Source organism: Amycolatopsis mediterranei, from assembly GCF_026017845.1.
Taxonomy (GTDB): Bacteria; Actinomycetota; Actinomycetes; order Mycobacteriales; family Pseudonocardiaceae; genus Amycolatopsis; species Amycolatopsis mediterranei.
In genome coordinates this window covers 2,207,343-2,320,083 of sequence record NZ_CP100416.1, presented here as the reverse complement: position 1 = coordinate 2,320,083, position 112,741 = coordinate 2,207,343, and the positions used below count along the sequence as shown (strand labels likewise).

Genomic DNA, 112,741 nt, shown 5'->3' with positions numbered 1-112,741 from the left:
CGGTATGCACGCCACGTTGACCAAGCTGCCGGACGGCAAGTACGCGCTCTCGCAGGACAGCTCGGGCGAAACGAAGCTGTTCACCGGTGACGGGCGGTTGTTCTCGCAGGCCGACCGCAACGGGCACACGATCACCTACCGCTACAACGCTTCCGACGGCACCCTCGCCTCGATCACCGACACTCAGGGCCGGGTCACGACCACCACGTACGGCAACAGCCGCATCACCGCGGTGACCGATCCGGCGGGGGTGACGGCCGGCGCCTACGGCTACGACGGCAACGGGCACCTCACGAAGATCACCAACCGCAACGGCGACAGCATGAACTTCGGGCTGGACGCCAACGGCCGGATCACGACGCTGACCACCACGCTGGGGCGGTCCTACACGCTGTCCTACGACGCCGGTGGCCGCGTGACCCAGGTGACCGAGCCGAATTACGGCGGCGTCGCCAGTGTCACCGGGTACGCCTACGGCTCCGGCACGACGACGGTCACCGACCCCAACGGGCACAAGAGCACCTACACCTTCGACGACGGCGGGCGGCAGACCAAGGCCACCGACGCGCTCGGGCACTCCCGGAACCAGGGCTGGTCGGCGCACGGTGACGTGAACTCGCTGACGGATGCGACCGGCAACTCGGTCACCTACGACTACGACCCGCTCAATAACCTCAAGGGCGGCAAGCTCCCCACCGGCGCGACGATGAGCGCCGGCTACACCGACACCGCCCACCCGCACCTGCCCACGCAGGTCGCGGACTTCTCCGGCAACAAGGTGAACAGCACCTACGACAAGGCCGGCAACGTCACCAAGGTGCATTCCGACGCGCTCAACGCCGACGTCGCGAGCTACGAGTACAGCACCGGCCTGGTGACGAAATCGACCGACGGCAACGGGCACGCCACCACCTACGGCTACGACACCGCCGGGAACCTCACCACGGTGACCCCGCCGCTGCCGCTCAAGCCCACCACCTACACCTACGACTCGCTCTCCCGCGTCACCAGCGTGACCGACGGCAACGGCGTCAAGCTGGTCTACGGCTACGACAAGCTCGACCACGTCGTCTCCGTCGCCAAAGCCGACGGCACCGGGCTGGCCGCCTACACCTACGACCAGACCGGAAACCGCACCGTCGCCACCACCGCCGGGGCCACGCTCACCAACAGCTACGAACGACGCCTGCTCACCCGGGTCGTGCGCACCGCCGGCACCGGCTCGCAGACGGCGACCTACCACTACGACCAGGCCGGGAACGTCACCGCGGTCGACGACCCGACCGGCTGGATCTACTACGGCTACGACGCCGCCGACCGGCTGACCTCGGTCAAGGACCAGGCGAACACGACCACCACCTACGGCTACGACAACTCCGACCACCGCACCTCGGCCACCCTGCCCGGTGGCAGCACCGAAACGATCGGGGTCGACAAGTCCGGCCGGCAGACCGGGATCACGGTCAAGAACTCCGCGGGCTCGACGCTGCTGTCGACCAGCTACCGCTACACCAAGCCCGACGGCACCGACACCGGCCAGGTGCAGTCCCGCACCGACTCCACCGGCACCGCCGACAACACCTACGACGGCTTCGGCCGCCTCACCAAGGCCGGCGGCCGCACCTACGCCTACGACAACGCCGGCAACATCACCGCAGGCGACGGCCGGACCTACACCGTCAACGACGCCGACCAGATGACCAAGATCGACACCATCACGGCCGGCTACGACGGCGCCGGCAACCTCACCACCACCAACCCCGGCGGCGACGCGCACTACAGCGACACCAACCAGCTGACCTCGGTCACGTCCAGCTCGGGCACGCTGTTCAGCGGGTCTTACGACACCCTCGACCAGACGCAGGCCGCTTCGATCACCGAGCGGGTCGGGTCGGGCGACGTCACGCACGTTTTCACCCGCACCGCACTGGGTATTTCGCGGACCGTGGACAACGGCGCCGCGACCACCTACGCCCACGACGTCGACGGCAACCTGACCGGGTTGGTCGACGCGGCGGGCAAGCACCACAACGCCATCACCGACTACCAGGGCAGCGTCCTCGCCCTGGTTGACGACACCGGCGTGGTGACCGCCACCTACACCTACACGCCGTATGGGTTCAACACCGGCATCACCGGCCCGGCGGGCTCGGCCAACCGGCTGCGGTGGCTGGGCAGCTACCAGCTCGCCAGCAGCGAATACTTGACCGGTTACCGCCACTACAACCCCGCTTACGCCCGCTTCACCCAGCCCGACCCCACCGGCCAGGAAAACAACGCCTACGCCTACGGCAAGGGCGACCCGATCAACCACAGTGACCCCAACGGCGACTACGGCTTCGCCGACCTCGGCCAGGACATCGGCAGCTACGCCGGAGGAGCTATGGGAGTCGCGCTCGGGGCTGCGATCTGCGCCGGCACCGCGGGAGCCGGTTGCCTGATCGGCGCCGTCAGTGCCGGTGTGATCTTCGGGGGCGTCGGCGGCGGTGCCGGCGCTTTGATCGGAGGAGGCGACTCGGGCAAGGTTCGTGACGGTTTCATCAGTGGCGCAATCGGCGGCGGCTTGGGTGCCCTTGGCGGCGGGGGGTGGAAGCTCCTGAAGAGGTTCATCAGTCGCTGATGAAGTGGAGCCTGCTGGCCCGCCTACCTGCGGGCCAGCAGGTGGTTGTATTAAGGAGCGTTGTGGCAAAAAGTCCCGAAATTACCGCCAAGCAGAAACGTGTCTTGTGGCACTCTCTCCTGGTCTTCGCAATTGCGGTCGCCATGATGTTCTTTGTCATCAGAACACCAACGAACTGGATTGCGGTCGTCATTCTGGCGGCGCTCGGGTTCGTCGCGACCGGCCTGCTGCTTCGTGTTGCACTACGCCCGCCGTACAACTGACAACAGGAAGTAGGCAGGCAGGAACCGCATCGATGGAAGGCACCGTGAGCAAGAACAAGAAGAACTGGATGATCGCCGTCCTCTTGATCCTGGTGGCGGCAGTCGGCTTCTCCTACACCCTCTCGGATCCTCCGATGTGGTGGGTCGGCATCCTGGCCGCGGTGATCGGGCTTGCCCTCATGGTGCTGATGGGATGGATAGCCGTCCGCCCCGGGAAATAGCCTGAGGCCGGCCGAGGTGGGTGGAGCTCGGGTCCGAGTCCCACCCACCTCGGCCACGGTCAGGACCAACCGGCCGGTGACCAGGCACATCCTCCTCGAGAGGGGGACATCCCTCAGCCGAAAGGACGACACCCCTAGGGGAAATCTCGTCCCCCTGCCCGATGTCCGCGGCGACGGGGACTCGACAGACTCTTCCCCATGACTGACGCAGGGGCGGCGCTGCCCGCCGAAGGGGGTCGCATCCGGAGCACGGTTGCGGTGCTGAGACAGCGGCTGCCGTTCACCAGCAATGTCACGCTCGCGATGCTGGTGCTGGCCGTCGCGACCGGGGCACTGTGGAACGCCGCCGAAGACCGTGCGGCCTACCCGTTCGTCGCCTACGGGCTGCCGTCGCTGGAGGCGGGCCGGTGGTGGACGATGCTCACCGGGCCGTTCTTCGCCGTCATCCCGTGGTACTACCTTCCGATGGTCGGCAGCTTCGCGCTCTTCGCCGGCTTCGCCGAGTGGAAGCTGGGGACGCGGCGCACGATGGCCGTGACCATCGGCGGCCAGCTGGTCTCGGTGCTCGTCGCGACCCAGTTCCTCGCGCTGTCCCGCAACTCCGGCTGGCTGTGGGCCGAGCGGGTCGCGGGCAGCCTCGACGTCGGGTTCTCCGGCGGCGCACTCGCCGCGGTGGCGATCGCCAGCGCGACGCTGCGGCCGCCGTGGGCCCTGCGGCTGCGGGCCGGCCTGTGCGTGTACGCCGGGGTCGCGATCGTCTACGTCGGCACGCTGGCCGACCTCGTGCACTTCTTCGCGCTGCTGCTGGCGCTCCCGCTCGGCAAGCGCCTGGTGGGCTCGCGGCAGGCGGGCGAGGTGGCGACGCCGAACCTGCGGGAGTGGCGGGTGCTGGCCGTGGCCGGCCTGCTGCTGCTCACCATCGCCGAGATCGTCATGTTCCTGGTGCCCGGCGACGGCCCGTTCGGCTCGGACGACGGCGTTTCGCTGTCGGCACCGGAGCTCGGCGTGCTGGTCCTGCTGGTGGTGCCGATGCTCAACGGGCTGCGCAAGGGCAGCCGCGTCGCGTGGCGCTGGGCCGTCGCGCTCTCGGCGTTCGTGACGCTGCAAGGGCTCGCCGTCGCGACGCTCCTCGGGGTGGCCGACATCTTCGGCGGCGACTACGACACCGCGGGCCTGCCGCTGTTCTTCGTGGACAATCTCTTGTGGACGGTCGAGCTGGGCGTCCTGATCGCCGCGCGGCACGCCTTCCGGGTGCCTTCGCGACGCCGGCTGCGGCGCCACGCGCAGGGCCCGGGACCGGCGCTGGCCCGCACCCTGCTGGGGCACCACGGCGGCAGCACGCTGTCGTGGATGACGACGTGGCCGCGCAACACCTACTTCGTCCGCGCGGACGGCCGCTCGTACCTCGCCTACCGCCGTCACGCGGGGGTCGCGGTCGCGCTCGGCGACCCGATCGCGCCGGACGGCACGGCGGCCGCCACGGTCACCGAGTTCGCCGCGATGTGCGAGAACTCCGGGCTGGTGCCGTGCGTGTTCTCGGCGACGGAAGCCACCGTCGCGGCGACGCGCGAGCTGGGCTGGCAGCACGTCCAGGTGGCCGAGGACAACGTGCTCGACCTCGACGGCCTCGAGTTCCGCGGCAAGGCCTGGCAAGACGTCCGCTCGGCGCTGAACAAGGCGGCCAAGCAGGAGATCGAGTTCCGGCTGGTCCGCCTGGCCGATCAGCCCGAGCCGATCCTGGCCCAGGTCCGGGCGCTGTCGGAGGAGTGGATGTCCGGCAAGGCCATGCCGGAGATGGGCTTCACCCTCGGCGGCCTCGACGAGGCGATGGACCCGGCCACCCGGGTCGGGCTGGCGGTCGACGCGGAGGGCACGGTCCACGGCGTCACGTCGTGGCTGCCGGTCCACACGGGCGCCGGCAAGATCGGCGGCTGGACGCTGGACGTCATGCGCCGCAGCGCCCACGGCTTCCGCCCGGTGATGGAGTTCCTCATCGCCTCGGCCTGTCTGGCCTTCCGCGACGAAGGCGCGCGGTTCGTCTCGCTCTCGGGGGCGCCGCTGGCCCGCAGCAGCTCCGGGCCGGCGCGTCCGGTGGACCGGGCGCTGGAGTCGCTGGGCCGGGTGATGGAGCCGTACTACGGATTCCGTTCCCTGCACGCGTTCAAGGCGAAGTTCCAGCCGCGGCACGTCCCGCTGTACCTGGCGTTCCGCGACGAAGCCGATCTGCCGCGCGTCGGGCTGGCGCTGAGCCGGGCCTACCTGCCGGACGTCCGCCTGCGGCAGCTGGCGAAGCTGGTCAGTAGCTCTCGGGCACGCTGATCCGCTGCGGGAACCGGATCTTCCGCCTGGTCACGACGTTCTGGTCCTTCGGGATCAGCCGTCCGTCGGTCAGGCGGAGCCAGTGGCCGTTGCGCGAGTCGGTGAAGGCGAGCATCACTCCCGGGGTCAGGTTCGGGCGCTGCCATTCCTCGCGGATCGGCATCCGCCACTTCCCGGGCGGCAGGATGGCGTAGAGGTACTCGTCGTCCTCGATGTCCGGCCCGCGGTGCAGCGTGGAGCCGGTCATCGGCAGGTGGTGCACGAGGTCGAACGAGACCACGACGTGGTTGACCGCTTCGGCGTTCGCGTTGGAGACGACCATGTAGCCGTGGACGCCGGTGTACTCGATCCACGCGGTCACCTTCGCGGCCTGCTCCTGCCGCTCGCGCAGGTCGCGTTCCCGCCGGTCAGCCTGCGCGAGCCGGCCGTCGCGGATGGCGATCCACAACGCCACCACGACGGCGCCGATCGTGCCGATGCCCCCGACCCACTGCCCGGAGGCACCCCACCAGTTCGGATCGCGCGGCTTGACGAGCCAGATCCAGGCCTTGGCCAGCAACGGCCCGAACAGCAGCAGCACCCCGGAAACGGCCAGCACCCCGAACGCGACGGCCCGGACGCGGCCGAGCCGTCTCGCCTCATCCCCGCTCATGCCCCGCAGCCTGCCGAATCCCGGCGCTCGGCGGAAGGCGTCCTGGCTAGCGGTACGTGGTCGGCGGCGGCGTTGTCGTCCTGCGGTCGGCTGCCGGGACGAACCGGTAACTCCGCACGATCCGTTCCAGGTCCTGCCGCGAGGAAGGCCCCGACCGGTCGCTGTCCGCGTACGCCACCACCACGCCGGACGTCCCCGAATCCCCGCCGAACGCCAGCGCCGCCACCAGCGCGTGCCGGGTCGCGCACTCCCCCGTCTGCGCCGGGGTCACCGAAGCGACCACGACCCGGGCGGGGACCGCCGTGCCGTCGGCTCGGGAAACCTGCGCGTCCGCCCCCGGGTCCACTTGGGGCGCCGCGCCGTACGCGGCCGTCGCGAGGTCCGTGGCGGCCTTGCGCGCCGCCGCGTCGACGTCGGCCAGGGGTTCCGTGGTGACGCCCGCGCCACCCAGCGTCGCCTGGCCGCATTTGCCCAGGAACGCGCTCGTGATGAGCCTGACCCCGGCCCAGCCGTGCTGGGTACCGGGTGCCGGCTGCCAGTCCGGTGGGACGTCGTAGGCGTACGAGCCGTCACGACCCGCCACGGACTGCCAGCCCGCGACCACGGCCGGGACCGCAGCGCGCGGCGAAGGCGTCGCTACCAGCGGCGCAGGCGGCGGCGAGGACGACGCCGGGTGCTGCTTGCCGACGCCCAGCGCGTTCAGCACGCCGGCCACCAGGGCGATGAACGCCAGCCCGAACCACGGCGCCCGCCGCCACTTCAGCGGCTTCGGCCGCGGGCGGATCCGCTTCGGCTGCGCGCGCGGCGCGTCCGCGGGTTCGTAACCGCCGAACCCGCGAAGCGCCGCGTTGTCCTCGTAGCCCGGCCCGTCTTCGGGCCGCCGCGAGAACCGCCCCATCAGGAACGGACGAGCTTGACCAAGTGCTCGACGACGGCCTCGACCGCGATCTCCTCGCGTTCGCCCGAACGCCGGTCCTTGACCTCGACGACGCCGTTGGCCAGCCCGCGCCCGACGACCAGGATGGTCGGCACGCCGACCAGCTCGGCGTCCGCGAACTTGACACCGGGAGTCGCCTTGCGGTCGTCGAGGATGACCTCGACCCCGGCCGCGTCCAGCTCGGCGGCGATCTTCTCGGCGCCGGCCGCGATCGTCTCGTCCTTGCCCGCGATGACGATGTGCACGTCGAACGGCGAGGCCACCCGCGGCCAGATCAGGCCGAGGTCGTCGTGGTTCTGCTCGGCGAGCACGCCGACCAGCCGCGAGACGCCGACGCCGTAGGAACCCATGGTGATCCGGATCGGCTTCGAGTCGGGGCCGAGCGCGTCGACCTCGAAGGCGTCGGTGTACTTGCGGCCGAGCTGGAAGATGTGCCCGATCTCGATGCCGCGCGCGGCGACCAGGGTGCCGTGGCCGTCCGGCGACGCGTCGCCCTCGCGGACCTCGGCGGCCTCGATCGTGCCGTCCGGGGTGAAGTCGCGCCCGGCCAGCAGGTCGACGACGTGGTGGTCGACCTTGTCGGCCCCGGTGACCCAGGCGGTGCCGGGGACGATCCGCGGGTCGGCGAGGTAGCGCACGCCGTTGTCCTGCAGCGCCTTCGGGCCGATGTAGCCCTTGACGAGGAACGGGTTCTTCGCGAAGTCGGCCTCGTCGAGCAGCGCGACCTCGGCCGGCTCCAGCGACGCTTCGAGGCGCTTCATGTCCACTTCGCGGTCGCCCGGGACGGCGACGCAGACGAGCTCCCACTCGGCCGAGCCCGGCTGACGCGTCTTGAGCATGACGTTCTTCAGCGTGTCCGCGGCGGTGAAGGTGCGGCCCAGGCCGGCGTCGTTGAGGAAGTTGACCAGCGACTCGATGGTCGGCGTGTTCGGCGTGTGGTGCACCTGCGCCTCGGGGCGGCCCTCGATGGGCTGCGCGGCGGGCGCAGGCGTGACGACGGCTTCGACGTTCGCCGCATAACCGGACTCGGTGCTGCGGACGTAGGTGTCCTCACCCGTCTCGGCGACGGCGAGGAACTCCTCGGACGCCGAGCCGCCCATGGCGCCCGACGTCGCCTTCACGACGACGTACTCGAGGCCGAGCCGGTCGAACAGCTTCACGTAGGCGTCGCGGTGGGCCTGGTAGGAGCGCGCGAGACCCTCGTCGTCGAGGTCGAAGGAGTAGGAGTCCTTCATGACGAACTCGCGGCCGCGCAGGATGCCGGCCCGGGGGCGGGCTTCGTCGCGGTACTTCGTCTGGATCTGGTAGAGCGTGACGGGGTAGTCGCGGTACGAGCTGTACTCGCCCTTGACGGTGAGGGCGAAGAGCTCCTCGTGCGTCGGGCCGAGGAGGTAGTCGGCGCCCTTGCGGTCCTTGAGGCGGAAGAGGCCGTCGCCGTACTCGGTCCAGCGGCCGGTGGTCTCGTAGGGCTCCCTCGGCAGCAGCGCGGGGAACTGGATCTCCTGCGCGCCCATGGCGTTCATTTCCTCGCGCACGACGGCCTCGATGCGGCGCAGCACGCGCAGGCCGAGGGGCAGCCAGGAGTACCCGCCCGGGGCGACCCGGCGGACGTAGCCGGCGCGTACCAGGAGCCGGTGGCTCGGTACCTCGGCGTCCGCCGGATCCTCGCGCAACGTGCGAAGGAACAACGACGAAGTCCTGGTGATCACTGGGGGGCTCCCTGCTCCGGGCGGGTGTGAAAGTCCCGCTCAGGGTAGTCAACCACCCGGCCGTGACTCCAACGGGTTATTCGGCGGCCCGTTTTTGTCGGTGGTGGCCGCTAGCTTCGAGGGCATGGCGATCCACATGGGCATGATCACGATCGACTGCGCGGAGCCCCGGCGGCTGGCGGAGTTCTGGACGGCGGCGCTGGGCACGCAGGTGGCGCAGGACTACGGCGAATTCGTGGTGCTGGCCCCACCGCCGGGAGGCGGGCTGGCGGTGGGGCTGCAGCGGGTGCCGGAGGCCCGGGCGGGCAAGAACCGGGTGCACGTGGATTTCGGAGGTGACGACCGTGCGGCCGAGGTGGAGCGGCTGGTCGGGCTGGGCGCGAAGGAGGTGGCGGAGCACGAGGTCCCGGGACTGGCGTGGACGGTGCTGGTCGATCCGGAGGGCAACGAGTTCTGCGTGTCGGAGAGGGTGAGCTGACCGGGGTGCACTGAGAGGAGCTACGCCGGGGACGGGCCGGTCCCCAAGCCGGGCGAGGGCGCCCGGGGCAGGCGAGCTGCCCAGCCGAGCGTGGTCGGTCGGGTCACACGGGCCGTCGGCGCAGGTAGGTCGCCCGGGCTCGAACGGGCCATCCAGCCCGAATCGGGCGCCCAGCCAAGCAGGCCACCCAGCCCCGGCGGCGGGAAGGGCACCACGCCCGGGCCCTCCTGCGCCGGCCGGAGCGGTCAGGTTCCGTCGCGCCCGGCCGGGACCGGCTCGGCGCGCGTCCGGTCGCCGGGGTCCGTCCACCACTCCGGGGTGTCCGGCACCCGCTGCCCGGACGGCAGCAGCCTGCGCGGCAGCACCGCCAACCCCACGAGCATCAGGAACCCGGCGACCACGTAGCTCTCCCCGAGCAGGTGCGTCCACCACGGCGCGCCCGGGCTTGCCGGGAACAGCTCGGCCGGGGCGAACACGGCCACCGCGCCGACGACGACCAGCGCCGGCACCGCCAGGCGCGGTGCCCGGCCCGCCCACACCGCCGTGACCAGGAGCAGCGGGGCGAACCACACCCAGTGGTGCGTCCACGACACCGGCGAAACGAGCGTGCCGAGCGCGGCCGTCGCCAGCCAGGCCGGCACGTCGCCGCCGTCGCGGCGGAAGCGGACGATGACCACCGCGGCGAGGGCGGCCGCCGTCGCCGCCAGTGCCGCCCAGAGCAGCATCGCGTCCGGCGGCGGGACCAGCCGGGCGGCGAAACCGCGCAACGACTGGTTCCCGGGCAGGGCCACGTTGCCGATCCGGGCCGGGTCCCACACCGCCCGCGTCCAGTAGAACGTCGATTCGTGCGGCGCGATCGCCCAGGCCAAGCCGGTGCAGGCGGCGAAGCCGGCGACGGCGACCAGCGCGGGGCGGACCTGCCTGCCGAGCAGGAAGAACAGCACGAACACCAGCGGCGTCAGCTTGATCGCGGCCGCGACGCCGACGAGCACGCCACGCGGCCAGCGGGGATTGCGGTGCAGGCAGTCGAGCGCGACCAGCCACAGCAGGAAGACGTTGACCTGGCCCCAGTAGAACGTGTGGATCAGCGGCTCGAGCTGCACCGCGCAGACGGTGCCGGCGGCGGCGATCAGGGGCCGGTGCGGCAACACCGGCCACGCCCGGGCCAGGACGAGCACGAGGATGTGGAACAGCGCCGCGACGCTGCCCGCGGTGAACACGAACGCGCCGAGCTGGTACCAGCCCAGCACCAGCCCGAACGGCAGCAGGGAAAACGGCGGATACGTGTAGGTCCCCGGGTGCGCCTCGCTCGAAAGCACGATGTTGTAGAAGTCTTTTCCGTCCAGCCACGCGAGCACGCCGGCGTGGTAGATCCGGGTGTCGGAAAGGGCGGCGAGCCCTTGGTCGACCGACAGCCCGATCCGGACCGCCGTCCCGGCGGCCAGTGCCACCAGCAGCCACGGAGCCACCCTGGCGAACAAGCGAAACTGAGAAACGGTCACAGGCCCTCCCGACCAACCGCCGACAACGCTGCGTGCGTGTCCGCGGACTCGCACGCACCCGATATCGTTCCGCGCCCCCGTCGCGTATCACCTTTTTCCGTTTCCGGCGGATACTCTGAAATCACCGGCGGTACGCCTCGAATTCATGCCGAATAAGGAAAGAATTGCACGGATTCGTCATCCACCGGCGCCAGGGTGAGGACCGCCTCCCCACGGGGCCGCGGCACCCGGGAGCGGGTAGAAAGGCGGCATGAGCGCTCGCGTACTGCTGCCGTGGACCGACATCGACGTGCCGGAAGGGCTCGGCGCCGCCTATTACGACGGCGGCGTCCCTCCGGCCGATCTCGGCGACGTCGAGTTCTACGTCCTGCCCTACGACCGCGGGCCGGAGCCGCCGAAGCTGATCAAGGAGCTGCCGTCGCTGCGGGTGGTGCAGTCGCTGTCGGCCGGGGTCGAGACGCTCGTGCCGCTGCTGCCCGAGGGCGTGCGCCTCGCGAACGGGCGTGGGCTGCACGACCTGAGCGTCGCCGAGCACGCCCTCGCGCTCATCCACGCGGCGCAGCGGGACCTGCCGCGCTGGTTCGCGCAGCAGACGCGCGGCGAGTGGAGCCGCGAACACACACGGTCACTGGCCGACAGCCGGGTGCTCCTCGTCGGGTACGGCTCGATCGGGCAGGCCGTCGAACGCCAGCTCGTCGCCGCCGAGGCCGTGGTGACGCGGGTGGCGAGCCGCCCCCGTCCCGACGAGGGTGTGCACGGCGTCGCCGAACTGCCCGCGCTGCTACCCGAGGCCGACATCGTCGTGCTGGTCCTGCCGGACACCCCCGCGACGCGCGGCCTCATCGGCCCCGCCGAGCTCGCCGCCCTCCCCGACGACGCCCTGGTGATCAACGTCGGCCGCGGCACGGCGATCGACACCGACGCACTCCTCGCCGAGACCCGCACCGGACGCCTCCGCGCCGGTCTCGACGTCGTCGACCCGGAACCGCTGCCCGCGGACCATCCACTGTGGACGGTGCCGGGGGTGGTCATCACGCCGCACATCGCGGGCGGGTCGGCGTCGTTCTACCCGCGCGCGAAGAAGCTCGCGGGCGAGCAGCTGCGGAGGTACGCGCAGGGTGAGGAGCTGCTCAACCTCGTAGTGCAGTGACGGCGGCGGCCCACGCGGCGCGCGAGACGGTCAGCTCGCCGTGCTCCCGGGCCTTCGTGTCCCGGATGCCGACCGAGCGGTCGAGCTTCACCTCGACGCAGTTGGACTGACCACCGCTGTAACTCGACTTGTGCCAGACCATGTTCTCCACGCCGAGGCCTCCCGGGCTATCGCGCGACCTCCCGAAGCATGGCTCGGGTGTCGTCTTCACTCAGTGCCTTGCCAGCCAGGATCTTAGCCTGTTTCCGGTAGCTGCCGACTACCTGATCTTCGTGCAGGAACGCGGTGGCATGCGAGTTCTCCAAGTGCACGATCGGCGACAAGCCAGCGAACTCGTACAGGATGAACGAGCCATTCATCCCTGGGTGATAGCCGATGTTCGCGGGCACGATCCGCAGCGAGATGTTCGGCCGCCCAGTCATCTTCAGCAGATGATCCATCTGGTCCGACATCACGTCGGCACTGCCGATTTCTTCGCGGATCGCGATTTCGCCCACCAAAGCGGTGAGCCGGACGGGATCCGGCCTCGTGAGAATCCCTTGCCGGTTCAACCGCGCGACCAGTCTGGTGTCGGCTTGCGGCAGCTCGATCTCCGAATTGGTCAGGATCGCCCGCGCGTAGTCCGGGGTCTGCAGGAGGCCCGGCACGATGGCGAGCTCCCAGTTCGTGATGCGGGTGGCGGTGCGCTCGTACTCCACGATCCCGCTCAGCGCGGGCGGCAGATCGGACGGGTTCGAGTCCAGCCAGTTGTCGTCGCGGGCGTGCCTGGCCAGGCGCATCATGCGGTCGTAGGTCACGTCGTCGACCCGCAGCGCGCCCAGCAACCGCGCCACGTCCTCCGGCTGCGGCACCCGCTGTCCCTTTTCCCACGCCGACAGCAACTGCGGCAGAATCCGGACCATCCGGGCGAGTTCGCGCAGTCCCTTTCCCCGCGCTACCCGCACTTCGCGCAGCGAAGCGGCCAATGCCCTCGAACCGGGCGAGGTGGAAGTCGGCTTCATGTCGTGATGGTACGAATGCCGTCCATTCCCCGATCGGCGGTGGGGCGTCCCGATTTCAGGACAGCACGTACACGTGCCATTCGTCGTCGACGCGATATCCGCACCGTTCGTAAACGCCCAGCGCGCGGTGCGCATTGTCGACGTCGACGTTGAGGGCGGACCGGTCGAATCCGGCGTCCTTCGCCGCCCGGAGCGTGTGGCCCAGCAACCCGGACGCGACGCCGCGGCCGCGCAGCGCCGCCCGGGTTCCCACCCAGGTGGCGTAGTGCTCGCGGATGCCCGTCGCCGCGGTTTCGGACGCGTAGTGGTGGCTCAGCACGAAGGCCAGCACCTTGTCGCCGTCGTCGCCGTCCAGGACGAGGAACGACAGGTCCGGGCGGAAGTCCTTCGAGCCGGTGACCAGGTGGCGCCAGGCGTCCGGCTCGTAGGCCGTGCTGCCCCAGTGGCCGGCAAAGGTGTCGTTGCGGGCGTCGAGCGCGGCGAGGTCGTGCTCGAAGGCGAACGGCACCGCCTCGAAACCGTCCGGCAGCGGCGGCTGCGGCGGCAGGTCGGCGAGGCCGACGCGCATGTTGACCATCGTCCGGCCGTGCGTGTAGCCCGCGCGGGTGAGGACCCCGGCGATCCAGCGCTCGTTCTGGTGACTGCCGTGGTGCAGTTCGAGGGGCGCGCCCGGGAAGGCGCGCTCGTGGACCTCGCGGCTCGTGCGCGCGAACCACTCGACCAGGTGAGTGCCGACGGCGTCGGTGCGGTGCTGCGGGTGCACGACCGACTGGAGCCGGATCATGTGCACGGGATCGGCGGCGTCACGGCGGCGGACCAGGCCGTAGCCCACGAGCCGGTCGCCCGCCCAGGCGCCGACGGTGGCGCGGAGCAGGTCGACGTTGGGCGCGTCCAGCTCGTCGCGGAGGTCGTCCGCGCTGAAGTGGTCACCCGTCCGGTCGATTTCCTCGGCCGCCGCGTACAGCCGGGCGAGGGCGGGAGCGTCGTCGAGGGTCAACGGGCGCCGGCTCAGGTCCATGCCGGGAGGCTAGGCCGGGCGGCGGCGTCCGTGCACCCCGATTACCGCACCCGGCCGGAAGCAGCCGGGCCGGGCCGCTCACCCGGCACCCGGGTCCGCCGTGGCGGCCGGCCGGGCCGGCGCGATCGGCAAAGTACGCTCGGGGCGTGCTGGTGCTCCTCCCCCCTTCCGAGACCAAGGCCGACGGCGGCCGCGGCGGCCCGCTCGACCTCGGCGCGCTGTCGTTCCCCGAGCTGAACCCGACGCGCGCGAAGCTCGCCGACGCGCTGGCCGAGCTGGCCGCCGACGTCCCGGCCAGCATCGCGGCCCTGGGCCTCACCGAGCGGCAGGCGGGCGAGGTGGCGCGCAACGCGCAGCTGTGGACGTCCCCGACGATGCCGGCGCTGCGCCGCTACACCGGCGTGCTGTACGACGCACTGGACGTGAAGAGCTTCACGAAGGCGGGGCTGGAGAAGGCGCACCGGCGGCTGGCGGTGACGTCGTCGCTGTTCGGCGTGGTGTCGGCCACCGACCCGATCCCGGCGTACCGCCTCTCGGGCGGCAACTCGCTGCCGGCGCTGGGCACCGTCCGGGGCCTGTGGAAGCCGGTCCTCGAGCCGGTGCTGCGCGAGGTCGAGGGCCTGGTGGTGGACCTGCGCTCGGGGACGTACTCGGCGTTCGCGAAGCTGCGTCCGGACGCGGTCACGGTCCGCGTGGTGACGGAGAACGCCCGCGGCGAGCGCGTGACGGTGAGCCACTTCAACAAGGCGTACAAGGGCCGCCTGGCCCACGTGCTGGCGGCCACCCGCGCCGATCCGTCCACTGTGGACCAGCTGGTGAAGGTGATCGCCAAGGCCGGGCTGGTGGTCGAGCGCACCGGCGAGCACGCGCTGGAGCTGGTCACCGAGGGCTGACGGCCGCTTCGGGCGACGGCCCTCGAAACCGCTCGGGGGCGAACGGGCTCAAGTCGAAGCCGGGGTCCTCGCCCACCGCCACCGCCGCCACCAGCTTTCCCGCGAACGGTGCGTTCGTCAGCCCGCCCGCACCGAAGCCCGTCGACACCACCAGGCCCGGGCGGAGCAGGCCCAGCACCGGGAGCCCGTCCGGCGTGCCCGGGCGGAAGCCGACCCGGGTCTCCGCGAGGGTCGCGTCCGCGAGCCCCGGCGCCACGGCCAGCGCGTTCTCCAGCACCTCGTGCTGCCCGGCCGCCGTGACGCGGTAGTCGAAGCCCGCCTCCGCCTCGCGCGTCGCGCCCGCCACCACCCGGCCGCCGCCGAACGCCAGCAGGTAGTGGCTGCTGCCGGGCAGGACCACCGGCCACGCGGCGGTGTCCGTGCCCGGCAGGTCGAAGTGGCTGATCTGGCCGCGGTGCGGCGTCACCGGCAGGTCGATCCCCAGCGGCGCCAGTAGTTCCCGGCTCCACGCACCGGCCGCCACCACGACGCTGTCCGCCTCGATCGGGCCCTCCGGGCTCGCCACCGTGCCGTCGCCACGGAAGGCGACCTCGCCTTCGACGAACTTCGCGCCCCGGCGCTCGACGGCCGCCAGCAGGGCGCGGCGCAGCTGATGCCCGTCGACGCGGCCGGCGCCCGCCAGGTGCACGGCGGCCAGCCCGGGCGCCAGCGCCGGGAACAGCTCGCGCGCCTGCGCCGGGTCGAGGCGCCGGACCTCGCCGATCTCGGGGGCGTCCGCCGCCCGCGACGTCAGGCGCTCGTGCGCTTGCGCCAGCTCCGCGTCGTCGGCCGACACCACCATGCCGCCGACCACCTCGAACGACGAACCTTCGAGCTCCGCGGTGAACTCCCGGTAGTACCGGCCGGCGGCCGCCGCGAGCGGGTACAGCGCGTCGTTCCAGCGCGACGTCCAGGGACTGACGATGCCGGCGCCGGCTTCGGTCGCCGTCCCCGGGCGCGCCGCGTCCGCCAAGATCACTTCCGCGCCGAGGCGGCCGAGGTGCCAGGCCGTCGCCGCGCCGCCGATTCCGCTGCCGATCACGAGCACTCGCATGGTCCCCACCCTGCCCGATTTTGCCGCGCCCGGGCCAACGGGATAACCCACGGCGATGCCCGGCCGGTCGTATGCTGCGCGCCATGCCGAGCCGTGCCGAGCGGTATTTCGCCCATCTCGACACCCTGACGGGGTCCGCCGCGCCCCGGCTGCAGCCCATCCCCTCGACGCAGCCCGGGCTCGACGACGTCATCGCGTTCGTCTACGCCGACGAGCCCGAACCGCGCTACCTGACCGGCGCGACCTACGGCCTTTCCCTGGCCGACCACCCCGACTGGCACGGCGTGCGGCCGGAGCTGTGGATCAGCGTCCGGTCCGACGACCCGACCTGGGCGCTGGCCATCGGCTACCTGGCCGAGCAGCTGCGCGGCCGGTGCCCGTTCGTCTACGGCGACACCATCGACTTCGGCCAGCCGATCGCCCCCGAGTCCTCGATGACGGCGTTCGCCATTTCGGCGCCGGCGGGCCTCGACGCGCACCAGTACACGCTGATCGACATCGGCGGCCCGCCGATCAGCATCGCGGGCTGCTACCCCGTGCACGACACCGAGCGCAAGTACATCCGCGAGCACGGCATCGACGCGTTCTGGCAGCTGGACTGGGACCTCTACGACGTCCGCCGCCCCCCGGTGGTCTGAACCTCACCGGTAGGCGGCCGCCGCGATCCGGGCGAACGAGCGGATCAGCGGGTTCGCGTCGCCGTCCTGCCACGCGACCACCACCGGGTTCGGGGCCAGGCCGGTCAGCGGCACCACGACCAGCTCCCCCGGCGGCCGGTGCCCGAGCGGCATCAGCCCGACGGTTCCGTTCCAGAGCACGGCCTGGAGGCACTCCTGGACGGCCCGCACCACCGGCCCTTCGCGGGGTTCGCCGCCGTGCCAGTAGGCCTGCCAGACCGGGTCCGTGCCGTCGGGGAACCGGAACCAGCGCCGTCCGGCCAGGTCGGCGAGCGTGACGCGGGCACGTCCGGCCAGCGGGTCGTCGGCGCGCAGCACCGCACCCACCGGGTCGGCGCGCAGCACGTGCACCGCCAGGCCGGTCTCGTCGAAGGGCCCGCGGGTCAGCGCGACGTCGACCAGTCCGGCACGCAGCCCGCACGTCGGATCGGTGAGGTCGGCGTCGCGGACGCGGACCTCGACGTCCGGGTGCTGCCGCCGGTACGCGTCGGCGAGCCGGTTCGCGGCCGGGTCGGCGCCGTCGCCGAGGATGCCGACGGTGAGGGTCGGCGCGCCCGCCGCCGAGGCGACGCGCACGCGGGCCTGATCGGCCTGGTCGAGCAGCGCCCGCGCCTCGGCCAGGAGCGCCGTCCCGGCCGGGGTGAGCGTGACGCCCGCGGCGGACCGCAGCAGCAGGACGGCCCCGACGTCGGTCTCCAGCTGCTTGATCGCCCGGCTCAGCGGCGGCTGGCTCATGTGCAGCCGCGCCGCGGCCCGGCCGAAGTGGAGTTCCTCGGCGACCGCGACGAAGTACCGCAGCGTGCGCAGCTCCATGACCGGCGACGATATTCGCCCGGTATCGGCACCACCGAACCGGTCTTGGACGCCGGTGCCCGGGCGGCGGTGGAATCGGGGCATGACCGAACTGACCGATCCCGCCGTGCGCGTCTCCGGCGCCCGGGAGATCGCCCCCGACCTGCTGGTGATCCCGAACGACCACGTCGACCTGGTGCCCAACATCGGCGTCGTCGGCGGCACCGAGGCCGTCCTGGTCGTCGACACGGGCATCGGCACCGCCAACGCGGCGCAGGTGCTCGCCTTCGCCCGCGAAGTGGCGAAGGGCCGGCGCCTGTACCTGACCACGACGCACTTCCACCCCGAGCACGCGTTCGGCGCGCAGGTCTTCGCCGGCGAGGCCACGTACCTGGTCAACCGCGGCCAGGCCGAGGACCTCGCCACCCGGGGCCCCGGCTACCTGGCGATGTTCCGCGGCCTGGGCGAGACGATCGCCCGCCGCCTCGACGGCGTCCACGTGCCGGCGCCCGACGAGGTCCACGACGGCTCGCGGGACCTCGACCTCGGCGGCCGCATCGTCCGGCTGCGCCCGACCGGACGCGGTCACACCGCCGGCGACCAGGTCGTCGAAGTCCCGGACGCCGGCGTCCTGTTCACCGGCGACCTGGCCGAGACCGGGCAGTTCGCCATCTTCCCGTGGTTCCCGCCGCACGACACGGACGTCTCGGGCGTCGGCTGGCTCGCCGTCCTGGACCGGCTGGTGGCGGCGGCTCCTCGCGTGGTCGTCCCCGGCCACGGCGACATCGGCGGCCTGCCGGTGCTCACCGACGTCCGCGACTACCTGCGCGAGCTGCGCGACGAGACCTGGCGGCGCCGGGACTCGGCGATGGACTCCGACCAGCTCGTCGCGGAGGTCCGGGCGGTGCTCGTCGAGCGCCACCCGGAGTGGGCGGGCCGGGAGTGGATCGAGCCGGGCATCGGGTGCCTCTGCGCGGAACACGGCGTCACGGCGTGACGAGCCACTCGACGATCGCCCGCGAGATGGCGCCGCCGGCTCGCTCGTCGTAGCCCTCGAAGCACGGCATCGAGTTGGCCTCCAGGAAGAACCACTCGTCGGTGGCACGGTCGATCTTGAAGTCGACGCCCAGCAAGGGGACGCCGCAGTGCTCGGTCAGCCGCGCACAGCCTTCGGCGATTTCCGGGGGCGGGACGAGCGGGCGGTAGTCGTTGGTCCCGCGGACGGTCCGGTAGTCGAGCACCGGCGAGTCGATCAGCTCGCCGAACGACCGGCCGCCCACGACGTGGACCCGCACGTCGGGCCCGACGATCCGCTCCTGGAACAGCACCGGCAGGTGAACGAGCCGCGGCAGCCGGGACTCGTGGTGCGGTTCGAAGACCGTCGCCCACGTCTTCGTCGCGCTGGCGCCCTTGAAGATCGCCCCGGCGCGGCAGCCGCGGACGAAGTCCTGTGCCTCCTGCGGGTCCGAGGTGAGGCAGGTTTCCGGAATGCGCCAGCCGCCGACTTCGCCGAGGGCCACCGAATGCAGCAGCTTGGTGAATCCCGAGGCTTCGCGCAGCGGCGGGGTCATCACCTTGCCGGGCACGAATTCGAGGATCCGCGCCAGCGCCTCGGTCTGGCCCGCCGAGGCCGCCGCGAGTTCGTCGGTGGGCGCGGCGGAAGCGACCGCCACGAGCCGGCACCAGACGGCGGCGAAGTCCCCGGCCCGGTGGCTCTCGCCGTCCAGCGACACCACGGTGTCGGCCGGGCACTCCAGGGGAATCCGGATGCGGCCGCGCATCGCCAGCGAGGGCAGGTCGACCGGCCGGAACGCGATCCCGGCCCGGCGCAGGGCCCGCAGCCCGGCCGTGAAGGTCGGGTCGGCCGCGACGCCGAGGCAGAGGATCACGGGGTGAGCCCGGCCAGCAGTGCCGCGTAGACCTCGTCCTCGAGGTCCGGGAACAGCTGGTGCCCCGGCCAGCACGAGACGTCGGCCAGCCGCGGGACACCGGCCCCCAGTTCCGCCCGGAAGTCGGCGAACACCGGGCCCCGCGCGCGGAGCCGGCCGACGATCGGGGCCACCCGGTTCGCCGTTTCCCGGTCGAGCCGTCCTCCGGCGCCACCCACCTCGAAGACGCCGGCTCCGGCGACGACGAACCGGCGCGCGCGGCCGGGGTCGGCGATCTGGACGACGTCGAACCGGCTGCGCGGCGCGCCGGGATCCACCACTGTCCACTCGGGAATGCGGTACACCTCCCGTCCCGGCGCCGAACCGTCGTTGAGGATCACCGTGCGCGGCGGCTCGACGGCCCCGGTGCCGGCGAGTTCCACCGGGTCCAGGCGCGCGAGGAAGCCGTGTTCCGACGGCCGGTTGACCACCGGCCCCGGCCACAACGCCGCCGCCGACCAGAACGCCGCGCAGGTCTCGGCCGCGGCGAACGCGCGGTCCGGGTCCGGCTCGTCACCCCAGCCGCCGGTCCCGCGGTTGAGGATCCCGCCGACCTCGGCACCGTCGAACGTCAGCCGCGCGCGGCACACCCGCTCCCGGGTCGCCCGCACCGAGACGCCGACCCGGCCGAACCCGTGCGCGACGACCGCCGGAATCCCTTGCCCGGCCGCGAAGCCGGCGAACCGGGCCGCCGTCTCGTCCGCGTCCGGGGCGATGACCAGCAGCGTCATCGCCCGCTGGTTTCCCAGACCTCGAGGGCCGCCGCGACCTGCCAGGCGACTCTCGCCAGCTCGTCGACCACCGGAGGCCGCGCTTCGGCCGGGATGAACGGTTCGCCGGCCGCTACGGTCCCGCCGTCACCTTCAGCGGAAGCGGCCGGCATACCGCTCCGCCGATTCGCTGGTCTCGGTGTTTTCGCTGGTTTCCGTCATCTCGGAACGCTCGGTGCTCTCGCTCCCTTCGGTGCCTTCCTTTCCTTCGGAACTCTCGGTGTTTTCGGAACTCTCGGTGCCCTCGGACCCGATCCGTGACACTTCGGGAATTTCGGCCCGGGAAGTCACGCCGAGGTAGCTCGCCGCGCGCCTTCTGATCTCGATCGGGAAATCCGTGAATGCCGCTCGTTCGTCCATCGTGACCCCTCCCGCGCCCCACCGCCGCTGGCCTTTTCATGGGAGCACCGGCGGATCCGGGTGTCAACGCCACCCCGCGCGATGCACCTGCATGGGGCAGCGCCGATTCGGCGGAAACGGTGTCTTGTTCACCGGATATGGAGGGCGGGCAATTCACGATCACCGATTCCGGTCACGTACCGGGGACGCCGAGCACCGCCATTGCCGCGTTGTGGCCGGGGATGCCGCTGACACCACCTCCCCTCGCGGCACCCGCGCCGCACAACAGGATGCGTTCGTGGGCGGTCTCGACGCCCCAGCTGCCCGCACGGGCCGGATCCTCCGCGTACGGCCACGACAGGTCCCGGTGGAAGATGTGCCCCGCCGGAAGCCCCAGCTCGGCTTCCAGGTCCAGCGGGGTCTTCGCCTCCACACAGGGCCTGCCGTCCGGCGCGGTCAGCAGGCAGTCCTCGATCGGCTCGGCCAGCACGCTGTTCAGCGAAGCCAGCGTCGCGCGCAACGCCGTTTCGCGAGCCTCTTCGTTGCGCCCCGCGAAGAGGCGGGCCGGCATGTGCAGGCCGAACAGGGTGAGGGTGTGCGTGCCTGCCGAGCGTTCGGCCGGGCCGAGGATCGAGGGATCCGTCAACGAGTGGCAATAGATTTCGCAGGGCGGGAGCGTGGGGATCCCGCCCGCCGCCGCCTCGCGGTACGCCGCCTCCAGCTGTGTGAAGGTCTCGTTGACGTGGAAGGTGCCCCCGAACGCCTCGGCCGGATCGACGTCGGGGTCACGCAGCCTCGGCAGCCGCGTCAGCACCATGTTCACCTTCAGCTGCGCGCCTTCCGGGCGCTCCGCCGGTTCCTCGCCCAGCAGCCGCGCGAGCGTCGCCGGCGCGACGTTCGCCAGGACGTGCCCGCCCCGGACGGCGAACTCGGTGTCGTCACGCCGGTAGCGCACCTCGCCGTCCGGGTCGACCGAGAGCACTTCCGCACCGGTGATCAGGCGCGCGCCCGCCGCGGATGCCGAAGCCGCGAGCGAGTGGGTGACCGCGCCCATGCCGCCGACCGGGACGTCCCAGTCGCCGGTGCCGTTGCCGATCACGTGGTAGAGCAGGCACCGGTTCTGCCGCAGGTCCTCGCCGTCCGCCGGGGCGAACGTGCCGATCAGCGCGTCGGTGAGCACCACGCCGCGCACCGTGTCGTGGCCGAACCACGACGTGAGCGCTTCGCCGATCGGCCGTTCGAACAGCAAGGACCACGCCTCGGCGTCGCCGACGCGTTCGCGGAAGTCCACTTCGGACAGAAGTGGTTCGGTGAGCGTTCCGAACGCGCGCCCGGCGACACGCTCGGTCAGCTCGTAGAACCGCTGCCAGGCCGAGAAGTCCGATGTGGACCCGGTGACCGCCCGGAACGACGACGCCGTCCGGACGGCGTCGTCGTTGTCGACAAGGAGACCGGAGCCGCCCGACGGGGTGTAGGACGACATCCGGCGCCGTCGCAGCTCCACGTCGAGGCCGAGGTCGGCCACGATCTTCTTCGGCAGCAGGCTGACCAGGTACGAGTAGCGCGAAAGCCGGACGTCCACGCCCTCGAACGTGCGGAACGAGACGGCGGCGCCACCGGTCTCCTCCCGCCGTTCGAGCACGAGCACCGACCGGCCCGCCCGCGCCAGGTACGCGGCCGCCACCAGGCCGTTGTGCCCGCCGCCGACAATCACCACGTCGTAGCTGTTCATCCGCCGCCCCTCCTAGTTCGGCCTGCCCTTTCATCGTGACCACGCCGCGGGGCCGAATTCAAGGAAATGTCACAAATACTCCTTTCGCGGCCCTCGGCGAAATCCGGTTGCGTGGCGCCGGATCGCTCCGGCATCCTGGGCGCAACCGGCAGGGAGCCGGTGGCTGAGAACGGGAGGTGCCTGTCGTGATGACTGTCCGGGCCCTTTCGCGCCCTCACCCACCCGCCCCCCGAGGCTGATCACGCGCCCGGTGGGGCATCCCTGAACAAGGAGAAACCCACCAGTGCGCCAGCACGACTTCGAAGACTTCGACCTGTCCGACGACCAGCCCACCCGCCAGGTGCGGTCGCGGCGGCGCGGGCGGTCCGGCGAACCCGAACCCACCCGCGGCGGCCGGCTGACCGAAGCCGAACGCGTCCGCCTCACGAAACTGCGCGACGACGCCTACACCGAAAACCGGCTGCCCGACGGGGCCGACCGCTGGTCCACCTGGGACGACGCCGAGCACGGCCCGCTCCCCCGGCCGGACTGGGTCGTCACCGAGCTCGCCGCGGTCGACACCGATCTCGGCGTCCTCAAGACCGGCAAGGAGGCCGACGTCCACCTCCTGCGGCGCGGGTTGCCCGGTACGCCGGGCACGCTGCTCGCGGCGAAGCGCTACCGCAGCGACGAACACAAGCTGTTCCACCGCGACGCGGGCTACCTGGAAGGGCGGCGGATGCGCCGGTCCCGGGAAAACCGGGCGATGGCGCACCGCAGCGCGTTCGGCCGCAACCTCATCGCCGAACAGTGGGCGGTGGCGGAGTTCGCCGCGCTGAGTCGCCTGTGGACGCTCGGTGCGCCGGTGCCCTACCCGGTGCAGCGCGAGGGCACCGAACTGCTGCTCGAGTTCCTCGGCGAGGACGACGGCACCGCCGCGCCCCGGCTGGCCCAGCTCCGCCCGGACCCGGACGAACTGACGGACCTGTGGTTCCAGGCCACCGCCGCGCTCGAGCTGCTCGCCTCCGAGGGGCTCGCGCACGGCGACCTCTCGGCGTACAACCTGCTGGTGCACCGGGGCCGGGTGGTGGTGATCGACCTGCCCCAGGTCGTCGACGTCGTGGCCAACCCCGGCGGCGTCGAATTCCTGGCGCGGGACGTGCGCAACCTGGCCGGCTGGTTCCACGGCCGGGGACTGGGCGAGCAGGTGACGAGAACCGAAGAACTGCTGGTGGAGCTCGTTTCCGCCGCCGGGCTGGCGTAATTCCGGGGCGGCGTCGCGGCCGTGGTGCAGACCACGACTGCGACGCCGCCCACAACCGGTGACCTCGATGAGTAGTCCTGGCTCCGGTTCGGGTACAGTAAGTACAGACCGCAACCGGCGGCGTGGATGAGTTGGTGTCCGTCGCCTCCAGAGCCACCGAATGGCTCGCGGTGATCCGTAACCCAAGCGGCGCGCAGTGTCGGCAAGCGATGACACGGTGTGCCGGGTCCGTCCCTGTGAACGCCCATCGCACACCATCTTGCCCTGCCTGCGCGCGGGCTGCCCGGGCCTCCCTTGCGACGAACCACGTCCGAGAGGCATTTGTGACCGTCACGTTCAACTCCGGCCCTTCCTCGACGTCCGCGCACGCGGGCCGTCCCGACCGCAAGCCGCGCACCCGCCCGGCCGGCGGCGACATGCTGCGCGACGACGCGGTCGAGCTCGTGGCCACCAAGACCTTCGCCGAGCTGGGCCTGCCGGAGCCGCTGCTCCGCGCGCTCAGCGAGGCGGGCATCAACAGCCCCTTCCCGATCCAGTCCGCGACCATCCCGGACGCGCTGGCCGGCCGGGACGTGCTGGGCCGCGCCCAGACCGGCTCCGGCAAGACCCTCGCCTTCGGCCTGGCCATGCTGGCCCGGCTCGCCGACGGCAAGGCCCGCCCGAAGCGCCCCCGCGCGCTGATCCTGGTCCCGACCCGCGAGCTGGCCATGCAGGTCGCCGACTCGCTGACCCCGCTGGCCAAGTCGCTCGGCCTGTGGTGCCGCACGGCCGTCGGCGGCATGGCCTTCGCCCGCCAGGCGGACGCCCTCTCCCGCGGTGTCGACCTGCTCATCGCCACCCCCGGCCGGCTGTCGGACCACGTCCGCCAGGGCACCGCCCACCTGGGCGACTGCAACTTCATCGCCCTCGACGAGGCCGACCAGATGGCGGACATGGGCTTCATGCCGCAGGTCCGCGAGATCATGGACCTCACCCCGCAGGGTGGTCAGCGGCTGCTGTTCTCCGCGACCCTCGACGGTGACGTCAACCGCCTGGTCAAGCAGTACCTGAGCGACCCGGTCACGCACTCGGTCGCGCCGTCGACCGCGAGCGTGACGACCATGGACCACCACGTGCTCCAGGTCTCGCACCAGGACAAGCAGGACGTCATCACCCAGATCGGCGCCCGCGACGGCCGCACGATCATGTTCGTGCGCACCAAGCACCACGTCGACCGCCTGGCCGAGCGGCTGCGCGAGCAGGGCGTCAACGCGGCGGCGCTGCACGGCGGCAAGACGCAGGGGCAGCGCAACCGCGTCCTCGCCGACTTCAAGGAAGGCCACACCCCGGTGCTGGTCGCCACGGACGTCGCCGCGCGCGGCATCCACGTCGACGACATCTCGCTGGTGCTGCACGTCGATCCGGCGGCCGACCACAAGGACTACCTGCACCGCGCGGGCCGCACGGCGCGCGCCGGGGCGTCCGGCGTCGTCGTCACGGTGGCCACGCACGACCAGCGCCGGATGGTCCGCCGGCTGACCGACCGCGCCGGCGTGCGCGCCGAGTCGACCACGGTCCGCCCGGGCGACGCCGAGCTGACCCGCATCACCGGCGCCAAGGAGCCCAGCGGCGAGCCCGTCATCGAGCGGCGGCGCGAGAGCCCGCGTCGCGGCGGCGGTGGCGGTTACCGCGGCGACCGCGGCTTCGGCGGCGGCGCGAACCGTGGCGGCGAGCGCGGCGGCGGCTACAGCCGTGGTGGCGAGCGCAGCCACACCGGCGGCGACCGTGACCGCGGTGGCGAGCGCGGCGGCGACCGTGGTGGTTACCGCGGCGGCGACCGCGAAGGCCGTCCCGGCGGCTTCGGCGGCCGCAGCCGTCAGCCCCGCTCGGGCAACGGCGGTGGCTACGGCCGTCCGAGCCGTGGCCCGCGTCGCGGCTACGACAGCTGATCCTTTCCTTCGGAAGCCCCGGACCTCGCGGTCCGGGGCTTCCGGCGTTTCCGGGGCCGCTTGGCGGAGCTTCGAGGCCCGGGTGGGAGACTGCGGGACGTGACTACGCCGCCGACGCCCCCGCCCGACGAGGTTTTCGACTGGCTCGACGTCGAAGCGGAGAAGCGGGCGAGCGCGGGACTGGTGCGGCAGCTGCGACCGCGTCCCGCGCGGGCCGACGAGCTGGACCTGGCGGGCAACGACTACCTCGGGCTGGCCCGCGACAAGCGCGTCGCCGGAGCGTCCGCGGCCGCCGCGCTGCGCTGGGGTGCCGGGTCGACCGGGTCCCGGCTGGTCACCGGATCGACCGAGCTGCACACCGAGCTGGAGCTGGAGCTCGCCCGGTTCTGCGGCGCGCAGGCGGCGCTCGTGTTCTCCTCCGGCTTCGCCGCGAACCTCGGCGCGGTCACGGCACTGTCCGGGTCCGAGTCCGCGATCGTCACCGACAAGTACATCCACGCGTCGCTGATCGAGGGCTGCCGGCTGTCGCGGGCCGACGTCGCCGCGGTCGCGCATTCGACGCCGTCGGCGATCAAGCACGCGCTGGCGACCCGCCGCAAGCCGCGGGCGCTGGTGGTGACGGACTCGGTGTTCTCGGTCGACGGCGACCTCGCCCCGCTCGACGAGCTGGCCGGGATCTGCCGGTCCCACGGCGCGGCGCTGCTGGTGGACGACGCGCACGGCTTCGGCGTCCTGGGCGAAGGCGGCCGCGGCGCGGTCCACGCGGCCGGGCTGTCGGGCGCGCCCGACGTCGTCACGACGTTGACGCTGTCGAAGTCCCTCGGCGCCCAGGGTGGTGCGGTGGTGGGGCCGCGCCGGGTGATCAAGCACCTCATCGATACGGCGCGCAGCTTCATCTTCGACACCGCGTTGGCGCCGGCGAGCGTCGCGGCCGCGTTGTCGGCGTTGCACGCGCTGAAGGAAGAGCCGGGGCTGGCGGGGAAGGTGCTCGAGAACGCGGGCAACCTGGCGATGTCGTTGAAGGCGGCCGGGCTGAAGGCGAGCGTGCCGGACGCCGCCGTGATTTCGGTTCAGGCGCCGTCCGCGGAGACGGCGGTGGCGTGGGCCGCGGCGTGCGCCGAGCAGGGCATCCGCGTCGGGTGCTTCCGGCCGCCGTCCGTGCCGGACGGGATCTCGCGGCTGCGGCTGACCGCACGAGCCGACCTCACGGAGTCCGATGTGGACCGCGCGGTGAAGGTCATCACCGCGACGGCCCCGCGGGGCGCGATCGCCTGAGCCGTACCGGAAGGGTCGGTTCGCGTACCCAGACGGACGACACGCGTACCTGAGCGGACGACACGCGTACCTGGATGGACGACACGCGTACCTGCTCGGTCGGTTCGCGTGATTGGGCGGGTATCTCGCGTGATTGGCGGGGCATCATGCGTGATCGGGCGGGCATCACGGGCGGCGGCGCATTTTGATGTGGGGGATTCCGTCGTCGTCGGTGTATTCCGGGCCTTCCGGGACGAAGCCGTAGCGGGCGTAGAAGCCTTGGACGTACGTTTGGGCGTCGAGGACGTACTCGCCCGGGATCGTCAGGGCCGCGTCCATCAGGCGGCCGGCCAGGCCGGCGCCGCGGGCGGGGGCCGCCGTGACCACGCGGCCGATGCGGCGGATGCCGCCCGGGTCGAGCAGGACCCGCAGGTACGCCAGTACCGCGCCGTCGTCCTCGAACCACAGGTGGCGGGTGTCCGGGCGCAGGTCGCGGCCGTCGAGCTCCGGGTACGCGGCCTTCTGCTCCACGACGAACACGTCGACGCGCAGGCGGAGGATGTCGTGCAGCTGGGCGGCGGTCAGCTCGGGACCGGTCGCGTCGTGCAGGGTCGGCATACCCCTGCTTAGCACGCTCAGCCGAGGAGGCGGGGCTTGGCCTGGGCCTCGATGTCCTTGGCGTACGTGGAGACGCGCGTGTAGACGCCCGGCTTGCCCGCCTTCGCGCAGCCGTCGCCGAAGGACACGATGCCGATCAGCGTGTCGCCCACCACGAGCGGGCCGCCGGAGTCGCCCTGGCAGGCGTCGACGCCGCCCTCGGCGTAGCCCGCGCACACCATGGTCTTCTGGTCGTAGACCGTGTAGGCGGAGTGGCATTCGCTGTCGGAGACCACCGGGACCTCGCCACTGCGCAGGTAGTCGGAGCGGGCGCCGCCGTCGGCGATGCGGCCCCAGCCGAGCACGGTCGCCTGGGTGCCCTTGGCGTACAGCCCCGCATCCCCGCTGTCGGGCAGCTTCGCGGGCCGGTAGTCGAACTGGCCGCGCACGGTCAGCACCGCGACGTCGGCCCCCTGCGTCGGGTCGGTGTAGCCCTGGCCGACCCAGACCTTGGAGACGCCCAGGACCTGGCCCTCGCTCGTGCGCTTGTCCTCGCGGCCGGCCACCACGCGGATGTCCTGCTTCGCCACCGCCTTGGCGCAGTGCGCCGCCGTCGCGACCGAAGTGGAGCTGACGATCACCGCGCCGCAGAACTGGTTTCCGCCCGCGTCGGTCAAGTACACCGCGTACGGGTGGTCGGCCAGGGAAGCCTGGTTGCCGCCGACGATCCGCGCCTGGTTCCCGGACCCGGCGGCGCCCGGGTCCGCCGCCGCCGTGCCCACCACGACCGGGACGGCGACCGCGGCGACCGCGAGGAGCGCGCCGCTGGCGAACAGCAGGGATCGGCGGGACTTCACGGACATGGGTCTTCCCCTTTTCGACGCGGCGCTTTTTCGAGCAGCACGGAGCGGAGCGCTCGGCACCCGGACGACTCCGGTGCGTGAACGACGTTCGCTCAATACCCTAAGCCGAGGGGGCCCAAAACGGTGTCACTGGAACGGGTGGTCTCCGCCGGGGACCGCTTCTGCCAAGCTGGCCGGATGTGGCGGAAAGCGGCGGCGGGGGCGGCACTCGCCCTCACCCTGAGCGCGTGCTCGCCGGAAGCGCCGCCGCCCGCACCGGCGGCACCTGCGTCGACGACGAGCGCGGCGAGCACCGCGGCGCCGCCGGCGACGGCGTCGAGCACACCCGCCGTCGCCTGGCAGGTGGGCGCCCGGCCGCTCCCCCGCCGCACCGACGGCTTCGGCGAGGTCGAACCGACGCCACCCGAACTGGTGAACCGGGCACTTCCGACAAAAGACGTGCTTCCCCCACCTTCCGGGAACGCGTACGCGTCGACGATCAGCGCCGTGCCCGCGGACGTCCTCGCGCGCAGCACCTGGCAACCCGCGTGCCCCGTCAAGGCGGCCGACCTGCGCTACCTGACGATGTCCTTCTGGGGCTTCGACGGCCGCGCGCACACCGGCGAAATGCTGGTGAACGCCACCGGCGCGGCCGGCATCACGAAGGTCTTCGGGCAGCTGTTCGCCGCGCACTTCCCGCTCGAAGAGCTGCGCGTGACCGGCCCGGCCGAGCTCACCGCGCCGCCGACCGGGGACGGCAACTCGACCAGCGCGTTCGTCTGCCGCCCGGCCCGCGGGCAGACGACGTGGTCGGCGCACGCCTACGGCCTCGCCGTGGACGTCAACCCGTTCTGCAACCCCTACACCCAGGGCGATCTCGTGCTGCCCGAGCTCGCCTCGGCCTACGTCGACCGCTCGCGCCGGCGGCCCGGCATGGTCCAGGCCGGCGACGCGACCGTGCGCGCGTTCGCGGCGATCGGGTGGAGCTGGGGCGGGAACTGGCACAGCCCGATCGACCGGATGCACTTCACCGCCACCGGCCACTGACCACGTAATACGACGTCAAGCACAACCCGGAACACCAGCTCCCCGGAGCCGGTTGACTAGGGTGAATCGATCGGTGCCGACCCCGCGGAGGATGCAGTGCCCCACTACGACCTGGTGATCGTCGGGACGGGATCGGGGAACTCCATCCTCGGCCCGGACTTCGCCGGCAAGAAGACGGCGATCGTGGAGAAGGGCACCTTCGGCGGCACCTGCCTCAACGTCGGCTGCATCCCCACGAAGATGTTCGTGTACGCCGCCGACGTCGCGTACACGCCTTCGCACAGCGCCAAGTACGGCGTCGACGAAGAGCTGAAGGGCGTGCGCTGGCGCGACATCCGCGACCGCGTCTTCGGCCGGATCGACCCGATCGCCGCGGGCGGCGCGGAGTACCGCCGCAGCCACGAGGACAACGCGAACGTCGACGTCTACGAGGGCACGGGCCGCTTCACCGGGCACAAGGAGCTGCGGGTCGGCTTCGCCGACGGACGCCCCGACGAGGTGCTGACCGCCGACCGGTTCGTGCTCGCCGCGGGCGGCCGTCCGGTCATCCCGGACATCCCGGGCCTGGACGGCGTCGGCTACCACACCTCCGACACCGTCATGCGGCTCGATGAGCTGCCCGAGCGGATCGTCATCCTGGGCGGCGGGTACATCGCGGCCGAATTCGCGCACGTCTTCGCCTCCTTCGGCGTCCAGGTCACCCTGGTCAACCGTTCCGGGCGGCTGCTGCGCTCCGAGGACGAGGACGTCAGCGCCCGCTTCACCGAACTGGCCGCCCAGCGGTTCGACGTCCGCCTCGACCGCAAGACCGTGCGGGCACGCAAGACCGAGCACGGCGTCGCGCTGGACCTCGAAGGACCGCAGGGCGCCGAGACCGTCGAGGGCGGCGTGCTGCTGATCGCCACCGGCCGGAAGCCGAACTCCGACCTCCTCGACGTCGCCGCCACCGGAGTGACCACAATGGACAGTGGGCACGTCGTGGTCGACGCCTACCAGCAGACCGCGGTCGAGGGCATCTACGCGCTCGGCGACCTCTCGTCGCCGCACGAGCTCAAGCACGTCGCGAACCACGAAGCCCGCGTGGTGCAGCACAACCTCCTGCACCCGGACGCGCGGATCACCGCCGACCACCGGTTCGTGCCGCACGCCGTCTTCACCCACCCGCAGGTGGCCTCGGTCGGCCTCACCGAGCGGAAGGCCCGCGACCTCGGGGTGTCCTATGTGGTCTCGAAGCAGGACTACGCCGGGATCGCCTACGGCTGGGCGATGGAGGACACCACGGGCTTCGCGAAGCTTCTGGCCGACCCGGCGACCGGGCAGCTGCTCGGCGCGCACATCATCGGCCCGCAGGCGTCGTCGGTGATCCAGCCGCTCATCCAGGCGATGAGCTTCGGCCTCGACGCGCGGAGCATGGCCCGCGGCCAGTACTGGATCCACCCGGCGATGCCGGAGCTGATCGAGAACGCGCTGCTCAACCTGCCCCTGGACTGACCCGGGGTCAGAGTCGGACTCAGACGAAGCGGTGGCGGCCGGCGAGGGCGCCGAAGGTCAGCTGGACGGCGAGCAGGCCGAGCAGCATGGCCAGCGGCACGGTCCAGCCGCCCGCGAGGTCGTGCAGCAGGCCGAAGAGGAACGGCCCGAGCGCGGCGAACAGGTAGCCGAAGCCCTGCGCCATCCCGGACAGCCGGGCGGTGTCCGCGCCGGTCCGCGCGCGCAACGCGATCACGGTCAAGGCCAGCGAGAACGTGCTCATCCCGAGCCCGACGAGGATGCTCCAGAGCAGCGGCGACCACGACGGCGCGAGCATCAGCCCGGCGGTCCCGGCGACGCCGAACAGACCCAGCCCGACGATCCACCGGCTCTGCCCGCGCTGCCGCGCCGCCATCGGCGCCACGAAGAGGCTGATCGGCACGGCGATCAGCGAAACGAGGCCGAACAACAGCCCGGCGTCGTCGCGCCGGACGCCCGCGTCCATCAGCACCTGCGGGAACCAGCCCATCGCCGCGTAGGCGTAGAACGCCTGCAGGCCGAAGAAGGCCGTGACGATCCAGGCCAGCCGGTTGCGCAGCAGCGAGCGGCCGCCCTCGGCGCCGTCGGCGGGCCGCGGTGCCCGCCCGGTGCCGCGGGCTGCGAGGATCCAGGCCAGCAGGGCGACGACGGCCAGCACCGCCCAGCCGCCCAGCGCCGGGCGCCAGCCGCCGAGGGCGTCGCCGAGCCGGGGCGTCACCGCCGACCCGAGGGCGCCGCCGCCCTGCAGCGCGGCGGTGTAGACGCCGGTCAGCAGGCCGATGCGAGCCGGGAAGGAGTCCTTGATGACGACCGGGATGAGCACGTTGATCAGGGCGATCCCGGCGGTGGCGACCAGCGTCCCGCCGAGCACCACGGCCGGTCCGTCGAGCACGCGCAGCACCAGCCCGCCGGCGAGAGCGGCCAGCGCCACCGCGATGGCGGCGCCGATCCCGGCCCGGCGCGCGAGCAGCGGCGCGGCCAGCCCCGCTCCGGCGAAGCAGAGCGTCGGCAACGTCGTGAGCACCCCGGCCCAGACGACGGAAGCGCCCAGGTCGGAGCGCATTTCGGCGAGCATCGGCCCGACGCCGGTGATGGCCGGACGCAGGTTGAGGGCGGTGAGGACCACCGCGACCGCGAGCAGCACCCCGGCGGCGATCACGCCGGGGGTCCGGACCTCGACGGCGCCGGCCAGTTCGGGTTCACGGTGTTCGACGGGCATGCCCGCTACTATCGCATACGTAGGATGATTGGATGAAGGGATAATCCTGTGCCTCTGGCCACCACGCGCCGAGCAGGCCTCGTCGACCAGGTCATCGACCAGCTGCGGACCGCGGTCACGCAGGGCGAATGGCCGATCGGCGAACGCATCCCCACCGAGGCCGAGCTCGTCGGGCAGCTCGGCGTCGGGCGCAACACCGTCCGCGAAGCCGTCCGCGCGCTCGCGCACACCGGGCTCCTGGAGGTCCGGCAGGGCGACGGCACCTACGTCCGCGCCACGAGCGAGGTCTCCGGCGCGATCCGGCGGCTCTGCGGCTCGGAACTGCGGGAAGTCCTGCAGGTCCGGCGCACCCTCGAGGTCGAAGGCGCGCGGCTGGCCGCCGTCGAGCGGACCGAGGAAGAGGTCGCCGCGCTGTGGTCGCTGCTCGGCCGCCGCGAGGTCGAGCTGCGCGAAGGACGCTGGCAGGACTTCGCCCGCACGGACGCCGAGTTCCACTGCGCGGTCGTCGGCGCCGGCCACAACCGGCTGCTGACCGAGCTCTACCGCGGGCTGACGGAGGTCATCGCGGCCAGCATCGCCACGACGGCCGGCATCGCGCCGGGCGCGGACCACTCGCCGGAGATCGGCCACGAAGGACTCGCCCGGGCCATCGCCGACCGGAATCCGGACCGCGCCGCCGCCGAGGCCTGCGGGTTCCTCGACGAGCTCCTGGAGCGCATCGAACGCGCGTGACCTGCGGATTTATCGATCAATGACCCCTAAGGGTGCCATTTCAGGGTTGTCGTGGCACCACCGCGGTGCCACCGTAGTGCCATGGACCTGACGCCCTTCGTGGACAGCCTCCGCCGCGAGTTCGCGGTCGCCGCCGAGGCGGCCGGCGAGGACGCTGTCACCCTGGCCGGACGGCTGGCCTCCCCGCTGGAGTCCGCCATCCGGCTCACCCTGCTCGACGCGCTGTCGGCCGCGGCCGACGAAATCACCCGCGACCTCGCTCCCGGCTCCGTCGAAGTACGCCTTCGCCGCCGCGAACCGGAGTTCGCGGTTTCCCTGCCCACGGCGCCCGAACCGGCGCCGGCGGAGGTCCCGCCGCCGCCCGAGGCCGACGACGGCGCCGTCTCCCGGATCAACCTGCGGCTCCCCGACCAGCTGAAGCAGCGGGTCGAGGAGGCCGCGAGCCGCGACCGGCTGTCCATCAACGCCTGGCTCGTCCGGGCCGCGAACACCGCACTCGGCGCGGACGCGAGCCGGCCCACGCACCGCCGGTCCGCCTACGGCGAGAAGTACACCGGCTGGGTTCACTGACCCGTCCGCTCTGACCAGCACAAACACTCTCACCGCACCCCAGGAGGGCGCAGCCATGCCAGTTTTCGCCACCCCCGAGCCGATCACGGCCACGCTCGACGTCAGCGTGGCCGACATCCGGATCGTCGCCGGCGACCACCCCGAAACCACCGTCGAGGTCCGGCCGGCCGATCCCGGCGACACCGAGGACGTCAAGGCCGCTGCCAAGACCCGCGTCGAGTTCGCCGACGGCGAGCTGCTGGTCAAGGGCCCGAAGTACACCACCAAACTGTGGGGCAAGGGCGGCGCACTGCACGTCACGGTCGAGCTACCGGCCGGCTCCCGCCTCAAGGCGACCTCCGCGATGGGCGATTACCACGTCACCGGCCGCCTCGGCGACAGCCGGGTCAAGACGTCCGTGGGCAACATCCACCTCGACGAGACCTCGCGGCTCGAAGCGAACACCGCGACCGGCGACGTCTTCGTCGACCGGGCCACCGGGCACGCCGAGATCGGCACCGGCTCCGGCGAGCTGCGGATCCGCCAGATCGACGGCACCGCGGTGCTGAAGAACTCCAACGGCGAGACCCGCGTCGGCGAAGTGACCGGCGACCTGCGCGTCAGCACGGCCAACGGCGACATCCTGGTCGACGTCGCCCACGCCGGCGTCAACGCGAAGACCGCCGCCGGCGACATCCGGCTCGGCGAGGTCATGCGCGACCGGGTCGTCCTCGACACGGCCGTCGGCGAGATCGAGGTCGGCATCCGCGAAGGCAGCGCCGCGTGGCTCGAGCTCAACTCCCTGACCGGCTCGGTGCGCAACTCGCTCACGCCGTCCGAAGGACCGGGCGGGACCAGCGACACGGTCGAGGTCAAAGCCCACACCTACACCGGCGACATCGTCATCCGCCGGGCCTGAAGACTCCACGCGAAGGGGAAGATCGATGACAGACGCCATCGTGGCCGAAGGACTGGTCAAGAAGTACGGGAAGATCACCGCGCTCGACGGGATGAGCTTGTCGGTGCCCGAAGGCACGGTGCTCGGCGTGCTCGGGCCGAACGGCGCCGGGAAGACCACCACCGTCCAGATCCTCACGACGCTGCAGAAGCCGGACGCGGGCCGGGCCACGGTCGCCGGCTTCGACGTCGTGCAGGACGCGCACGAGCTGCGTTCGCACATCGGCGCCTCGGGCCAGTACGCCGCCGTCGACCAGGAACTGACCGGGGCCGAGAACCTCGAGATGGTCGGCAGGCTCTACCACCTGGGCACCAAGCGGGCCAAGGCCCGCGGCCGGGAGCTGCTGGCCCGGTTCAGCCTGGCCGACGCCGCCGACCGCCCGGTCAAGGGCTACTCCGGCGGCATGCGACGCCGCCTCGACCTGGCCGGCGCGCTGGTGGCCAACCCGCCGGTGCTGTTCCTCGACGAGCCCACCACCGGGCTCGACCCGCGGGCCCGCACCGAGCTGTGGGACGTCATCACCGAGCTGGTCGCGGGCGGCACCACGCTGCTGCTGACCACGCAGTACCTGGAGGAGGCCGACCGGCTGGCCGACAGCATCGCCGTCGTCGACCACGGGCGCGTGATCGCCCGCGGCACGGCCGACGAGCTCAAGGACCTCGTCGGCGGGGAGCGGATCGAGCTGACCGTCGGCACGCACGACGACGTCGCCGTCGCGCAGCGGGCGCTGGCCCGGCTGGCCAGCGGCGAGCCGCAGGCCGAGGGCTTCCGGCTCACCGTGCCCGTGTCCCACGGCGCGAAAGCGCTTACCGAAGCGCTGGCGCTGCTGGCTCTCGACGGCGTCGACGTCCGTGACGTCGGCGTCCGCCGCCCCACCCTCGACGACGTTTTCCTCACCCTGACCGGCCGCGAAACGGCCGAGCCCACCGAACTCGCGAAGGAGGCCGTGTGATGAACGCGGTGCAGATGGCCGTGACCGACGGCGTGACGGTCGCCAAGCGCAACTCGATCAAGATCTTCCGGTCGCTGGACCTGCTCGGGTCCCTCGTGTTCACGCCGGTGATGTTCGTGCTGCTCTTCGGATATGTGTTCGGCAGCGTGATCGACATCCCCGGCCTGTCCTACCGCGAGTTCATGCTGCCGGGCATCTTCACCCTGGCGGTGGCGATGGGCGGCATCGTCACCGGCTACGGGCTGACCGACGACCTGCAGAAGGGCATCATCGACCGGTTCCGCTCGCTGCCCATGTCCCCGGCCGCGGTGCTGATCGGGCGCACCACCGCCGACCTCATCCTCAGCACGGCGAGCCTGCTCATCATGGGCCTGGTCGGCCTGCTGGTCGGCTGGCGCATCCACACCGGCGTGCTCGAGGCGCTGGGCGGGATCGTCCTGCTGCTGGCGTTCTCCTACGCGCTGTCGTGGGTGATGGGCGCGCTCGGCCTGGCCGTGCGCAAGCCCGAGGTGTTCAACAACGTCTCGATGGTGGTCGTCTTCCCGCTGACGTTCCTGGCCAACACGTTCGTCGACAGCGGACGCCTGCCGGGCCCGCTGCGCGTGATCGCGGACTGGAACCCGGTCTCGGCGGTCACCCAGGCGGCGCGGGAGCTGTTCGGCAACACGAGCGCGGCCCTCCCGCCGCGCGACGTCTGGCCGATGCAGCACGCGCTCCTGGCATCGGTGCTGTGGATCGCGGTGCTGCTGGTGGTCTTCGTGCCGCTTTCGGTGCGCTGCTACCAGAAGGCGACCAGCAGCTGACGACTCAGGGCAGCGTGAGGATCTCGCTGCCGTCGGCCGTCACCACGAGGGTGTGCTCGAACTGGGCCGTCCACTTCTTGTCCTTCGTGGTGACGGTCCAGTCGTCGGGCCAGATGTCGTAGTCGATGGTGCCCAGGGTGATCATCGGCTCGATCGTGAAGGTCATGCCCTCCTCGATGATCGTGTCGACGGAGGGCTCTTCGTAGTGCAGGACCGTCGGGGGCGTGTGGAACGCCGGGCCGACGCCGTGGCCGGTGAAGTCGCGGACCACGCCGTAGCCGAAGCGCTTGGCGTAGGCCTCGATGACCCGGCCGATCACGTTGAGCTGCCGGCCCGGGCGGACCGCCTTGATCGCCCGCATCGTCGCCTCGCGGGTGCGCTCCACCAGCAGACGGGCCTCCTCGGAGACGTCGCCGGCCAGGAAGGTCGCGTTCGTGTCGCCGTGGACGCCGCCGATGTAGGCGGTGACGTCGATGTTGCAGATGTCGCCGTCCTCGATCACCGTCGAGTCCGGGATGCCGTGGCAGATCACCTCGTTGAGCGAGGTGCAGCACGACTTCGGGAAGCGGCGGTAGCCCAGCGTCGAGGGGTAGGCGTGGTGGTCGAGCAGGAACTCGTGCACCACCTTGTCGATGTCGTCCGTGGTGGCGCCCGGCTTGACGGCCTTGCCGCCCTCCTCCAGCGCCTGGGCCGCGATGCGGCTCGCGACCCGCATCGCCTCGATCACCTCGGGCGTGCGCACGCCGCTGCCGGTGTCCCGCTTCGGCGCCGGCTTGTCCACGTACTCGGGACGGGCGATGGAACTGGGGACGTCACGGCGCGGCGTCTGGACGCCGGGAACGAGCGCGGCACGAACGGACATGCCTCCACCTTACGACGGTCCGCTCAGCCGATCCCCGCCAGGAACCGGTGCGCGGCCTGGACCGCCGGTTTGGACGACCCGGCGTCGGTCAGGAGCACGGCGAACGCGAGGTCGCCGCGGTAGCCGACGAACCACCCGTGTGAGTGAGAGCCGTCGCCGAACTGGGCGGTGCCGGTCTTGCCCGCGACGTCGGGAATGTCCCGCAGCCCGGTCGCGGTGCCCGCCGTGACGACTTCCCGCATCATCCCGCGCAGCGCGTCGAGGACCTCCTGCGACGGCGGATCGCCGACGTTCTTCGTGGCCGCCGGCATGCCCTTGACGATCGACGGCGACGGCACCTTCCCGGCCTGCACGGTGGCCGCGACCAGCGCCATGCCGAACGGGCTGGCCAGCACCCGGCCCTGGCCGAAGCCGTTTTCCGCCCGCTGGACGGCGGAGTCGCTGGCCGGGACATCACCGGTGACCGTGGTCAGGCCGGGGACGACGAAGTCGGCGCCGAGGCCGAGGGAGCGCGCGGTGTCGGTGAGCGACGAGCCGGCGAGACCGGCGGCGAGCCGGGCGAACGTCGTGTTGCAGGACCGCGCGAACGCCGTCTTCAGCGGCACCCGGCCCAGGTCGAACCGGCCTTCGTTCGGCACGACGCGGTTTTCGATCGTCGTCGTCCCGGGGCAGTCGACCGGGCTGCCCGCCTCCACCTCCCCCGCCGACAGCGCGGCCGCCGCCGTGACGATCTTGAACGTCGAACCCGGCGGGTAGCGCCCGGACAGGGCCAGCGAGCCTTCCTCGTCGGCGGCGGCGTTCTGCGCCACGGCGAGGATGTCCCCGCTCGAGGGCTGGATCGCGACCAGCGCGGCGGAGTACGGCTCGGTGGCGAGCGCCTTCTCGGCGGCGGCCTGGATCTTCGCGCTGAGCGTGCTGGTGACAGCGGGCGCCGGCTGCGGCGGCTCGGCCTTGAGCTCGGCGGCCTCGCCGCCGGTGACGTCGCGGGTGACGATCCGCCAGCCCGCCGCCCCGGCCAGCTGCTGTTCGACCAGCGCGCGGATGGCGGGCAGGACCTGCTGCCCCGACCCGTGGGTCACCGGCAGCAGCCGCTCCTGGCTGGCGAAGCGGACGCCGGGCAGGTCGTAGATCGCCGGCTTGACGCGCTGGTAGTCGCCGGCGCGCAGGGTGATCACCGGGTAGGCGTCACCGGGCTTGGTCTTGCTCATCCCGTCCAGCACGGACCGGCCGGTGACCGAGGGCTCGTACCGGTGCAGCGCCTTGGCCAGCGTCCCGGCGACGGCACTCGCGTTGCCGGCCTTCTGCGGATCGACGACCACGCCGATCACCGTCTGCGGGCGCATCAGCGGCACGCCGTCGCGGTCGAGGACCGGGGCCGTTTCCGGCAGCTGCGGCAGCATGCCGAGGGTCTGCCCGACGGCCAGCTGGGGATGCACGACCGTCGGCTGCCAGTGCACCTGCCAGCCGTTCTCGGCCGCCCGCAGCTGGGCGTCGGCGCGGTAGGACCAGGTGCGCCCGTGCGGCAGGTGCCAGGTGAGCCGGTAGCCGGCGGTCACGACTTCGCCGTCCGGCTGTTTCACCTCTTCGTCGTCGACGTCGAGGGCCTCGGGGTCGAGCACGCCGCGGACCTGGCTCAGGACGGTCTTCGCGGCTTCGGGTGAGTCGGTGTTCGCCGCCGCGCCGGCGACGTCCCCGGACGCGACGGCGTCCAGGAAGGCGGAGAGGGCGTCTTCGGGACTGTCGCCCGAGCACCCGGCCGTGGTCGCGGCGACGAGCAGCAGCACCGCGAGGGCACGGTTTCGACGTGCACTCATGGCCGGATGATGCCTGGTCAGAGCGTTGCGGCGGCTTCGAAACACCGCCACGGAAGAGTGGTTAGAACAGCACCGTCGCGTACTGGCCGACCTGCTCGAACCCGATCTTGCGGTAGGCCGCGAGGGCGGGGGTGTTGAAGGCGTTGACGTAGAGGCTGGCGGTGCGGCCGAGGCCGCGGACGAGCCGGTTCACGACCGCGGCGGTGCCGGCGGTGCCGAGCCCGCTGCCCCGGCGGTCGGGGTGCACCCAGACACCCTGGATCTGCCCGACGGTGGCCGACATGGCGCCGATCTCGGCCTTGAAGACGACTTCGCCGTCCTCGAAACGGGCGAAGGCGCGGCCGGCACCGATCAGCTCGGTGACCCGGGCGCGGTAGCTGGCGCCGCCGTCACCGCTGCGCGGATCGACACCGACCTCCTCGATGAACATGGAGACGGCCGCGGGCAGGTAACGCTCGAGCTCGTCCGGCCGGACGGGCCGGACCAGCGGATCGGCGGCGACGAGCGGCGTGGCGTCCAGCGCCATCAGCGGCTGGTCGCCCCGGACCTCGCGGGCCGGGCCCCACTCGCCTTCGAGCTCGTCCCACAGGCCGAGGACCTGCTCGGCCGGGCCGACGAGCGAGGAGCAGGTGCGTTGCCTTCTCAGCGCGCGGTCGGCGAAGGAGCGCAACGCGGGCGCGTTGCCGCGCAGCGGGATGAGGTTGGGCCCGGAAAAGCACAGCCCTTGGAGCCGCCCGGCCCGGACCGGACGGCTGTCGGCAGCCCAGAGCTCACCACCGAGCCGCCACGGGTCGAGGCCCGCGGCTTCGACCCGGGCGCTGACCATGCAGCTGCCCACGGGGTCGGCGGCCAGCGCGGCTCGGACCGCCGGATAGTCCCGGTCATCGAGCAGCCGGGCACCTGCAAGCCGCAACACGGGCTCCAGGGTGCCAGATTCGACTGCTGAACGGAACGCAAGCCTCCCGACACGGTGAGATGAACACCCGTGACCGGGCATTCCGGGCAGTATCGGAAGCATGCAGCGTTATACGTACAAGGTCGTCGAGGTCCGCGAGAAGCTGCTCGGCGGCAAGATGTCGGGCGACAAGCTGGAGAAACTGCTGAACGACCACGCCGAGGACGGGTGGCAGCTCAAGGCCATCACCTCGGCGGAGGTGAAGGGCCGGGTCGGGCCGGGTGGGGTGGACGGGTTGCTGGTGACGTTCGAGCGGCCGGTGCAGTAGCGGGGGCGGGGCAGCCGGGGGTGGCCCCGCCGCCGGGCGGCCCGGGTGGATCGAGCCAGCGATCCGCACTCCGGGCCCGGCAAGCCGCCCCCTTGCACCAGCGCGAGCCGCACCCCTACCCGGCAAGCCGAGCAGCCGCGGCTGCGGCCGTGGCTGCGGCTGCGGCCGTGGCTGCGGCTGCGGCCGTGGCCGCGGCTGATCGGCCGGCGAGCCGACGTCACTCCGGCGGCTCGAGCGACCCGGTCAAGCCGCGCCGCGGTAGGTGCCGAGGGTCCAGGCGTTGCCCTCCGGGTCGCGCAGGCTGAACGTGTGCGAGCCGTACTCGGTGTCCGTCAGCTCCGCCGTTATCTGCGCTCCCGCGGCCTGTACCCGTGCGTACACCTCGTCCACCCGGTCCGACACCACGTACACCGCGGCCGTTCCCGGCTTCATCGCGTCGTGGATTCCGTCCGGTGGGTGGACGCTGCCCAGCATCACCGCGCCGCCCTCGGGCCAGCGCAGCTCGGCGTGCGCGATCAGCTCTCCCTCGGGCACCACCAGCGCCTCGGTGAAGCCGAGGACGTCGACGAGGAAGCGGACCGCGGCCGGGGCGTCGTCGTAGCGGAGGGCGGGCCAGACGTTCGGTTCAGGAGTCATGCCTTCAGCTTCGCGCCACCTCCGCCTCCTGGTCTTGGAGGAACGGGAGCTCCTCGGCGATCCACGTCCCCGGCGTGCACCCCGCCAGCGCGCGCCACTCGTTCGTCAGGTGCGCCTGGTCGTAGAACCCGCACTCCGCCGCCAGCGCCGCCAGGTCCGTCCGCCCGCGCCGCAGCAGGCGCCCGGCCCGCTCGAACCGCAGCACCCGCGCCGCCTGCTTCGGCGCCAGCCCCAGCTCCGTGCGGAAGCGCTCGCCCAGGTGGCGACGGCTCCAGCCGACCTCGTCCGCCAGGTCCGCGACGCGCACCCGCCCGTCCGCACCGCGCAGCCGGCGCCACGCCTCCCCCAGCTCGGGCGGCGGCACCACCGGCTCGACGGCCCGGGCGGCCAGGACGTCATCCAGCAGCGCGAACCGCTCGCGCCAGGTCGACAGCGAGCGCAGCTGCTCCGGCAACCAGCCGAGACCGAAGTCGGCGAGGTCGGCCACCTCGCCGCTCAGCTCGGCCGCCGTCACCCCGAACAGCGTCCGCACCCCCAGCGGGTCGAGCTCCAGCTGCACCCCCTCCTGCACGCGGTCTTGCCGGATCAGCACCGCGCGCGTGTGCAGCCCGCCGACCAGCGCCTGCAGGCTCTGCCCCGCCATCCGCACCGGCCCGGCGAGGCTGATGACGAGCGTCACATGCCGGGAGGGCAGCCCGCGGTGGACGGCCAGCGTGACCTCGTCCTGCGCGTACCCGACATAGCGCGTGACCAGGGGCCGCACCACCGGGTGCGGCTCGTGAATGGCCCAGGTCACGCTCACGAATGCGAGCGTAATCGTCACCACCGACATTTTTCGGGGCTCGGGTGGCGGAGCCCCCGACCTGGGACGAAGCCCTAGGTGTCACTGCCAGTTCCGCGTCTGCTAACACGGACAGTGCGTCCCCACCGCGGAAGGAAATCCCCCGATGACGATCCAGGAGCAGGCGCAGCAGCTGGAGCTGCTCGCCGACCAGGTGCCGACCGGCATCGCGCTCGCCACGAAGAGCGACCTCGAAGACCTCCAGGCCCAGGTGCTCGGCCTGCTCGGGGAGACGTCTTCCGCGACCTCGATCCAGGGCGCCATCCAGCTCGCGTCCCAGCAGATCGACGAGGTCGCGGCCGCGCTCGAGAACGTCCGCCTGCAGATCCGCGACGCCGCCCAGCACCACCTACAAGGCTGATCCGTAGCACGAGCGGACGGCGGGCCGGCCCGTGTAGTTCGGGCCGGCCCGGTCGTCCGCGCCGAGGTAGCGGAAGGGCAGCGAGCCGGCGAAGGGGCCGTCCCGCCGGATCCGGTGTGCTCGCGAGTCGTACGTGAAACCCGCTTCGCGCAGCGCGCGCAGCACCCGGCGCGCCCCGCCCGGCGCCTCGATTCCCGCGACGTCGAAGTTCGCCACGAACACGCCGCCGTCGCCCAGCCAGGACGCCGCCCGCCGCAGCGCGCCCAGCTTGTCGCCGACGTAGTGGAGGCCGTGCACGCAGGTGACGAGGTCGAACCGGCCCGCGGGCTGCCACGCCGTGATCGACGCCGTCTCGAACCGCACGGGCCCGGCCGCGGCGAAGTACCCGACGAGGTCGACGCCCGTGACGTCCAGATCCGGCCGGGCCTCGGCCGCGTCCAGGAGCGCGCGCCCGCTGCCGCAGCAGAGATCGAGCCAGCGCGCACCGGACGGCAAGCTCAGGATGTCGAAGCCGAGGACGCGCGAATAGCCGTCGCGGCCGGCCAACCGGCGCTCGCGGTTCATCGCGCGGTTGGCCACCACGGACGACGCCTCGAGAGCGTCGTCCGTCAACAGCGCTGTGACAACCGGGGCTTCGCCCCGAGCCGGGGGCTTCGCCACCCGGACCCGCCGAAAAGCCTCAGCCAGCGGTGACCACCGGCGCGCCCTCACCCAAGGACTCGCCCGCCTCTTCGGCGATGCGCATGGCCTCTTCGATGAGCGTCTCGACGATCGCGTGCTCCGGCACGGTCTTGATGACCTCGCCCTTGACGAAGATCTGGCCCTTGCCGTTGCCCGACGCCACACCCAGGTCGGCCTCGCGGGCCTCACCCGGGCCGTTCACGACGCAGCCCATGACGGCGACGCGCAGCGGGATCTCCATGCCCTCGAGCCCGGCCGTGACCTGCTCGGCCAGCGTGTAGACGTCCACCTGCGCGCGCCCGCACGACGGGCACGACACGATTTCCAGCTTGCGCTGCTTGAGGTTCAGCGACTGCAGGATCTGGATGCCGACCTTGACCTCTTCGACCGGCGGCGCGGACAGCGAGACGCGGATCGTGTCGCCGATGCCCTGGCGCAGCAGCGCGCCGAACGCGACGGCCGACTTGATCGTGCCCTGGAACGCCGGCCCGGCCTCGGTGACGCCGAGGTGCAGCGGGTAGTCGCACTGCTCGGCGAGCAGCTCGTAGGCGCGCACCATGACCACCGGGTCGTTGTGCTTCACCGAGATCTTGATGTCGTGGAAGTCGTGCTCGGCGAACAGCGACGCCTCCCACAGCGCCGACTCGGCCAGCGCCTCCGGCGTCGCCTTGCCGTACTTGTCCATGATCCGCTTGTCGAGCGAACCCGCGTTGACGCCGATCCGGATCGGCGTGCCGTGGTCCTTCGCGGCCTGCGCGATCTCCTTGACCTGGTCGTCGAACTTCCGGATGTTGCCCGGGTTCACGCGCACGGCGGCGCAGCCGGCCTCGATCGCCGCGAAGACGTACTTGGGCTGGAAGTGGATGTCGGCGATCACCGGGATCTGCGACTTCTTCGCGATCGCCGGCAGCGCCTCGGCGTCGTCGGCCGACGGGCACGCCACGCGGACGATGTCGCAGCCCGCGGCGGTCAGCTCGGCGATCTGCTGCAGGGTGGCGTTGACGTCGGAGGTGAGGGTCGTCGTCATCGACTGGACGGAGATCGGGTGGTCGCTGCCGACGCCGACCGAACCCACCTGGAGCTGGCGAGTCTTGCGGCGCTCGGACAGGACGGGCGGGGGCAGGGCGGGCATACCGAGTGCGACGGTCACGGCTTCCAGCGTACCCACCCCTACTGGGCCACCTTCACCATGTCAACCGTGACGGTGAGCAACGTTACGGCGGGGTGAGCGGCCCGCGGAGGGCCGTCACCCCGCCGGGGAACTCACGGGCTGAGCCGGATGGGGTTGACGATGTCGGCCGTCACCGTGAGCAGCGTCACCGCCCCGCCGAGCAGCACGAGCACCATCGTGATCCCGGAGAGCCTCGTGTAGTCGACGGGACCCCCGGCCGCCTTGCCCCGCCGGGCGCGGAGCCAGTCGCGGACGCGCTCGTACCAGACCACCGCGATGTGCCCGCCGTCCAGCGGCAGCAGCGGCAGCAGGTTGAACACGCCGATGAAGAAGTTCAGGCTGGCCAGCAGGAGGAAGAACAGCACCCAGATGCCGCGTTCGACCGCTTCGCCGCCGATCCGGCTCGCGCCGACGACGCTGACCGGGGTGTTCGCGTCGCGCACGCCGCCGAAGATCGCGGTCACCACGGCGGGGATGCGCTGGGGGAACTGGACGAGCCGCTGCGCCGTCTCGGCGAACATCGAGCCGGTGAAGCGGAACGTGGCGCCGACCGCGGCGACCGGGCCGTACTGGACGGTCAGCGAATCCTGCTTGGGCGAGACGCCGACCATGCCGACTTCCTTGACGTCCTTGCCGTTCCAGCGCGGCACCTTCGGCACGTCGACGACGAGCCACAGCTGCTGGTTGCCGCGCTGCACCTCGAACACCGTCCGGCCGCTGGTGGCCTGCACGGCGGTGAGCATCTCGTCCCAGGTCGCGACCGGCTTGCCGCCGACGGCGAGCACCCGGTCGCCGCGCCGCAGCCCCGCCGTGGCCGCCGGGGTCAGCGCGTCCTGCGGGCAGGGGGCGTTGACCTGGGCCTCGGCCTGCGCCTTCGACGTGGCCGGGCGGGCGCAGGAGGTCGAGTCCACCACCGGGGCGGGGGGAGCGGCGTTGGGGTTCGGCAGGCCCATGGTCACGGCCATCAGATAGAGGACCACGAAGCCCAGGATGAAGTGGGTGATCGACCCGGCCGACATCACGACGGTGCGCTTCCAGGTCTTGAACCGCCACATCGCGCGCGGCGCCTCGTCCGGGGTGACCTCGTCGAGCGCGGTCATGCCGGCGATGTCGCAGAAGCCGCCCAGCGGGATCCACTTCAGGCCGTACTCGGTCTCGCCGCGGCGCCAGGAGAACACCGTGGGGCCGAAGCCCACGAAGTACCGGCGGACCTTCATGCCGAAGGCCTTCGCGGTGACCATGTGGCCGGCCTCATGCAGTGCGACTGAGACGCAGATCCCCAGCGCGAAGAGCACCACACCGATGATGTAGGCGAGCACCCGCTACTTCCCCTCGATGATCGAACCGGCCCGCGCACGAGCCCACCGCTCGGCCGCGAGAACGTCCTCGACGTCGCGTGGTTCGCGACGCCATTCGTCGGCGGCTCCCACCACCTCGGAAACAGTGTCCACTATCGACGTGAAGCTGGTGTTCTGCGCCAGGAAAGCGGACACGAGCTCCTCGTTCGCGGCGTTGTAGACGGCGGGCAGGCAGCCGCCCGCGGTGCCGCAGTGCCGGGCCAGCTCGACGGCCGGGAAGGCCTCGTCGTCCAGCGGCTCGAACGTCCAGGTCGCGGCCTGGTCCCAGGTGCACGCGGGGGCGGCGTCGGGGACCCGGTCGGGCCAGTGCAGCGCAAGCGCGATGGGCAGCCGCATGTCGGGCGGGCTGGCCTGGGCGATCGTCGAGCCGTCGGCGAAGGTCACCATCGAGTGCACGATCGACTGCGGGTGCACGGTGACGTCGATCTTCGCGGGCTCGACGTCGAACAGCAGCGCCGCCTCGATCAGCTCCAGGCCCTTGTTGACCAGGGTGGCGGAGTTGATCGTGATGAGCGGGCCCATCGACCAGGTCGGGTGCGCCATCGCCTGCTCGACGGTGACGCCGGCCAGCTCCGCGCGCTTGCGGCCGCGGAACGGGCCGCCGGAGGCGGTGAGGACGAGCCGGGCGACCTCGCTGCGGTGCCCGGCGCGCAGGGCCTGGGCGATGGCGGAGTGCTCGGAGTCGACGGGCACGAGCTGCCCGGGCTTGGCCGCGGCGAGCACCAGCGGCCCGCCGGCGATCAGGGACTCCTTGTTGGCCAGCGCGAGGGTGGCGCCGGTGGCGAGCGCTTTGAGGGTCGGCTCGAGGCCGCGGGAGCCCGGGAGCGCGTTGAGCACGGTGTCGACCTTGACCGCGTCGATCAGCTCGGTGACGGCGTCGGAGCCCGCGAAGAGCCGCGGGAGCTTGAACTCGCCCCGGGCGTACCCGCGCTGCTGCGCTTCGGCGTACAGCGCGAGCTGGACGTCTTCGGCGGCCGTGGCCCTCGTCACGGCGACGGCCTCGACGCCGTGGGCGATCGCCTGCGCGGCGAGCGCGGCCGGATCGGCGCCGCCCGCGGCGATCCCGGCCACCCGGAACAGGTGCGGGTTGCGCGCGGCGACGTCGAGGGCCTGCACGCCGATGGACCCGGTCGAGCCGAGCACGAGAACGCTTCGCGAGGTAGTCATCGCCGGTCATTGTCGCGCGGGGCGTCTCCGCGGCGCACCCGGAGGTGTGGGATCATCGGCGGGTCCGAGGTTCACGGGGTTTGAGGAGTTCATCGTGGCAGGCAAGGCGGTCGAGAAGAGGCGGCCCGAGGTCGACCCGCGCGACGAGCCGTCCGCGGCCTGGGGCTGGCACGGCTCGTTCCCGAAGGCCACCCGCATCGCCGGCTGGGTCAGCGCGATCATCCTGCTGGTGATGATCAAGGGCAACCACGAGAACAACACCGAGAACGTGTGGCTGGTCGGCTTGGCGCTGTTCCTCGTCCTGCTGCTGGTGCTGGACATCCGCAAGCAGCGCACGGCCTGGCGCAAGTAGTTCGTCATTCGCTAACGTCCCCGGCATGAAGCTGCGCTGGGGACTGGCTCTGCTCGCTGTTCTGGGTGCCTTGGTGGTGCCTGCCGCTCCGGCGTCGGCTTCGGTGCCGTTGGTCCGGTGCACGTTCACCCCGACACCGTCGAACCCGGCGGCGCGCCCGGTGGTGCGCCCGTTGCCGGTGGCGTCGACCCGCGGGACCGTGGACGTCACGTTCCGGTTCAACTACGGGCCGGTGACCGTGCGGCTGGACCGCGCGGGGGCGGCTCCGTGCGCGGTGCACAACCTGGTTTCGCTGGTTCTGCAGCGGTTCTACGACCGGTCCCAGTGCTGGCGGTTGTCGAATTCCGCTCGCCTCGGTGTCCTTCAGTGCGGGGACATCTACGAGGTCGAGAAGGGCGGACCGGGGTACAAGTTCCCGGACGAGGTTTCGGGCGCCGAGACGTACCCGCGCGGGACGATCGCGATGGGGAACCAGGGGCCCGGGACGAACGGGTCGGAGTTCTTCATCGTGCACTCGTTCGCGCACATCCCGGCGAACTATTCGGTCATGGGGCGGGTGATCCGGGGGATGTCCGCGCTCGACCGGATGGTGGCCGACGGGATCATCCCGGCCGATCCGAACGGGCCGCTGGACGGGGCGCCGGCCCACCCGGTGAAGATCCAGCGCGCCACGGTCGGCTGGTAGCGACGGAAAAGCCGGGTGCCACCCGGCACCCGGCTTCCCTGCGTCACCTTCAGCGTTCGGTCGACGGCGCCACCAATTCGCTCGGCCCGCCGCTCGATTCCCCGGCGACGGCGGCCAGCTCTTCGCCCACCGACTCGCGATCCGCCGGGCGAGCGTCCTTCGTCAGCAACGACGCCACCGCGCCGATCAGGCACACGACGATCGCGAAGCCGAACGCCACCGCCAACCCCGACTGGAACGGGCCCGAGATCAGGTTCGGGAAGAAGCTGCGGCCCGTCAGGAACGAAGCCTGCTCCGGCGGCAGCGACGACAGCTGGCCGCCCAGGAGCTGCTGGATCGGGTTGTAGCCCAGGAAGGCCGCGAACAGCACCGCCACCGCCGGGAGGTTGGCGATCTGGGCCGCCGCGGCCGCCGGGACGCCGTGCTCGGTCAGGCCCTGGCTCATCGTCGACGGGAGGCTGCTCGACAGGCCCGCGATGATCAAGCTGAAGAAGAAGCCGATCGACAGGACCATCGCCGCGTTCTGGAAGGTCGTCATCATGCCCGCGCCGGAGCCCCGGGCGTCCGCCGGCAGGCTGTTCATCACCTCGGCGCGGTTGGGCGAGGAGAACATGCCCATACCGATGCCGTTGATCAGCAGGATCGCCGCGAACGCCCAGTAGTCGAAGTTCACCGGCAGGATGATCAGCAGCAGGAACGTGATCGCCGTGATGAGCAGGCCGGTCGAGGCGAGCAGGCGGCTGCCGATGCGGTCGGCGAGGATGCCCGACGTCGGCGCGGCCAGCAGGAAGCCGACCGTCATCGGCAGCATGTAGATGCCCGCCCACAGCGGCGTCTGCTCGAACGTGTAGCCGTGCTGCGGCAGCCAGATGCCCTGCAGCCAGATGATCAGGATGAACTGCAGCCCGCCGCGGCCGAGGGAGGCCGTCAGGTTCGCGACGTTGCCCCAGGTGAACGAGCGGATCCGGAACAGCGACAGGCGGAACAGCGGGTTGTCCACCTTCGACTCGATGATCACGAACGCCACCAGCACGGCGAACCCGCCGATCAGGCAGCTGAGCACGAACGGGCTGCCCCAGCCGGTCGGCGACGAGTCGTAGGGCTGGATGCCGTAGGTGATGCCGATCAGCACCGCGATCAGGCCGACGGCGAAGGTGATGTTGCCCCACCAGTCCATCCGCGCGTGCTTGCGGATGCCGGTGTCGTGCAGCTTGAGGTACGCCCAGATCGTGCCGATCACGCCGAACGGCACCGACACGAGGAAGATCAGGTTCCAGTCGATCGGCGCGAGCACCCCGCCCACGACCAGGCCGAGGAACGAGCCGGCGATGGCCGCGACACCGTTCATGCCGAGCGCGAGGCCGCGCTGGTTGGCCGGGAAGGCGTCGGTGAGGATCGCCGAGGAGTTCGCCATCAGGAAGGCACCGCCGACGCCCTGCACGATCCGCCAGCCGATCAGCCACAGCGCGGCGGCGTCACCGTCGAACCAGGTGACGGCCAGCATGATGGAGGAAACGGTGAAGACGGCGAAGCCGAGGTTGTACATCCGCGCCCGGCCGTACATGTCGCCGAGCCGCCCGAAGCTCACCACCAGCACCGCGGTGACCACGAGGAAGCCCATGATCATCCACAGCAGGTAGCTCGTGTTGGCCGGTTCCAGGGGGTTGATGCCGATGCCCTTGAAGATGTCGGGCAGCGCGATCAGCACGATCGAGGAGTTGATCGTGGCGATCAGCATGCCCAGCGTCGTGTTGGACAGCGCGATCCACTTGTACCGCGGCCCCAGTTCCGCGATCGAATACGTCCGGCGTTCCGCCACTGTGCAACCCTTCTGCTCGCAAAGTCCCTTAGCTAGGCTAAGCAACTTGCTTGCGTATGGCAACCAACAGCGGGAATTGCCGGGGAGAGCATGATCACAGCCGCTTGACTGTCCTTTGAGGACGCTTTACGCGGGGTGGTGGTGAACGGCTTCGGGCGCGCAGGGGTCGGGTGTGGACAAGTCGGGCATGCAGGGCCGGTCTGTGGACAACTCGGGGCGCACGGACGGGAACTGTCGGTGGCTCCCGGTAACGTTGAAACCGGGGGGTCCCCCGGGGCGTCGGCGTGTGTGCTGACAGTGGGTGGGGGCAGTGCGGAGGTAGGTCTCTCCGGCACCACCAGTGCGGGCGAAGATGCCGCGCCCGGTATTGCCGCGGATGGCTGTCAACAACTCGAGCGCGCAGAGCCGGTCTGTGGACAACTCGGGGCGCACGGACGGGAACTGTCGGTGGCTCCCGGTAACGTTGAAACCGGGGGTCCCCCTCACGGCGAGGGCCTGATCAGCCGCCCGAGCAGGGCCACGCCCTCGGCGATCTCCGTCGCCGTCCGGGCCGCGTACCCCAGCACCAGCCCCGGCCGTCCCGGGCGTTGCCGGTGCCAGGACAGCGGCTGCACCTTCACCCCCTCCGCCAGCGCGGCCGCCGCCACCGCGACGTCGTCCACCTCGGCGTCGAACGTCACCGTCAGGTGCAGGCCCGCCGCCGCGCCGTGGACCACCGCGCCCGGCAAATCGGCAGCGACCGCGCGGATCATCGCGTCGCGGCGGCGGCGGTGCCGGGCGCGGACCACCCGGAGCTGGCGCTCCAGCTCGCCGGTCTCCATCAAGCGCGCCAGGACCAGCTGGGCCAGCACCGGGTTGCCCAGGTCCGCGAACCGCTTCGCCGCCACGAGGTCGTCGCGGAAGCGCGGCGGCGCCAGCAGCCAGCCGACGCGCAGGGCCGGGGCCAGCAGCTTCGAAACGCTTCCCGTGTAACAAACCTCCGGCACCATCGACCGGACCGCCGGCACCGGTGCGCGGTCGTAGCGGTGCTCCGCGTCGTAGTCGTCCTCGACGACGATGCCGCCCTCGGCCACCCAGCGCATCAGCTCGCGGCGGCGCTCGCCGCCCAGCACCACGCCCATCGGGAACTGGTGGGCCGGGGTCAGCAACACGGCCGGAGCCGTCAACGAAGAAACCCGCAGCCCGTCCTCGTCCACCGGGACCGGCGGCGTCGCCAAACCGCAGTGGTGCAGGTGCTGGCGCGCGCCCAGCGAACTCGGGTCCTCCACCGCGATCGCGGACACACCGTGCTGCCGCAACACGTCGCCCACCAGCGTCAACGCCTGCGCCACCCCGGCCACCACGATGATCTCGCCGGGATCGGCGCGGATGCCGCGGTTGCGCGCCAGCCAGCGCGAAACCGCCAGCCGCATCGAAGGCGCGCCGCGTGGGTCGCCGTAGCCGAAGTGGGACGGCTCCAGCTCGTCCAGCACCGCCCGCTCGGCACGCAGCCACGCCGCGCGCGGGAACGCCGTCAGGTCCGGGACGCCGGGGGTGAGGTCGATCCGGGCCGGGGCCGCGCGGACCGCGTCGAAGACCTCCACCCCCGGCGACGCCGTGATGACCTCGGGAAAAGGCCGGTCCGGCGACGGGTCCGGCGGCAGCACGGGCGCGGCGACGACGACCGTGCCCGCGCGGCCGCGGCCCGCGGCGTGGCCGTCGTCGATCAGCCGCTGGTAGGCCTCGGTGACCACGCCCCGCGACACGCGCAGCTCGGCGGCCAGCACCCGGGACGCGGGCAGTCGGCCGCCGACCGGGAGCCGGCCGTCGGCGACCGCCGAACGCAGCTGCCCGGCGAGCCAGTCCGCCAGGCCTCCCGGCGGCGCCTCGCGGACGTCCAGCTGGAGGAAGTCCGACCCTATGGACCACTCGGAGCGCGCGGTTTTGGCTCTGTCCATCGAGCCATTGTCGCAGCACGCTGGGCTCATGGACACCGCTTACGTGCACGGGTACACCGACCCCGAGACCCGCCGCCTGGGCGACCAGGCCGACACCCTCGCCGAACTCCTGCACGCCGGAACGGCCTACCCCGCCGGGAGCCGGGTGCTGGAGGCCGGCTGCGGCGTCGGCGCCCAGACCGTCCACCTCGTGGCCCGCAGCCCGGGCGCGCACCTGACCGCGGTCGACGTCTCCGCCGCGTCCCTCGCCCAGGCACGAAAGCAAGTGCGCGGCGTCGACTTCCGCCAAGCCGACCTGTTCGACCTGGACGGCGAGTACGACCACGTCTTCGTCTGCTTCGTGCTGGAACACCTGACGGAGCCGGGGAAAGCCCTCGCGCACCTGAAGACCCTGCTGCGGCCGGGCGGCACGATCACCGTCATCGAAGGCGACCACGGTTCGGCGTTCTTCCACCCGCGCAGCGAGCACGCGCAGGCCGCGATCGACTGCCTGGTCCGGCTGCAGGCCGACGCCGGCGGCGACGGGCTCATCGGGCGGCGCCTCCACCCGCTGCTGACCGGCGCCGGGTTCGGCGACGTCACCGTGGAGCCGCGGACGGTCTACGTCGATGCGTCGCGCCCCGGGCTGGTCGCCGGGTTCACCCGCGACACCTTCACCGCGATGGTCGAAGGCGTCGGCGAGACCGCCGTCGCCCGCGGGCTGATCACACAGGACCGCTGGGACCACGGGGTCGCGGACCTGCACCGGACCGCCCGCGAAGACGGCACTTTCCACTACGCGTTCTTCAAGGCCACCGGGAGCCGGCCGTGATCGCCCGGCGCCCCCGGCCGCGCCTGGCGGGCAGCACCGACGTCGTCGACCGGGACCTCGAACGGCTCGAAAGCGACCTCGCCGCCCTCGATCCCGGTCACCTCGTGACGCACTCCAGGGCCGTCAAGTGGTTCCGGACCCGGATCGCGCCGGGCACGCATTCCCCGGCGTAGCAGGCCAGCGCGCGTTCCCAGTGCTCGCGCGCGGCCTCCGGGTCAGCTAGTCCACTGTGGACTTCACCGAGCCCGCAGTGGGCCCGGCCCTGTTCGGGACGGCAGCCGGTTTCCTTCGCCACGGCCAGGGCTTCGCGGTGGTACCGCAGCGCCTCCGAGGGGGCTCCGCGCGCGGCGGACAGGCTGCCCAGGCTGTTGAGCACGCGGGATTCGACGCCGCGGTCACCGCATTCGCGGGCCAGGCTCAGCGCCTCTTCGAGGTGCTGGGCCGCTTCCTCGGGCCGGCCCTCGGCCAGCCGGACATCGCCCAGGTGCTTCAGCGCGACGCTGCGATTCGGCGGGCTTCCCGTCTCCTGCGCGATTTCCAAGGCCCGCTCCAGGTGCGCCGCGGCTTCGGCGTACCGGCCCCGCGCGTGCTCGACGTCGCCGAGGATGCCCAGCGCGTACCCCTCGCTCACCCGGACGCCCATCGCCCGCAGGTGCGCCAGCCCCTCGTTCAGGACCCGGACCGCCTCGTCGTGCCGGCCCAGCGCCGACAGCGAGTCGCCCAGGTTGACCAGCGCGTAGCCCTCGCTCGTGCGGTCGGCGATGTCGCGCGCCAGTGCGAGCGCGTCTTCGAGGTGACCGATCGCTTCGCCGTACCGGCCGATGCCGCGGCAGGAACAGCCGAGCACCACCAGGACCAGGCCTTCGCTGGTGCGGTCGCCGGTCTTCCTGGCCAGCGCGAGCGCTTCGGTCGAGTACCGGATCCCCTCGGCGAACCGGCCCAGCGCACGGCAGACCAGGCCGAGGGTGTTGACGGCGTGGAGCTCGGTGCGCCAGTCCCCGGTCTCCCGGGCGAGGACGAGCGCTTCCTCCAGGTACCGCAGCGCCTCCGGCGACCGGCCCGTCCGCCAGTGGCCCACCGCGATCAGGATCAGCGGCTCGGCCTCGGCCACCCGGTCGCCGGCGTGGTGGGCCAGCGCCGACGCGTGCGTGTGCAGGACCAGCGCTTCCTCGTGGTAGCCGCCGACGTCGAGGTAGTGCCACAGGATCCCGGACAACAGCCGCAGGTGGTCCGGCCAGCCGTGCCGCGTCGCGTGCGCGGCGACCGCGAGGAGGTTGCGGCGCTCGGCCTCCAGCCATGCCTGCGCGTCGAGCACCTTGACGTCCGGGTCCGGCACGCGCGGCCGCAGGTGCCGTTCCTGCGGCAGGACGACGTCCATGGCCTGGCCGGCCGAGGAGACGTAGAAGTCGAACAGCCGCTCCTGCGCCTCGCGGCTTTCGGCGGGGTCGACGGCCGCGAGCTCGGCCGCGTAGACGCGCAGCAGGTCGTGCAGCTGGATGCGGTCGTCGCCGGTCTGCTGCGCGAGGTGGGCCCGCACCAGGGCGCCGGCCAGCCGCTCCGCCTCGAGCAGGGGCACCCCCGCGAGCGCGGCCAGCGCGGCCGGGGTCAGGTCGCGGCCCGGGTGCAGGCCGCAGAGCCGGAACACGCGGGCCGCGTCGGGCGCGAGGTTGCGGTAGGACCAGGAGAACACCGCGCGGATGGCGGTCAGCGGGTCGCCGCCGCCGTCGAGCAGGTCGAGGCGCCGCCGCTCGTCGGCCAGCTCCGCGGCCAGGGCGGCGAGCCGCTCCCCTTCCCGGCTCAACGCCAGTTCCGCGACCAGCCGCAGGGCCAGCGGCAGCCGGGCGGCGTACCCGATCAGCGCCGCGGCGGCCTCGGGTTCGTCGTCGACGCGCGGGCCGAGCAGCGCCCGGAGCAGGTCGCGGGCTTCGGCCTCGGTGAGCAGGTCGACGAGCACCCGCCGGGCGCCGTGGCGGGCGACCAGCCCGGGCAGCGCGTCCCGGCTGGTCACCAGCACCAGGCAGGTGGGCGAGCCGGGCAGCAGCGGGCGGACCTGCCCGACCGCGTTGGCGTTGTCCAGCACCAGCAGCATCCGCCGCCCGGTGAGCGCGGTGCGGAACTTCGCGGCGCGCTCGTCCGGCTCGGCGGGGATGTCCGCGCCCGGGACGCCGAGGGCGCGCAGGAACCCGGACAGCGCGTCGCCCGGGTCCACCGGCCGAACCGTGCCGTAGCCGTGCAGGTCGAGGTAGAGCTGGCCGTCCGGGAACTCCGCGGGCACGCGCTGCGCCCAGTGGACGGCGAGCGCGGTCTTGCCGACCCCACCGGTGCCGGAGAGGACGGCGATGCGCGCGCCGGTGTCGCCGTCGTCGCGCCGCAGCAGCGCGTCCAGCTCGGCCAGCTGCGCGGCCCGGCCGCGGAAGCCGGGGACGTCGGCGGGCAGCTGTGCCGGCACCCGGGCCGGCGGCTCCGGCGCGGCGAAGTCCTGCCGCAGCACCTGCCGCTGGGCCGCCCGCAGCTCGGGACCGGGTTCCAGGCCGAGCTCGCCGGCCAGCCGCCGGCGCACCTCGTCGAAGACGGCCAGTGCGGCGGCCTGGCGCCCGGACGCGGCGAGCGCCAGCACCAGCTTGGCGTGCGCCGACTCGTTCAGCGGCTCCTCGGCGGTCAGCACCCGCAGCTGCACCGCCGCGTCTTCGGGGTCGGCGACCGCGGCGTAGGCCAGCACCGCCTTGGCGCGCCGCATGGCCAGCGCGAGCCGGGCGGGGTGCTGGCGCAGCCGTTCGACGTCGGCGAGCGCCGGGCCGCGCCAGAGGTCCAGGGCCTCTTTCAACGCGTCCTTGGCGAGGAGGGCTTCGAAGCGCAGCAGGTCGAGCTCGTCCTCACCGACGGCCAGCCGGTAGCCGCCCTTGTCCGTGGCGATGAGGTCGGCGGGCCGCAGCGCCCGCCGCAGCCGCGCGACGTAGGTGTGGAGCAGCTCCAGGCACGACGGCGGCGGCTCGTCCCAGATGACGTCGACGAGGTCCTCGCGCCGGACGGTCCGGTTCGGCTGCAGGGCCAGCAGCGCCAGCAGCAGGCGCTGCTTCTCCGCGCCGATCTCCACGCCCTCGGTGCCGCGCGTCACCGTCAGCGGGCCGAGGACGCCGAGCCGCACGGGCTCCGGCGGGGCTTCGGCCAGCGCTTCCCGCAGCTTGCGGGCCGTCTCCGGCCGGGGCCGCCGGACGCTGCCGAGCTCGGCGTTGCGCACCGCGCGCAGGCTCACTCCCGCACGGTCGGCGAGCTGGGCCTGGGTGAGGCCGGCGAGGGCACGCCGGTCCCGCAGCCATCCGGCGAACGACAGGCCTTCGTCCACAGGCGTCCTCTCCTGCGTCCCCGAGCGGAACGTACCTCTCCAGCATCACGATCGTGCCGCCCGAGCTGTACCACCGATCGGCGAAGATAACCGTTTCCGCAGGTACGGACGGTGACGGCGGCGGGGAGGAGCAGTACAGGCGCTCGTCCACCACGCTTTCCTAGGCTTTCTCGCGTCCGGTGGTGACGAGGGGTTCGCGGAGCAGCCGTCGCATGGGGTACGACGGCTGCGTCCCGGACTCCTCAGACGCCGAAGCGCTTGAGCAGGGCCCGCACGGCGGCCGGGTCCTCGACGTGGGCGTTGTGCCCGAGCCCGGCGAGCGTGACGGCGTCGGGGTCGAGCGCCCGCAGCTGCTCCGGGCGGCTCATCGGGTCGTTCTCCCCCGCGGCGAGCACCACCGGGCAGCGCGCCCCGGCCAGCAGGGCCGGCATGTCCGGTGCGCCGAGGCCGAACGCGGCCGGGTCCATCGCGAGGCGCCAACCTCCCTCGGTCTCGCGAAGCCCGGCCGGATCGGTCGGCGCGATGCCGAGCAGCCCGGACACCTTCAGGTAGGCCTGCTCGGCGTCCGCCAGGGTCGCGAACACCCGCGGCGGCTTGGCCGCGAACGACGCCGCGCGGTTGAGGTCGTCCTGGCTCCACTCGACCTTCACGCCGAGGGCCAGCACGCCGGCGACCTCGACGTCGTAGCGGCCGGACGCCAGCTCCAGCGCGAGCACCCCGCCCAGCGAGTGCCCGGCGACGACCAGCGGCCCGCCGTCCGGCAGTGCTCGCGCGACCGCCTCCGCCAGCGTGGCGAAGCTGTAGTGCGGCAGCGGTGCGGACGGGCCGTGTCCGGGCAGGTCGGGCACGAGAACGCGCCGGTCGAGCTGGACGGCGAAGTGGTTCCAGACGGCGCCGGTCGCGCCGAGGCCGTGCAGGAGGAGGACGGCCGGTTCGCCCTTGCCGCCGGTGCGCATGTTGAGCGTGTCCATCCGCGCAGCCTCCCAAACTGTCGGTGACATCTGGGGCTTCGCCCCAGGTCGGGGGCTTCGCCACCCGAGCCCCCGAAAAAATTCTAGTGGCCGAGGCTAGGGTCGGCTGGTGACGATCACCGATCCGGACACCTATGTGCGCGGTGTCCCGTACGAGGAGCTGGCGCGGCTGCGGCGCGCCGGCCCGGTGGTGCGCGTCGACGACTTCTGGGCCGTGCTCGGCCACGCCGAGGTGCGGCGGGTGCTGCGCGAGCCCGGCGTGTTCTCCTCGCAGCTCGGCGGAACGCAGATCCGGGACGCGGCCGACCTCGCCTACGTGCGCCGGATGATGCTGAACATGGACCCGCCGGAGCACGGCAGGCTGCGCGGGCTGCTCACCAAGGCGTTCACCCCGCGCGCGATCGCGAAGCTGACTTCGCAGATCGAGAGCTGGGCGCGGGAGCTCGTCGCGGCGGTCGCCGATCGCGGGGAATGCGACTTCGCGCAGGTCGCCGCCGACCTGCCGCTGCGCACCCTGGCCGGGGTGTTCGGCGTGCCGGAGCAGGACCGGCGGCTGATGTACGACTGGAGCAACCGGGTGATCGGCTACCAGGACGCCGAGTACGCGGTGAGCGCGACGGTTTCCGTTGCCGAGGTGAGCGAGCTCGCCCGGGCCGCGCTCGCCGTCCGCCCGTCGCCGGGGCCGGACGGCTCGATGCCGGACCCGCGGACGCGCGCGGGCATGCCGGATCTCTACGCGTACGCGAACGCGCTCGGCGAGTACAAGCGCGAGCACCCGGGTGACGACGTGATGAGCAACCTGATGCGGCACGTCGGCGAAGACGGCGGCCGCGTGTCGCTCGCCGAGTTCGAGAACCTGTTCTGGCTGTTTTCCGTGGCGGGCAACGAAACCCTGCGCAACGGCCTGCCCGGCGGACTGCTCGCGCTGCTTTCCCACCCCGCGGAGTACCGGCGCCTGCTGGCCGACCGGTCGCTGCTGCCGTCGGCGGTCGAGGAGATGCTGCGCTGGTGGACGCCGGTCATGCACTTCCGGCGCACGGCGGTGTCCGACGTCCGGCTGTCCGATGTGGACATTTCCGCCGGGGACAAGGTGGTGGTCTGGTTCTCGTCGGCCAACCGGGATCCCGCGGTGTTTCCCGACCCGGACACCTTCGACATCGGCCGCACCCCGAACGACCACCTGACCTTCGGCCACGGCCCGCACTTCTGCCTCGGCGCGCACCTCGCGCGGGTGCAGCTGCGGGCCATGTTCGACGCGGTGCTCGACCGGCTCGGGTTCGTGGAGCTCGCCGGCGAGCCGGTGCGGCTGCGGTCGAACTTCCAGAACGGCCTCAAGTCGCTGCCGATCCGGTGGGCCCGCTGATGGAGATCCGGGAGCTGCGGGCGTTCGTCGCGGTCGTCGAGGCGGGCGCGATGTCGAAGGCGGCCCGGCAGCTGCACGTGAGCCAGCCGGCGCTGTCCCAGACGATCACCGCGCTCGAACGGCGGCTCGGCGTCCGGCTGCTGGTGCGCACGAGCACCGGCGTGCAGGTCACCGACGCCGGGACGACACTGCTCGCCGAGGCCCGGGCCGTGCTCGCGCGCCTCGACCAGGCGCTCGCCGCGATGGCCCGGCACACCGCGGCCGGCGGCGGCGTGCTGCGCGTCGGCGTGCCCCTGGAACTGCCGCCCGACCTGCTGCCCTCGGCGCTCGCGCGGCTGCCGGACACGCGGGTGCAGGCCCGGCACCTGTCGTCGGTGGCCCAGGTGGCCGCGCTGCGGGCCGGCGAGCTGGACGTCGGGCTGGTCCGCCAGCGCCCGGCCGGGCCCGACCTGGACGCGGCGCTCGTGGTCACCGAGGACGTCGGCGTCCTGCTGGCCACGGACCTGGCGGAGAAGCTGGGCTCGCCGGTCCGGCTGGAGGACCTGGCCGGCCTGGAGTGGTTCGCCTTCCCGCGCGCGGGCAGCCCGGCCTGGTACGACGAGCTGGCCGCGATCCTGCGCAGCCACGGCCTCGACGTCGGGCCGGAGGTGCCGGAGGAGCAGCGGCTGATCGTCGAGCTCAAGATCCCGGCGGTCAGCGCGGGCGGGGCGTACGCGTTCGCCCCGCCCGAGTGGCCGTACCCGCTGCCGGACACCGTGCGCTGGGTGCCGCTGGCCGGGAACCCGATCGTCCGGCGGACCTGGGCCGTGTGGCCGGCGACGTCGCGGCGCCGGGACGTCGCCGAGTTCGTCGCGGCGCTGGAAGACCATCGGCGGAACGGATCGGGGGCATAAGGAGGGCCGAAGGCGCACCCGGAAGGGATTTGCGGGCGGTCTCGCTTGAACTCTGGGACCGGGGACACACCCCGGCTTCGAAGGAGCTGAGCATGACTGCAGTGACATCCGGGGCTTCGCCCCGGGCCGGGGGCTCCGCCACCCGGACCCCCGAAGGAGCTGCAAAACTGTCCGGGTCGACGGCCCTGGTGACCGGTGGGACGAGCGGGATCGGCCGCGCGACGGCGATCGCGCTGGCCGGGCTCGGCGCGCACGTGGTGCTGTCCGGCCGGGACGCCGGGCGCGGCGCCGAGGCCGTCGAGACCATCCGCGCGGCGGGCGGCAAGGCCGACTTCGTCGCGGCGGACCTCAAGGACGCCGCGTCGGCGCGTGCCCTCGCCGCCCGGGCGCGAGAGGTCGGTGGGCCGATCGACGTGCTGGTCAACAACGCCGGCGTGTTCCCGACCGGACCGACTTCGGGCTTCCCGGAGGCGGACTTCGACGCGGTCTTCACGACGAACGTGAAGGTGCCGTTCTACCTCGTCGCCGAGCTGGCGCCGGAAATGGCCGCGCGCGGCCGCGGCGCGATCGTCAACGTGTCCACGATCGTCGCGTCAGCAGGCATGGCGGGAATGGCGCCCTACGGCGCGTCGAAGGCGGCGATCGAGCTGATGACGAAGGCGTGGGCGGCGGAATTCGGTCCGTCGGGCGTGCGGGTCAACGCGGTCAGCCCCGGCCCCACCCGCACGGAGGGCACGGCGTCGTTCGGCGACGGCCTGGACGAGCTGGCGGCGGCCGGCCCGGCCGGCCGGGTGGCGGCCCCGGAGGAGATCGCGGCGGCGATCGCCTTCCTGGCGGCGGGCGACGCGAGCTTCGTCCACGGCGCGGTGCTCCCGGTGGACGGTGGCCGGCTGGCGGTGTGAGCCCTCGCGGGACGGCGTCAGCGCAGGAAGGTGACGCCGTCCCGCGGCCGCTCGTCCACCGTCAGCGAGAACACGTCCGGCCGCGCGTAGTGCCCCGACACGTCGAGGCTCTTCCGGGCCGCGACGATCTCGTCGAGGTCGATCTCCGCCGTGATCAGGCCCTCCGCCTCCCAGCTTGCGGTGCTTGGCCACCAGCCCCAGTTCCGGGTCGAGGAAGACGGCCGTGCTGTACAGGGTCGAGCCGTCGCGCTCGATGACGCCGACGACCAGGCTTGCGCCCGTCCGCGCCGCGAGCCCGGCCAGCTCGGTCACCTCGAGACCGGGCACCGTCACCGCGGCGTGGAAGTACTCGACGAACGGCGTCCGGCCCGGGTATCCGCCGAGCACCGCCTCCGGCAGCACCACCAGGTCGGCGCCCCGGATCTCGTCCTCGAACGCGAGGATCCGCTCCAGGGAACCCCGGTCGCGAGCTGCAGCGCGGCGACGACCGTCATCCGCGCGCCGGCCACGGGACCACGGCCGACGTCCGCCGCTGGTAGTCCGCGTATTCCGGGTACCGGGACTTCGTGATGCTCTCGGTGAACCGCGTCGAGCCGACGAACAGCAGCGTGAGCAAGACCGCGCCGGCGACCGTCCACTGCAGACCGCCGGCCACGACGCCGAACGCGGCGACCGCCCACCACTGCGCCTGCTCGAAGAAGAAGTTCGGGTGCCGCGAGTAGCGGAACAGCCCGGCCTGCAGGAACCGCGTCGACGCGCGGCCCGCGTGCTTCTCGCGGTGGAACTGCCACTGCTGCTGGTCGGCGACCGTCTCGCCGACGAGGAAGGCGGCGAACACCACCGCGACGACGACGTCCGCCGCCCCGAAGCCGCCGGGGTGTTCCAGCGCGGTCAACGCGGGGAGCGTGATCAGCAGCAGGATCACGTTCTGGTACAGCGAGATGAAGAAGAAGTTGAACAGCTGGAACTGCCACGGCGCCATCCGCTCGCGCAGCACCGCCCACCGGTAGTCCTCGCCGCCGGGCGCGTACCCGCCCTTGCGGGCGAAGTTGAACGTCAGCCGGGCGCCCCACAGCGCGACCAGCGCGAACATCACGTCGAGCCGGGTGTCGGCGAACCCGGCGGCGCCCGCGAAGATCCCCACGTAGGCCACCGGGACGATCGACCAGATCCGGTCGACCCAGGAATACTCCCTGGTCAGCACCGACACCAGCCAGGTACCGAGCGTCACCCCGGCGAAGACGTACAGGCACACCCGCAGCGCGTCCATGTGCTCACCTTAGGACCTAGGATCGGCGCCGTGCCGTACTCCTTCCTCAGCCACCTCGAGTGTTCCCGGACCGGCGAACGCCTGGACGCCGACGTCGTCCAGGGCCTCTCCCCGGCGGGCGCGCCGCTGCTCGCGCGCTACGACCTCGACGGCGTCCGCGAAACCGTGACGCCGAAGGAGATCGCCGGGCGCGAGCCGACGCTGTGGCGCTACCACGAGGTGCTGCCGGTGCGCTCGGCCGAGCACGTCGTCAGCCTCGGCGAAGGCATGACGCCGTTGCTGCGGCTGCCGCGCTACGGCCGCGAGCTGGGGCTGTCGCGCCTGTGGATGAAGGACGAAGGCCTGATCCCGACCGGCACGTTCAAGGCCAGGGGCGCCGCGGTCGGCGTCTCCCGGGCGGCCGAACTGGGCGTGCGCGGGATCGCGATGCCGACGAACGGCAACGCCGGCGCGGCCTGGGCGTTGTACGCGGCGCGCGCGGGGCTGTCGAGCCTGGTCGCGATGCCGGCCGACGCCCCGGCGATCACCATGCGCGAGTGCGTCGCCGCCGGTGCCGAGCTGTACCGGGTGGACGGTCTCATCGGCGACGCGGGCAAGCTCGTCGCCGGGGCGGTTTCGCGGCGTCCCGGAGTGCGGGACGTTTCGACGCTGAAAGAGCCGTACCGCATCGAGGGCAAGAAGACGATGGGGTACGAGATCGCCGAGCAGTTCGGCTGGCGGCTGCCCGACGTCATCCTCTACCCCACCGGCGGCGGCGTCGGCATCATCGGGATCTACAAGGCCCTGCTGGAGATGCGGGAGCTGGGCTGGGTTTCCGGTCCGCTGCCCCGGCTCGTCGCTGTCCAGGCCACCGGGTGCGCACCGATCGTCTCGGCGTTTACGCGCGGCGAGCGGGAAAGCACGCCGTTCCCGGACGCCCGGACGGTCGCCTTCGGCATCACCGTGCCCAAGGCGCTGGGCGACTTCCTCGTGCTCGACGCCGTGTACGCGACCGGCGGCACCGCGATCGCCGTCACCGACGACGAACTGCTTGCGGCCCAACGGGAACTGGCCGCACGGGAAGGCACTTTCGTCTGCCCGGAGGGCGGCGCGTGCTTCGCCGCGCTGCGGCACCTTCGCGAGTCCGGGTGGCTCGAGGGCGACGAAGACGTCGTCGTGCTCAACACCGGCGCCGGGATCAAGTACCCGGAGACGGTGCCGCTGGACGTCCCACTGCCGGCCAAGGGTGACGCGATTCCTTAAAGGACCGAGCGCACCGTTTCGGGGTCGCGCGCGACGACCGCCGTGCCGTCGTCGGCGGTGATGATCGGCCGCTGGATCAGCTTCGGGTGCCCGGCCAGTGCGTCGATCCACTTCGGCCGGTCTTCGGGCCGGCGACCCCAGGACTTGAGGCCGAGTTCCTTCGCGACGGGCTCGGCGGTGCGCGTGATGTCCCACGGTTCGAGGCCGAGGCGCTCCAGGACGGCTTCGAGCTCGGCCGCCGTCGGCGGGTCCTCGAGGTAGCGGCGCACGGTGTACTCCGCGCCGGCCTCGTCGAGCATCGACACCGCGGACCGGCACTTCGAGCACGCCGGGTTGATCCAGATCTCCACGGCGGCAGCTTACCGCCCTGGTTTTGGAGCACGTGCTCTGTTACGGTCTCGGCATGCCCCGCCCCCGCGTCCACGACCTCGACGCGCTCCTCGACGTCGCCGAGCGGCTCATCGCCTCCTCGGCGGAGGTGACCGTGCGTGGCCTGGCGGCGGCCGCGGGCGTGCCGAACGGGACGATCTACCACGCGTTCGGGTCGCTCAGCGCGCTGCGGGCCCGGGTCTGGCTGCGCGCGGCGACGGCGTTCCTCGACCTCCAGACCTCGCTCGTGGACCAGGCTTCGTCGCCGGTGGCGGCGGTCGTCGCGGCGGCGGACACGCCCGCGGTGTTCGCGTCCCGGCGTCCTGAAGGGGCGCGGATGCTGCTGTCGGTGCGGGGAGACCGGCTCTTCGGGCCGGAACTGCCCGAAGAGCTGGCGGAAGCCCTGCACGCGGCGGACAAACGCCTGGTCGGCCTGCTGGTCCGGCTCGCCCGCGGGCTCTGGGACCGCGGCGACGGCCTGGCGGTCGAGGTGATCACGACGTGCGTCGTCGATCTGCCGACGGCGTTCTTCCGGCGTGACATCACCGATCCACTGGTGCGGGAAAGGCTGGCCGCCGCGGTGCGGGCGGTGCTGACCGTGCCCCCTCGAGAAAAGGACCGACCGTGACCGTTTCCGTGCTCGACTTGGGCGACGACGAAAACCGGTTCTCCCCGGACTGGCTGCAGCGCGTCCATTCCTTTTTGGACAACGTCGAGGACGCCCTGGTGACCACCGGCGGCGGCAAGTTCTATTCGAACGGCCTCGACCTCGAATGGCTGACGGCCCACGGCGACCAGGCAGCCGGGTACGTCGCGGAGGTCCAGGAGCTGCTCGCGCGGATGCTGACCCTGCCGGTCCCGACGGTCGCGGCGATCAACGGTCACGCGTTCGGCGCGGGCGCCATGCTGGCCATGGCCCACGACTTCCGCGTGATGCGCAGCGACCGCGGCTATTTCTGCTTTCCGGAGGCGGACATCAACATCCCGTTCACGCCGGGAATGGCGGCCCTGATCCAGGGCAAGCTGACCCCCGCGGCGGCCATCGCCTCGATGACGACCGGGCACCGGTTCGGCGGCTCGGAGGCGGCGGAGATCGGGTTGGTGGACGAGGTCGCGGCGGAGGGCGAAGTGGTGAAGGTGGCTCGCGAGCGGGTAGCGGCGTTGGCGGGCAAGGACCGGGGGACGTTGGGCGCGATCAAGGCGACGATGTTCGCACCGGCGGTGGCGGCGTTGCGGGCGGGGTAGGCCTCCGGCCCCCGGTATCCAGCTTACCGGGGACCACCGACAGTTCCGGGTGGTCGCGGATGGGCCGGCGGCGCACGGCTCGGGAGCGCGCGGCTCGGGAGCGCAGTGAGCGAGCAACGTGGCACCGAGGCGGCGAAGTAGTGCGGAAAGGCACAAGCGGCTGTCCCGATGCCTCCCGCGCGCCCGCACCGGGCGGCCGGCACCCTGGGCGAGCGTCACCGCTCCTCCCGCCCCACCGCCTCCAGCCGGCCACGCAGATGAACCCGCTCCGGCTCGGTCCCCGCCAGCTCCAGCGCCTCCCGGTACGCCACCGCCGCCTCGGCGTGACGACCCAATCGGCTGAGCAAGTCCCCCCGCGCCGCCGGGAACGGGCTGTAGCCGCTCAATCTCGGCTCGTGCGCCAAGCCGTCCAACAACGCCAGGCCCGCCGCCGGGCCGTCGCGCATCGCGACCGCCACCGCTCGGTTCAGCTCCACCACCGGTGAGGGCGCCAGCCCGCGCAGCACGTCGTACAACGCCACTATCTGCGGCCAGTCCGTGCTCGCCACGTCCGGGGCCTCGTCGTGCAGGGCCGCGATGGCCGCCTGGACGCCGTACCAGCCCGGGGGGCCGCCCGTCAGCGCCGCGACCACCAATTCCGCCCCCTCCGAGATCATCGCGTGGTCCCAGCGGGTGCGGTCCTGGTCGTCGAGGAGCACCAGGTCGCCGTGCGGCCCTGTTCGGGCGTTGTGGCGGGCGTGGATCAGCAGCATCAGCGCCAGCAGGCCCGCCACCTCACGCTCACCCGGCAGCAGCCGGCGCAGGATGCGCGCCAAGCGGATCGCCTCCTCCGCCAGGTCGAGGCGCTGCAGGTCCGGGCCGGAACTCGCCGCGTAGCCCTCCGTGAAGATCGAGTAGACGACCTGCAGCACGCCCGGCAGGCGCCCCGGCAGCTCATCCGCGTCCGGCACCCGGAACGGGATCCGCAGCGTGCGGATCCGGTTCTTCGCGCGCACGATCCGCTTGCCCATCGTCGCGCTCGGGACCAGGAACGCGCGCGCCACCTCCGCGGTCGTCAACCCGGCGAGGCAGCGCAACGTCAGTGCCGCGCGGTCCTCGGCCGGCAACGCCGGGTGGGCGCAGGTGAAGAACAGCTGGAGCCGCTCGTCGGGCAGACCGCCGTCGGTGGGCGGGACGGGCGCCGCGCGCTCGGCCTCGACCTGCAGCACCGCGAGGCGGGCCGCGTAGGCCTGGTCGCGGCGCAGGCGGTCGACCGCCTTGCGCCGGGCCGTCGTCATCAGCCAGGCGCCCGGCTTCGGCGGCACGCCCTCGGCCGGCCAGTGCACCAGCGCCGCCTCGATCGCCTCCGACGTCACCTCCTCGGCCAGGTCGAGGTCGCCGAACCGCCGGACCAGCGCGGCGAGCAGCAGCCCGCGCTCCTCCCGGAACACCGCCTCGAGCGTCAGCCGGGAGCGAGACCCCCGTCCCGCCACCGCCGTCAGCCTCCGTAGCCGGCGAGCGGCCGCACCACGATCGACCCGCCGTCGCGGGAGCCCGGACAGCGCGCCGCCCAGTCGAGCGCGACGTCGAGGTCCGGCACGTCGAGGACGAAGTAGCCGCCGAGCACCTCGCGGGATTCGGCGAACGGGCCGTCGGTGACGAGCCGCTCGCCGCGCTCGTCGACGCGGACCGTGGCGGCCGTGGTGAAGTCGGCGACCGAGTCACCGCCGGCGTAGACGCCGGCCTCCTTGAGGGACTTGTCGAACAGCATCCAGTCCTCGGGCGTGCTGCAGCCGGTGGGCGCGCCGTCGGCGTCGAGAGCGGCGTTGATCAGCATCAGGTACTTCACGGGATCCTCCAGTGGCTCGGTTGCCGTACGCGGTGACAACGAACGGCCGACGCCGCCTTGGACACCCTCACCGGAGATTTTCTCATGTCAAGAAACTTTGACATGATGTCTGGTTTGTTTTACCTTGACGAGGTGACCCACGAAGAGAAGCGCGCCTGGATCCTCGGGATCGCCGCGGTAGCGAGCTACGCGGTATACCTCGTCCTGATCCTCGGCCGGGCCGGCGGGCGGCCGCTGGCCCAAGTCCCCTACGTCGCGACGCTGCTGTGGACGGTCGGCGCGTCCATCGTCGCGACGATCGTGCTGAGCATCGCCGCCGCGATGGTTTCGAAGGACGGCGGGAAGGACCAGCGCGACCGCGAGATCGGCCGGTTCGGCGAATACGTCGGCCACTCGTTCGTCGTCATCGGAGCCGTCGCCGCCTTGCTGCTCGCGATGGCCGAGGCGCCGCACTTCTGGATCGCCAACGCCGTCTACCTGGCGTTCACCCTCTCGGCGATCCTCGGGTCGGTCGCCCGGATCTTCGCCTACCGCCGCGGTTTCCAGCCGTGGTGAAGCCGACCCGCGTCACGAACTCGCTCCGCGCCCTCCGGTTCGCGCACGGCCAGATGACCCAGGCCGACCTCGCCACCCGGATCGGCGTCACCCGCCAGACCGTCATCGCGATCGAGCAGGGCCGGTATTCGCCCTCGCTCGAGATGGCCTTCCAGATCGCCCACGTGTTCGGAGTTCCGCTCGAAGAAGTGTTCCAGTACCCGGAGGAGACGTCGTGAAAGCCATCGTCCAAGACCGTTACGGCAGCCCGGATGTCCTCGCGCTGAGCGACACCGGCAGACCGTCGCCCGCGGCCGGCGAGGTCCTCGTGCGCGTGCACGCGGCCGGCGTCGACGCGGGCGTGTGGCACCTGGTCACCGGGCAGCCGTACCTGTTGCGACTCCTGGGTTTCGGGCTGCGCCGGCCGAAGCAGCCGGTGCGGGGCCTCGACTTCGCCGGCACCGTCGAGGAGGTCGGCGACGGCGTCACGCGGGTCCGGCCGGGTGACGAGGTGTTCGGCGTCTGCGAGGGCGCGTTCGCCGAGCACGCCGTCGCCAAGCAGGAGCTCGTCGCGCCGAAGCCCGAACGCGTCTCGTTCGAGGAGGCCGCGGCGGTCCTCGTCTCCGGCGGTACCGCCCTGCAGGCCCTGCGCGACGTGGGCCGCGTCCGGCCCGGGAACCGCGTCCTGGTCATCGGCGCGGCCGGCGGCGTCGGGTCCTTCGCGGTGCAGCTCGCCAAGGCCTTCGGCGCGGACGTCACGGGGGTGTGCAGCACCGCCAAGACGGACCTGGTCCGCAGGCTCGGCGCCGGGCACGTCGTGGACTACACGCGAGAGGACTTCGCGGCGCGGCGGTACGACCTGATCCTGGACACCGCGGGCCTGCGTTCGCTGACCGACCTGCGCCGGGCGCTGACCCCGCGCGGCACGCTCGTGATCGTCGGCGGCGAAGGCGGCAAGTGGCTCGGCGGCATCCAGCGCGTCTTCCGGGCGGCGCTGCTGAACCCGTTCGTGCGGCAGCGGTTGTGCGGGCTGGTCGCCCGCGTCCGGGCCGCGGACCTCGAAACCCTGCGCGAACTGCTCGAGGCCGGACGGCTCACGCCGGCCCTCGACCGGACCTATCCCCTCGCCGACGCCGCCGCCGCGGTCGGCCACCTCCGCGCCGGTCGCGCGGCGGGCAAGGTCGTCCTCATCCCCGGAAGCCGCGGTCCTTCAGCCGCTTGATCCGGTCGATGTGGGCGGGGTGCCCGGCCAGCAGCCGCGCCCACATCCGCCGTTCGTCGCCACCGCCCACCCGGATCCACTCCCGGAACAGGGTGATCAGCTCCGGCCCGTAGCCCAGCCGCGCCGCCACGAGGTCGGCCCGGTACTCGCCGAGCCGCTTCGACCAGGCCAGCACCGGACCGAGCAGGGGCGCGAGCAGCAGCCACGGGTCGAGGAAGGCGAGCGCGGTGAGGATGCCCAGCGTCAGCAGCACGGTGACGAGCACGGCGACCGACCGGCCGAAGGCGGCGAACGCGCGCCCGAGGTAGGGAACGGCCAGCGCGAGCAGCCGGACCAGCCTGGTCAGCAGCCGGGCGGGCAGCTCCAGCCACCAGACGTACAGCGAAATCCGGGTGTGCCCGGCGAGGTGGTGGCCGAGTTCGTGCGCCAGGATCGCCTCCAGGCTCGGCGGCGGCAGCTCCAGCGCGGTCCGCGTGACGGCGACGGTCCGGCCACCGGCGGCGAAGGCGTTGAGCTCGCGGGACCGGTCGACCCACAGCCGGAAGCGCCCGCGATCGACCCCGGCGGCGGCGCAGACGGCCTCCCAGCTCGGGGTCAGCCGGACGAGTTCCCGCGCGGTCGGCTGCCGCATGCCGAAGGTCAGCGGCAGCAGGAAGTGTTCGAACGCGGGCACGAAGGTGATCCCGCCGAGCAGCACCCAGCCGGCGGGGAGCACCCAGAAGTACCCGGGCCAAGCGAGTTTCCCGGCGAGGGCGAGCACGAACAGGCTGCTGGCGACGACGGGGACGGCCAGCACCACGGCGAGCACGGCGGACAGATCGGGCCTCGCCCGGTCTCCGCTCAAGTCCGCTCCTCCCATCGAAAGGCAGGAACCACCTTGGCCCGGACCGAGCGCCGAGCACAACGGCCGTCCACCGGACGGCGGCGCCGGGGATCGGCGAGACGCTCAGCCGTAGCGGCGCGTCTCGAGAAGCCGGGCGAGCTGTTTGCGCCGCGAAGTGCCGTTCGGCGCCCGGCAGCTCGATGCGCTCCGGCAGATCGCCGGGCCAGGGCGGGCCGCGGCGCCGGCGTCAGCGGAAGGCGCCCGCGTGCGCCTCGGCCCACTGGGCGAAGGTCCGCGCCGGCCGCCCGGTCACCTCGTGCACCGTCGGGTACACCGTCGCCTCGTCCAAGGTCCCCTCGACGTAGAAGTTCCAGAACGCGTCGACGTACTCGCGTGGCATCCCCGCCTCGAGCTCCGCCCGCGTCTCGTCGTTCGACAGCCCTACAAACTCGAGATCCCGCCCCAGCACCGAAGCCAGCACCGAAACCTGCTCCACCGGCCGCATCGCCACCGGCCCGGTCAGGTCGTGCACCCGCCCTTCGTGCCCACCGGCCAGCGCGAGCGCCGCCACCGCCGCGATGTCGGCCGGGTCGACGCACGCCACCGGGACGTCCGGGAACTGGACGCGGACCGTGTCGCCCTCGCGCAGCTGCGGCAGCCAGCGCAGGGCGTTCGACATGAACGCGCGCGGCCGCAGGAACGTCCAGTCCAGGCCGGATTCCCGCACCGCGCGCTCGGACAGCGTCATGTAGCGGGAAACCGCGTTGTCCAGGTCTTCCAGCGCCGCCGATCCGCCGGACAGCAGCACGATCCGCCGCACGCCCGCGTCCCGCAGCAGGCCGGACATGTCCTCGTACCCGGACAACAGGAAGATGCCTTCGACACCCTTGAGAGCGTCCGTGAGGCTGCCGGGCGACGTGAGATCGCCGACGGCGGCCTCGACACCGTCCGGCAGCGGGACGTCCGGCCGGCGCACCAGCGCCCGGACCGGGGCACCCGCCGCCGCGAGGGCCGCAACCACTTCCGCGCCGACATTGCCGGTGGCGCCGGTGACCAGGAACATCGCTCAACCCCCCGAGAGCCGTTCCGGCCAGCCTAGCGCCACCGGCCGCCCTCAGTCCTGCGTCGGCAGGTCGTCGAACTCGACGACCTGGCGGATCTCCACCTCGATCTCCTGGTCGAACAGCTCGACGTACCGCTTGGCGAACTCGACGGCTTCGGCCCGGTCCGCCGCGTTGATCAGCGCGAACCCGCCGATGACCTCCTTGGCCTCGGCGAACGGCCCGTCGGTCACGCGGATCGCGGCGCCGCGGGGCTTGCGGACCAGCGAGCCCTTCTCCGTCGGGTGGACGCCCTCCGCGGTGATGAGGATGCCCTTCTCCGCCGCCTCCTGGATGAACCCGCCCATCTTCGCGATGAACTCCTGGCTGGGGTTCCACGACTGCGGGTCGTGCTCGTCGACGCGGTGCATCATGAGAAAACGCATGGTCTGCTCCCTGGTGTTTTTCGGCCGGGGCCCGGATCCTCCCGGGCTCGCTGACCGGCCTTCACCCCCGCGTCGAACGGCCGCTTCCGCCGTTCGACATTTCCCCGGGGAGATTTTTCCGGCAGAGTACCTGTGACCTGCATCACCGGAGGAAGGTGTCCGATGTCCGTCCTGCTCGCGATCGGCACGCGCAAGGGTCTGTGGCTGGCGACCAGCTCGGACGACCGGGCCAGCTGGGAGGTCACCGGCCCGCACCACCCGATGACCGAGGTGTACGCGGTCGGCATCGACACGCGCCGCGCCACCCCGCGCCTGCTCGCCGGGGTGACCAGCGAACACTTCGGGCCGAGCGTGGCGACCAGCGACGACCTCGGCGCGACCTGGGCCGAACCCGGCCACGCCCCGATCGCGTTCCCGGCGGACACCGGCGAATCCCTGGCCAGGGCGTGGCAGCTGGTGCCGGGCCCGGTGAGCGAGCCGGACGTCGTCTACGCCGGCACCGAGCCGTCCGCCCTGTTCCGCTCCACCGACGGCGGCCGCACCTACGAGCTCGTCCGCGGCCTGTGGGACCACCCGCACCGCGAGCACTGGACGCCCGGCGGCGGGGGCAAGGCCATCCACACCGTGCTCCCGCACCCCACCGACCCCGGCCGCGTCACCGTGGCGATGTCCACCGGCGGCGTCTACCGCACCGAGGACGGCGGCGAGACCTGGGCCGCGCGCAACACCGGCATCAAGGCGGTCCACGTGCCCGACCCGTACCCCGAATACGGCCAGTGCGTGCACAAGGTCGCCCGGCACCCGGCCGAGCCGGACCGCCTGTTCGCCCAGGTCCACCACGGCGTCTACCGCAGCGACGACGCGGGCGACACCTGGCAGTCGATCGCCGACGGCCTGCCCAGCGACTTCGGCTTCCCGATCGTCGTCCACCCGGACCGGCCCGAGGTGATCTACACGTTCCCCCTGGTCGCCGACGCGATGCGGTTCCCGCCGGAGGGCCGGTGCCGGGTGTACCGCAGCGAGGACGCCGGGAAGTCGTGGGAGGCGCTGGGGCCGGGCCTGCCGGACGGGTACTGGGCCGGCGTCATGCGCGACGCGATGTGCACCGACGACGCCGACCCGGCCGGGGTGTACTTCGGCTCGCGGACCGGCGACGTCTACGCCAGCCGCGACGACGGCGACAGCTGGCAGCTCGTCGCGGCGCACCTGCCCGACGTGCTGAGCGTCCGCGCCGCGAGGGTGTGAACCGTGCGGATCACCGTGCTGCTGCCCGGGACGCTGAGGGAGAAGGCCGGCGGCGAAGCCAAGCTCGACGTCGAGGTCGCCGAGCCGGCTACGCTGGGCGGCCTGCTCGACGCGCTCGCCGAGCGGTACCCGGCGCTGGAGCGGCGGCTGCGCGACGAGCAGGCGGGACTGCGCCGGTACGTCAACTTCTACGTCGACGGCGAGGAGTGCCGCCACCGCGGCGGCACCGGGACGGTGCTGCGCGAGGACGCCGAGGTGCAGATCATCCCGTCGGTCGCGGGAGGCTGAGCTCGTCGAACAGCGCGGCGGCCCGGTCGGCCGTCGCGGCGGCCCGGCGGCCGGTGCTCAGCAGCGCCAGGGCGACGAGACCGGCCCCGAGCCCGGCGACCAGCCACCACACGCCGTGTCCCGGGCCCGAAAGCGCCACGCCCAGGGTGGTGCCGGTCTGCCGGCCGGCCGAGGCCAGCGACGCCGCCACCCCGGCCATCGAGCCCGGCATCCCGGAGACGGCGGTGTTGGTGATCGGCGGGTTCACCGTGCCGAGGAACAGGCCGAACAGCAGGAACGTCGCGAGCACGACGGGCAGTGGCGTCGCCGGGCCGAGCCCGGCCGTGACGGCGCCGCCCGCGGCGAGCGCGACCCCGGCGACGACCAGCGGCCACCGCGGGCCGCGCGTGCCGACGAACCGGCCGGTCCGCGGCGACAGGACCAGGACGAGCACGCCGACCGGCAGCAGGCACAGGCCCGCCGCCAGCGGGGTCATGCCCCGGACGTCCTGGAGGTATTGCGTCGTCGAGAAGAGGAAGACGCCGAACCCGCAGAGCGCGAACAACGCCATGACGATCGCCGCGCTGAAGGACACGCTGCGGAACAGGCGCAGTTCGAGCAGCGGGTCGGCGCGGCGCGGTTCGTACGCGAGGATGCCCAGCACGCCGAGTCCGGTCAGAGCGAGCAGGCCGAGGACCCACGCTGACGTCCAGCCCAGCCGGTGCGACTCGATGAGGGCGGCGACGACGCTGCCGAGCACCACCAGCACGAGGCCCTGCCCCACCGGGTCGAACCGGCGGGCCCGCGGCGCGCGGGACTCGGGCACGAACAACGCCGTGGCGACGAGCGCGGCGACGACGATCGGGACGTTGACCCAGAAGACGGCCCGCCAGCCGAAACCGTCGACGAGCGCGCCGCCGAGGATCGGCCCGAGCGCCAGCGCCAGGCCGGACATCGAGCCGAACACACCGATGGCGCGGGCGCGCTCGGCCGGGACGGGGAAGGTCGTGGCGACGATGGCCATCGCGACCGGGTTGAGCATGGTGCCGCCGACGGCCTGCAGCGCGCGGGCCGCGATCAGCCAGCCGATGCCGGGGGCCAGGCTGCACAGCAGCGACCCGAGGCCGAAGGCGGCCAGGCCGCACTGGAAGACGCGCTTGCGGCCGAACCGGTCGGCGGCCGAACCGCCGAGCACGAGGAAAGCCGCCAGGACCAGCGTGTAGGCGTCGACGGTCCACTGCAGGCCGGAAGCGGAAGCGCCCAGGTCACGGCGGATCGAGGGCAGCGCGACGGTGACGATGGAGATGTCCATCACCACGACGACGATGCTGGCGCAGCAGATCGCGAGCACGAGGCCGGGACGGCTTGCGGTCGGAACGTTCATGCGATCGACGCTAGGATTTAGAGCGTGCTCGAAGTCAAATCGCCGATCCCCGCGGACGGGCTGACCATCGCGGACGCGGCCCGCCGCACCGGGGTCAGCGCGCACACGCTGCGCTACTACGAGCGGGCGGGCCTGGTGGTGACCCGCGTCGACCGCACGAGCGGCGGCCGGCGCCGCTACCGGCAGCTGGACCTGGACTGGATCAAGATCTGCACCAAGCTGCGCGCAACGGGCATGCCGATCAAGACGATCCGCCGCTACGCGAACCTGGTCGCCGCCGGCCGCGGCAACGAGCCGGAACGCCTGGCGCTGCTGGAGGAGCACCGCGCCGACGTGCTGGCGAGGCTGGCGAAGCTGCAGGAGAACCTGACGCTGATCGACCGCAAGATCGGCGTGTACCGGGGCCGGCTGGAGGCCGGCGACGCGGACGGCCTGTGGGCGCCGGGCCGGCCGGGCTGACCTCGGCCGAAGCCGCGCTTGGGCGGAGCCGACCGCGCGCCGGCGCTAGCCGAGGCCGCCGTAGGCCGCGGCCACCATGGTCATCCCCCGGCCGTCGCCCACGATGGCGTCGAGCATCTGGTTCATCGCGTAGGCGACGGTCAGGCCGGCGTCGAAGTCGTTGAACACCAGCGAACCGCCCATGCCGCCCCAGAAGCAGTTGCGGCCGCTGATGCCGTAGCCCAGGCCGTACCGCATCGACACGCCCAGCCCGTAGTCGAGCCCGTGGTACTGCTCCTCCAACGCCCGCTCGCACCCCGCCCGGGACAGCAGCCGCACCCCGCCGGCGGTCCCGCCGGCGCTCAGGACCGACTGGACGGCCGCGACCGACCGGGCGTTGCCGTAGCCGGCCCCCGACGGGATCTCCGCTCGTCGCCACGCCGCCGTGTTCGTGTCCTCCGGCACGAACTCCGGGTTGGGGGCGGCGTCGAAGAGCTCGGTGGGCGGCGGCACGGTCATCCCCCCGGGCGGCGCGAGGGACGGGGCGACGCGGTGGTGGTGGTCGTCCGGCAGCCCGATGCGGAAATCCGCGCCCAGCGGCCCGGCCACTTCCGCGGCGAAGAACGCGCCGATGCTCCGGCCGGTGATCCGGCGGACCACCTCGCCGAGCAGGAACCCCTGCGTGAGCGCGTGGTAGCAGCCGACCTCGCCCGGCGTCCACCGGGGCGTCTGCGCCGCCAGCGGCGCGGTGACTTTCGGCGCCTCACAAAGATCGCCGAGGGTGATCGGGGTGTCCCAGACGGGCAGGCCCGCGGTGTGCGACAGCACGTGCCGCACCCGGACGTCCGCGGCGCCGAACTCCGGCCAGTACCGGACCAGCGGCGCGTCCAGGTCGAGCTCCCCGCGGTCGGCGAGGATCAGCGCGCACAACGCGATCATCGTCTTGGTCGTGGACCAGACGTTGGTGATCGTGTCCCGGTCCCAGGCCACGGTCCGGTCCGCGTCGGCGTACCCGCCCCACAGGTCGACCACGGGCCGCCCGTGGACGTAGACCGCGACCGAGGCGCCGACGTCGTCCTTGGCCAGGGACTCCGCCAGGGCGTCGCGCACCTCACCGAACCGCTCGTCGCACGTACCGTGCAAGCGCACCATGGGGCAGGACTCAACCCCGTCCGTCCCGGCGGCGCCACCGAATATCCGGGGTTACCGACTTGTGTTGCGCCGCTCGCGCCCGCCGGTGCGACGATGGCCGGATGCCGTCATGATCCGCGGGACGGCGGTGGAGGTGCACCGATGGCGACCGAAGTGGCGACGTTCTGCCCGCTGTGCGTGTCGCGGTGCGGGGCCACCGCCACCGTCGACGACGGGCGCCTGCTGGCGCTCCGCCCGCTGCCCGGCCATCCGACCGGCCAGGCGATCTGCGTCAAGGGCAAGGCCGCGCCGGAGATCGTCGCGCACCCCGAGCGGCTGCTGCACCCCCTGCGGCGGACCGCTCCGAAGGGCGCGGCCGACCCGGGCTGGGAGCGCATCGGCTGGGAGGAGGCACTGGCCACCGTCGCGGCGCGGCTGACGGCGATCGCCGCCGAGTCCGGGCCGGAAGCGGTCGTGTTCGGCAGCTCCTCGCCGTCGACGTCGGCCATGTCCGACTCCGTCGACTGGCTGACGCGGCTGCGGCGGGCCTTCGGCAGCCCGAACTTCGTCAGTTACGTCGAGCTGTGCGCCTGGGGCCGCCGCCTGGCCACCACCTACACCTGGGGCGAGCCGGTGCCGGGCGCCTACCTGCCCGACCTCGAGCGCGCCGGTTGCGTCCTCTTCTGGGGGTACAACCCGTCGGTGTCCCGGCTCGCGCACGCCACCGCGACCACGGCCGCGCTGCGGCGGGGCGCGAAGCTCGTCGTGGTGGACCCGCGCCGGGCCGGGCTGGCGAGCAAGGCCGACCACTGGCTGCGCGTCCGGCCCGGCACGGACGGCGCACTCGCGCTGGCCATCACCCACCAGATGATCGAAAACGGCTGGTACGACCACGATTTCGTCGCCCGGTGGACCAATGCGCCGTGGGCGGTCCGGACCGACACCGGCGAGCTGCTCGCGCCCGGCACACCTCCGCCGGACGGGGTGGCGACCCGCCGGGTCTGGGACCTCATCGCCGAGAAGTGCGCCCGGTTCACCCCCGACGTCGCCGAGCGGATCACCGGCGTGCCCGCGGACCGGATCACCGCCGTGGCCCGGCTGCTCCGGGAAGCGCGCCCGGTCGCGTTCTACACCTGGAGCGGGCTCGAGCAGCACAGCAACGCGACGCAGACCGTGCGGGCCATCAGCCAGCTCTACGCCCTCACCGGCTGCCTCGACGTGCCAGGTGGGAACGTCCTGTTCACGCCGGTGCCGGCGAATCCGGTCGACGGGGCGCCGCTGCTCTCCGCCGAGCAGCGGGCCAAGGCCATCGGCGTCGGCGAGCGGCCGCTCGGCCCGGCGCGGTTCGAGTTCGTCACCGGCGAAGACTTCTACCGGGCGGCATTGGACGGCGTCCCGTACCGGGCCCGGGCGCTGGTCAACTTCGGCGCCAATCTGGTGCTGGCCCACGGCGACAGCGCGCGGGGCCGGGATGCGCTGGGCGCCCTGGACTTCTTCGTGCACACGGACCTGTTCCTGAACCCGACCGCAGAGCAGGCGGACATCGTGCTGCCGGCGACCAGCGCGTGGGAAGCCGAGGCGTTGCGGATCGGGTTCGAGACCGGCCAGGACGCGCAGTCCACCGTCCAGCTGCGCCGTCCGCTGGTCGCCCCGCGCGGCGAGGCCCGGCCCGACCTGCGGATCATCTTCGACCTCGCGCTCGCGCTCGGCCTCGGCGAGCACTTCTTCGACGGCGACCTCGAGGCGGCTTGGCGCCACCAGCTCGCGCCCAGCGGCCTCGGCCTCGACCAGCTGCGGGCCGCGCCGGAGGGCATCCGCCTGCCGTTGCGGACGGTCCACCGCAAGTACGAGCAGCGCGGCTTCCGGACGCCGTCCGGCGTGGTCGAGCTGTATTCCGAGACGCTGCTCCGGCAGGGCTACCCGCCGCTGCCGGTCTACGACGAGCCGTCGATCAGCCCGCTGTCCCGGCCGGACCTCGCGGCCCGCTACCCGCTGATCCTCACCTGCGCCAAGTCGCTGTTCTTCTGCGAGTCCCAGCACCGCGCCATCACCGGCCTGCGCAAGTCCGCCCCCGACCCGCAGGTCGAACTGCACCCGGACACAGCGGCGGCGCGCGGCATCACCGCCGGCGACTGGGTGCGGCTGGAGACGCCCCGGGGCAGCGTCCGCGCCCGGGCGAAGTTCAACGTCAACCTGGACCCGGGCGTGGTGTGCGGCCAGCACGGCTGGTGGCAGCCCGCGGCCGGGCTCGGCGAGCCGGGCTACCCGGTCACCGGCGAGGGCAGCGCCAACCTCAACCTCGTGCTGAGCCAGGGGCCGAGCGACCCGGTGAGCGGCAGTTCACCGCTGCGCGCGTCGCTGTGCGAGATCGCCCGGGAGCACGGTTAGCGGCTCCGGGTCCCCGGGGCGGGCGATGATCGACTGGGGTGGTGTCGTCTACCGTAAGGGTGGAACGGGCTACCGTCCGTGTGCTCCGACGGCGATGGCAAGGCGGCTGGTGAAGGAACGCGAGTTGCGGCGCCGCTGCAGGCGGCTGCTGAACGAACTGGGCATCCGGCCGCCGCTCGACGTCTTCGAGCTGTGCCGCAGCGTCGGTCACCAGCGTGGCCGCCCGATCCGGCTGATCCCGCACCGGATCCCGGTGCCCGGGCCGTTCGGGGCCTGGATCGCCACCCCCCAGGCCGACTACATCGTCTACCAGCAGGACACGAGCAAGCCCCACCAGCGCCACATCATCCTGCACGAGCTGGGCCACCTGCTGGCCGGCCACGGCGCCACCGCGGAGAACCACGACCTGGGCGCCCAGCTGGCACCGGGCCTGGAACCGGAGGCGGTCCGGCGTGCCCTGCTGCGCACCTCCTACGACACCGACCACGAGCGGGAAGCCGAGACGGTCGCGACGATCATCCTGGAATGGGCGTCCGTGCTCGACCGGGTCGCCCCGAAGGCGTCGGACGCCGGTGCCGCGCAGCGAATCGAGGCCGCGCTCGACGAACGGCTGGGGTGGCTGTGAACAGCAAGATCGCGCTCATCGTGGTGCAGGGGGTGATCCTCTTCCCCGCCCTGGTGTGGAAGAGCTACCAGCTCACCCGGGCACCGGGCGACGTGGCGCGCTGGATGGTCACCGCCTGCCTGGCCTGCTTCGCGGCCGCCTACCCCCTCGGTCTCCTCGCCGGGGACGTCAACCAGCCGGATCCCGGGTCGATCGTGCCGCTGCTGTTCCAGCACGTCTTCCTCTGCGGGCTCGTGTACTCGCTGGCGTGCTTCTTCCTGTTCTCGGCGCTGCCGCCGGACCGGGCCCGGCGGCGGGCCTGGCTGGAAGCGGTGCCGCTGGGCACCGCGATCCTGGTGATGGCGATCGTCACGGTGCTCATGCCCGACGTCCCGCCGCAGCAGTACCCGCGCGCCGGCGTCTCGGTCTTCTACCTCGCGGCCGACCTCTACCTCACCTACGGCATCGCGAGTGCGTGCTTCTTCGCGCGGCGCCACGCGCGGGGCGCCGCACCCCGGCTGGCCCGCGGGCTCTCGGTGGCGTCCCTCGGTTTCGCCATCGGCGCGCTGGGCGGCGCGACCCTGATCGCGGTGGTCCTGGTGCACTGGGCGGGCGCGGCGATCCCCTGGCTGCTGGTCCAGGCGACGGTCTGGCTGGTGTTCCCGAGCGCGATCCTGCTCGTCGTCGGCCTCTCCTACCCCGGCGTCGCCACCCGCCTGGCGGCGGCCCGCGTGTGGTGGCAGCACCTGCGGGCGTACCACCGCCTCCGTCCACTGTGGACGCGTCTGCACGAGGCGTTCCCGGAGGACGCGCTGAGCCGGACGCCGATCGCCCCGTGGCGGGACACCCTCAGCCTGCTCGGCGTGCACCGCCGCTACTACCGGCGGGTCATCGAATGCCGCGACGGGCTGGTCCGGATCAGCCCGTACCTCGCCCACCTGGACCACGACGGTCCCCTGGCCGACTGGCTCACCGAAGCGCTGCGCGCCCACGCCCGCCGCGAACCGGTGCCCACCGAGGGAATGCCGGTCGCTGTCCCCGAGGGCGGCGGCCTCGACGACGACGTCCGCGAGCTGGTCACCCTCTCCGAGGCACTGGCTTCCCCGGCGGCCCGGTAGGCACGCACCAGGCCTCTCCTCAGTCCAACAGGACGTAGTCACCGCCCTTGCGGGCAGCCGCCGGATCGGCGTGCGTGGAAGCGCTGGTCATGACCCGACCCTGGACCACGCGGACAAAGGAACCGGCCAGCGGGAAGACGAGCACGAATTTCCGCCCGTCGTTCCCGCGCAGCACGGCTCCCCTCCGCAGGCCGTCGAGGAATTCGATGAGCCGGTCGCCCGCTCCGGATGTCATGCGCTCACCACTTCTGCCGTTGCGGAAGAACTTCGCCGCCTTGACGCCGGCGCCGCCCAGTCCGCGGACGCGGACATCATCGATGATCAGCCCTGGTCACCGCCATCCGCGGGCGGAAACTCACCGGCTACGATCGCAGCCGGTCCGGCCGTCGCCGGCCCCCACCCCACCCTTCGGCAGGAGACCGATGCCCCAGCCCGCGCTCGAGGCCCCGGACGTCACCGCACCGATCCCGCGCACGGCCGCGCAGGTCCGGCGGAATTCCGCGCCTCGGCTCGGCGTCGCGGCACTGGGGGTCTTCGCCGCCGTTCCCTTCGCGCTGGCCCTCCTGGCCGCCGTGCGCGCGCCGAAGATGCACGTCCTGCTCGACTACTGGCACGTCTTCGCGAAGATCACCGACGACACCGGCCACCTCCTGCTCGGCCAGGTCTTCACCTACCACCTCGACCAGCCGTTCGTCGTGCCCTCGCTGCTCTTCTACGCCGACGCCGCGTGGTTCGGCGGCGACAACCGCGTCCTGACCGTCCTCACCATCGCCCTGCTCGCGGTCATCGTGGTCACCCTGCGCACGATGCTGCCGCGACAACTGTCCCCGGCGACACGCGCGGCGCTGACCGCGGCCCTGTCGTGGCTGCTGTTCACCTCCCACGCCACCGAACTGTGGCTGCAGGGCACCAACGGCATCAGCTGGGTCCCCGCGGTCACCGCCTGCACGATCGCGATCGCCTGCGCCCACCACGGTCGCCCGGTCGGCGCGGCCGTGGCCGCCGTGCTGGGCTGCCTGAGTTTCGGTGCCGCGTTGCCGATCTGGTTCGTCCTCGCCGTCATCGCCTGGCTGCGCCGGGAATCCCGCGTCCGGATCGTGATTCCCGCCGCGGCCGGGCTCGTCATCCTCGCCGCGTGGTGGCTCACCAAACCGGCCGGGACGCAGTCCGGGGCGACGGACGCCTTCGACCCGGACGGACGGCTGTCCGTCCTCGCCGCCGCGGTCGGCGGACTGTGGTCAGTGGACATCGCCGTCCTCGCGGTCGTCGCCGGAGGCCTCACCGTCGCCCTGCTCGCGCTGCTGCTCCGCCACACCGTCATCGACCGACCGGCAGCGACCGACGCCGGATGGGCGGGTTTGGCCTGCTATGCGGTCCTCTTGGCGTTCATGCTCGCGCTCGGCCGGACGACGACGGACGTTCCCGGCGGCAACGTCGGGCTGATCAGCCGGTACGTGCTGATCGCCGCGCTGGCCACGGTCGCGCTGCTCGTCCTGGCCACCGTGCACCGTCCACAGTGGCCGACGCGGTACCTCGTCACGGCGGTCGTCGCACTGTCCCTGGTCACGCACGCGATCGGCGGCGGCAAGGCCGACGAAGCCCGGCGCAGTTACGCGCCGCTCGCCCTGTCCGCGATCGCCCTGCGCGTCGACGCCCCCGCCGCGCTGGAGGCCCTGCACATCCAGCGTGCCGCCGGCCCCGCGGCACGCGCATTGGGCGCCTACCCGTTCAACGACGGCTTCACGCTCGGTTGCCACGGCCCCGAACTCGGCAGCCGCCTCGACCTGGCGACGGCCCCACCGGCATCGGCAGGCGCCCTCGACGCTCCCGCCACCGACGCGGGCGGCATCACCACCGGCTGGGCCGTCGTCAACGGCACCCGGCCGGACTGCATCCTCATCACCGACGGAACCGGCACGGTCACCGGCGGCGGCATCACGGGCCTGCCCCTCACCCCCGGGCAGACCCCGAAGGCCGCCCCGGGAGCGACGGCGTGGCAGGCGACGGCGGGCCCCACGAACGGCCCGTCAGCGGTGCTCGCCGTCCAGGGCGGACACCTCTACCGCATCGGTTGAACCACCGCTCAGCGGTCGAGCCACGGGGCCAGCAGCTTCTCCAGGCCGGCGTCCGACAGCTTCAACGATTCCGCGGCCGGGTCCAGCAGGCTGGGCGCATACATCACGACGATTTCTCCATAACGAAAACTCAGCGGCCGGCCGGTGGGTGAGCCACCCGCCGGCGACAGACCCGCCTGACCGTCCGTCGCTGCCCGCGCGCGGAGCCTGGATGGCATTGCGCCGGACAATTGCGGGTGAGCGTGCCATTCCGGGCCGAGGCGAAAGACCGGCAGCCCGGTGAATTCCCGGCTGCCGGTTTTCGATTTCCCTGGCTCAGGGGTGGTAGATCTCTTTGACCGTGGTGATCTCGTCGTCGCCGTTCACGCTGATCTGCGCGAGGATCGAGTTGCCGTCCTTAAGCTGCTGGAGCAGCTGGTTCTGGCCGCACGGCCCGTTGCCGTAGCCCTGGCCGTCGATGGTGACCGATTCGCCCGGGCAGAGGGTGGCCGCGCTGAGCACCTGGCCGCCCTTCTGCAGCGGAAGCCGGTAGGTCTTGCCGTCGAGCGGCACGTAGTGGCTGTTGTCCGGACCGCCGTCCTGGCGGGTGACCAGCTGGAAGCGGACCATCCGCACCCCGGCGTCGTACCCGGTGAACTCCACTGCCTGGGTGGTGTTCGGGAACTTGCGGACCGGCGCCTTGCCGGTACCCGCCGCGGGCCTGGTCTCCAGCTGCAGGGAACCGTTGGGCACGCTGCAGCCCACTGCGCCCTGGCTGCCTTCGGAGCCGGCCTGACGGGCGCAGGTCCACTTCCCCTGGACGTCGAGGACCCGCTCACCAGGGCCTTCGGCCTGCGGCAGCTTCTGGTAGTACTCCGTGATCACGGTGAACGCCTCGGTGCAGCCCGGTGTGGTGCCGTCGGTGGCGGCCACCGCGATCAGGTCCATCTTCGGCCGCCCGGGTGCGCCGACCTGGCCGCCGTACCTGCTGCAGTCGACGTCGCCGTTCGACACGGCGCCCGCACCGCCGGAACCGCCGGTGGCCGCCCCCAGGCCGCCACCTTCGGGCACCTGCTCCGCGGCCGCCGTCGCCGTCTCGTTTTTCACCGGAGAACCATTGCCCGCGACGCTGTTTCCGCTGCACGCGGAAAGCAGCGCGGTGGCGGCGAACGCCCCGGCCACCATGGCCGTTTTGATTGTCTTCTTCGCGGTGAATTCCATCTCGACGCCCCTCTTGCAGCCTTTGTGGAAGCCTTTGTCTCCGAAGACGTCAGAAACGGAATCAGGTTGTGCACGGGTGCCGCCGGACCGCAGCGCTGCCCGGAAGTCCGCCCCGTCCTGTCCCCACGGGCAGAACCCCGGCCGGCTTCGCAACCCCCTCGAAGTCAGCCCATCGGCGGCGTGCGAGAGAGCCGTTCGCGCAGGCGGGCGACGAGTTCCGCCTCGTCGGCCGCGACCAGCCGGTAGTCCCGCACGACGACGCGGCCTCCGACGACCACGTGTTTCGGCCGCCGCCCGGGCGAAGCCCACAGGAGTCCCGCCACGGGATCGTGCACCCCCGCGTCGGCGACGCCGGACACGTCCCACACGCACAAGTCGCCCGCCGACCCGGCACCCAGCTGCCCGAGCTCGGGTCGCCCCAGCCCCGCGGCGGAACCCGCCGTGGCCATCCCGAGCACGGTGCGGGCGGGCAGCTGCGGGCCCACGAGGCCCGAGACCTGGAGGGCGAGCCGGGCATCGGCGAGCAGGTGCCCGGCGTCGTTGCTGCCCCCGCCGCTCGTGCCCAGGCCGACGACGACACCCGCCTCGATCAGCGCGGCCACCGGCGCGACTCCCCACCCCATGGGCACGTCGCACCCCGGCGCGTGCGTCGCGGTCACGCCCGCCCGCGCGAGAAGGCGGATCTCTCCGGGCGTGACGTCACACAGGTGGGCCACGGTGACGTCCGGTGCCAGCCAGCCCCATTCGTCGAGGAGCTGCAGTGGCCTGCGCCCGTAGCGCGCGACGGCGATCGCGGTGTCGACCTGCTCGTTGGCCTGGGTCCGGCGGCGCAGGGCGTGGCGGGCCGCGACCGCACCGAGGGCCGCGAACGTCTCCCGCGCGTCGGAATGGACCCCGGCGGGGCCAACGGCGACCTGGAGCAGGCCGTCCGGCGAGACTCCGCCGGTGCCCCCGGGCACGAGCGCGGTCACGATGGCCTCGGCGGACTCGCCCGCCCACTCCGGATCGTCCCGTGCCGAGCCGCGCACGAAGACGAGCCGGGCGCCGAGGGACCGGACGGCCTCCGCCGTCGCCCTCGCGAGGGCGACGGTGTCGGCGATCGGGGCGCCGTGCGGCCAGTTCAGATGGTGGTCCGCGATGGTCGTGACGCCGCACAGGAGACTTTCGGCCGCGCCGACCGAGGCGGCGACGGCGTAGGACTCCGGGTCGTGGCCCACTCTCCCGTAGGCGGCGGCCATCGCGGGCAGCCATTCGGCCATCGGCACCCCCCGCGTTCCGGGCAGGGTGCGGAACGCGCTCTGCAGGAGGTGGTGGTGGGCGTTCACGAGCCCCGGCGTCACCACGCATCCGGAAGCATCGAGCACCGTCTCGTGCGGGGAACCATCGTCGAGGGCAAGGTCGCCGCTGTCCTCTGTGGACGAATCGACGAGAATGCGCTCTGCATCCCGGATCGTGAGCATGGGCTGTCACAGATCCAGGACGAGCTTGCCGCCGCGCGAACGCGAGACGCAGATCATCATGGTGCGGTTCGCGGTCTGCTCGTCCTCGCTGAGGATCGAGTCCCGGTGCTCGGCGGTGCCGTCGAGAATCGCGGTCTCGCACGTCCCGCACGTGCCCTCACGGCACGAGGAGAGCACGAGCACCCCGGCGTCCTCGGCGACGTCCAAAATGGACTTTCCGGGTGGCACCGAAAGGACCTCGCCGGACAGCGCGAACTCCACCTCGAAGGCCACATCAGCCTGCACCGGGACCGTCTTCGGCGCGAATCGCTCTATGCACAGGGAACCTCGCGGCCAGGCCCGCATCGCCGCTTCGACGTCGTCCATGAGCCCCGCGGGCCCGCAGCAGTAGACGACGGTTCCCGCCACGGGAACCTCCAGGAGCCGGCCGGGGTCGAGCCGGGCGCCCTCGGCACTCACCCTCAGCTCGACCTTCCCGGGGTGACGGCGCACCAGCTCCTCGGCGAACGGCATCGACGCCCGCGTGCGCCCCGCGTACACCAGCCGCCACGGCGTGCCGCTGGCCTCGGCCGCCTCGATCATGGGCAGGATCGGGGTGATGCCGATGCCGCCGGCGACGAAGAGCGCGGGAACCTCCGGCCGGAACTCGAAGTGGCTGACCGGCCCACGGGCCCGCAGCGACATCCCCGGCTCGAGGACATTGTGGACATACGCCGATCCCCCGCGGCCCGCCTCGGCCCGCCGCACGGCGATCCGCCAGGTGCCCGCGGCCAAGGGCCCGCAGAGCGAGTACTGACGCTCGTCCGCCGTCGGGAGCACGAGGTCGATGTGCGCTCCGGGCCGCCACGCGGGCAGGCTGCCGCCGTGAGCGGCCGCCAGATCCAGGACGACGACGCCGTCGGCAGCGGGGATCTTCGCGAGCACCACGAGGTCGATCATGCGTCCTCCAGGAGCTTCTGCTTCACCACGACGAGGTGGAACCGCGATCCGTCGGGCGAGCACCAGCGGTGTGCCGTGCCGCCCGGGTAGTAGACGGAGTCGCCCGCGTCGAGCCGGACCGTCCCGTCCTTCTCCAGGTCCAGCAGGAGCGCCCCGCCCACGACGTGGACGAACTCGTCCTCGGGGTGGCGGAAATAGTCCCCGAACTCGGTGGTCGTTCCGGTCCACTCGATCGGGTCGAACGCCCGCCTGCCGCGCGTCAGCAGCCTGACCTCGCCATGGGGGAACTGGTTGCGGGCGCCCTCGCCGGCGCGCAGCACGTCGGCTCGCCCGATGTCGGCGTCCGGCAAGCCCGGAGCGCCGGCGGCGATGAGCTCGACCTGCGTCGTGCCGAGGGCCTTCGCGATGCGGTCGAGCGAAACCATGCTCGGCCGGGTGTGTCCCCGTTCCAGCTGGCTGAGGAACGGATGCGAAAGCCCGGTGCGCCCGGCCAGCTGGACGAGCGTGAGACCCCGGGACCGGCGCAGCTCGCGGATGCGCGTGCCGACCCGCTCGGCCTGCTCGTCGACGATGCGTGAAGACGCGTGATCGGCTTCCTTCACGGTGACCGCCACCGCCCCGCCGAGCCGCAAGGGCAACACAAAGAACACGGGGCTTTACACATCGGAAATCTCGGCTCCGTACCGTCAGCGAATGTTGATGCGGTCAACATTCGCACCATCCCCGCAGTTCCGCAACACCGACACCGGAGAACGCATGACGAACCCGCTGCCCCGCCCGCTCGCCGCGGTGCGCAACGCGCAGCTGCCCGACGGGCGCGTCGTGGACGTCTCGTTCGCCTCGGGCGTGGTTAGCGCGATCACCACCGCGGGCACCGGCGGCGCCCTCGAGCCGGCGCTCGATCTGCGTGGCCGGCTGCTGCTTCCGGCACCGGCGGAGCCCCACGCCCATCTCGACAAGGCCCGGAGTTTCGACGCCGCCGACCCGAAGCTCGGTGACCTCGGCTCCGCGATCGACGCGTGGCGGGCGCACGCGTCGGCGATGAGCGTCGAGTCGATCGTCGAGCGCGCCCGGGCGCAGGCCCTCGCGATGCTCGCCGCAGGCACCACGGCGATCCGGTCCCACGTCGACGTCCTCGAAGACTGCGGTGCGGGCCTCGAAGACGTGACGCGCGCAGCCCGTGCCCTCGTGCAGGTCCGGGCGGAACTCGCGGGCCTGATGGACATCCAGCTCGTGGCGCTCGCCGGGCCGCACTGCCCCGACCACCACGTCGAAGCGGTCCTGGACGCCGGGATCGAGCTCGTCGGCGGCGCTCCGCACCTCGCTCCCGACCCCGCGGCCGATCTCGCCCGGCTGCTGGCGATCGCGCAGCGGCGCGGGATCGGCGCCGACCTCCACGCCGACGAGAACCTCGCCGGCCCGGTCACCCTCGACGCCTACGCCCGCGCGGTGCGCGACTGGCCGGACGACCGCCCGCGCACGGCGAGCCACTGCGTCCGGCTCGGCACGCTGGAGCCCGCGCGCCGGGACGCGATCATCGCGGACGTCAAGGCCGCGGACCTCGCCATCGTCACCCTGCCCATCACGAACCTCTACCTCCAGGGATGGGAGCACCCCGTTTCGACGCCGCGCGGTCTCGCGCCGTTGCGCGAGCTTCTCGACGCCGGCGTCCGCCTCGGCGCCGGGGCGGACAACGTGCGCGATCCGTTCAACCCGGTGGGCCGCGGCGACGCACTCGAAACCGCGTCGCTCCTGGTCACGGCGGGCCACCTCTCCCCGGAGGAGGCCTACGGGCTCGTGAGCACCGGAGCGCGCTCCGTCATGGGACTGCCTGCCGCGGGGACGACGGTCGGTGCCCCGGCCGACTTCCTCGCCATCCGGGCCGTGAACCTCGTCGACGCGATCGCCACCGCACCCGCCGACCGCATCGTCATCCACCGCGGTCGTGTCGTCGCGATCACCGAGGCCCGCTGCGAGCTCCCGGCCCTGTCCGTCCCCGTTTCCTGAAGGGATTTGCCATGTCCACCCCGACCGCGGCCGAGCCGGCCATTCGCTCGACCCTGCTGGACTTCCGCGACGTCGACCTGGTCTTCCCCGACGGAACGGCGGCGCTCGGCGGCGTCGACCTCACCGTGGACCGCGGCGAATTCGTCTCGATCGTGGGCCCGAGCGGCTGCGGCAAGTCGACGCTGCTGCGCATCGCGTCGGGCCTCGAATCGGCTTCGGGTGGCACGACCGACGTGACCACGAGCCGCATCGGCTACGTCTTCCAGGACGCGACGCTCCTTCCGTGGCGGTCGGTGCAGGGCAACGTCGAACTCCTCGCCGAGCTCAACCGGGCGGCCAAGGCGGACCGGGCCGCGAAGGCGGCCGCCGCGATCGGCCTCGTCGGCCTCGACGGATTCGAGAAGCACCTTCCGAAACAGCTCTCGGGCGGCATGAAGATGCGCGTCTCGCTCGCGCGATCGCTCACGCTCGACCCCGAACTGTTCCTGTTCGACGAGCCGTTCGGGGCGCTCGACGAAATCACGCGCGAACGCCTCAACGACGAGCTCCTGCGGCTGTTCGCCGAGCAGCGCTTCGCGGGGCTGTTCGTCACGCACTCGGTCTCCGAGGCGGTCTACCTCTCGACCAAGGTCGTCGTCATGTCCGGCCGGCCGGGCACCATCGTCGCGCGGTTCGACGTGCCGTTCCCGATGCCGCGGGATCCCGACATCCGCTTCACTCGTGAGTTCGCCGAGCTCGTCGGCGACGTCTCGCACGCGCTCAGGAAGGGGCACCGCTGATGCCCACGCTCCAGGAAACCGCGGCCCGCCGCACCACCGTGGCACGCTCCGCCCCGAAGCCGCGGCGCACCCGGAAACCGGCGTCGTGGTGGCAGCCGCTCGTGGCCTTCGGCGTCTTCATCGGCGTGTGGTACGCGGTGGCGGCGTACTACGACAAGACGGTCGAGTCGCCTTACCTCGTGCCGTACCCGCACCTCGTGCTGACGGCGATCGTCCACGACACCCGCCCCGACGGCGTCCCGACCGGGTTCAACGAGCAGCTGTGGGCCGCGCTCGGCCGCACGACGGTCGTCTCGCTCGTCGGTCTCGGCGCCGCCATCGTCCTCGGGGTCCTGTGGGCCACGGTCATGGCCCAGGCCAAGGGCCTCGAGAAGGCGCTGTATCCGTACGCCGTCGTGCTCCAGTGCGTGCCGATCCTCGCGCTCGTGCCGCTCATCGGGGCGCTGTTCGGCTACGCCTTCCTCTCCCGCGTGATCGTCACCGTCATGATCGCGCTGTTCCCCATGGTCTCCAACACGCTCTTCGGTCTGCACTCCACGGACCGTGCGCAGCGCGAGCTCTTCGCGCTCCAAGGCGCCGGCCGGCTGACCCGGCTCCTCAAGCTGCAGATCCCGGCCGCGCTCCCCTCGATCTTCGTCGGCCTCCGCACCTCCGCGGGCTTGTCCGTGATCGGCGCGATCGTGGGCGACCAGTTCTTCCAGCGCGGTGAGCCCGGCCTCGGCGTCCTCATCCAGGTCACGGCGTCCCGCCTGATGGGGCCCGAGCTGTACGCGACGATCATCATCGCCTCGCTCTACGGCATCGCCGTCTTCCTCGCCTTCGGGCTCATCGGCCGGCTCGCGGTCGGCCGCTGGTTCGACTTCACCTGACCTCCCCCGCACACCCGAAACGGAGCCCCATGCGCACTCGACCCCGCACTGCCGCCGTCACCCTGTCCGTCGCCGCGCTCGCCGCCGCCCTCACCGCCTGCGGCGGGAGCGGATCGGCCGACGCCGGCACCGCGCCCGCCGCGCCCGCCCCGGCCGGACCCGCCGTCGACCTCGCGGGCGTGTGCCCGGCCACCGTCGTCGTCCAGACCGACTGGAATCCCGAGGCCGACCACGGGCACCTCTACCAAATGCTCGGCCCCAACCCTTCGATCGACGCCAGCCAGAAGTCCGTGACGAGCGACCTCTACGCCAACGGCAGACCGACCGGCGTCAAGCTCCAGGTCCGCGCCGGCGGGCCGGCGATCGGCTTTTCGAAGGTCTCGGCCCAGCTGAACCAGGACAAGTCGATCACCCTCGGCTACGTCTCCACCGACGAGGCCGTCCAGTTCTCCGGGGACATGCCGACCACCGCCGTGTTCGCCGAGAACGACAAGTCGCCGATGATGGTGATGTGGGACCCGAAGACCTACCCGGACGTCACCACGATCAAGGACCTCGGTGTCAAGCTCCAGGCGAACGGCGGCGTCGTCCGGTACTTCAACGGCGCCGCCTACATGTCCTATCTCACCGGGGCGGGCTACCTGCCGGCCGGCGTCATCGACGGGAGCTACGACGGCGCCCCGGCGAAGTTCGTGACCGCCAAGGGCAAGGACGCGCAGCAGGGCTTCGCGACCGCCGAACCGTACGTCTACCAGAACGAAATCGCCGCGTGGGGCAAGCCGCTCAAGTTCCAGCTCGTCGCGGACACCGGCTGGTCCCCGTACCCCGAGACGATGTCCGTCCGCACCGCCGACCTGGCCTCGCTCTCGCCGTGCCTCAAAAAGCTCGTGCCCGTCATGCAGCAGGCCGACGTCGACTTCGTGAAGAACCCGGCGGCGACGAACGACCTCATCGTCAAGCTGGTGCAGGCCTACAACAACGGCTGGACGTACGACGCCGCAGTGGGCAAGGCCGCCGTCGCGCAGATGAAGGACCTCAAGATCGCGACCGACGCCGGCAACGGGCACGTCGGCGCGATGGACGACAAGCGCGTCTCCGACCTCATCAAGACGGCGGCGCCGATCTTCAGTCAGTCGGGCGGGCACGTCAAGGACGGGCTCGCCGCCTCCGACCTCGTCACGAACCAGTTCCTCGACCCGAAGATCGGCTTCGGCTGGTGAAGGGGAGTGCCATGACCAGCACCGAGACCATCGAGGCGCTGCGGGCCGAACTCGTCGAACTGCTCGGCGAGCGCGGTGTGAGCGCCGACCCCAAGACCCGCGAGCGCGCCTCGGTCGACGAGGCCACGATGAGCCCGATCCTCTCCGAGCAGCTCCCGCTCGGCCTCGCCGACCTCGTGGCCTACCCGGCGAGCGCGGAGCAGATCGCGGCGGTCGTGGCCGCCGCGACCCGCCACCGCGTCCCCGTCACGGCACGTGGCAAGGGCACCGGCAACTACGGGCAGGGCATCCCGCTGCAGGGCGGCCTGGTCCTCGACACGACGCGCGCCCGCGCCGTCGTCGAGGTGGGCGACGGCGTCATCACGGCCGAAGCCGGCGCTTCCCTGGCGCTCCTGGAACGGACGGCCAACGCGAGCGGCCGGCAGCTGTGGATGTACCCGTCGACCGCGCAGTCCACCCTGGGCGGCTTCCTCTCCGGGGGCTCGAGCGGCACGGGGTCGATCGCGCACGGCTCGAACTGGGAGGGCTTCGTCGTCGCGCTCGACGTCGCCCTCCCGGGCCCCGAGCCGGTCCTCGCCCACGTCGAGGGCGAAGACGCGCGGCCCTTCGTGCACACCTACGGCACGGCGGGAGTGATCGCCCGCGCGACGGTCCGGCTCGAACCGGCCCAGGACTGGCGGGCCGTCTACGCGAGCTTCCCGGCCTTCGAGGAGGCGCTCGGCGCGGTACGGACGCTCCGCGCGCTCGACCCGCTGCCCCGGCTCGTGAGCGCGGACCGGGCCGCGGTGGCGGAACGGCTGCCCGCGGACCCGGCGATCCCCGCCGGGCGCGCGAGCCTGCGCGCGATCATCGACGCGGCGGCGCTCGACGAGGCGTCGTCGCTCATCGCAAGAGTCGGGGGCTCGGTCGAAGACGTGCGCGAAGGGGCTCAGCAGACAGTCAAGGTTTCGATGCTCTCCTACAACCACCCCATCTGGTGGCTCAAGAAGAACAGTCCCGGCCGGGAGTACTTCCACGTCGAAGTCGGCGGCGAGGCGCTGATCGACCGCATCCACGAGGTCGAGGCCGTCTACCCGGGCGGCATGCTGCACATCGAGGCCGGCCATCGCTTCCCCATCGGGATGCTCACCGCCGAGTACACGGGCGCGGCGGACGTCTACGCGGGGTACGCGAAGCTCGTCGAACTCGGCGTGCGGGTCCACAGCCCGCACCAGTTCTACGTCGACCACGGCGTCGAAGAGCTCCTCGCGCTCAAAGAGCGCACCGACCCGGACGGGCTGCTCAACCCCGGCCACCTCGGCGTGCCCGAGCTCGCCGTCACCCTGCCCGCGCAAGCCAAGATCTGAACGGAGCCGGATGAACCGCGCCATCACCGAACTCGCGGGCCCGTCGCTCGCGAACCGGATCGGCCAGGAATCGATCGTGGTCCTCCCGACGGGCGCGATCGAGCACCACGGGCCGCACCTGCCGCTCAGCACCGACGCCCTGATCGCGGAAGCAGTCGCCGACGCCGCCGTCGAGCGCGCGGTCGCCGCAGGCGTCGACGTCTGGCAGCTCCCGACGCTCACCTACACGAAATCGGACGAGCACAGCTGGGCACCCGGCACGGTCTGGCTCGACACCGAGACCCTGTTCCGCACCGTGGTCGAAATCGGGCGGGCGGTGGAGCTCATGGGGGCCGGGACACTCGTGTTCGTCAACGGGCACGGGGGCAACGTCGCGCTCCTGCAAGTGGCGCTGCGGGAAATCCGCAAACGCTTCGGGCTCAAGACGTTCCTCATGCCTTCGCTCGCCCGCACGGACCCGCCCGCGGGCGAAGGGCTCGACGAGCGCGACCTCGGCATCCACGGCGGCGCCGCGGAGACCTCCCTAGTCCTGCACCTGCGCCCCGACCTCGTGGACCTCTCGCGTGCCGAGCGCTGGGTGCCCGAGCACCTGGCGGACTTCCGGCACATCGGCTTCAACACGCGCCCGGTGAGCTTCGGCTGGCTGTCGAACGACTTCGGCACCCCGGGGGTCGTCGGAGACCCCACGCAGGCGACACCCGCCTACGGCGAGGTGCTCTGGGAAGCGTCGGTGCACCAGGCGGTCGAGTCCCTCCTCGAGATCACCCGCTTCGAGCACAACCCCGCGGCAACCACCGGCTGACTGCGTTCGGTCAGCGGTTTCGGTCAGCGGTCGAGCCAGGGAGCCAGCAGCGCCTCGAGATCAGCGTCCGACAACAGCCGCGGGCCGCCGTGGAACTCGTGCCAGCGCGAAGCGTCACACGCGGCCGTGTACTCCACCTCGAACGCCCGCATCAGCACGTACATGAACGTCACCGAGCTGAACCGCTCGCCCAGCAACGTCCGCGCCTCGCGCGCGACCTCGGTCGCGCCGACGAAGTCCTTGAGCTTCAACGATTCCGCAGCCGGATCCAACAGGCTGGGGGCATACATCACGACAAATACTCCATCACCGAAACGAACAACTCAGCCTTCAGCCGCCAGCTGACCACATGCCGCCGCGATCTCCTGGCCCCGGGTGTCTTCTCGTCCGCCAGCTTCCGAATCGCCGGCGCCAACCCCACCGTCGACACCGTCACCGACCGCTGCGAAATACCAAGCCCAGCAGGAGCCGGATCAACAATTCGATATACCGCCGATATAACGCGATGAAAATTCGCGAGTGGTTCACCCATCCCTACCGTTTGACAACGCCTCTACCAGCGCATGCGCAACAAGGTATCGCGAGGCTAAGCCCCTGACAGGCGAGCGAGCAGCAGCCGGAGCAATCCTGTCCACCGACGCTGCACTATGCACCTGCGCTTGGCCTGCTGCGTGGATCCTCGAACTCGAGCGCGGGGCGGGCCGAAGCGCCCGCCCCGCGCTCGCGATCAAGTACCGGGATCCGGGATCACGTGAGGCCGGGCCTCGCTCGTTCGGTCAGCCCGCCCGAACAGCCGGCGCTTATCACGTTTGCCGGGGTCGAAGAACGCCTCGATCTCCCGAGCCTCGCCTTCCGGGAGCCAACTCGCCGAGTACGACGTGCCGTACCAGTCGATCTCCCCTCCGGAGAGTTCGGCGATGGTGTCGTAGTCATCCGGGTCGGTGCGGTCGCTGTAGTACCACGTGTCCCCGGCGCCGGCTCGCAGAAACTCCAGGGTGAAAGCCGGCGCGGATCCGGGTTCCGTGGTCTCGGCTGTGACGAACAGGTACCCGCAGTCGCGGCCATCTCGGCGCATCGACGCCACGCGCCCGTCGAACTCCCACATCGGCTTCTCCGGACCTTTCACGCGCTCACCACCACCGTCGGTGGTCGACATGGTAGTTGTTCTTCCACTTGCCTTTGTCGGTAGCACGCCACTGGAAGTTCGACTGGTACTTGCCGAGCTTCTTCTTGTAACTCGGCGGACGGTACTGCCGCAGTTTGTTCTTCGACAAAAGGAACTTGCCACCTGGGCCGACCCGGGTGGCTCCCCGGCCGACCCAGACCCGTCCCGCGATCCTCGAGGTGACACGCCAGGCGCGGATCCCGCCGGCCATCCCTTTGCTCGCCGCAGCGGTACGAACGATCTTCGCCGCCTTGAAACCGATCTTCGCGGCGAAGCCCACTGCAGCGACACCCGCGGCGATGTACTTGGTGGCACCGGCGGTCAGTGCCGACGCGGCGAACTGCGCGGCGGCCGCCCAGTTGCCCTGGATGACGTTTCCGACCGCGGCGACCCCACTGGCCACGGCACCGATCGGACCGGGAACCCAGGAAACCACCTCGGCAACCTTCGTGACCGCGGAAACGATGGAACTGAACCAGGAGTTGCCGTCCAGGTCCATCGCGTTGACCGGGTCACCGGCGGCGTAGTCGTAGTCGTTCGCAGAACCGCCGTCCACCGGATCGACGGAGAGGAAGCGGCCGAGCAGCGGACTGTAGGGGCGCGCTCCCATCTGCACGATCGAGAGCCCGCCGGCGTGCTCGTAACCACGCTGGTACTGCCCGAGCCAGCCGTAGTCCAGCGAACCCGGCGAGTTGTCGGGCACGTTCTGCGAGTCGACCGCCCCGTTCGACCGCAACGGCTGCCCGAACGGGTCGAACGTCCGCAGCTCGCCGACCTGGTGCCCGGACGCGTCGGTCGTCATCACCAGATCACCGCGAACCGACGGGTGGTCGTACGAGCTCCCCGAAGCACCCATCGCGGTGAAGTGCACACCACCGGGCAAGGACAGCGACAACGAGGTGAGCCGGCTGTCGGCGCTCAAGGTGAGGTCCGGCGTGTCGCCGTCCCCGGTGAAGCCGTACCGAACGACGGTGTTGTTGTCGCAGTCACGCGGGTCGCGGCGGGTGATCCGGTTCGTCGCGTCGCGGGAGTAGGACACATCGGCGACGAGCGCGGGGACCGGCCCACGGGTGCTGACCCCGATGTTGCGGTCGGAACCGTCCCAGCGCAGCGCTGTCGTAGTCCCGTCGACAGCCTTCCAGCTCGTGGTGTTGCCATCGGTGTCATAGGCGAACTCCGACAGCACCGTCGCACCTTCGGTGGCGAGAAGCCGGTCGGCGGCGTCGTAGCAGTATCGGGTTTCGGCGGTGCCCGCAGCGGTCTGGTCCAGCAGCCGCATCCGGTTCGTGTTGAGACCCGCGTCGGCCTGCGTGCCGGTGGGGCAGGTCGCCGAAGCCGGTGACGTGTAGTCGTAGGTGTAGTGGTGACCGGTGACGTAGGCCTCGGTGAGCCGTCCCGCGGTGTCGTAGCCGTAGTTCGAGCCGTCCGGCCTGGCGTCCACCCCACCCAGCGACTCGTCGGTGACGGTGCCGGCGGCGGTACGGGCCACCTGCGACACGACGTCCTTGCCGTCAGCCGTTCGCCAGCCGAGAGCCAGGAGGCGCGCCGCGTTGTCCTTGGTGATCGAGGTCAATGCCGTGCCGTTGCCGTACGTGACGGAGGACAGTTCGCCCGCACCGTCGAAGCCCACGGTGGCGAGCACGACGCCATCCAGCTTTTCCGTGGTGACCCGGCCCGCGTCGTCGTAGCCGAACGAGATCGTCCGAGCGGCATCCGCGGTGGACGGCGGGGTCAGCGTCGAGCTCAGCGTCCGCCCGGCTTGGTCAAAGGCGGTGGTGGTGCGAACCCCGTTGACGTCGGTGTAGGCAACGACCCGGCCGAGCAGGTCCACCGTGGTGGTCACGGTGCCGTTCTCGTCGGAGACGGAACTCGTGAGCGGGTCACCGCCGACCGCGTAGTCGTGCGTCACGGTTCGTGCCGGTGCGTCGGCGCTCGCGGGCACCGTCTCGCGCAGCGGCCGGTCGCGGGCGTCGTAGACCGTGCAGGTCCAGGCACCACCGGTCGATTCGGCGACCACCCGGCCGGACGCGTCGTAGACCTGCTCGTCCACTCGTGCCGGACCCGACGCCGGCGTGGGCGAGGTCGTCAGCTTCGGCAGTCCGCCCTGGTTCACGGCGGCGGTCCCGGGCGCGCAGGGATTGACCCGCGACTCGGTGTCGCCGTAGTAGCTGTAACCGGTCTTGGCGCCGGTGGCCTTGGTCTTGGCCGTCTTGCGCAGGTAGCCGGTGCCTGGCGGTTCATAGGAGACCGCGCCGGTGATGTTCGCGCCGGACGGGGCAGCCTGGCCGGACGTGGCCAAGCCGTAAGCCGGGTCGAGGCCGTTCTCACCGAAGCGCGTGACCGCGTTCTTGTCCGAGACCCCGCCCGATTCCGAGGCGGTCGTCGACGTCTTCAGGCCGTACCGGGGCTTGAGCTGGGTGCCGGGAACGGGCTGTTGCACGCCGGTGGGCGTGGTCCAATGCAGCTCTAATTGCGCTGTCAGGTCGAACTCGTAGTAGTCGACGCGGATGCGTTTCGCCTGTCCCGCGCTGTCGCTGTGGACGACGCCCTGGCGCCAGGCCGGAGTGGTGTTGCGCCAGTCGTCGATGACGATCTGGTCGTCGACCCAGACCCGGACCCCATCGTCGGCGAGCACGCGGAGGGTGTAGTCGCCGGCGGCCGGGAAGACGATGTCACCGCTTGCCCGGAGACCGAAGTGATCGGCGGGAACAGCAGCGTTCGGGGCGTCGGTGTTCCAGTTCTTGACGAACGTCCCGTCCGCGGTGCCGAGGCCCGTGCTGTAGGTCTTCGGCAGGCCCGAAAGCTGATCGTTGCCGAACCACGAAACAGCCAGTCCGTTGATGCCCTCGTCGTAACCGCTGTGGCCGTGTGACATCCCGCCGGGGCACGAACCACTGGGCAGCTGCCCGGAGAAGCACGACGCCGGCGCCGGTCCGTACGAGTCGACCGGGCGGTCCGCGTAGTCGTAGACCGTCGTCGATTTGCGCCCGGCCGGGTCGGTGGTCGAGAGAGCGAGGTCCTTCGGGGACCATTCCTGCGAAGTGGTCCGGCCGGCGGCGTCCGTGGTCGACGTGGTGCGGTCAGCGTCGTCGTAGGTGACCTTCGAGAAGAACCCGGCCGCCGGGTTCAGGCCGGCGATGTCGGTGAACGTCTGGCGATTGGCGGGGTCGTAGCGATAGGCGCGGCTGGGCCTCACCTGCCCGAGGGCCGGAACGGCGGAGACGACCGAGGTGGCCTTCGGCTTGGCGGTGGTGTCGTAACCGACTGTGTGAGTCAGGTCGCCTTCGCCGGCTTTGCGGTTCCCGGGATCTGCGGCGATCCAGTCGTTGGCGACGCTGTCCCGCATGCCCGCCAGCAGACCCTGCGTGTTGTAGCCGTAGTCCGTGATCTCCGAGCCCGGGTCCTCGATCCGGCCGAGCTGGTTCCCCCCGACGTACCAGAGGCGCGTTTCGGTGCCGTCCCAGTAGCTGATCCGGCAGAGCATCTGTGAGGGCGGCAAAGCCTGCGCGCCGCTCGGCGGCGTAGCTCCGCCGTAGCAGTCGTCGCCTGCGCGGTTGTAGTGGAGCACCTGCGAGCGCTGGGAAACGGGGTCCTTGATCTCCCGCAGCCGAGAAGGCACACCGTCGTAGATGTACTGCAATGCAGCGGGCTTGCGTGCGTCGGCACTCGACGACTGGCTCTCCAGCTTGCCGTCGGCTCGGAAGACGAACACGTCACCGCTGTCCGTCAACGTGACCTTGCCGCCGGCATCGACACCGAGCACGCCGTCCTCGTCGGCCGGCGGTGCGTAGCCACCGACGCTCTTCTTCGTCCAGGTGTGCTTCGCACCACTCGCGTCGGTCAAGACGACGTTTTGGTCGGTGACCTTGGCCTCGGTGTAGCTCGAACCCTCGCCGTCCAGGTCCGCCGACAGCGTCCAGCCCTGCGGAAGCACCGGCAGATCCGAGGTGAACAACCAGTCCGCCGGGACGATCTGCGGGGCGACGGTGGTGTTGTCGGAAGTGCGGACGAACAACCGCATCTTCGCCGCACCCGTCGCCTCGGCGTTCTCCACCTTGATCGGGACGCGTTGCCCCGCGGTCAGCGAAACATTGGTGGACTGGGTCCAGTTCAGGTCACTCGCGTTGTTGACCTCGTAGACCTTGGCGCCGTTGATCCACACGGTGCCGCCGTCGTCGTGTACCCCGGCGAACTGGTAGGTGCCGGTGACGGGGGCCTGGAAGAAGCCTTCCCAGCGGGCGACGAACCAGTCCGCGGGCAACGCCGGAGCGAACGGCGAGTCGGTGCCCCAGTCGACGTTGACCTGCGGCTCCGGTCGCACCAGCACCGGCTGCTGCGCATCGTTGATGATCCCGTTGTGCGACAGATCGGCGAAGTAGGACGCCTTGAGGCCCTTGTTCTCCACCTGCTGCGAGTTGTACGTCAGGGTCAGACCCGCGTTCCCAGCCACCGTGGTGAACGTGGGCAAGGACTGCGACGTCGTCACGTTGCCATTGGCGAGGTTGACCTCGACCGGCCCGGCGTCGTCCACGGGCGATGGACCGTGGTCACCGATGCGCTGGTCGATCTTGAGGTGGCCGATCCAGGTCGGGGTGATCGTGGTGGCGCCGCTGTAGGTCATCGCCTGCCAGGTGTAGGCGACACCGTCCTGCAAGACCCCCGCCGGCACCGTCCACGTCGGCGTCGTCAGGCAACCGGACTCGACCACCACACCGGACTTGCCGTCGGCGCCGGTGGCGATCCGGAAGCAGTACTTCACGGCGTCGCCGTCCGGGTCGGTCACCGGGGCGACCGACAGCGTCGGCGTCACAGAAGTCGACACCGTCCCATCGGCGGGTGCGACGAGCGTCGTGGCCGGCGCCGGCGTGCCGGTGTCGACGGTGAGGGTGGCGTTGAGGTTCTTGTACGTCCACGTGCCCGGGTTCTCGGCACCGATCAGCATGAACGACACGTTGACGTCGCGGGCATTCACCCGGCCGCGCAGGAAGTCCGTGAACGCCTGGCTGGAGAACGAGCCGACGTCGCCGACCAAGGCGCCGGTCAGGAACGGGCCGACACCGTTGAAGTCGTTGTTCGACGCGTGATACAGGCTGGTGTTCCAGGTCTTGACCGACCCGACCACGCTGGTGTTGCGGGTGACGTCCATGGTCGCGCCGACCACCGTCTTGCCCCACAACGGCGAATAGTCGAAGTGCGCGACCGACCGGTTGTAGGTGTCGCCGTTGGCCTGGCTGTTGCCGACCCGCAGCCCGCAGTTGGTGCAGTTGGTGCCGTCGGAGCGGTAGGCGAAGGAGTACTGCACCCCGAACGTCACCGTCGGGTCCACGCTCACCGGATACACCCGCTTGGGGTCACGCAGCCAGTTCGGGTCGACCGCGACGGTCAGCCACCAGTCGTTGCCGGCCTTGTCGAGGGTGTAGGTGCCGCCGGTCATCGCCGGAGCCGTCACCCCGCCACCCGCGGAGTCCCAGGTCTCGATCGGCGGCAGCACGAACTGCGCCGCACCCGCCTGGTCGGCCAGGGTGACCGAGCCGTTCTCCTCCAGCTTCGGCGTCAGATCACCGGTGCTGAGCTTGAACTTCCACGACGAGCGCCCGTCGGCCGGGGGCCGCTTGAGCTTGATGGTCTCCTTGACCGCGCCCGGGGTGACCTCGTAGTCCAGGTCCGTGCCGGCGGCGACCTCGGGGTAGGTGACCGAATCACCCTTCACCGCCGCCGATGCCGGGGCAGCCTGGTCGAGCGCCAGACCGGCGGCGTGACCGGCGGACTCGACCCGCAACACCGCCGCGTCGTTGGCTTTGGTCGCCAGCGACGGGCTCAGCGGGTGATTGTCCGCGTCGGCGCGCTTGGTCGCGGGATCGGTTTCGAGGGTGGTCTGGACCGGCTGCCACTGACCGTGCTCGTCCTGGACGTTCAACGGCTGGTCCGACTGCCGCACCGAATGCGTGCCATCGACGTTGACGTACTCGGTGGTGAACATCGACCGCGACACCGGCCTCGACCGCTGCGGATCGAAGTGCGTGCCCGCGCCGCCGTCGCGGCGGCTCTGAGCGGCGAAATCCGCCTTCGACGGCGCCTGCGGCGCGACAGGCGCCGGTGGGGCCGAGGGCAGCAACCCGACATCGCGCGGGTCGATCGGCTTCGGCGCTTCGGCCAGCCGCTGCGGAGCCGCGATCGCTTCAGCACTACCGACGAGCAGGGTCATCGTCAAGACGAGCACGAGTGCTCTAACCCAGCGGACCAGATGGACAGGACGCGACAACGGCAGCACGACCGGTTCCTCCCCCGGCGACCCGGCATCTCGCCGCGGCCGCCCCCAATGGCCCGCGGAGCACAACTGCCGACGCGGGATGAAGCCGAGCCCTCCGCGCACGTCGTACCCGGCTGGCCCGGGGGTCGGGAATTCTCGTCCCTCACCCGCCTCCTGCATCGGCGGAACCTCACACCGTCGTTACACCGTCGAGTGAGATGAAACACACAGTTGCCGATCGATCACCGATCGGGTAAAAGTGCAGGTCACCGCCGTACGCAGACGAAAGTTCGCCGGATACGATCGCCCAGGCCCCGCTGTCGCCGGACTCGCGCCCAACCACCGAGGTCCGGCGAAGCTTCCGCGTCAGCTCGGCGTCGCGCCGACCGCGGCCATGTCTGGCTTCTGTTCACCTCCCACGCCGCCGAACTGTGGCTGCAGAGCGCGAACGGCATCAGTCGGGTCCCCGCGGTGACGTTCTGCACGATTGCGCTCGCCTGCGCTCACCACGGCCGCACGATCGGCGCGTACGCCGGCTGCTGCGCTGGGCTGTCCGAGCTTCGGTGCCGCGTTGCCGATCTGGTTCCTGATCGGCTTCATCACATGGCTGCGCAAGGAATCCTGGCTCCACGTCGTCGCCCCCGCCGCAGCCGGCGCGGTCATCCTCTCGCGACCTGCTGGCTCACCAAGCCCGCCGGAACGCAGTCCGGGGCGACGGCCGCCTCGACCCTGACTGGCGGCTTTCCGTCGCCGCGCCCGGCGGCCTGTGGTCGGTCATTGCCGTCATCGCGGGTAGTCCGACCATCGCTCTGCTCGTCCTGCTGCTGCGCAGGACGAGCAGCAGCAGTCGGCTGCGAGGGATGCGGGATGGGCGGGCGTGGCCTGCAACGTCGGACTGATCAGCCGTTACGTGCTGATCGCGCGGCCGCCACGACCGCACTGAGCGTACTGCTTTGCACCGTCCACAGTGGTCACAACACTACCTCGTCGTGGCGGTTGTCTCGCTGTCCTTGATTGCACACGCCATCGATGGAGACAAGGCCAACCAGGTGCGCCGCAGCCATACGCCGCTGAGCCTGTCCGCGATCGCTCTCCGCGTCGACGCACTCCCGGCTCTGGAGGCAATGTTCCAGCGCGCCGCCGCCCCCGCGGCTCGCGCGTTTCAGGCCTACCCGTTCATCGCTGACCAGACCGGCACGGTCACCGGCGGCGGCATCACCGGCCTGCCGCTCACCGCTGGGCAAGCCACGGCAGGCTCGACGAACGAATTAGTTTGGTGCTCGCCGTCCAGGGCGAACCCCTCTACCGGAGCGGCTGAACCGCTGGTCAGCGATCAAGCCAGGGAGCGAGCAGCTTCTCCAGATCAGCGTCCGAAAGCGCCCGCGGTCCACCATGGAACTCATGCCACCGCGAAGCGTCACACGCCGCGGTGTACTCGACCTCGAACGCCCGCATCAGCACGTACATGAACGTCACCGAGCTGAACCGCTCACCCAGCAACGTCCGCGCCTCCCGAGCCACCTGGGTCGCGCCGCGGAAATCCGCCAGCTTCAACGATTCCGCAGCCGGGTCCAACAGGCTGGGCGCATACATCACGACGATTTCTCCATAACCGAAACGAAAAAACTCAGCCTTCAGCGGCCAGCTGGCCACAGGCCGCGGCAATCTCCTGGCCGCGCGTGTCACGCACCGTGCACGCTACTCCCCCGGCGTTCACCAGCCGCACGAACTCCCGCTCCACCGGCTTCGGCGACGCATCCCACTTCGAACCCGGCGTCGGATTCAACGGAATCACGTTGACGTGCACCAGCTGACCCAAGTGCTTCCGCAACCGCTTCGCCAGCAACTCCGCCCGCCACGGCTGATCGTTGATGTCCCGGATCAACGCATACTCAATAGACACCCGCCGCCCGGACGTGTCCGCGTAGTACCGGGCAGCCGACAGCACCTCGTCCACCGACCACCGCTCGTTCACCGGGACCAAGGTGTCCCGCAGCTCGTCATCCGGCGTGTGCAACGACACCGCCAGCCGCACCTGCATCTTCTCGTCCGCCAGCTTCCGGATCGCCGGCGCGAGACCCACCGTCGACACCGTCACCGAACGCTGCCCGATCCCCAGGCCACCGGGCGCGGGATCCGTGATCCGCCGGACCGCGGCCACCACACGCTTGTAGTTGGCGAGCGGCTCGCCCATCCCCATGAAGACGATGTTCGACAGCCGGCCCGGACCACCCGGCATCGCGCCGTCGCGCATGACCGCCGCCGCCGAGCGGACCTGGTCGACGATCTCCGCCGTCGACAAGTTCCGGTCGAGGCCGCCCTGGCCGGTCGCGCAGAACGGGCACGCCATGCCGCAGCCCGCCTGGCTCGAGATGCACAGCGTCGCGCGGTCCGGGTAGCGCATCAGGACGCTCTCCAGGAGCGTGCCGTCGTGGGCGCGCCACAGCGTCTTGCGCGTCGCGCCGTCGTCGGCCGCCAGCGCGCGGACCTCGGTCAGCAGCGTCGGCATCAGGTCGGCGACCAGCCGTTGCCGGGACGCCGCCGGGATGTCCGTCATCTCCTCCGGGTCCACCGTCAGCCGGGAGAAGTAGTGGTTCGACAGCTGCTTCGCGCGGAACGGTTTCTCCCCCAGCTCGGCGACCGCGGCCGCGCGCTCGGACACCGACAGGTCGGCGAGGTGGCGCGGCGGCAGGCCGCGCTTGGGCGCGTCGAAGACGAGGGGAAGGGCAGTCATAACCGGACCAGTGTCCCACGCGCCCACCGGCACCGCCCGCACCACCCCGGCCCGGTGTACTCCCGGTCACGGACCGCCCCCGGTCGGTGGAGCCGCGCCACCCGGAGGGATGATCGACGACGTGAAAACCGGCGTCCGACGAAAGAGGTGAGCGCGTGTCCTTCCGGCACCTCGTCCTGGCTGTCGCGGTCATCCTGAGCGCTGCCGCCTGCAGCACCCCGGCCGACGGCCCGCCCGCGCCGAGCACGCCGAGCGGGCCGCGCGCCACCGTGGGGTCCTTGCACCTGACCCTGCCGGCCGGCGCGACCTACACCGAGCACAGCCCGGACGGCCTGCTGGACGGCTGCATCAGCGAAGGCGCCGTGGCCTGCGAAGCGCGGGTCGTGAACCTGCGCAAGCCGGACGCCGGCACGCCGATCAACCTCCCGAGCACGAAGCGGCCCTTCGGCTGGTACACCGGCACGGACCTGCCGACCTGCATCACCCCCGCGTCGCCGCCCGGCAAGGCCACGGAGGCCACCGGCAGCACCCTCCTCGACTCCGGCTTCGCGCCGATCGGCCCCAAGAACGCCGAGTACGGCCGCTGGAAGGTCACCTGCGAGAACTCGGCGCAGAACAACCAGGTCCGGATGTGGTGGCTGCCGACCAGCCGGATCCTGGTCGTCCAGTACGGGTCCTTCCCCGGCTGGGACGCCAAGATGGACGCCATGCTCGGCGGCGCCACCTTCAGCTGACGGCGTCGAGCGCGGCCCGGATGATCGCGTCCGTGTCGATGCCGTGGTAGCGGTAGACGTCCTCGAGCGACCCCGACTGCCCGAAACCCGTGACGCCGAGAGCGACCGACGGCACCCGGTTGATCCCGGCCAGGAACGCCAGCGTGTGCGGGTGGCCGTCGAGCACGGTGACCAGCGGCTTCGCCCGCGAAGCCGGGAACACCCGGTCGAGGATCCACGACTCGGCGCTCCCCCGGCCGGACCGGGCCTGGAGCGCCTCGAACAGCAGGCCCGGACTGGTCACGCACACGACGTCGGCCTCGACGCCGACCTGGGCCAGCCGCTCGGCCGCCGCCAGGGTGTCCGGCACCAGCGCGCCCATCGCCGCCAGCGTGACCGCCGGTGAAGCCGCACGCCGCAGCAGGTACGCGCCCGCCACGACCTGCCGGCGACGGCGTTCGCGGGCGGCCGGGTCGGTGGGCACCGCGGCGAGCGTCTGGTCGACCGGACGCGTCGAGAGCCGGAAGTACGACGACGTGCCGCCCGGCTTGCCGAGCCGGCCGAGCGCGGCCAGCAGGGTCCACTCGGTGTCGATCGCGAACGCCGGTTCGTAGCTGACGCAGCCGGGCTGCTCGATCCCGATCGACGGCGTGGTGATCGACTGGTGCGCGCCGCCTTCCGGCGCGAGCGTGACCCCCGACGGCGTCCCGATCAGGATCGACTGCCCACCCGCGTAGATGCCGAACGACCACGGCTCGAGCGCGCGCTCGACGAACGGGTCGTACATGACGCCGATGGGCAGCAGCGGCTCGCCCCACCGGCTCCAGGTCGCGCCGAGCTCGCCCAGCAGGCCCACCAGGTTCGTCTCGGCGATGCCCAGCTCGACGTGCTGGCCGGTCGGCTTCTCCCGCCAGTGCATGATCGTCTCGGGGTCGTCCTCGAACCAGTCGCGGCGCTCGGTGGCCGACCAGACGCCGACCTTGTTGACCCAGCCGCCGAGGTTGGTCGTCGAGCTGACGTCGGGGCTGACCGTCACCACGCGCTTCGCCGCTTCGGGCGCTTCGCGCGTCAGGTCGAGCAGCACGCGGCCCAGCGCGGCCTGCGTCGTCGCGGTGCCTGACGGCGTACGTCCGATGTCGACGGGCAGTTCCAGCGAAGGCACCGAAGGAACGTCCGGACGGCGAAGGCGCGAAGCGACCTCAGCGCACAACGCGCCTTCGGGCGACCCGTCAGCGAAGCGCTCCCACGGCGAAGCGAGGTCCGTGCCCAGAGCCGACGCCAGCTCTTCCATCTGCGCCACGGTCAGCAGCGAGGAGTGGTTCTGCGGGTGCCCCTGCGTGGGAAGACCGCGTCCCTTGACGGTGTAGCAGAAGATCACCGTCGGCCGATCGTCCGCAACGGACGCGAAGACCTCGTCGAGCGAGCCGAGGTCGTGCCCGCCGAGGTTGCGGATGGCGGCCAGCAGCGTCTCGTCGTCGAGCGACGCGACCAGCGCGGAGAGAGCCGGATTGCCCGCGGGCAGCCGGTCGCGCAGCTGCGCGGCGTCGCAGCGCAGCAGCCGCTGGTACTCGGGGTTCGGCATCCCGTCGATGCGGGCGCGCAGCTCGGCGCCGCCGGGCCGGGTGAACAGCTCCTCCAGCAGCCGCCCGTACTTCAGCGCCAGGACCTGCCAGCCGGCGGCGTCGAACATGCCCTGCAGCCGCCCGGCCGCGATGTTCGGGACGACCCGGTCGAGGGACTGGCGGTTGAGGTCGACGATCCAGACGATCTCGCCCAGTTCGGCGACCGCCGGGTCGAGGATGGCCTCCCAGATCGCGCCTTCGTCGAGCTCGGCGTCGCCGACCAGCGAGTACTGGCGGCCGGTGCCCGCCGACGAGCCCCGGGTCGTCAGGTAGCGGCGGGCCAGCGCGCCCCAGATCGGGGCGGTCGCGCCGATGCCGACCGAGCCGGTCGAGTAGTCCACCGGGTCGGGGTCCTTGGCGCGGCTCGGGTAGCTCTGCAGGCCGCCGAACTCGCGCAGCGTCGGCAGGTAGGCCTCGTCGAGCTCGCCGAGGAGGTAATTGATCGCGTGGAGCACCGGCGACGCGTGCGGCTTCACCGAGACGCGGTCTTCGGGACGCAGGTGCCGGAACCACAGCGACGTCATGATCGAGACCAGCGACGCGCACGACGCCTGGTGGCCGCCGACCTTGAGCCCGGACGGATTCGGGCGGACCCGGTTGGCCTGGTGCACGATCGCGGTGGCGAGCCACAGCACCCGCTGCTCGATCGCGGTGAGCGCCGGGGCGGTCACGGGGGCATGGGTCATCGTCGACACCTTTCGTGCAGGAAGCGCCCCTCAGAACACCACCGGTGGACGCATCGCACAACCGATGCCGCTCCAGGTGCGCATTATGCCCACCGGATCCCGAGGGCTCGGGTCTCCGGCTGCGCAGAATGCCCGCGCTCGAGCTCAGCCGAGGTACTTCTTCAGGTCGTCGAGGACCTTCATCGCCCCGATCGGGCCGAGACCGAGGAACCACACCTCGTCGGCCACCGGGATCGCGTGCTGCGCCTTGACCGCGCCGAGGCCGGCCCACAGCCCGCTGCTCGTGACGGCCTTCTCGTCCGCGCTCGGGCCGGCGCCGTAGCTGGAGTAGAAGATCCAGTCGGCGTCGGCCTCGTCGATGCGCTCCTTGGAGATCTGGGCGGCGAGTTCGTCGATGTTCTGGTGCGCCGGCCGCGCGAGCCCGACGTCCTCGAGGATGACGCCGATGAAGGAGAGGTTGCCGTAGAGGCGGATGTTGCCGGACAGGAACCGCAGCAGCGAGATCTTCGGCGCGCCCTTGACCGCGGCCTTCACCTCGTTCGCCCGCTTCTGGTAGTCGTTCAGCAGCCCGACCGCCTTCGTCTCGTCACCGAGCGAAGCCCCGACCAGCAGCAGGTTCTCCTTCCACGGGAACCCGGGCCGGATGCCGAACACCGTCGGCGCGATCTTCCGACAGCTGCGGGCGCGCAGCTTGCTGCCGACGATCAGATCCGGCGTCAGCGCCGCGATCCGCTCGAGGTCGAGGTTGTTGATGTCCCCGACCGCCGGGATGCCCTTGACGCGGTCGGCGAGGTAGGACGGCACGCCGCTCTGCCCGGCCGTGGTCGCCATGCCGACCGGGGTGACGCCGAGCGCGAGGACGTCGTCGAGCTCGCCGCTGTCGAGCACGACGACCCGCGTGGGCTTCTTGTCGAGCTTGGTCTTGCCGAGCGCGTGGGTCACCGTGCGCGGGAAGACGCCCGGACCGACGTCCGTGCCGAGCTTCGCCGTTTCGCTGTCCGCGGTGGAGAACAGCCGTCCGCCGGTGGCGACGTCCTGGTCGCCGACGCCGGAGCTGCTGGGCTTCGACGGCTGGCCGCAGGCGGCGAGGAGCGTGACCGCCGCGAGGGCGGTGGTCAGTCGGGTCCGCTTAGGACGCAGCGGGGGTTCCTTCTTCTCGGGGGTCGGCCCGTCGCCGGCCGATCGGGACGACCAGGGGCGTGGCGGAGACCGGGTCCTCGATGACCCGGCAGGGCAGGCCGAAGACGTCGGCGACGAGCTCGGCGGTGAGGATGTCGGCGGGCGCGCCGGACAGCTCGTCGACCGGGCGGGCGGCCGGCTCGACGGTGCCGGTCGCGAGCATCGCCTTCGCCACCGCTTCGTCGTCTTCGGCGCTCCAGCGGCGGAAGACGCCCTGGTGCGGGTAGCGGCCGCGGCCGACGAGGTCGGCGACGGTGATGCCCTCGGGCGCGGCCGGCGACTGCGGCAGCAGGCAGAGCACCGTGGCCACGTCCTTGCTGCGCCACGTCGTGATGCCCTTGCCGTCGAGGTAGACCGCACCTTTCGTGGGAGTCAGCAGCCGCGCGAGGCCGCGCAGGAGCGTCGACTTCCCGCAGGCGTTGGTGCCGACGATCATGGTGACCTTGCCGGGCGGGATCCGGACGGAGAGGTCCTTGACCACGCGTAGCGGCCCGTAGCCGAGTTCGAGGTTCTCGGTGTGCAGTGTCACGGCGTTCCTCACACTCGCCCGGCGCGGTTGGCCGTGGCCAGTAGCCACCGCAGGTACGGGGCGCCGACGGCGCCGGTGACAACCCCGACCGGCAGCTGTTCGCCGAGCAGGTGCTGGGCCACGAAGTCACCCAGCAGCACGACGAGCGCGCCGGTCAGCGCCGCGGGAAGCAGTCCCGGGCGAGCGCCGCCGACGAGCCGCGTCGTGATCGGGTTGGCCACGAAGGCGACGAACGCGACCGGCCCGGCGGCGGCGGTCGCGAAGGCGGCGAGCGCCACGGCGACCAGCAGCAAGGCCAGGCGGCTGCGTTCGACGCTGAGGCCGAGCCCCGCCGCGGTGTCGTCGCCGAGCTGCAGGCCGGCGAGTGCCCGGCTCCGGAGCAGCGCCGCGGGCAGCAGGACGGCGAGCGCGGCCGACAGCGGGAGGACGTGGTCCCAGCTCCGGCCGTTTGAGGTTGCCGGTCAGCCAGACCAGGGCCTGCTGGGCGAGGATGACGTCGGCCCAGGTCATCAGGTACGACACGACGCTCGTCAGCACCGGCGAGCGGCACCGGGAAGTCGCCCACGGCCAGGGAAACCGCGAAGACGACCACGATCGCCGTCAGCAGCACCAGCGTCACCGCGCAGGCCCGGACGGCGCCGCGCCGGCGCGCGGCGGCGACCACCTCGACGGCACTCACACCGCCACGACCTTCCGGCGGCGCACCAGGAAGACGAACACCGGTGCGCCGACGAGCGCGGTGACGATCCCGACCTGCACCTCGGCCGGGCGCGCGACCACGCGGCCGACGACGTCGGAGACCAGCAGGAGCAGCGGCGCGAGCAAGGCCGAGTACGGGAGCAGCCACCGGTGGTCGGGCCCGGTGATCAAGCGGGCGGCGTGCGGGACGGTCAGCCCGACGAAGGCGATCGGCCCGGCGATCGCCGTGGCCGAACCGCAAAGCACGACGACAGCGAGCGCGCACACCAGCCGCGCCACCGGCACGTTCTGGCCGAGCGAGCGGGCCACGTCTTCGCCGAGCGCGAGCGCGTTGAGCTGGCGCGCGGCCACCAGCGCGAGGAGCACGCCCGCCACGACGAACGGCACGGCCTGGGTGATCGTCACGGCGTCGCGGCCGGTCAGCGAGCCGACCTGCCAGAACCGGTACTGGTCGAACGTCGTCTGGTCGGTGAGCAGCAGCCCGGCCGTCAGCGGGAGCGAGCGGGTCCGCACAGGTCCTTACCTTCGCTAACAGGCGGTTAGGCGCCTAATCCAGGTGGCCGGATCTTGCCGCCTCAAGTTCCGTGAGCGAGCTCACCGGCAGCGGGTTGCGAACCGACTGTTTCCGATATATCGTGAACGTGTCGCAACAGTTCGAGAAAGGAACAAGACATGCGTAGGCACCAACACCCCTTCGCCCACGAACGTGGGCGCGCACCTTTCGGGCCCTTCGGTGGTTTCGGCGAGTTCCCCCCGGGCTTCGGCCCCGGTGGACGCGGTCGCGGCCACGGTCCGGGCCGGCGGGGTCACGGCGGACGGCGCAGCCGCCGCGGTGACGTCCGCGCCGCGATCCTGGCGCTGCTCGCCGAGCAGCCCCGGCACGGCTACGAGATCATCCGCGAGATCGGCGAGCGCTCCGGCGGCTTCTGGCGGCCCAGCCCCGGCTCGGTCTACCCGACGCTGCAGCTGCTGGCCGACGAAGGCCTGGTGATCAGCAAGGACGAGCACGGCAAGAAGCTGTTCGAGCTGACCGACGCCGGCCGCGCCGCCGCGGAGCAGCAGGACAGCACCCCGCCGTGGGAGCAGATCGCGCAGGACGTCGACCCGACCGAGGTCGGGCTGGCGAAGGCGGGCAAGAACCTGGCCGCCGCCGTCGTGCAGATCATGCGCGCGGGCACCGAGAGCCAGCAGGCCCGCGCGGCCGAGGTCCTCAACGACGCCCGGCGCTCGCTCTACGGCATCCTCGGCGAAGACGACGAGGAATCCGCTTCCGGTGAAGAAGCAGCCGAGTGACCTGGCAGGACGAGGCCGGTGGGCTTGACCCGCGTGTGGACGCGGTAGCCCACCGGCAGCGTCAGGTCCTGCGGGCGATTCCCGTTACGCTGCAAGGACTCCGCGATCGCCTGTTCGGCGACCGGCCGGCTGAACTCGATCTTCAGCACGGCTTCGAGGTCCGCGGCGGTGGCAAACCGCCATTCGGTCGTGACGCGGCGGCAGCCGAACCCGGCCCGGGCGAAGAACCGTTCCACGGCGCCCGGGTCGTAGTGCGGTAGGTCGGCGCGCATCCAGCGGCCGTAGGGCTCGCTGGTGACGTCCAAGTCGACGATCAGCAGCGCGCCACCCGGCCGCAGCACCCGCTCGGCCTCCGCCAGTCCGGGCTCGCACCCGGGCCCGAAGAAGTACGCCGTTCGCGCGTGCACGACGTCGACGCTCGCGCTGCGGACCGGCAGCCGCTGGGCCCGGCCCATCCGGACGTCCACGTTCGACAGTCCCTCGACGCGCTTCAGCGCGCTTCGCACCAACGGCTCGTGAGGCTCCACTCCGAGCACCGATCGCGCGTCACGAGCGAAGCACGGCAAGTGAAACCCGTCACCGCAGCCGACGTCCAGCACGTCCCGGCCGGTCCAGTCGTGCTCCTCCCGCAGCACCCGCCAGATCTCGCCGCCGCTGTCCTGCGCGTGGTTCTCCAGCTCGTAATCGGCCTGGTAGTACCAGATGTTGGGGCTCGGCACGACCTCCGCGCGCCGCGACGACCACCGCACCCCGCTGCTCCTTCCGGGTCCTCGTCGCCGGGCCGTGTTCTCACGGTGGCGGATTCTTGGCGGAAAACTCACGGATCGCGCCTAGAATCCGGTGGGTATCGGGAGGAGCACCCATGGCAATCGGCCCGTCCAGTACCCCGTCCCCGGTCCCGGCCGGAATTCCGTGCTGGATCGAGCTGGCCTGCCGTGAGCAGGCCGTGGCGGAAAGATTCTACGGCGCCCTCTTCGGCTGGGAGTACACCACTCAGCGGGATCCGGCGACGTCCGACGGCCGGTACGCCATCGCGGCGCTCAACACCGTCCCGGTCGGCGGGCTCTACCGCGCGTCCCAGGGCGCGCCGCTGGGGTGGATGCCGCACATCTCCGTGCCCCACACCGCGAGCGCGGCCGAGTGGGTGGAGCACCTCGGCGGGCGGATCACGCTCGGGCCGGTGGCGATCCCGGACCGCGGCACGATCATGCACGCCATCGACGCGTGCGGCGCGCCGGTCGTGTTCTGGGAGGTCCCGCCGAACTGGGAGTTCGTCACCGGGATCCCGAACACCTTCAGCGGCGCGGACCTCAACACCCACGACGGCGTCGCGGCGGATCACTTCTACACCAAGCTGTTCACCTACGGCAGCCATCAGATCGGCGACGGCGAGGTGCTCGACTACGTCGAATGGCTCATCGAGCACGAGCCGGTGCTCTACCGGTACGTGATGGGTTCGGAGTACAGCCTCGACACCCCGCCGCACTGGCTCGTGTACTTCGACATCGACCCGGCCCGCGGCGTCGACGCGGTCGCGGGCGAGGCGCTCATGCACGGCGGCACGGTGGTGATCCAGCCCTACGACACCCCGTTCGGCCGGATGTCGATCCTCGCCGACCCCGAGGGCGCGGTCTTCGCGGTGATCGACCACTCCCGCGTCACCGAAGGCTGGGGCCGCGCGGAGGTCGACGACCCCTACGACGACTAGACCGGCACGAACGCCGAAAGCAGCAGCCAGGACACGACGGCCGACGGCAGCAGCGAGTCGAGGCGGTCCATGATCCCGCCGTGCCCGGGCAGCAGCGTGCCCATGTCCTTGACGCCGAGGTCGCGCTTGATCAGCGACTCGACGAGGTCGCCCAGGGTCGCGGTCAGCACGATGGCGACGCCGAAGATCACGCCCTGCCAGACGTGGCCGTCGAGCAGCAGGCTGAGCGTCAGCGCTCCGGCCACGACGCCGCCGATCACCGAACCCGCGAAGCCTTCCCAGGTCTTCTTCGGGCTGATGGTGGGCGCCATCGGGTGCTTGCCGCCGAGCACGCCGGCGATATAGCCACCGGTGTCCGAGGCGACGACGCCGATCAGGAAGGTGAGGACCCGCCCGACGCCGTTCGACGGCGGCACGAGCATCGCCGCGAACGCGCCGAAGAGCGGCAGGTACGCGGCGGCGAAGGTGGATGCGCTGATATCGCGCAGGTAGCCCTTCGCCCCGCCGGGCAGCCGCCACAGCAGGCAGGCGAGCACGGTGAGGACGAACGCGGTGAGCGCGCCCTCCCGGCCGAACGGCCAGGCGAGCCAGATCATCGCCTGCCCGCCGACGAGCACCGGGATCATCGCGACCCGGACGTCGGCGACCCGGCGCAGCACCCCGGCGAATTCGAAGGTGCCGACCGCGATCGCGATCGCGATGATCCCGATGAACAGGTAGCGAACGGTGAGCAGGGAAACGATGATCGCGGCGCCGAGCAGCAGCGCAACCCCGATGGCCGCGGGCAGGTTCCGGCCGGCCTTGGAGGCCTTGGAGGCTTTTTCGGCCTCCGCCGCCGGTTCCGCGGCCGCGCCATCGGCCGCGGAGGTCTCCGCCGCCGCACCAGCTCCCGTGCGCTTGGCTGAGGAAGTTTGGCCCGCGTCGGTTTCCGCCCCCGCACCGGCCGCCACTCCGTTGGTCGAGGAAGCTTCGCCTGCGGCGATCTCCGCCCCCGCACCGGGCGCCATCGCGCTGGCCGAGGAAGTTTCGGCCGCGGCCGTTTCCGCCCCCGCACCAGCCGCCACCCCGTTGGCCGACGAAGCTTCGCCCGCAGCGGCCTCTGCCCCGGCACCGGCCCCGGTGCGCTTGGCCGAGGAAGCTTCGGTCGCGACGGTTTCCGCCCCCGCACCAGCCGCCACCCCGTTGGCCGAGGGAGGTTCGGCCGCAGCAGTCCCGGCGGCCGACAACCGGGCCGCTTCGCCGATGCCCGAGGCCTCCGGCGCGACCGGCGTCCCCGCTGTCCGGCCGGTTTCCGAGGTCGCCGAAGCCTCGCCCGGAGAAACCGGCGTCCCGGGGGTTCCCGGGAACTCCGGCGTGGCCGGGGTGTCGGCGTCGTCCGGCTCCGGCGTCCCGGGCGCGGCCGCCGCGTGTGCTCCGGTGGCGTCCACCCGGTCCTCGCGTTCCTCGCTCACCTGTGCCATCAGACCTCGAGCAGCTCGGCTTCCTTGTGCTTGACCAGCTCGTCGACCTTGTGCACGTAGGTGTCGGTCAGGTTCTGCAGTTCCTTCTCCGCGCGCGCGACGTCGTCCTCACCGGCTTCGCCGTCCTTGGCGATGCGGTCGAGCTCGTCCTTGGCCTTGCGGCGGATGCTGCGGATCGAGACGCGGGCGTCCTCGCCCTTGCCCTTGGCGACCTTCACCATCTCCTTGCGCCGCTCCTCGGTGAGCTGCGGGATGACGATGCGGATGACCTGGCCGTCGTTGCTCGGGTTGACCCCGAGGTCCGACTCCCGGATCGCCTTCTCGATCGCGTTGAGCTGCGACTGGTCGTACGGCTTGATGAGCGCCATCCGGGCTTCCGGCACGTTCACGCTGGCCAGCTGGTTCAGCGGGGTCGGCGAGCCGTAGTACTCGACGACGATCCGCGAGAACATCGCCGACGAAGCCCGGCCGGTGCGAACCGACTGCAGCTCGTCCTTGGCGACGGACACCGCTTTTTCCATCTTCTCCTCGGCATCGAGGAGGGTCTCGTCGATCACGGTCACTCCCGTAGTTGTGATGGGTGGCGCTTGCTGATCCCAGCAGGTCTAGGCCGGCACCCCGGCAGTGGGGGTGCTGACCAACGTGCCGATTCTTTCACCACTCACCGCGCGGGCGATGTTCCCCTCGGTGAGCAGGTTGAACACGATGATCGGCATGTTGTTGTCCATGCAGAGGCTGAACGCCGTCGCGTCGGCGACCTTGAGGTCCCGCTCCAGCACCTCGCGGTGGGTGATCTCGCGGAACATCTCGGCGGTGGGGTCGGCCTTCGGGTCCGCGGTGTAGACGCCGTCGACGGCCTTCGCCATCAGCACGGCTTCGCAGCCCAGCTCGAGCGCCCGCTGCGCGGCCGCGGTGTCGGTGGAGAAGTACGGCATGCCGACCCCGGCGCCGAAGATCACGACGCGGCCCTTCTCCAGGTGCCGCTCGGCGCGGCGCGGGATGTAGGGCTCGGCGACCTGGCCCATCGTGATGGCGGTCTGCACGCGGGTGGGCAGGCCCTCCTTCTCCAGGAAGTCCTGCAGCGCCAGGCAGTTCATCACGGTGCCCAGCATCGCCATGTAGTCGGCGCGGTCGCGGTCCATACCGCGCTGCGACAGCTCCGCGCCCCGGAAGTAGTTGCCGCCGCCGATCACCACCGCGACCTGGACACCGGTGCGGGCGACGTCGGCGATCTGCTGCGCGACCGAGTGGACGACGTCCGGATCGACGCCGATCGAACCACCGCCGAACATCTCGCCGCCCAGTTTCAGCAGCACCCGCCGGTAGCCACCTTCGACCCGGTCACCCATCTATGTCGCCTCCTACGCCCCTCGACCGCTGTGAATTCCTCTGGACCCGACAGTGCCCCGTCCCCGATGGACGGAGACGGGGCACTGTGGGGGTAGAACCTACGCCCTGGCCTGACGTCAGGCCTGGCCGACCTCGAAGCGCGCGAACTTGGTCAGCGTCACGCCGGCCGCGTCGAGCAGGGCCTTGACGGTCTTCTTGTTGTCCTTGACCGACGGCTGCTCGAGCAGGACGTTGTCCTTGTAGTAAGCGTTGACCTTGCCCTCGATGATCTTCGGCATGGCCTGCTCCGGCTTGCCTTCCTCGCGGGCGGTCTGCTCGGCGATGCGGCGCTCGTTCTCGACGATCTCGGCCGGCACCTCGTCGCGGGTCAGGTACTTCGCGCGCAGCGCGGCGACCTGCATGGCGGCACCACGGGCGGCCTCGGCGTCGTCACCGGTGAACTCGACGAGCACGCCGACGGCCGGCGGCAGGTCGGAGCCGCGGCGGTGCAGGTAGGTCGCGGTCTGGCCCTCGAAGGCCACGACGCGGCGCAGCTCGAGCTTCTCGCCGATGCGGGCCGAGAGCTCCTGCACGACCTCGTTGACGGTCTTGCCGTCGAGCTCGGCACCCTTCAGCGCCTCGACGTCGGAGGTCTTGACGGTCTTCGCGACCTCGACGATCTTCGCGGCGAGCGCCTGGAAGTCGGCGTTCTTCGCGACGAAGTCGGTCTCGGAGTCGAGCTCGATGAGGACGCCGCCCTCGCCGGTGACGAGGCCCTCGGCGGTGGCGCGCTCGGCGCGCTTGCCGACGTCCTTGGCACCCTTGATGCGGAGGAACTCGACGGCCTTGTCGAAGTCGCCGCCGTTCTCCTCGAGGGCCTTCTTGCAGTCCATCATGCCGGCGCCGGTCATCTCGCGCAGGCGCTTCACGTCAGCGGCGGTGTAGTTCGCCATTCTGGTAAATCCGTCCTTTGCAGGAAATCTGTGGGTTGCTACGCCCGTGGGGGGGGGGCCCGGGGGGGGGGGGGGGCCCCGCGGGGCGGGTCGGCGGGGGGGGGGGGGCGGCGCCGGGGGGGGGCGCGGGGCGCGGGCGCCGGCGGGCGGGGGGGCGGCGCGGGGGGGGGGGGGGCGGGGCCGAGCGCGGGGGGGGGGGGTGGGGCGAAATAG

108 protein-coding genes and 2 pseudogenes (1 of these 110 running past the window's edge) are annotated in these 112,741 nt (G+C 71.8%); 49 read left to right on the top strand and 61 right to left on the bottom strand.

Translation table 11 applies throughout. The annotated features are described in order from the left end of the window. The 4 genes from ISP_RS11075 to ISP_RS11060 form a co-directional block, all read left to right on the top strand. Positions 1–2,620, top strand: partial view of an RHS repeat-associated core domain-containing protein gene (locus ISP_RS11075; RefSeq protein WP_013223968.1) — the 3' portion only. Its footprint begins 560 nt before the window's first position; the window shows 2,620 of its 3,180 coding nt (coding positions 561–3,180); its start codon lies off the left edge, out of view; the stop codon is at positions 2,618–2,620. Beyond that, the gene (locus ISP_RS11070) at positions 2,620–2,883 is read left to right on the top strand and encodes a hypothetical protein (RefSeq protein WP_014466757.1); all 264 of its coding nucleotides are present in this window, start codon (positions 2,620–2,622) and stop codon (positions 2,881–2,883) included. Before ISP_RS11075 ends, ISP_RS11070 begins: the two co-directional genes overlap by 1 nt. Before the next feature lie 44 nt (positions 2,884–2,927). Next, positions 2,928–3,104 carry a hypothetical protein gene (locus ISP_RS11065; RefSeq protein WP_230468758.1) on the top strand — a complete coding sequence of 59 codons (177 nt, stop codon included), beginning with the start codon at positions 2,928–2,930 and terminating at the stop codon, positions 3,102–3,104. Between the two features lie 198 nt (positions 3,105–3,302). Next, positions 3,303–5,423, top strand: coding sequence for a bifunctional lysylphosphatidylglycerol flippase/synthetase MprF (locus ISP_RS11060; RefSeq protein WP_176742185.1), 2,121 nt, complete (start codon positions 3,303–3,305; stop codon positions 5,421–5,423). Here the strand turns inward: ISP_RS11060 and ISP_RS11055 are convergent. Genes ISP_RS11055 through ISP_RS11045 form a run of 3 tightly spaced genes read right to left on the bottom strand, consistent with a single transcriptional unit; the run spans position 5,401 to position 8,721 of the window. Further along, positions 5,401–6,075, bottom strand: a complete 675-nt coding sequence (locus tag ISP_RS11055; RefSeq protein ID WP_013223965.1) for a hypothetical protein — start codon at positions 6,073–6,075, stop codon at positions 5,401–5,403. The genes ISP_RS11060 and ISP_RS11055 overlap by 23 nt on opposite strands. 46 nt (positions 6,076–6,121) lie before the next feature. Further along, positions 6,122–6,973 (bottom strand): hypothetical protein, encoded by an 852-nt coding sequence (locus tag ISP_RS11050; RefSeq protein ID WP_013223964.1) that lies wholly within the window; start codon positions 6,971–6,973, stop codon positions 6,122–6,124. Continuing rightward, positions 6,973–8,721 carry a proline--tRNA ligase gene (locus ISP_RS11045; RefSeq protein WP_013223963.1) on the bottom strand — a complete coding sequence of 583 codons (1,749 nt, stop codon included), beginning with the start codon at positions 8,719–8,721 and terminating at the stop codon, positions 6,973–6,975. The genes ISP_RS11050 and ISP_RS11045 overlap by 1 nt, the downstream gene beginning before the upstream one ends. 124 nt (positions 8,722–8,845) lie before the next feature. Here ISP_RS11045 and ISP_RS11040 point away from each other — a divergent pair, with 124 nt between their 5' ends. Beyond that, positions 8,846–9,199 (top strand): VOC family protein, encoded by a 354-nt coding sequence (locus ISP_RS11040; RefSeq protein ID WP_013223962.1) that lies wholly within the window; start codon positions 8,846–8,848, stop codon positions 9,197–9,199. 245 nt (positions 9,200–9,444) lie between these two features. Here the strand turns inward: ISP_RS11040 and ISP_RS11035 are convergent, their stop codons facing one another. Then, positions 9,445–10,701, bottom strand: coding sequence for a glycosyltransferase 87 family protein (locus ISP_RS11035; RefSeq protein WP_235204760.1), 1,257 nt, complete (start codon positions 10,699–10,701; stop codon positions 9,445–9,447). A 250-nt stretch (positions 10,702–10,951) separates the two neighbouring features. Between ISP_RS11035 and ISP_RS11030 the strand changes: the two genes are divergently transcribed. Beyond that, a complete protein-coding gene (locus ISP_RS11030) occupies positions 10,952–11,851 on the top strand; it encodes a 2-hydroxyacid dehydrogenase (RefSeq protein WP_013223960.1) in 900 nt (299 codons plus the stop codon). On the opposite strand, the gene ISP_RS11025 is transcribed toward ISP_RS11030, so the two are convergent. From ISP_RS11025 to ISP_RS11015, 3 genes are read right to left on the bottom strand one after another with little or no spacing between them, the layout of a single operon-like run. Beyond that, the gene (locus ISP_RS11025) at positions 11,832–11,993 is read right to left on the bottom strand and encodes a DUF397 domain-containing protein (protein WP_378251298.1); all 162 of its coding nucleotides are present in this window, start codon (positions 11,991–11,993) and stop codon (positions 11,832–11,834) included. The genes ISP_RS11030 and ISP_RS11025 overlap by 20 nt on opposite strands. 25 nt (positions 11,994–12,018) lie before the next feature. Further along, positions 12,019–12,852, bottom strand: coding sequence for a helix-turn-helix domain-containing protein (locus ISP_RS11020; protein WP_071831648.1), 834 nt, complete (start codon positions 12,850–12,852; stop codon positions 12,019–12,021). A gap of 55 nt (positions 12,853–12,907) precedes the next feature. Continuing rightward, positions 12,908–13,870, bottom strand: a complete 963-nt coding sequence (locus ISP_RS11015) for a GNAT family N-acetyltransferase (protein WP_013223957.1) — start codon at positions 13,868–13,870, stop codon at positions 12,908–12,910. Between the two features lie 146 nt (positions 13,871–14,016). Here ISP_RS11015 and yaaA point away from each other — a divergent pair, with 146 nt between their 5' ends. Further along, positions 14,017–14,763: a peroxide stress protein YaaA gene (gene yaaA, locus ISP_RS11010; protein WP_013223956.1), complete on the top strand. Its 747-nt coding sequence runs from the start codon at positions 14,017–14,019 to the stop codon at positions 14,761–14,763. Here the strand turns inward: yaaA and ISP_RS11005 are convergent. Then, on the bottom strand, positions 14,750–15,856 hold the full coding sequence (locus ISP_RS11005; RefSeq protein WP_034284240.1) for an NAD(P)/FAD-dependent oxidoreductase: 1,107 nt from the start codon (positions 15,854–15,856) through the stop codon (positions 14,750–14,752). The genes yaaA and ISP_RS11005 overlap by 14 nt on opposite strands. Positions 15,857–15,939: 83 nt before the next feature. On the opposite strand from ISP_RS11005, the gene ISP_RS11000 reads away from it, so the two are divergent. Continuing rightward, on the top strand, positions 15,940–16,494 hold the full coding sequence (locus ISP_RS11000) for a suppressor of fused domain protein (protein ID WP_230468756.1): 555 nt from the start codon (positions 15,940–15,942) through the stop codon (positions 16,492–16,494). A 3-nt stretch (positions 16,495–16,497) separates the two neighbouring features. On the opposite strand, the gene ISP_RS10995 is transcribed toward ISP_RS11000, so the two are convergent. Beyond that, positions 16,498–17,346, bottom strand: coding sequence for a LysR family transcriptional regulator (locus ISP_RS10995; RefSeq protein ID WP_013223953.1), 849 nt, complete (start codon positions 17,344–17,346; stop codon positions 16,498–16,500). An 82-nt stretch (positions 17,347–17,428) separates the two neighbouring features. Here ISP_RS10995 and ISP_RS10990 point away from each other — a divergent pair, with 82 nt between their 5' ends. Continuing rightward, a complete protein-coding gene (locus ISP_RS10990; RefSeq protein WP_013223952.1) occupies positions 17,429–18,322 on the top strand; it encodes an MBL fold metallo-hydrolase in 894 nt (297 codons plus the stop codon). Here the strand turns inward: ISP_RS10990 and ISP_RS10985 are convergent. The 4 genes from ISP_RS10985 to ISP_RS10970 all read right to left on the bottom strand — a co-directional run bounded on the left by ISP_RS10985 (position 18,312) and on the right by ISP_RS10970 (position 22,094). After that, positions 18,312–19,214: an ATP-grasp domain-containing protein gene (locus ISP_RS10985; RefSeq protein ID WP_013223951.1), complete on the bottom strand. Its 903-nt coding sequence runs from the start codon at positions 19,212–19,214 to the stop codon at positions 18,312–18,314. The two genes, ISP_RS10990 and ISP_RS10985, sit on opposite strands and share 11 nt — an antisense overlap. Continuing rightward, the gene (locus ISP_RS10980) at positions 19,211–19,984 is read right to left on the bottom strand and encodes a hypothetical protein (RefSeq protein WP_013223950.1); all 774 of its coding nucleotides are present in this window, start codon (positions 19,982–19,984) and stop codon (positions 19,211–19,213) included. Before ISP_RS10980 ends, ISP_RS10985 begins: the two co-directional genes overlap by 4 nt. Positions 19,985–20,116: 132 nt before the next feature. Next, positions 20,117–20,383 (bottom strand): hypothetical protein, encoded by a 267-nt coding sequence (locus ISP_RS10975; RefSeq protein ID WP_013223949.1) that lies wholly within the window; start codon positions 20,381–20,383, stop codon positions 20,117–20,119. A 172-nt stretch (positions 20,384–20,555) separates the two neighbouring features. After that, on the bottom strand, positions 20,556–22,094 hold the full coding sequence (locus tag ISP_RS10970; protein WP_013223948.1) for a phytoene desaturase family protein: 1,539 nt from the start codon (positions 22,092–22,094) through the stop codon (positions 20,556–20,558). Positions 22,095–22,377: 283 nt separating this feature from the next. Between ISP_RS10970 and ISP_RS10965 the strand changes: the two genes are divergently transcribed. The 3 genes from ISP_RS10965 to ISP_RS10955 all read left to right on the top strand — a co-directional run bounded on the left by ISP_RS10965 (position 22,378) and on the right by ISP_RS10955 (position 26,540). Then, positions 22,378–23,337, top strand: coding sequence for a serine protein kinase RIO (locus tag ISP_RS10965; protein ID WP_013223947.1), 960 nt, complete (start codon positions 22,378–22,380; stop codon positions 23,335–23,337). A gap of 323 nt (positions 23,338–23,660) precedes the next feature. Further along, positions 23,661–25,265 carry a DEAD/DEAH box helicase gene (locus ISP_RS10960; RefSeq protein WP_013223946.1) on the top strand — a complete coding sequence of 535 codons (1,605 nt, stop codon included), beginning with the start codon at positions 23,661–23,663 and terminating at the stop codon, positions 25,263–25,265. A 99-nt stretch (positions 25,266–25,364) separates the two neighbouring features. Continuing rightward, entirely contained in the window at positions 25,365–26,540 is a 1,176-nt protein-coding gene (locus ISP_RS10955; protein WP_013223945.1) for an 8-amino-7-oxononanoate synthase, read from the top strand. A gap of 165 nt (positions 26,541–26,705) precedes the next feature. On the opposite strand, the gene ISP_RS10950 is transcribed toward ISP_RS10955, so the two are convergent. Together ISP_RS10950 and ISP_RS10945 are read right to left on the bottom strand one after the other, a co-directional pair. After that, entirely contained in the window at positions 26,706–27,137 is a 432-nt protein-coding gene (locus ISP_RS10950) for a GNAT family N-acetyltransferase (RefSeq protein ID WP_013223944.1), read from the bottom strand. Between the two features lie 17 nt (positions 27,138–27,154). Then, positions 27,155–27,979, bottom strand: coding sequence for a S1 family peptidase (locus ISP_RS10945; protein WP_013223943.1), 825 nt, complete (start codon positions 27,977–27,979; stop codon positions 27,155–27,157). Positions 27,980–28,321: 342 nt separating this feature from the next. Between ISP_RS10945 and ISP_RS10940 the strand changes: the two genes are divergently transcribed. Both ISP_RS10940 and ISP_RS10935 read left to right on the top strand, forming a co-directional pair. Beyond that, positions 28,322–29,005, top strand: coding sequence for a M15 family metallopeptidase (locus ISP_RS10940; protein WP_013223942.1), 684 nt, complete (start codon positions 28,322–28,324; stop codon positions 29,003–29,005). A 96-nt stretch (positions 29,006–29,101) separates the two neighbouring features. Then, entirely contained in the window at positions 29,102–30,496 is a 1,395-nt protein-coding gene (locus tag ISP_RS10935) for a mycothione reductase (RefSeq protein ID WP_013223941.1), read from the top strand. Between the two features lie 19 nt (positions 30,497–30,515). On the opposite strand, the gene ISP_RS10930 is transcribed toward ISP_RS10935, so the two are convergent. Continuing rightward, positions 30,516–31,733 carry a CynX/NimT family MFS transporter gene (locus ISP_RS10930; RefSeq protein ID WP_013223940.1) on the bottom strand — a complete coding sequence of 406 codons (1,218 nt, stop codon included), beginning with the start codon at positions 31,731–31,733 and terminating at the stop codon, positions 30,516–30,518. Between the two features lie 48 nt (positions 31,734–31,781). Here ISP_RS10930 and ISP_RS10925 point away from each other — a divergent pair, with 48 nt between their 5' ends. The 5 genes from ISP_RS10925 (at position 31,782) to ISP_RS10905 (ending at position 35,727) form a co-directional block, all read left to right on the top strand. Next, positions 31,782–32,465: a FadR/GntR family transcriptional regulator gene (locus ISP_RS10925; protein ID WP_013223939.1), complete on the top strand. Its 684-nt coding sequence runs from the start codon at positions 31,782–31,784 to the stop codon at positions 32,463–32,465. Positions 32,466–32,546: 81 nt separating this feature from the next. After that, the gene (locus tag ISP_RS10920; RefSeq protein WP_013223938.1) at positions 32,547–33,035 is read left to right on the top strand and encodes a hypothetical protein; all 489 of its coding nucleotides are present in this window, start codon (positions 32,547–32,549) and stop codon (positions 33,033–33,035) included. Between the two features lie 55 nt (positions 33,036–33,090). Beyond that, entirely contained in the window at positions 33,091–33,933 is an 843-nt protein-coding gene (locus tag ISP_RS10915; protein WP_013223937.1) for a DUF4097 family beta strand repeat-containing protein, read from the top strand. 25 nt (positions 33,934–33,958) lie between these two features. Next, positions 33,959–34,924 (top strand): daunorubicin resistance protein DrrA family ABC transporter ATP-binding protein, encoded by a 966-nt coding sequence (locus tag ISP_RS10910; RefSeq protein ID WP_013223936.1) that lies wholly within the window; start codon positions 33,959–33,961, stop codon positions 34,922–34,924. Then, entirely contained in the window at positions 34,924–35,727 is an 804-nt protein-coding gene (locus ISP_RS10905; protein WP_014466752.1) for an ABC transporter permease, read from the top strand. The genes ISP_RS10910 and ISP_RS10905 overlap by 1 nt, the downstream gene beginning before the upstream one ends. A gap of 4 nt (positions 35,728–35,731) precedes the next feature. On the opposite strand, the gene map is transcribed toward ISP_RS10905, so the two are convergent. From map to ISP_RS10890, 3 genes are all read right to left on the bottom strand, one after another. Next, entirely contained in the window at positions 35,732–36,589 is an 858-nt protein-coding gene (map, locus tag ISP_RS10900; protein WP_013223934.1) for a type I methionyl aminopeptidase, read from the bottom strand. A 23-nt stretch (positions 36,590–36,612) separates the two neighbouring features. Then, entirely contained in the window at positions 36,613–38,403 is a 1,791-nt protein-coding gene (locus tag ISP_RS10895) for a penicillin-binding transpeptidase domain-containing protein (RefSeq protein WP_034284244.1), read from the bottom strand. A 61-nt stretch (positions 38,404–38,464) separates the two neighbouring features. After that, on the bottom strand, positions 38,465–39,319 hold the full coding sequence (locus tag ISP_RS10890) for a GNAT family N-acetyltransferase (RefSeq protein ID WP_014466751.1): 855 nt from the start codon (positions 39,317–39,319) through the stop codon (positions 38,465–38,467). Between the two features lie 100 nt (positions 39,320–39,419). Here ISP_RS10890 and ISP_RS10885 point away from each other — a divergent pair, with 100 nt between their 5' ends. Further along, positions 39,420–39,626 (top strand): DUF4177 domain-containing protein, encoded by a 207-nt coding sequence (locus ISP_RS10885; RefSeq protein ID WP_013223931.1) that lies wholly within the window; start codon positions 39,420–39,422, stop codon positions 39,624–39,626. A gap of 243 nt (positions 39,627–39,869) precedes the next feature. Here ISP_RS10885 and ISP_RS10880 read toward each other — a convergent pair whose 3' ends face one another. Beyond that, complete coding sequence (locus ISP_RS10880) at positions 39,870–40,262, bottom strand: VOC family protein (RefSeq protein WP_013223930.1); 393 nt, start codon at positions 40,260–40,262, stop codon at positions 39,870–39,872. Between the two features lie 4 nt (positions 40,263–40,266). Further along, a complete protein-coding gene (locus ISP_RS10875; protein ID WP_013223929.1) occupies positions 40,267–41,094 on the bottom strand; it encodes a helix-turn-helix domain-containing protein in 828 nt (275 codons plus the stop codon). Positions 41,095–41,209: 115 nt separating this feature from the next. Between ISP_RS10875 and ISP_RS10870 the strand changes: the two genes are divergently transcribed. Further along, a complete protein-coding gene (locus ISP_RS10870) occupies positions 41,210–41,464 on the top strand; it encodes a hypothetical protein (RefSeq protein WP_013223928.1) in 255 nt (84 codons plus the stop codon). Here ISP_RS10870 and ISP_RS10865 read toward each other — a convergent pair. From ISP_RS10865 to dxr, 4 genes are all read right to left on the bottom strand, one after another. Next, entirely contained in the window at positions 41,453–42,076 is a 624-nt protein-coding gene (locus ISP_RS10865) for a class I SAM-dependent methyltransferase (RefSeq protein WP_013223927.1), read from the bottom strand. The two genes, ISP_RS10870 and ISP_RS10865, sit on opposite strands and share 12 nt — an antisense overlap. Positions 42,077–42,143: 67 nt before the next feature. Further along, positions 42,144–43,295 carry a flavodoxin-dependent (E)-4-hydroxy-3-methylbut-2-enyl-diphosphate synthase gene (gene ispG, locus ISP_RS10860; protein ID WP_034284254.1) on the bottom strand — a complete coding sequence of 384 codons (1,152 nt, stop codon included), beginning with the start codon at positions 43,293–43,295 and terminating at the stop codon, positions 42,144–42,146. A 113-nt stretch (positions 43,296–43,408) separates the two neighbouring features. Further along, positions 43,409–44,635: a M50 family metallopeptidase gene (locus ISP_RS10855; protein ID WP_014466749.1), complete on the bottom strand. Its 1,227-nt coding sequence runs from the start codon at positions 44,633–44,635 to the stop codon at positions 43,409–43,411. 3 nt (positions 44,636–44,638) lie between these two features. After that, a complete protein-coding gene (dxr, locus tag ISP_RS10850; protein WP_034284246.1) occupies positions 44,639–45,841 on the bottom strand; it encodes a 1-deoxy-D-xylulose-5-phosphate reductoisomerase in 1,203 nt (400 codons plus the stop codon). A gap of 94 nt (positions 45,842–45,935) precedes the next feature. Between dxr and ISP_RS10845 the strand changes: the two genes are divergently transcribed. Beyond that, entirely contained in the window at positions 45,936–46,193 is a 258-nt protein-coding gene (locus tag ISP_RS10845; protein ID WP_013223923.1) for a DUF2631 domain-containing protein, read from the top strand. A 25-nt stretch (positions 46,194–46,218) separates the two neighbouring features. Continuing rightward, a complete protein-coding gene (locus tag ISP_RS10840; protein ID WP_013223922.1) occupies positions 46,219–46,878 on the top strand; it encodes a peptidylprolyl isomerase in 660 nt (219 codons plus the stop codon). Between the two features lie 49 nt (positions 46,879–46,927). Here the strand turns inward: ISP_RS10840 and ISP_RS10835 are convergent, their stop codons facing one another. Next, positions 46,928–48,697: an MFS transporter gene (locus tag ISP_RS10835; protein ID WP_013223921.1), complete on the bottom strand. Its 1,770-nt coding sequence runs from the start codon at positions 48,695–48,697 to the stop codon at positions 46,928–46,930. 482 nt (positions 48,698–49,179) lie between these two features. Next, on the bottom strand, positions 49,180–50,634 hold the full coding sequence (gene pdxR / locus ISP_RS10830) for a MocR-like pyridoxine biosynthesis transcription factor PdxR (protein ID WP_013223920.1): 1,455 nt from the start codon (positions 50,632–50,634) through the stop codon (positions 49,180–49,182). 28 nt (positions 50,635–50,662) lie between these two features. Between pdxR and ISP_RS10825 the strand changes: the two genes are divergently transcribed. Further along, a complete protein-coding gene (locus ISP_RS10825; protein ID WP_013223919.1) occupies positions 50,663–51,445 on the top strand; it encodes an L-histidine N(alpha)-methyltransferase in 783 nt (260 codons plus the stop codon). A 97-nt stretch (positions 51,446–51,542) separates the two neighbouring features. Here the strand turns inward: ISP_RS10825 and ISP_RS10820 are convergent, their stop codons facing one another. Together ISP_RS10820 and ISP_RS10815 are read right to left on the bottom strand one after the other, a co-directional pair. Beyond that, entirely contained in the window at positions 51,543–54,788 is a 3,246-nt protein-coding gene (locus ISP_RS10820) for a tetratricopeptide repeat protein (RefSeq protein WP_013223918.1), read from the bottom strand. Positions 54,789–55,030: 242 nt separating this feature from the next. Continuing rightward, positions 55,031–55,759: an alpha/beta fold hydrolase gene (locus tag ISP_RS10815; protein WP_013223917.1), complete on the bottom strand. Its 729-nt coding sequence runs from the start codon at positions 55,757–55,759 to the stop codon at positions 55,031–55,033. Between the two features lie 109 nt (positions 55,760–55,868). Between ISP_RS10815 and ISP_RS10810 the strand changes: the two genes are divergently transcribed. The 3 genes from ISP_RS10810 (at position 55,869) to ISP_RS10800 (ending at position 58,917) form a co-directional block, all read left to right on the top strand. Then, positions 55,869–57,122: a cytochrome P450 gene (locus ISP_RS10810; RefSeq protein WP_013223916.1), complete on the top strand. Its 1,254-nt coding sequence runs from the start codon at positions 55,869–55,871 to the stop codon at positions 57,120–57,122. Beyond that, positions 57,122–58,015: a LysR family transcriptional regulator gene (locus ISP_RS10805; protein WP_034284256.1), complete on the top strand. Its 894-nt coding sequence runs from the start codon at positions 57,122–57,124 to the stop codon at positions 58,013–58,015. Before ISP_RS10810 ends, ISP_RS10805 begins: the two co-directional genes overlap by 1 nt. Before the next feature lie 92 nt (positions 58,016–58,107). After that, positions 58,108–58,917 (top strand): SDR family NAD(P)-dependent oxidoreductase, encoded by an 810-nt coding sequence (locus ISP_RS10800; RefSeq protein ID WP_176742184.1) that lies wholly within the window; start codon positions 58,108–58,110, stop codon positions 58,915–58,917. A gap of 231 nt (positions 58,918–59,148) precedes the next feature. Here the strand turns inward: ISP_RS10800 and ISP_RS10795 are convergent. Together ISP_RS10795 and ISP_RS10790 are read right to left on the bottom strand one after the other, a co-directional pair. Then, positions 59,149–59,304, bottom strand: a pseudogene (locus ISP_RS10795) (carbon-nitrogen hydrolase family protein); the annotation flags it as partial. 103 nt (positions 59,305–59,407) lie between these two features. Continuing rightward, on the bottom strand, positions 59,408–60,187 hold the full coding sequence (locus ISP_RS10790) for a DUF1295 domain-containing protein (protein ID WP_013223913.1): 780 nt from the start codon (positions 60,185–60,187) through the stop codon (positions 59,408–59,410). A 30-nt stretch (positions 60,188–60,217) separates the two neighbouring features. Here ISP_RS10790 and ISP_RS10785 point away from each other — a divergent pair, with 30 nt between their 5' ends. Continuing rightward, positions 60,218–61,429 (top strand): threonine synthase, encoded by a 1,212-nt coding sequence (locus ISP_RS10785; protein WP_013223912.1) that lies wholly within the window; start codon positions 60,218–60,220, stop codon positions 61,427–61,429. Here ISP_RS10785 and ISP_RS10780 read toward each other — a convergent pair. Then, the gene (locus ISP_RS10780; protein ID WP_013223911.1) at positions 61,426–61,779 is read right to left on the bottom strand and encodes an arsenate reductase family protein; all 354 of its coding nucleotides are present in this window, start codon (positions 61,777–61,779) and stop codon (positions 61,426–61,428) included. The two genes, ISP_RS10785 and ISP_RS10780, sit on opposite strands and share 4 nt — an antisense overlap. Positions 61,780–61,832: 53 nt before the next feature. Between ISP_RS10780 and ISP_RS10775 the strand changes: the two genes are divergently transcribed. Together ISP_RS10775 and ISP_RS10770 are read left to right on the top strand one after the other, a co-directional pair. Continuing rightward, positions 61,833–62,426, top strand: coding sequence for a TetR/AcrR family transcriptional regulator (locus tag ISP_RS10775; RefSeq protein WP_034284248.1), 594 nt, complete (start codon positions 61,833–61,835; stop codon positions 62,424–62,426). Further along, a complete protein-coding gene (locus tag ISP_RS10770) occupies positions 62,423–63,043 on the top strand; it encodes an enoyl-CoA hydratase/isomerase family protein (protein ID WP_013223909.1) in 621 nt (206 codons plus the stop codon). The genes ISP_RS10775 and ISP_RS10770 overlap by 4 nt, the downstream gene beginning before the upstream one ends. Before the next feature lie 215 nt (positions 63,044–63,258). Here ISP_RS10770 and ISP_RS10765 read toward each other — a convergent pair whose 3' ends face one another. Together ISP_RS10765 and ISP_RS10760 are read right to left on the bottom strand one after the other, a co-directional pair. Next, complete coding sequence (locus tag ISP_RS10765) at positions 63,259–64,515, bottom strand: RNA polymerase sigma factor (RefSeq protein ID WP_013223908.1); 1,257 nt, start codon at positions 64,513–64,515, stop codon at positions 63,259–63,261. A gap of 5 nt (positions 64,516–64,520) precedes the next feature. Beyond that, entirely contained in the window at positions 64,521–64,871 is a 351-nt protein-coding gene (locus tag ISP_RS10760) for a YciI family protein (RefSeq protein ID WP_013223907.1), read from the bottom strand. 102 nt (positions 64,872–64,973) lie between these two features. Here ISP_RS10760 and ISP_RS10755 point away from each other — a divergent pair, with 102 nt between their 5' ends. The 3 genes from ISP_RS10755 to ISP_RS10745 are packed head-to-tail and all read left to right on the top strand — an operon-like array spanning position 64,974 to position 66,627. Continuing rightward, positions 64,974–65,426, top strand: coding sequence for a hypothetical protein (locus ISP_RS10755; protein ID WP_013223906.1), 453 nt, complete (start codon positions 64,974–64,976; stop codon positions 65,424–65,426). Next, positions 65,420–65,644 (top strand): helix-turn-helix transcriptional regulator, encoded by a 225-nt coding sequence (locus ISP_RS10750; protein WP_013223905.1) that lies wholly within the window; start codon positions 65,420–65,422, stop codon positions 65,642–65,644. Before ISP_RS10755 ends, ISP_RS10750 begins: the two co-directional genes overlap by 7 nt. Next, positions 65,641–66,627 carry an NAD(P)-dependent alcohol dehydrogenase gene (locus tag ISP_RS10745; protein WP_013223904.1) on the top strand — a complete coding sequence of 329 codons (987 nt, stop codon included), beginning with the start codon at positions 65,641–65,643 and terminating at the stop codon, positions 66,625–66,627. Before ISP_RS10750 ends, ISP_RS10745 begins: the two co-directional genes overlap by 4 nt. Here ISP_RS10745 and ISP_RS10740 read toward each other — a convergent pair. From ISP_RS10740 to ISP_RS10730, 3 genes are all read right to left on the bottom strand, one after another. Further along, positions 66,593–67,471: a M48 family metalloprotease gene (locus tag ISP_RS10740; RefSeq protein ID WP_013223903.1), complete on the bottom strand. Its 879-nt coding sequence runs from the start codon at positions 67,469–67,471 to the stop codon at positions 66,593–66,595. The genes ISP_RS10745 and ISP_RS10740 overlap by 35 nt on opposite strands. A 226-nt stretch (positions 67,472–67,697) precedes the next feature. After that, entirely contained in the window at positions 67,698–68,513 is an 816-nt protein-coding gene (locus ISP_RS10735; protein WP_013223902.1) for an NAD(P)H-binding protein, read from the bottom strand. A gap of 51 nt (positions 68,514–68,564) precedes the next feature. Beyond that, entirely contained in the window at positions 68,565–68,936 is a 372-nt protein-coding gene (locus tag ISP_RS10730) for a YciI family protein (RefSeq protein WP_013223901.1), read from the bottom strand. Between the two features lie 162 nt (positions 68,937–69,098). Between ISP_RS10730 and ISP_RS10725 the strand changes: the two genes are divergently transcribed. After that, the gene (locus tag ISP_RS10725; RefSeq protein WP_013223900.1) at positions 69,099–70,181 is read left to right on the top strand and encodes a WD40/YVTN/BNR-like repeat-containing protein; all 1,083 of its coding nucleotides are present in this window, start codon (positions 69,099–69,101) and stop codon (positions 70,179–70,181) included. A gap of 3 nt (positions 70,182–70,184) precedes the next feature. Continuing rightward, a complete protein-coding gene (locus tag ISP_RS10720; RefSeq protein WP_013223899.1) occupies positions 70,185–70,469 on the top strand; it encodes a ubiquitin-like small modifier protein 1 in 285 nt (94 codons plus the stop codon). Here ISP_RS10720 and ISP_RS10715 read toward each other — a convergent pair. Continuing rightward, positions 70,444–71,832, bottom strand: coding sequence for an MFS transporter (locus tag ISP_RS10715; RefSeq protein WP_013223898.1), 1,389 nt, complete (start codon positions 71,830–71,832; stop codon positions 70,444–70,446). The genes ISP_RS10720 and ISP_RS10715 overlap by 26 nt on opposite strands. Before the next feature lie 24 nt (positions 71,833–71,856). Here ISP_RS10715 and ISP_RS10710 point away from each other — a divergent pair, with 24 nt between their 5' ends. Beyond that, positions 71,857–72,291, top strand: a complete 435-nt coding sequence (locus ISP_RS10710; protein WP_013223897.1) for a MerR family transcriptional regulator — start codon at positions 71,857–71,859, stop codon at positions 72,289–72,291. A 45-nt stretch (positions 72,292–72,336) separates the two neighbouring features. Here the strand turns inward: ISP_RS10710 and ISP_RS10705 are convergent, their stop codons facing one another. Continuing rightward, positions 72,337–73,422, bottom strand: coding sequence for a serine hydrolase domain-containing protein (locus tag ISP_RS10705; protein ID WP_013223896.1), 1,086 nt, complete (start codon positions 73,420–73,422; stop codon positions 72,337–72,339). 141 nt (positions 73,423–73,563) lie between these two features. Between ISP_RS10705 and ISP_RS10700 the strand changes: the two genes are divergently transcribed. From ISP_RS10700 to ISP_RS10690, 3 genes are all read left to right on the top strand, one after another. Continuing rightward, on the top strand, positions 73,564–75,789 hold the full coding sequence (locus tag ISP_RS10700; RefSeq protein ID WP_013223895.1) for a molybdopterin-containing oxidoreductase family protein: 2,226 nt from the start codon (positions 73,564–73,566) through the stop codon (positions 75,787–75,789). 109 nt (positions 75,790–75,898) lie between these two features. Then, the gene (locus ISP_RS10695) at positions 75,899–76,414 is read left to right on the top strand and encodes an ImmA/IrrE family metallo-endopeptidase (protein WP_013223894.1); all 516 of its coding nucleotides are present in this window, start codon (positions 75,899–75,901) and stop codon (positions 76,412–76,414) included. Beyond that, entirely contained in the window at positions 76,411–77,511 is a 1,101-nt protein-coding gene (locus ISP_RS10690; protein ID WP_013223893.1) for an MAB_1171c family putative transporter, read from the top strand. The genes ISP_RS10695 and ISP_RS10690 overlap by 4 nt, the downstream gene beginning before the upstream one ends. 19 nt (positions 77,512–77,530) lie before the next feature. On the opposite strand, the gene ISP_RS10685 is transcribed toward ISP_RS10690, so the two are convergent. Further along, positions 77,531–77,746: a hypothetical protein gene (locus tag ISP_RS10685; RefSeq protein WP_013223892.1), complete on the bottom strand. Its 216-nt coding sequence runs from the start codon at positions 77,744–77,746 to the stop codon at positions 77,531–77,533. Positions 77,747–77,933: 187 nt separating this feature from the next. Here ISP_RS10685 and ISP_RS10680 point away from each other — a divergent pair, with 187 nt between their 5' ends. Then, positions 77,934–79,586 (top strand): hypothetical protein, encoded by a 1,653-nt coding sequence (locus ISP_RS10680; RefSeq protein ID WP_013223891.1) that lies wholly within the window; start codon positions 77,934–77,936, stop codon positions 79,584–79,586. A 315-nt stretch (positions 79,587–79,901) separates the two neighbouring features. On the opposite strand, the gene ISP_RS10675 is transcribed toward ISP_RS10680, so the two are convergent. The 4 genes from ISP_RS10675 to ISP_RS10660 form a co-directional block, all read right to left on the bottom strand. Further along, positions 79,902–80,786: a hypothetical protein gene (locus ISP_RS10675; protein WP_013223890.1), complete on the bottom strand. Its 885-nt coding sequence runs from the start codon at positions 80,784–80,786 to the stop codon at positions 79,902–79,904. Positions 80,787–80,950: 164 nt separating this feature from the next. Further along, positions 80,951–82,246, bottom strand: coding sequence for an amidohydrolase family protein (locus tag ISP_RS10670; protein WP_013223889.1), 1,296 nt, complete (start codon positions 82,244–82,246; stop codon positions 80,951–80,953). 6 nt (positions 82,247–82,252) lie between these two features. Further along, positions 82,253–83,185 carry a PDR/VanB family oxidoreductase gene (locus tag ISP_RS10665; RefSeq protein ID WP_013223888.1) on the bottom strand — a complete coding sequence of 311 codons (933 nt, stop codon included), beginning with the start codon at positions 83,183–83,185 and terminating at the stop codon, positions 82,253–82,255. Continuing rightward, complete coding sequence (locus ISP_RS10660) at positions 83,182–83,787, bottom strand: helix-turn-helix domain-containing protein (protein ID WP_235204762.1); 606 nt, start codon at positions 83,785–83,787, stop codon at positions 83,182–83,184. Before ISP_RS10660 ends, ISP_RS10665 begins: the two co-directional genes overlap by 4 nt. 154 nt (positions 83,788–83,941) lie before the next feature. On the opposite strand from ISP_RS10660, the gene ISP_RS10655 reads away from it, so the two are divergent. Genes ISP_RS10655 through ISP_RS10630 form a run of 6 tightly spaced genes read left to right on the top strand, consistent with a single transcriptional unit; the run spans position 83,942 to position 90,208 of the window. After that, complete coding sequence (locus ISP_RS10655) at positions 83,942–85,192, top strand: amidohydrolase family protein (protein WP_013223886.1); 1,251 nt, start codon at positions 83,942–83,944, stop codon at positions 85,190–85,192. An 11-nt stretch (positions 85,193–85,203) separates the two neighbouring features. Further along, entirely contained in the window at positions 85,204–85,971 is a 768-nt protein-coding gene (locus tag ISP_RS10650) for an ABC transporter ATP-binding protein (RefSeq protein ID WP_013223885.1), read from the top strand. Beyond that, positions 85,971–86,840 (top strand): ABC transporter permease, encoded by an 870-nt coding sequence (locus ISP_RS10645; RefSeq protein ID WP_037374178.1) that lies wholly within the window; start codon positions 85,971–85,973, stop codon positions 86,838–86,840. Before ISP_RS10650 ends, ISP_RS10645 begins: the two co-directional genes overlap by 1 nt. Positions 86,841–86,869: 29 nt before the next feature. Continuing rightward, complete coding sequence (locus tag ISP_RS10640) at positions 86,870–88,060, top strand: nitrate ABC transporter substrate-binding protein (RefSeq protein WP_037374190.1); 1,191 nt, start codon at positions 86,870–86,872, stop codon at positions 88,058–88,060. An 11-nt stretch (positions 88,061–88,071) separates the two neighbouring features. Then, entirely contained in the window at positions 88,072–89,406 is a 1,335-nt protein-coding gene (locus ISP_RS10635) for an FAD-binding oxidoreductase (RefSeq protein ID WP_037374193.1), read from the top strand. Between the two features lie 10 nt (positions 89,407–89,416). Next, the gene (locus ISP_RS10630; protein WP_013223881.1) at positions 89,417–90,208 is read left to right on the top strand and encodes a creatininase family protein; all 792 of its coding nucleotides are present in this window, start codon (positions 89,417–89,419) and stop codon (positions 90,206–90,208) included. Positions 90,209–90,231: 23 nt separating this feature from the next. On the opposite strand, the gene ISP_RS10625 is transcribed toward ISP_RS10630, so the two are convergent. From ISP_RS10625 to rlmN, 7 genes and pseudogenes are all read right to left on the bottom strand, one after another. Further along, positions 90,232–90,498: a hypothetical protein gene (locus tag ISP_RS10625; protein WP_014466740.1), complete on the bottom strand. Its 267-nt coding sequence runs from the start codon at positions 90,496–90,498 to the stop codon at positions 90,232–90,234. A gap of 92 nt (positions 90,499–90,590) precedes the next feature. Then, positions 90,591–90,746: pseudogene (locus ISP_RS10620) on the bottom strand (dual-specificity RNA methyltransferase RlmN); the annotation flags it as partial. A 189-nt stretch (positions 90,747–90,935) separates the two neighbouring features. Then, positions 90,936–91,364 carry a hypothetical protein gene (locus ISP_RS10615; RefSeq protein ID WP_013223879.1) on the bottom strand — a complete coding sequence of 143 codons (429 nt, stop codon included), beginning with the start codon at positions 91,362–91,364 and terminating at the stop codon, positions 90,936–90,938. Then, positions 91,339–97,644 (bottom strand): PA14 domain-containing protein, encoded by a 6,306-nt coding sequence (locus ISP_RS10610; protein ID WP_230468753.1) that lies wholly within the window; start codon positions 97,642–97,644, stop codon positions 91,339–91,341. Before ISP_RS10610 ends, ISP_RS10615 begins: the two co-directional genes overlap by 26 nt. A gap of 345 nt (positions 97,645–97,989) precedes the next feature. Beyond that, positions 97,990–98,286: a hypothetical protein gene (locus ISP_RS10605; protein WP_155258924.1), complete on the bottom strand. Its 297-nt coding sequence runs from the start codon at positions 98,284–98,286 to the stop codon at positions 97,990–97,992. Positions 98,287–98,949: 663 nt separating this feature from the next. Then, on the bottom strand, positions 98,950–99,216 hold the full coding sequence (locus ISP_RS10600; protein ID WP_176742187.1) for a hypothetical protein: 267 nt from the start codon (positions 99,214–99,216) through the stop codon (positions 98,950–98,952). A 34-nt stretch (positions 99,217–99,250) separates the two neighbouring features. Then, entirely contained in the window at positions 99,251–100,357 is a 1,107-nt protein-coding gene (gene rlmN, locus ISP_RS10595) for a dual-specificity RNA methyltransferase RlmN (RefSeq protein ID WP_013223876.1), read from the bottom strand. A 155-nt stretch (positions 100,358–100,512) separates the two neighbouring features. Between rlmN and ISP_RS10590 the strand changes: the two genes are divergently transcribed. Continuing rightward, entirely contained in the window at positions 100,513–101,091 is a 579-nt protein-coding gene (locus ISP_RS10590; RefSeq protein WP_013223875.1) for a hypothetical protein, read from the top strand. Here the strand turns inward: ISP_RS10590 and ISP_RS10585 are convergent. The 5 genes from ISP_RS10585 to ISP_RS10565 all read right to left on the bottom strand — a co-directional run bounded on the left by ISP_RS10585 (position 101,084) and on the right by ISP_RS10565 (position 106,298). Further along, positions 101,084–103,378, bottom strand: coding sequence for a transketolase-like TK C-terminal-containing protein (locus ISP_RS10585; protein ID WP_230468752.1), 2,295 nt, complete (start codon positions 103,376–103,378; stop codon positions 101,084–101,086). The two genes, ISP_RS10590 and ISP_RS10585, sit on opposite strands and share 8 nt — an antisense overlap. Positions 103,379–103,522: 144 nt before the next feature. Next, a complete protein-coding gene (locus ISP_RS10580) occupies positions 103,523–104,320 on the bottom strand; it encodes an ABC transporter substrate-binding protein (protein ID WP_013223873.1) in 798 nt (265 codons plus the stop codon). A 187-nt stretch (positions 104,321–104,507) separates the two neighbouring features. Next, on the bottom strand, positions 104,508–105,086 hold the full coding sequence (locus tag ISP_RS10575) for an ABC transporter ATP-binding protein (RefSeq protein WP_013223872.1): 579 nt from the start codon (positions 105,084–105,086) through the stop codon (positions 104,508–104,510). 8 nt (positions 105,087–105,094) lie between these two features. Next, positions 105,095–105,481, bottom strand: a complete 387-nt coding sequence (locus tag ISP_RS10570) for an iron chelate uptake ABC transporter family permease subunit (protein ID WP_230468929.1) — start codon at positions 105,479–105,481, stop codon at positions 105,095–105,097. Between the two features lie 280 nt (positions 105,482–105,761). Continuing rightward, a complete protein-coding gene (locus ISP_RS10565; protein WP_013223870.1) occupies positions 105,762–106,298 on the bottom strand; it encodes a FecCD family ABC transporter permease in 537 nt (178 codons plus the stop codon). Positions 106,299–106,457: 159 nt separating this feature from the next. Between ISP_RS10565 and ISP_RS10560 the strand changes: the two genes are divergently transcribed. Beyond that, positions 106,458–107,078 carry a PadR family transcriptional regulator gene (locus ISP_RS10560; protein WP_013223869.1) on the top strand — a complete coding sequence of 207 codons (621 nt, stop codon included), beginning with the start codon at positions 106,458–106,460 and terminating at the stop codon, positions 107,076–107,078. Here the strand turns inward: ISP_RS10560 and ISP_RS10555 are convergent. Continuing rightward, entirely contained in the window at positions 107,018–107,827 is an 810-nt protein-coding gene (locus ISP_RS10555) for a class I SAM-dependent methyltransferase (protein WP_013223868.1), read from the bottom strand. The genes ISP_RS10560 and ISP_RS10555 overlap by 61 nt on opposite strands. Before the next feature lie 113 nt (positions 107,828–107,940). Here ISP_RS10555 and ISP_RS10550 point away from each other — a divergent pair, with 113 nt between their 5' ends. Next, positions 107,941–108,786: a VOC family protein gene (locus ISP_RS10550; protein WP_013223867.1), complete on the top strand. Its 846-nt coding sequence runs from the start codon at positions 107,941–107,943 to the stop codon at positions 108,784–108,786. Here ISP_RS10550 and ISP_RS10545 read toward each other — a convergent pair. From ISP_RS10545 to tsf, 4 genes are all read right to left on the bottom strand, one after another. Next, positions 108,783–109,769 (bottom strand): phosphatidate cytidylyltransferase, encoded by a 987-nt coding sequence (locus ISP_RS10545; RefSeq protein ID WP_378251299.1) that lies wholly within the window; start codon positions 109,767–109,769, stop codon positions 108,783–108,785. The two genes, ISP_RS10550 and ISP_RS10545, sit on opposite strands and share 4 nt — an antisense overlap. A 476-nt stretch (positions 109,770–110,245) precedes the next feature. Further along, a complete protein-coding gene (frr, locus tag ISP_RS10540) occupies positions 110,246–110,803 on the bottom strand; it encodes a ribosome recycling factor (protein ID WP_037374197.1) in 558 nt (185 codons plus the stop codon). A gap of 48 nt (positions 110,804–110,851) precedes the next feature. Next, positions 110,852–111,595, bottom strand: coding sequence for a UMP kinase (pyrH, locus tag ISP_RS10535; protein ID WP_013223864.1), 744 nt, complete (start codon positions 111,593–111,595; stop codon positions 110,852–110,854). Positions 111,596–111,712: 117 nt separating this feature from the next. Further along, a complete protein-coding gene (gene tsf / locus ISP_RS10530; protein ID WP_013223863.1) occupies positions 111,713–112,528 on the bottom strand; it encodes a translation elongation factor Ts in 816 nt (271 codons plus the stop codon). Positions 112,529–112,741 lie beyond the last annotated feature (213 nt).

What these genes read in the sequence shown, in the direction of transcription:
- ISP_RS11055 (WP_013223965.1), bottom strand. Translation starts at nt 6,075, where the DNA reads ATGAGCGGGGATGAGGCGAGACGGCTCGGCCGCGTCCGGGCCGTCGCG.
- ISP_RS10735 (WP_013223902.1), bottom strand. Translation starts at nt 68,513, where the DNA reads ATGTTCCTGGTCACCGGCGCCACCGGCAATGTCGGCGCGGAAGTGGTT.
- ISP_RS10640 (WP_037374190.1), top strand. Translation starts at nt 86,870, where the DNA reads ATGCGCACTCGACCCCGCACTGCCGCCGTCACCCTGTCCGTCGCCGCG.
- ISP_RS10945 (WP_013223943.1), bottom strand. Translation starts at nt 27,979, where the DNA reads ATGTCCGTGAAGTCCCGCCGATCCCTGCTGTTCGCCAGCGGCGCGCTC.
- ISP_RS10685 (WP_013223892.1), bottom strand. Translation starts at nt 77,746, where the DNA reads ATGACATCCGGAGCGGGCGACCGGCTCATCGAATTCCTCGACGGCCTG.
- ISP_RS10880 (WP_013223930.1), bottom strand. Translation starts at nt 40,262, where the DNA reads ATGACTCCTGAACCGAACGTCTGGCCCGCCCTCCGCTACGACGACGCC.
- ISP_RS11020 (WP_071831648.1), bottom strand. Translation starts at nt 12,852, where the DNA reads ATGAAGCCGACTTCCACCTCGCCCGGTTCGAGGGCATTGGCCGCTTCG.
- ISP_RS10560 (WP_013223869.1), top strand. Translation starts at nt 106,458, where the DNA reads ATGCGTAGGCACCAACACCCCTTCGCCCACGAACGTGGGCGCGCACCT.
- ISP_RS10775 (WP_034284248.1), top strand. Translation starts at nt 61,833, where the DNA reads ATGCCCCGCCCCCGCGTCCACGACCTCGACGCGCTCCTCGACGTCGCC.
- ISP_RS10705 (WP_013223896.1), bottom strand. Translation starts at nt 73,422, where the DNA reads ATGGTGCGCTTGCACGGTACGTGCGACGAGCGGTTCGGTGAGGTGCGC.
- ISP_RS10825 (WP_013223919.1), top strand. Translation starts at nt 50,663, where the DNA reads ATGGACACCGCTTACGTGCACGGGTACACCGACCCCGAGACCCGCCGC.
- ISP_RS11060 (WP_176742185.1), top strand. Translation starts at nt 3,303, where the DNA reads ATGACTGACGCAGGGGCGGCGCTGCCCGCCGAAGGGGGTCGCATCCGG.
- ISP_RS10655 (WP_013223886.1), top strand. Translation starts at nt 83,942, where the DNA reads ATGACGAACCCGCTGCCCCGCCCGCTCGCCGCGGTGCGCAACGCGCAG.
- ISP_RS11025 (WP_378251298.1), bottom strand. Translation starts at nt 11,993, where the DNA reads ATGGTCTGGCACAAGTCGAGTTACAGCGGTGGTCAGTCCAACTGCGTC.
- ISP_RS10630 (WP_013223881.1), top strand. Translation starts at nt 89,417, where the DNA reads ATGAACCGCGCCATCACCGAACTCGCGGGCCCGTCGCTCGCGAACCGG.
- ISP_RS10585 (WP_230468752.1), bottom strand. Translation starts at nt 103,378, where the DNA reads ATGACCCATGCCCCCGTGACCGCCCCGGCGCTCACCGCGATCGAGCAG.
- ISP_RS10950 (WP_013223944.1), bottom strand. Translation starts at nt 27,137, where the DNA reads ATGCCGACCCTGCACGACGCGACCGGTCCCGAGCTGACCGCCGCCCAG.
- pdxR (WP_013223920.1), bottom strand. Translation starts at nt 50,634, where the DNA reads ATGGACAGAGCCAAAACCGCGCGCTCCGAGTGGTCCATAGGGTCGGAC.
- pyrH (WP_013223864.1), bottom strand. Translation starts at nt 111,595, where the DNA reads ATGGGTGACCGGGTCGAAGGTGGCTACCGGCGGGTGCTGCTGAAACTG.
- ISP_RS10930 (WP_013223940.1), bottom strand. Translation starts at nt 31,733, where the DNA reads ATGCCCGTCGAACACCGTGAACCCGAACTGGCCGGCGCCGTCGAGGTC.
- ISP_RS10975 (WP_013223949.1), bottom strand. Translation starts at nt 20,383, where the DNA reads ATGGACGAACGAGCGGCATTCACGGATTTCCCGATCGAGATCAGAAGG.
- ISP_RS10990 (WP_013223952.1), top strand. Translation starts at nt 17,429, where the DNA reads ATGACCGAACTGACCGATCCCGCCGTGCGCGTCTCCGGCGCCCGGGAG.
- ISP_RS10790 (WP_013223913.1), bottom strand. Translation starts at nt 60,187, where the DNA reads ATGGACGCGCTGCGGGTGTGCCTGTACGTCTTCGCCGGGGTGACGCTC.
- ISP_RS10605 (WP_155258924.1), bottom strand. Translation starts at nt 98,286, where the DNA reads ATGACCGCGCCGGCTGCGGCGGGGGCGACGACGTGGAGCCAGGATTCC.
- ISP_RS10670 (WP_013223889.1), bottom strand. Translation starts at nt 82,246, where the DNA reads ATGCTCACGATCCGGGATGCAGAGCGCATTCTCGTCGATTCGTCCACA.
- ISP_RS10805 (WP_034284256.1), top strand. Translation starts at nt 57,122, where the DNA reads ATGGAGATCCGGGAGCTGCGGGCGTTCGTCGCGGTCGTCGAGGCGGGC.
- ISP_RS11005 (WP_034284240.1), bottom strand. Translation starts at nt 15,856, where the DNA reads ATGCGAGTGCTCGTGATCGGCAGCGGAATCGGCGGCGCGGCGACGGCC.
- ISP_RS10815 (WP_013223917.1), bottom strand. Translation starts at nt 55,759, where the DNA reads ATGGACACGCTCAACATGCGCACCGGCGGCAAGGGCGAACCGGCCGTC.
- ISP_RS10875 (WP_013223929.1), bottom strand. Translation starts at nt 41,094, where the DNA reads ATGTCGGTGGTGACGATTACGCTCGCATTCGTGAGCGTGACCTGGGCC.
- ISP_RS10870 (WP_013223928.1), top strand. Translation starts at nt 41,210, where the DNA reads ATGACGATCCAGGAGCAGGCGCAGCAGCTGGAGCTGCTCGCCGACCAG.
- ISP_RS10645 (WP_037374178.1), top strand. Translation starts at nt 85,971, where the DNA reads ATGCCCACGCTCCAGGAAACCGCGGCCCGCCGCACCACCGTGGCACGC.
- ISP_RS10635 (WP_037374193.1), top strand. Translation starts at nt 88,072, where the DNA reads ATGACCAGCACCGAGACCATCGAGGCGCTGCGGGCCGAACTCGTCGAA.
- ISP_RS10840 (WP_013223922.1), top strand. Translation starts at nt 46,219, where the DNA reads ATGAAGCTGCGCTGGGGACTGGCTCTGCTCGCTGTTCTGGGTGCCTTG.
- ISP_RS10905 (WP_014466752.1), top strand. Translation starts at nt 34,924, where the DNA reads ATGAACGCGGTGCAGATGGCCGTGACCGACGGCGTGACGGTCGCCAAG.
- ISP_RS10895 (WP_034284244.1), bottom strand. Translation starts at nt 38,403, where the DNA reads ATGAGTGCACGTCGAAACCGTGCCCTCGCGGTGCTGCTGCTCGTCGCC.
- ISP_RS10915 (WP_013223937.1), top strand. Translation starts at nt 33,091, where the DNA reads ATGCCAGTTTTCGCCACCCCCGAGCCGATCACGGCCACGCTCGACGTC.
- ISP_RS10650 (WP_013223885.1), top strand. Translation starts at nt 85,204, where the DNA reads ATGTCCACCCCGACCGCGGCCGAGCCGGCCATTCGCTCGACCCTGCTG.
- dxr (WP_034284246.1), bottom strand. Translation starts at nt 45,841, where the DNA reads ATGACTACCTCGCGAAGCGTTCTCGTGCTCGGCTCGACCGGGTCCATC.
- ISP_RS10625 (WP_014466740.1), bottom strand. Translation starts at nt 90,498, where the DNA reads ATGTATGCCCCCAGCCTGTTGGATCCGGCTGCGGAATCGTTGAAGCTC.
- tsf (WP_013223863.1), bottom strand. Translation starts at nt 112,528, where the DNA reads ATGGCGAACTACACCGCCGCTGACGTGAAGCGCCTGCGCGAGATGACC.
- ISP_RS10800 (WP_176742184.1), top strand. Translation starts at nt 58,108, where the DNA reads ATGACTGCAGTGACATCCGGGGCTTCGCCCCGGGCCGGGGGCTCCGCC.
- ISP_RS10970 (WP_013223948.1), bottom strand. Translation starts at nt 22,094, where the DNA reads ATGAACAGCTACGACGTGGTGATTGTCGGCGGCGGGCACAACGGCCTG.
- ISP_RS11070 (WP_014466757.1), top strand. Translation starts at nt 2,620, where the DNA reads ATGAAGTGGAGCCTGCTGGCCCGCCTACCTGCGGGCCAGCAGGTGGTT.
- ISP_RS11050 (WP_013223964.1), bottom strand. Translation starts at nt 6,973, where the DNA reads ATGGGGCGGTTCTCGCGGCGGCCCGAAGACGGGCCGGGCTACGAGGAC.
- ISP_RS10980 (WP_013223950.1), bottom strand. Translation starts at nt 19,984, where the DNA reads ATGACGCTGCTGGTCATCGCCCCGGACGCGGACGAGACGGCGGCCCGG.
- ISP_RS10700 (WP_013223895.1), top strand. Translation starts at nt 73,564, where the DNA reads ATGGCGACCGAAGTGGCGACGTTCTGCCCGCTGTGCGTGTCGCGGTGC.
- ISP_RS10675 (WP_013223890.1), bottom strand. Translation starts at nt 80,786, where the DNA reads ATGGAATTCACCGCGAAGAAGACAATCAAAACGGCCATGGTGGCCGGG.
- ISP_RS10725 (WP_013223900.1), top strand. Translation starts at nt 69,099, where the DNA reads ATGTCCGTCCTGCTCGCGATCGGCACGCGCAAGGGTCTGTGGCTGGCG.
- rlmN (WP_013223876.1), bottom strand. Translation starts at nt 100,357, where the DNA reads ATGACTGCCCTTCCCCTCGTCTTCGACGCGCCCAAGCGCGGCCTGCCG.
- ISP_RS10680 (WP_013223891.1), top strand. Translation starts at nt 77,934, where the DNA reads ATGCCCCAGCCCGCGCTCGAGGCCCCGGACGTCACCGCACCGATCCCG.
- ISP_RS10600 (WP_176742187.1), bottom strand. Translation starts at nt 99,216, where the DNA reads ATGTATGCGCCCAGCCTGTTGGACCCGGCTGCGGAATCGTTGAAGCTG.
- ISP_RS10550 (WP_013223867.1), top strand. Translation starts at nt 107,941, where the DNA reads ATGGCAATCGGCCCGTCCAGTACCCCGTCCCCGGTCCCGGCCGGAATT.
- ISP_RS10885 (WP_013223931.1), top strand. Translation starts at nt 39,420, where the DNA reads ATGCAGCGTTATACGTACAAGGTCGTCGAGGTCCGCGAGAAGCTGCTC.
- ISP_RS11000 (WP_230468756.1), top strand. Translation starts at nt 15,940, where the DNA reads ATGCCGAGCCGTGCCGAGCGGTATTTCGCCCATCTCGACACCCTGACG.
- ISP_RS10995 (WP_013223953.1), bottom strand. Translation starts at nt 17,346, where the DNA reads ATGGAGCTGCGCACGCTGCGGTACTTCGTCGCGGTCGCCGAGGAACTC.
- ISP_RS10730 (WP_013223901.1), bottom strand. Translation starts at nt 68,936, where the DNA reads ATGCGTTTTCTCATGATGCACCGCGTCGACGAGCACGACCCGCAGTCG.
- ISP_RS11015 (WP_013223957.1), bottom strand. Translation starts at nt 13,870, where the DNA reads ATGGACCTGAGCCGGCGCCCGTTGACCCTCGACGACGCTCCCGCCCTC.
- ISP_RS10665 (WP_013223888.1), bottom strand. Translation starts at nt 83,185, where the DNA reads ATGATCGACCTCGTGGTGCTCGCGAAGATCCCCGCTGCCGACGGCGTC.
- ISP_RS10910 (WP_013223936.1), top strand. Translation starts at nt 33,959, where the DNA reads ATGACAGACGCCATCGTGGCCGAAGGACTGGTCAAGAAGTACGGGAAG.
- ISP_RS10715 (WP_013223898.1), bottom strand. Translation starts at nt 71,832, where the DNA reads ATGAACGTTCCGACCGCAAGCCGTCCCGGCCTCGTGCTCGCGATCTGC.
- ISP_RS11030 (WP_013223960.1), top strand. Translation starts at nt 10,952, where the DNA reads ATGAGCGCTCGCGTACTGCTGCCGTGGACCGACATCGACGTGCCGGAA.
- ISP_RS10615 (WP_013223879.1), bottom strand. Translation starts at nt 91,364, where the DNA reads ATGTCGACCACCGACGGTGGTGGTGAGCGCGTGAAAGGTCCGGAGAAG.
- ISP_RS10755 (WP_013223906.1), top strand. Translation starts at nt 64,974, where the DNA reads ATGATGTCTGGTTTGTTTTACCTTGACGAGGTGACCCACGAAGAGAAG.
- ISP_RS10920 (WP_013223938.1), top strand. Translation starts at nt 32,547, where the DNA reads ATGGACCTGACGCCCTTCGTGGACAGCCTCCGCCGCGAGTTCGCGGTC.
- map (WP_013223934.1), bottom strand. Translation starts at nt 36,589, where the DNA reads ATGTCCGTTCGTGCCGCGCTCGTTCCCGGCGTCCAGACGCCGCGCCGT.
- ISP_RS11040 (WP_013223962.1), top strand. Translation starts at nt 8,846, where the DNA reads ATGGCGATCCACATGGGCATGATCACGATCGACTGCGCGGAGCCCCGG.